Annotated in this window: 77 protein-coding genes, 1 tRNA gene and 5 pseudogenes (1 of these 83 only partly in view); 30 read left to right on the top strand and 53 right to left on the bottom strand. The window is 72.6% G+C overall.

Features of this window, described 5'->3' with window-relative positions; translation table 11 throughout:
- The 4 genes from ACFZB9_RS30765 to ACFZB9_RS30750 all read right to left on the bottom strand — a co-directional run.
- Window positions 1-455, bottom strand: partial view of a cytochrome P450 gene (locus ACFZB9_RS30765; protein WP_391452596.1) — the 5' end (the start) only. It extends 925 nt beyond the left edge of the window; only the first 455 of its 1380 coding nucleotides appear in the window; it begins with the start codon at window positions 453-455; its stop codon lies off the left edge, out of view.
- Between the two features lie 88 nt (window positions 456-543).
- Entirely contained in the window at window positions 544-2124 is a 1581-nt protein-coding gene (locus ACFZB9_RS30760; RefSeq protein WP_391452595.1) for an AMP-binding protein, read from the bottom strand.
- A 1-nt stretch (window position 2125) separates the two neighbouring features.
- A complete protein-coding gene (locus tag ACFZB9_RS30755) occupies window positions 2126-3283 on the bottom strand; it encodes a pyridoxal-phosphate dependent enzyme (protein ID WP_391452593.1) in 1158 nt (385 codons plus the stop codon).
- Window positions 3284-3306: 23 nt separating this feature from the next.
- Window positions 3307-4263 carry an isopenicillin N synthase family dioxygenase gene (locus ACFZB9_RS30750; protein ID WP_391452591.1) on the bottom strand — a complete coding sequence of 319 codons (957 nt, stop codon included), beginning with the start codon at window positions 4261-4263 and terminating at the stop codon, window positions 3307-3309.
- Between the two features lie 256 nt (window positions 4264-4519).
- Between ACFZB9_RS30750 and ACFZB9_RS30745 the strand changes: the two genes are divergently transcribed.
- Window positions 4520-5692: an acyl-CoA dehydrogenase family protein gene (locus ACFZB9_RS30745; RefSeq protein ID WP_391452589.1), complete on the top strand. Its 1173-nt coding sequence runs from the start codon at window positions 4520-4522 to the stop codon at window positions 5690-5692.
- Here ACFZB9_RS30745 and ACFZB9_RS30740 read toward each other — a convergent pair.
- On the bottom strand, window positions 5681-6037 hold the full coding sequence (locus ACFZB9_RS30740; protein ID WP_391452587.1) for a hypothetical protein: 357 nt from the start codon (window positions 6035-6037) through the stop codon (window positions 5681-5683). The genes ACFZB9_RS30745 and ACFZB9_RS30740 overlap by 12 nt on opposite strands.
- Window positions 6038-6377: 340 nt before the next feature.
- Complete coding sequence (locus ACFZB9_RS30735; protein ID WP_391452585.1) at window positions 6378-6884, bottom strand: hypothetical protein; 507 nt, start codon at window positions 6882-6884, stop codon at window positions 6378-6380.
- Window positions 6885-7078: 194 nt separating this feature from the next.
- Here ACFZB9_RS30735 and ACFZB9_RS30730 point away from each other — a divergent pair, with 194 nt between their 5' ends.
- Window positions 7079-8140 carry a 5-methyltetrahydropteroyltriglutamate--homocysteine methyltransferase gene (locus ACFZB9_RS30730; protein WP_391452583.1) on the top strand — a complete coding sequence of 354 codons (1062 nt, stop codon included), beginning with the start codon at window positions 7079-7081 and terminating at the stop codon, window positions 8138-8140.
- A 555-nt stretch (window positions 8141-8695) separates the two neighbouring features.
- Here ACFZB9_RS30730 and ACFZB9_RS30725 read toward each other — a convergent pair.
- From ACFZB9_RS30725 to ACFZB9_RS30690, 8 genes and pseudogenes are all read right to left on the bottom strand, one after another.
- A pseudogene (locus tag ACFZB9_RS30725) lies at window positions 8696-8875 on the bottom strand (hypothetical protein); the annotation flags it as partial.
- A gap of 451 nt (window positions 8876-9326) precedes the next feature.
- Window positions 9327-9527: a hypothetical protein gene (locus ACFZB9_RS30720; protein WP_391452581.1), complete on the bottom strand. Its 201-nt coding sequence runs from the start codon at window positions 9525-9527 to the stop codon at window positions 9327-9329.
- On the bottom strand, window positions 9527-10288 hold the full coding sequence (locus ACFZB9_RS30715; RefSeq protein WP_391452578.1) for an SRPBCC domain-containing protein: 762 nt from the start codon (window positions 10286-10288) through the stop codon (window positions 9527-9529). Before ACFZB9_RS30715 ends, ACFZB9_RS30720 begins: the two co-directional genes overlap by 1 nt.
- Before the next feature lie 32 nt (window positions 10289-10320).
- Entirely contained in the window at window positions 10321-11568 is a 1248-nt protein-coding gene (locus tag ACFZB9_RS30710; protein ID WP_391452576.1) for a cytochrome P450, read from the bottom strand.
- A 10-nt stretch (window positions 11569-11578) separates the two neighbouring features.
- Window positions 11579-11794 carry an MbtH family protein gene (locus ACFZB9_RS30705; RefSeq protein WP_391452574.1) on the bottom strand — a complete coding sequence of 72 codons (216 nt, stop codon included), beginning with the start codon at window positions 11792-11794 and terminating at the stop codon, window positions 11579-11581.
- A gap of 3 nt (window positions 11795-11797) precedes the next feature.
- On the bottom strand, window positions 11798-35845 hold the full coding sequence (locus ACFZB9_RS30700) for a non-ribosomal peptide synthase/polyketide synthase (RefSeq protein WP_391452572.1): 24048 nt from the start codon (window positions 35843-35845) through the stop codon (window positions 11798-11800).
- Window positions 35846-35956: 111 nt separating this feature from the next.
- A complete protein-coding gene (locus ACFZB9_RS30695; protein ID WP_391452571.1) occupies window positions 35957-38272 on the bottom strand; it encodes an ATP-binding cassette domain-containing protein in 2316 nt (771 codons plus the stop codon).
- A gap of 193 nt (window positions 38273-38465) precedes the next feature.
- Window positions 38466-38804, bottom strand: a complete 339-nt coding sequence (locus ACFZB9_RS30690) for a DUF5132 domain-containing protein (RefSeq protein ID WP_391452569.1) — start codon at window positions 38802-38804, stop codon at window positions 38466-38468.
- 469 nt (window positions 38805-39273) lie between these two features.
- Between ACFZB9_RS30690 and ACFZB9_RS30685 the strand changes: the two genes are divergently transcribed.
- Entirely contained in the window at window positions 39274-39603 is a 330-nt protein-coding gene (locus tag ACFZB9_RS30685; RefSeq protein ID WP_391452567.1) for a hypothetical protein, read from the top strand.
- Between the two features lie 28 nt (window positions 39604-39631).
- Here the strand turns inward: ACFZB9_RS30685 and ACFZB9_RS30680 are convergent, their stop codons facing one another.
- Entirely contained in the window at window positions 39632-39802 is a 171-nt protein-coding gene (locus ACFZB9_RS30680; protein WP_391452565.1) for a hypothetical protein, read from the bottom strand.
- A gap of 40 nt (window positions 39803-39842) precedes the next feature.
- On the opposite strand from ACFZB9_RS30680, the gene ACFZB9_RS30675 reads away from it, so the two are divergent.
- Window positions 39843-40259 (top strand): ATP-binding cassette domain-containing protein, encoded by a 417-nt coding sequence (locus ACFZB9_RS30675; RefSeq protein WP_391452563.1) that lies wholly within the window; start codon window positions 39843-39845, stop codon window positions 40257-40259.
- Window positions 40260-40264: 5 nt separating this feature from the next.
- On the opposite strand, the gene ACFZB9_RS30670 is transcribed toward ACFZB9_RS30675, so the two are convergent.
- Complete coding sequence (locus ACFZB9_RS30670) at window positions 40265-41350, bottom strand: alpha/beta fold hydrolase (RefSeq protein ID WP_391452561.1); 1086 nt, start codon at window positions 41348-41350, stop codon at window positions 40265-40267.
- Between the two features lie 301 nt (window positions 41351-41651).
- Here ACFZB9_RS30670 and ACFZB9_RS30665 point away from each other — a divergent pair, with 301 nt between their 5' ends.
- Window positions 41652-42686 (top strand): 3-oxoacyl-ACP synthase III family protein, encoded by a 1035-nt coding sequence (locus ACFZB9_RS30665; RefSeq protein WP_391452559.1) that lies wholly within the window; start codon window positions 41652-41654, stop codon window positions 42684-42686.
- A 154-nt stretch (window positions 42687-42840) separates the two neighbouring features.
- Complete coding sequence (locus ACFZB9_RS30660; protein WP_391452557.1) at window positions 42841-44181, top strand: glutamine synthetase; 1341 nt, start codon at window positions 42841-42843, stop codon at window positions 44179-44181.
- A gap of 115 nt (window positions 44182-44296) precedes the next feature.
- Here the strand turns inward: ACFZB9_RS30660 and ACFZB9_RS30655 are convergent, their stop codons facing one another.
- Together ACFZB9_RS30655 and ACFZB9_RS30650 are read right to left on the bottom strand one after the other, a co-directional pair.
- The gene (locus tag ACFZB9_RS30655; RefSeq protein ID WP_391452556.1) at window positions 44297-44911 is read right to left on the bottom strand and encodes a GNAT family N-acetyltransferase; all 615 of its coding nucleotides are present in this window, start codon (window positions 44909-44911) and stop codon (window positions 44297-44299) included.
- Entirely contained in the window at window positions 44908-46125 is a 1218-nt protein-coding gene (locus ACFZB9_RS30650; protein WP_391452667.1) for a type III PLP-dependent enzyme, read from the bottom strand. Before ACFZB9_RS30650 ends, ACFZB9_RS30655 begins: the two co-directional genes overlap by 4 nt.
- 692 nt (window positions 46126-46817) lie before the next feature.
- On the opposite strand from ACFZB9_RS30650, the gene ACFZB9_RS30645 reads away from it, so the two are divergent.
- From ACFZB9_RS30645 to ACFZB9_RS30630, 4 genes are read left to right on the top strand one after another with little or no spacing between them, the layout of a single operon-like run.
- Entirely contained in the window at window positions 46818-47108 is a 291-nt protein-coding gene (locus tag ACFZB9_RS30645; protein ID WP_391452554.1) for a transposase, read from the top strand.
- The gene (locus ACFZB9_RS30640) at window positions 47105-47434 is read left to right on the top strand and encodes an IS3 family transposase (RefSeq protein WP_391452552.1); all 330 of its coding nucleotides are present in this window, start codon (window positions 47105-47107) and stop codon (window positions 47432-47434) included. Before ACFZB9_RS30645 ends, ACFZB9_RS30640 begins: the two co-directional genes overlap by 4 nt.
- Complete coding sequence (locus tag ACFZB9_RS30635; RefSeq protein WP_391452550.1) at window positions 47371-47742, top strand: DDE-type integrase/transposase/recombinase; 372 nt, start codon at window positions 47371-47373, stop codon at window positions 47740-47742. The genes ACFZB9_RS30640 and ACFZB9_RS30635 overlap by 64 nt, the downstream gene beginning before the upstream one ends.
- An 11-nt stretch (window positions 47743-47753) precedes the next feature.
- Window positions 47754-47996 (top strand): IS3 family transposase, encoded by a 243-nt coding sequence (locus ACFZB9_RS30630; protein ID WP_391452548.1) that lies wholly within the window; start codon window positions 47754-47756, stop codon window positions 47994-47996.
- Window positions 47997-48174: 178 nt separating this feature from the next.
- Here ACFZB9_RS30630 and ACFZB9_RS30625 read toward each other — a convergent pair.
- Together ACFZB9_RS30625 and ACFZB9_RS30620 are read right to left on the bottom strand one after the other, a co-directional pair.
- A pseudogene (locus tag ACFZB9_RS30625) lies at window positions 48175-48282 on the bottom strand (transposase); the annotation flags it as partial.
- Window positions 48283-48552: 270 nt separating this feature from the next.
- Window positions 48553-48768: pseudogene (locus tag ACFZB9_RS30620) on the bottom strand (cytochrome P450); the annotation flags it as partial.
- Between the two features lie 56 nt (window positions 48769-48824).
- Here ACFZB9_RS30620 and ACFZB9_RS30615 point away from each other — a divergent pair.
- A complete protein-coding gene (locus ACFZB9_RS30615) occupies window positions 48825-49694 on the top strand; it encodes a tyrosine-type recombinase/integrase (protein ID WP_391452546.1) in 870 nt (289 codons plus the stop codon).
- Between the two features lie 1038 nt (window positions 49695-50732).
- On the opposite strand, the gene ACFZB9_RS30610 is transcribed toward ACFZB9_RS30615, so the two are convergent.
- Window positions 50733-52808: a hypothetical protein gene (locus tag ACFZB9_RS30610; protein WP_391452544.1), complete on the bottom strand. Its 2076-nt coding sequence runs from the start codon at window positions 52806-52808 to the stop codon at window positions 50733-50735.
- Window positions 52809-53233: 425 nt separating this feature from the next.
- On the opposite strand from ACFZB9_RS30610, the gene ACFZB9_RS30605 reads away from it, so the two are divergent.
- The 10 genes and pseudogenes from ACFZB9_RS30605 (at window position 53234) to ACFZB9_RS30560 (ending at window position 67222) form a co-directional block, all read left to right on the top strand.
- Window positions 53234-53590 (top strand): hypothetical protein, encoded by a 357-nt coding sequence (locus ACFZB9_RS30605; RefSeq protein ID WP_391452542.1) that lies wholly within the window; start codon window positions 53234-53236, stop codon window positions 53588-53590.
- Between the two features lie 43 nt (window positions 53591-53633).
- Window positions 53634-54173 (top strand): annotated as a pseudogene (locus ACFZB9_RS30600) (winged helix-turn-helix domain-containing protein).
- Window positions 54098-54697: a transposase gene (locus tag ACFZB9_RS30595; RefSeq protein WP_391452540.1), complete on the top strand. Its 600-nt coding sequence runs from the start codon at window positions 54098-54100 to the stop codon at window positions 54695-54697. Before ACFZB9_RS30600 ends, ACFZB9_RS30595 begins: the two are co-directional and overlap by 76 nt.
- Window positions 54698-54772: 75 nt before the next feature.
- A complete protein-coding gene (locus tag ACFZB9_RS30590; RefSeq protein WP_391452538.1) occupies window positions 54773-54958 on the top strand; it encodes a hypothetical protein in 186 nt (61 codons plus the stop codon).
- Window positions 54959-55704: 746 nt separating this feature from the next.
- The gene (locus ACFZB9_RS30585; RefSeq protein ID WP_391452537.1) at window positions 55705-57156 is read left to right on the top strand and encodes a glycoside hydrolase domain-containing protein; all 1452 of its coding nucleotides are present in this window, start codon (window positions 55705-55707) and stop codon (window positions 57154-57156) included.
- Window positions 57156-59285: a hypothetical protein gene (locus ACFZB9_RS30580; protein WP_391452535.1), complete on the top strand. Its 2130-nt coding sequence runs from the start codon at window positions 57156-57158 to the stop codon at window positions 59283-59285. The genes ACFZB9_RS30585 and ACFZB9_RS30580 overlap by 1 nt, the downstream gene beginning before the upstream one ends.
- Before the next feature lie 474 nt (window positions 59286-59759).
- Complete coding sequence (locus tag ACFZB9_RS30575) at window positions 59760-64670, top strand: RHS repeat-associated core domain-containing protein (RefSeq protein WP_391452533.1); 4911 nt, start codon at window positions 59760-59762, stop codon at window positions 64668-64670.
- Window positions 64671-64685: 15 nt separating this feature from the next.
- On the top strand, window positions 64686-65036 hold the full coding sequence (locus ACFZB9_RS30570) for a hypothetical protein (protein ID WP_391452531.1): 351 nt from the start codon (window positions 64686-64688) through the stop codon (window positions 65034-65036).
- Between the two features lie 781 nt (window positions 65037-65817).
- Window positions 65818-66909 carry an integrase core domain-containing protein gene (locus ACFZB9_RS30565; RefSeq protein WP_391452530.1) on the top strand — a complete coding sequence of 364 codons (1092 nt, stop codon included), beginning with the start codon at window positions 65818-65820 and terminating at the stop codon, window positions 66907-66909.
- Complete coding sequence (locus ACFZB9_RS30560) at window positions 66899-67222, top strand: hypothetical protein (protein WP_391452528.1); 324 nt, start codon at window positions 66899-66901, stop codon at window positions 67220-67222. Before ACFZB9_RS30565 ends, ACFZB9_RS30560 begins: the two co-directional genes overlap by 11 nt.
- A 352-nt stretch (window positions 67223-67574) precedes the next feature.
- On the opposite strand, the gene ACFZB9_RS30555 is transcribed toward ACFZB9_RS30560, so the two are convergent.
- The 8 genes from ACFZB9_RS30555 to ACFZB9_RS30520 form a co-directional block, all read right to left on the bottom strand.
- Window positions 67575-67648, bottom strand: a tRNA-Pro gene (locus ACFZB9_RS30555).
- Window positions 67649-67796: 148 nt separating this feature from the next.
- Window positions 67797-69149 (bottom strand): MFS transporter, encoded by a 1353-nt coding sequence (locus ACFZB9_RS30550; RefSeq protein ID WP_391452526.1) that lies wholly within the window; start codon window positions 69147-69149, stop codon window positions 67797-67799.
- A 105-nt stretch (window positions 69150-69254) separates the two neighbouring features.
- Complete coding sequence (locus ACFZB9_RS30545) at window positions 69255-70040, bottom strand: DUF1684 domain-containing protein (protein ID WP_391452524.1); 786 nt, start codon at window positions 70038-70040, stop codon at window positions 69255-69257.
- Between the two features lie 116 nt (window positions 70041-70156).
- On the bottom strand, window positions 70157-71020 hold the full coding sequence (locus ACFZB9_RS30540; RefSeq protein ID WP_391452522.1) for an acyl-CoA thioesterase: 864 nt from the start codon (window positions 71018-71020) through the stop codon (window positions 70157-70159).
- Window positions 71021-71214: 194 nt separating this feature from the next.
- The gene (locus tag ACFZB9_RS30535) at window positions 71215-72090 is read right to left on the bottom strand and encodes an alpha-ketoglutarate-dependent dioxygenase AlkB family protein (protein WP_391452521.1); all 876 of its coding nucleotides are present in this window, start codon (window positions 72088-72090) and stop codon (window positions 71215-71217) included.
- A gap of 4 nt (window positions 72091-72094) precedes the next feature.
- The gene (locus ACFZB9_RS30530; RefSeq protein ID WP_391452519.1) at window positions 72095-73120 is read right to left on the bottom strand and encodes a ribokinase; all 1026 of its coding nucleotides are present in this window, start codon (window positions 73118-73120) and stop codon (window positions 72095-72097) included.
- Between the two features lie 149 nt (window positions 73121-73269).
- On the bottom strand, window positions 73270-73701 hold the full coding sequence (locus ACFZB9_RS30525) for a transglycosylase family protein (RefSeq protein ID WP_391452517.1): 432 nt from the start codon (window positions 73699-73701) through the stop codon (window positions 73270-73272).
- Between the two features lie 447 nt (window positions 73702-74148).
- The gene (locus tag ACFZB9_RS30520; RefSeq protein ID WP_391452515.1) at window positions 74149-74928 is read right to left on the bottom strand and encodes a transglycosylase family protein; all 780 of its coding nucleotides are present in this window, start codon (window positions 74926-74928) and stop codon (window positions 74149-74151) included.
- A 583-nt stretch (window positions 74929-75511) separates the two neighbouring features.
- On the opposite strand from ACFZB9_RS30520, the gene ACFZB9_RS30515 reads away from it, so the two are divergent.
- Window positions 75512-76546: a hypothetical protein gene (locus ACFZB9_RS30515; protein WP_391452513.1), complete on the top strand. Its 1035-nt coding sequence runs from the start codon at window positions 75512-75514 to the stop codon at window positions 76544-76546.
- Between the two features lie 256 nt (window positions 76547-76802).
- Window positions 76803-77498 (top strand): hypothetical protein, encoded by a 696-nt coding sequence (locus tag ACFZB9_RS30510; protein WP_391452511.1) that lies wholly within the window; start codon window positions 76803-76805, stop codon window positions 77496-77498.
- A 127-nt stretch (window positions 77499-77625) separates the two neighbouring features.
- Here ACFZB9_RS30510 and der read toward each other — a convergent pair whose 3' ends face one another.
- The 3 genes from der to ACFZB9_RS30495 all read right to left on the bottom strand — a co-directional run bounded on the left by der (window position 77626) and on the right by ACFZB9_RS30495 (window position 81213).
- The gene (gene der, locus ACFZB9_RS30505) at window positions 77626-79080 is read right to left on the bottom strand and encodes a ribosome biogenesis GTPase Der (RefSeq protein ID WP_391452510.1); all 1455 of its coding nucleotides are present in this window, start codon (window positions 79078-79080) and stop codon (window positions 77626-77628) included.
- A gap of 157 nt (window positions 79081-79237) precedes the next feature.
- Window positions 79238-79954, bottom strand: a complete 717-nt coding sequence (gene cmk, locus ACFZB9_RS30500) for a (d)CMP kinase (protein WP_391452508.1) — start codon at window positions 79952-79954, stop codon at window positions 79238-79240.
- A 173-nt stretch (window positions 79955-80127) separates the two neighbouring features.
- Window positions 80128-81213 (bottom strand): prephenate dehydrogenase, encoded by a 1086-nt coding sequence (locus tag ACFZB9_RS30495; protein WP_391452507.1) that lies wholly within the window; start codon window positions 81211-81213, stop codon window positions 80128-80130.
- Between the two features lie 188 nt (window positions 81214-81401).
- On the opposite strand from ACFZB9_RS30495, the gene ACFZB9_RS30490 reads away from it, so the two are divergent.
- From ACFZB9_RS30490 to ACFZB9_RS30480, 3 genes are read left to right on the top strand one after another with little or no spacing between them, the layout of a single operon-like run.
- Window positions 81402-83699: a DUF4139 domain-containing protein gene (locus ACFZB9_RS30490; RefSeq protein ID WP_391452505.1), complete on the top strand. Its 2298-nt coding sequence runs from the start codon at window positions 81402-81404 to the stop codon at window positions 83697-83699.
- Window positions 83700-83703: 4 nt separating this feature from the next.
- Complete coding sequence (locus ACFZB9_RS30485; protein ID WP_391452503.1) at window positions 83704-85305, top strand: mucoidy inhibitor MuiA family protein; 1602 nt, start codon at window positions 83704-83706, stop codon at window positions 85303-85305.
- A gap of 20 nt (window positions 85306-85325) precedes the next feature.
- Window positions 85326-85688 (top strand): DUF952 domain-containing protein, encoded by a 363-nt coding sequence (locus ACFZB9_RS30480; RefSeq protein WP_391452501.1) that lies wholly within the window; start codon window positions 85326-85328, stop codon window positions 85686-85688.
- A 46-nt stretch (window positions 85689-85734) separates the two neighbouring features.
- Here ACFZB9_RS30480 and ACFZB9_RS30475 read toward each other — a convergent pair whose 3' ends face one another.
- The 10 genes from ACFZB9_RS30475 to ACFZB9_RS30430 form a co-directional block, all read right to left on the bottom strand.
- A complete protein-coding gene (locus tag ACFZB9_RS30475) occupies window positions 85735-86715 on the bottom strand; it encodes a helix-turn-helix domain-containing protein (protein WP_391452499.1) in 981 nt (326 codons plus the stop codon).
- A gap of 195 nt (window positions 86716-86910) precedes the next feature.
- Window positions 86911-88329, bottom strand: coding sequence for a pseudouridine synthase (locus ACFZB9_RS30470; RefSeq protein WP_391452497.1), 1419 nt, complete (start codon window positions 88327-88329; stop codon window positions 86911-86913).
- A gap of 52 nt (window positions 88330-88381) precedes the next feature.
- Window positions 88382-88990: an SMC-Scp complex subunit ScpB gene (scpB, locus tag ACFZB9_RS30465; protein ID WP_391452666.1), complete on the bottom strand. Its 609-nt coding sequence runs from the start codon at window positions 88988-88990 to the stop codon at window positions 88382-88384.
- Window positions 88991-89303: 313 nt separating this feature from the next.
- Window positions 89304-90239 carry a segregation and condensation protein A gene (locus ACFZB9_RS30460; RefSeq protein ID WP_391452495.1) on the bottom strand — a complete coding sequence of 312 codons (936 nt, stop codon included), beginning with the start codon at window positions 90237-90239 and terminating at the stop codon, window positions 89304-89306.
- A 29-nt stretch (window positions 90240-90268) separates the two neighbouring features.
- Window positions 90269-90784, bottom strand: coding sequence for a hypothetical protein (locus ACFZB9_RS30455; RefSeq protein WP_391452665.1), 516 nt, complete (start codon window positions 90782-90784; stop codon window positions 90269-90271).
- Window positions 90785-90825: 41 nt separating this feature from the next.
- A complete protein-coding gene (locus ACFZB9_RS30450; RefSeq protein ID WP_391452664.1) occupies window positions 90826-91881 on the bottom strand; it encodes a ParA family protein in 1056 nt (351 codons plus the stop codon).
- A 432-nt stretch (window positions 91882-92313) separates the two neighbouring features.
- The gene (gene ald, locus ACFZB9_RS30445) at window positions 92314-93432 is read right to left on the bottom strand and encodes an alanine dehydrogenase (RefSeq protein WP_391452493.1); all 1119 of its coding nucleotides are present in this window, start codon (window positions 93430-93432) and stop codon (window positions 92314-92316) included.
- A 329-nt stretch (window positions 93433-93761) separates the two neighbouring features.
- Complete coding sequence (locus tag ACFZB9_RS30440) at window positions 93762-95579, bottom strand: AAA family ATPase (protein ID WP_391452491.1); 1818 nt, start codon at window positions 95577-95579, stop codon at window positions 93762-93764.
- A gap of 195 nt (window positions 95580-95774) precedes the next feature.
- A complete protein-coding gene (locus ACFZB9_RS30435; RefSeq protein WP_391452489.1) occupies window positions 95775-96440 on the bottom strand; it encodes an NUDIX domain-containing protein in 666 nt (221 codons plus the stop codon).
- A 129-nt stretch (window positions 96441-96569) separates the two neighbouring features.
- On the bottom strand, window positions 96570-98204 hold the full coding sequence (locus tag ACFZB9_RS30430; RefSeq protein WP_391452487.1) for a CTP synthase: 1635 nt from the start codon (window positions 98202-98204) through the stop codon (window positions 96570-96572).
- 706 nt (window positions 98205-98910) lie between these two features.
- On the opposite strand from ACFZB9_RS30430, the gene ACFZB9_RS30425 reads away from it, so the two are divergent.
- A complete protein-coding gene (locus ACFZB9_RS30425) occupies window positions 98911-100899 on the top strand; it encodes a glycoside hydrolase family 15 protein (RefSeq protein ID WP_391452485.1) in 1989 nt (662 codons plus the stop codon).
- Window positions 100900-101025: 126 nt separating this feature from the next.
- On the opposite strand, the gene ACFZB9_RS30420 is transcribed toward ACFZB9_RS30425, so the two are convergent.
- From ACFZB9_RS30420 to ACFZB9_RS30410, 3 genes are all read right to left on the bottom strand, one after another.
- Window positions 101026-102192 carry a glycosyltransferase family 4 protein gene (locus ACFZB9_RS30420; RefSeq protein WP_391452484.1) on the bottom strand — a complete coding sequence of 389 codons (1167 nt, stop codon included), beginning with the start codon at window positions 102190-102192 and terminating at the stop codon, window positions 101026-101028.
- 105 nt (window positions 102193-102297) lie between these two features.
- On the bottom strand, window positions 102298-104031 hold the full coding sequence (gene recN / locus ACFZB9_RS30415; RefSeq protein ID WP_391452662.1) for a DNA repair protein RecN: 1734 nt from the start codon (window positions 104029-104031) through the stop codon (window positions 102298-102300).
- A 75-nt stretch (window positions 104032-104106) separates the two neighbouring features.
- A complete protein-coding gene (locus tag ACFZB9_RS30410) occupies window positions 104107-104748 on the bottom strand; it encodes a YitT family protein (protein ID WP_391452482.1) in 642 nt (213 codons plus the stop codon).
- A gap of 118 nt (window positions 104749-104866) precedes the next feature.
- On the opposite strand from ACFZB9_RS30410, the gene ACFZB9_RS30405 reads away from it, so the two are divergent.
- The gene (locus ACFZB9_RS30405; protein WP_391452481.1) at window positions 104867-106384 is read left to right on the top strand and encodes a PLP-dependent aminotransferase family protein; all 1518 of its coding nucleotides are present in this window, start codon (window positions 104867-104869) and stop codon (window positions 106382-106384) included.
- A 14-nt stretch (window positions 106385-106398) separates the two neighbouring features.
- On the opposite strand, the gene ACFZB9_RS30400 is transcribed toward ACFZB9_RS30405, so the two are convergent.
- The 4 genes from ACFZB9_RS30400 to ACFZB9_RS30385 all read right to left on the bottom strand — a co-directional run bounded on the left by ACFZB9_RS30400 (window position 106399) and on the right by ACFZB9_RS30385 (window position 109331).
- Entirely contained in the window at window positions 106399-107298 is a 900-nt protein-coding gene (locus ACFZB9_RS30400) for an NAD kinase (RefSeq protein WP_391452479.1), read from the bottom strand.
- A gap of 92 nt (window positions 107299-107390) precedes the next feature.
- Window positions 107391-108197, bottom strand: coding sequence for a TlyA family RNA methyltransferase (locus ACFZB9_RS30395; RefSeq protein ID WP_391452660.1), 807 nt, complete (start codon window positions 108195-108197; stop codon window positions 107391-107393).
- A gap of 20 nt (window positions 108198-108217) precedes the next feature.
- Window positions 108218-108505: a hypothetical protein gene (locus ACFZB9_RS30390; RefSeq protein ID WP_391452477.1), complete on the bottom strand. Its 288-nt coding sequence runs from the start codon at window positions 108503-108505 to the stop codon at window positions 108218-108220.
- Window positions 108498-109331: a hypothetical protein gene (locus ACFZB9_RS30385; RefSeq protein ID WP_391452476.1), complete on the bottom strand. Its 834-nt coding sequence runs from the start codon at window positions 109329-109331 to the stop codon at window positions 108498-108500. Before ACFZB9_RS30385 ends, ACFZB9_RS30390 begins: the two co-directional genes overlap by 8 nt.
- A gap of 152 nt (window positions 109332-109483) precedes the next feature.
- Here ACFZB9_RS30385 and ACFZB9_RS30380 point away from each other — a divergent pair, with 152 nt between their 5' ends.
- Entirely contained in the window at window positions 109484-109831 is a 348-nt protein-coding gene (locus ACFZB9_RS30380) for a sterol-binding protein (protein ID WP_391452475.1), read from the top strand.
- A gap of 51 nt (window positions 109832-109882) precedes the next feature.
- On the opposite strand, the gene ACFZB9_RS30375 is transcribed toward ACFZB9_RS30380, so the two are convergent.
- Together ACFZB9_RS30375 and ACFZB9_RS30370 are read right to left on the bottom strand one after the other, a co-directional pair.
- Entirely contained in the window at window positions 109883-110926 is a 1044-nt protein-coding gene (locus ACFZB9_RS30375) for an HAD-IIA family hydrolase (protein ID WP_391452473.1), read from the bottom strand.
- A complete protein-coding gene (locus ACFZB9_RS30370; RefSeq protein ID WP_391452471.1) occupies window positions 110923-111507 on the bottom strand; it encodes a tetratricopeptide repeat protein in 585 nt (194 codons plus the stop codon). The genes ACFZB9_RS30375 and ACFZB9_RS30370 overlap by 4 nt, the downstream gene beginning before the upstream one ends.
- 396 nt (window positions 111508-111903) lie before the next feature.
- On the opposite strand from ACFZB9_RS30370, the gene ACFZB9_RS30365 reads away from it, so the two are divergent.
- On the top strand, window positions 111904-113283 hold the full coding sequence (locus ACFZB9_RS30365) for a DUF1015 family protein (protein WP_391452469.1): 1380 nt from the start codon (window positions 111904-111906) through the stop codon (window positions 113281-113283).
- A gap of 131 nt (window positions 113284-113414) precedes the next feature.
- Here ACFZB9_RS30365 and ACFZB9_RS30360 read toward each other — a convergent pair whose 3' ends face one another.
- Together ACFZB9_RS30360 and ACFZB9_RS30355 are read right to left on the bottom strand one after the other, a co-directional pair.
- Window positions 113415-114347 (bottom strand): hypothetical protein, encoded by a 933-nt coding sequence (locus ACFZB9_RS30360; protein WP_391452659.1) that lies wholly within the window; start codon window positions 114345-114347, stop codon window positions 113415-113417.
- A gap of 36 nt (window positions 114348-114383) precedes the next feature.
- A pseudogene (locus ACFZB9_RS30355) lies at window positions 114384-115343 on the bottom strand (hypothetical protein); the annotation flags it as partial.

The following is a 115343-nucleotide window of genomic DNA, read 5'->3' as shown; positions in this document are numbered from 1 at the left end:
AGGTCCATGAGCCGCAGCACGCGGCTGGTGGTTCCGGGGGGCCAGGCGTCGTCCAGGACCTGGCGTGTACACCTGCGGGCCATCGCGACGATCTCCTCGCGCGGGACGGCGAGGGCGCGGAAGGTAGCCCTGGCCAGCTCCGCGTAGCGGGGGTGGTCGGGGTCGATGTTCTCCTGGTGCTCGTTGGCCGGCCGGTGGAAGTGGCGGATGGCCCGCCGTGCGTGGGTGTCGCCGCGGTGGCTCGCGGACTCGTGGGCGAAGAGCTCCTCCAGGACGGGTCCGTGGATGTCCTGGTCGGGCAGGCGGATCATCGGTGTGCCGGCCGGGCCGTCGTCCTTGGTGAGCAGGCGGAACCGGTAGGCGGCGGCAAGACGTGGGTGGGCGGCGAAGGCGAGCACCGCCGCGGTGGCAGCGGCTGCCGGGATCGCGATCAGCAGGATCAGGAGGGCGCTCATGCGGGCTCCGTCGACGAGGCTCGAATCGCCTGCGGTTGCGTGACTTCGCTCCGCCGGCCAGCTGCCGCGCTGCCGCGCGACTGGCCGGTCACGTGGCACCGCCGCACACTGCTCGGGCATCGGCGCTGATCTCGCGGCGAACCTCGTCCTTGCGGACCTTGCCGAGCGCGGTTCGCGGCAGCGCGGTCACGAGGGCCAGACGAGCCGGCAGGTACCACTCGGTCATGTTCCTGGCCCGTAGGAAGGCGCGGAGGTCTTCGAGCGAGGGCGGCGTACCACGGGGGACCACGACCGCACAGGCGACTTCGTGGCCGTCGTCGTCCGGCACGCCGACGACGGTGGCTTCGGCCACCCGGGGGTGGCCCAGGAGTTCGCCCTCCACCTCGGCCACCGGGATCACGTAGCCCCAGCCGATGCGATCGGCTGCGCGGGAGAGGAAGCGCAGGTTCCCCCGCTCGTCGGCCTGGACGAGGTCGTCCGTGTCGTACCAGCCCCCATCGTGCACGGGACTCCACAGGACGCGCCGGGTGCGCAGGTCGAACATCCCGCGGCACAGGCCGGGGCCGCGCACGTGCAGCCGGCCGACCCCGGGGGCATCGCTCTCGGTCAGCCGGATCCGCATGCCCGGCAACGGTTTTCCCAGGCTCCGCTCCTGCGCACCCGGCGGGTCGTCCGGCCGGGTCGCCATGACCGGGCCCGCCTCGGTCATGCCGTAGAACCTGACCAGTCGCGGGCACAGGAACGCACGCACCTGTGCGGCGACGGGGGCGGGCAGTGGCGCGGCGAGGCTGATGACCTGGCGCAGCCCGCTCAGCTCGCGGGGGTGACGCTGCTGCTCGCGGACGAGTTCACCGAGGCTGCGCGGGGCCGCGATCAGGCAGTTCACGTCGTGTCGTGCCAGCAGGTCCAGCCACGTCCCGGGGTTGTGGGTGTCGGTGAACATCGAGGGCTGTCCGGTGGCGAGCGGAGAGAGCAGCCCGAACAGCAGCCCGATCGCATGGGTCAGGGTGGAGACGGCGGCCGTCACGCCGTTCTCCGGGAGGTGTGCCCGTGCCGCCCGGAGGGCGGCGTACCTGGTGTTGTGGGTGTGCAGCACGGCCTTGGCCCGGCCGGTCGTCCCCGAGGTGCACAGCACCTGGCACACCTCGTCGGCTCGCACGGCCGGGCGTTCGGCGACGGGCAGCGGTACGGCGGACACCGCGTCGCGCATCAGGTCGCCGAGGGTGATGACCTGCGCGGTCCCGTGCCCACCGGATTCACCGTCGTCCGCGGTGACGAGCAGGCCGGTCCCCATGCTTGACGTCATCACCTCCCGCTCGCGCGCGCCGGTGCCCGGCGGCAGTGAGAGCGCCGCCGCGCCCACCCGGCCGCACGCCAGCCACAAGGCTCCCGACTCCCACCAGTTCGGCAGCTGCCAGGCCACCACCTGGCCGGGACGTACCCCCCGGTCCCGCAGTACCGCGGCGAACTGTTCGACACACCGGGCGAGTTCGCCGAAGGTGACGGTCACCGACTCGCCCAGGAGGGTGCGCGCGTTGAGGTACGCGGGTCGGTCGGCCGCGGTGCGGGCCAGTGCGTGGAGGTCGTCCAGGAAGGTGCCGTGGCGCCACCACCCCTGCTCGTAGTAGGAGGCGGACTCGGCCGGCAGCGCCGGCAACGACCTGCTCAACTCACCCATGGTTCCCCGAAAGTGACAGCGGTGACGAAAGCGGTGACGAGAGCTTGGCGGCCGCGCGGGCGACGACCTCGCAGGCCTCGTCCTGCTGGGCGCGCCAGTGGGGCTGGTAGGTACCGGCGGGGGTGGGGGCGGCGCCACCGGTGTACACGACCAGGGCGCGTTCGCCGGGGCGGATCAGGCCCTGTTCGATGGCGTCGAGCGTGCCGGCCAGCGAGTAGAGGCCGGCCCGCTCGCGGGGTGTGCCGTCGGGGTCGAGGGCGACGGTGACGCCGGCGTCCCGGAGCAGGGCGATGGCACGCGGTTCCAGCTGGAGGTAGCGGCTGTTGGTGAGGGCGCGCACGGTGCCGCGGCTGTAGGCGCACAGATTCCGCATGCGCCGCACGAGGTCCTCGGTGAGGGTCTGGCGGAACAGTGTGGGTTCGAGCACCGGGACCTCACCGGGCTCGCCCGACTGCTCGCCGAGGGCCCGGACGAACGGGGCGACCGCCTGCTGCTGGACGCCGAGGAAGCGGGGCACCTGGACGGGCTGCGTGCGCTGGAGCTCGCGCAGCCCGGCGTAGAAGCCGAGCGGCCCGTACCCGCTGGACAGCGCCTGGACGTGCCAGTCCCACTGCCGGCCCAGCTCGTGTCCGGCGTCGCGCAGGACGTGGGCGCGCAGCTTGTTCGCCTCGTCCTGGTCGGTCGGGGCAGGGGCAACCGGGACGCCCAGGGTCTGGGCGCAGGCCGCCAGGACGGCCTTGATCCGGTGCTCGGGTGCGTCGACCTCGACGAACTGCACGGTGCCGGAGTCGGCGAGCCGGGGCACGATGCGGCGGCGGGAGGCCGGCGGGTGCAGGATCACCGCGCGCAGGCCGACGTGGGCGGCGTAGGCGGCCAGGGCGTTGGCGGTGTTCCCCGAACTCTGGGCGAGGACGAGCGGCTGCTCCTGCCCCAGGTAGCGGGAGACGGCCAGGCAGACCAGCCAGGACTTGAAGGTACCGGTGGTGTTGCCCGTCGACAGGTCCAGCACGTCGGCGAGAACGCCGCCCTGCGGCGGTAACTGGACGATGCGCGCGCTCTCCTGGAGGCTCGCCCGGCGGATCCGCTCGGGGTCGGCCGACAGGTGCGCGGCGTACCGCCGCACGACGTCGTCCTGCGCGTAGATCTCCATGGCCGCTCCCCTCCCCGCAACCGCTAACGGGCAGCGGCGAAATGGCTGCGCAGGTACTCGCTCCAGCGGACCGGCGGGTAGTCGGTGCGGCCGACGGGCGGCGGGAACGCCTCGATCAGGGCGTCCTGGTCGGCCCCGCTGGCGTAGAGCAGTGAGAGCAGGTCCTCCTCGGGGGCCGCGGCGGGCGGCGGGGCGACCCGGTGCAGGCACGCCGGCCAGCGGTCCCCGGTCCACCGGGCGAGAAGTTGGCCGACGTTGACGGCCAGGGTCCCGGGGACGAACGGAGCGTCGACCCAGCCGCCCTCGGCGCTGTGGAGCTGCAGGCCGCCCAGCCCGTGCTCGCGGTCCAGGACGGTCAGCGCGCCGAGGTCGGTGTGCGGGGCGTGCCGGTACCCACCCGCCGCGGTCGTTCCCAGCCGGCGCAGCGACGGGTACCACTTGAGCCCGCCGACATGGGTGGGGTCGCGCCGCAGCGCGGTGAAGTGGTCGGCGGGCGCGCCGAGCGCGTGGGCGCACAGCGTCAGCAGTTCGTCGCTGAGCGCGCGCATCGACCGCAGGTACTCCTCCGCCAGCTCCGCGAGCCGGGGCACCTGCGAGGGCCAGCGCTGCGCGCGGCGCTCGTCGAGGACCGCCGAGCCCGTGGCACCGCCGTCCCGGAAGCTGAACGTCTCCCTCAGGTCGGCCGGGCCCCCTTGGGCGTTCGGGTAGTCGGTGCTCCAACCGCTGCCGCCCCTCTCGGCGCGGTAGTCGGCCTTGACCGGCTCGGGCAGTGCGAAGAACTCCCTGGCGAGCGCCCGGAGTTCCCTGAGCAGCTCGGCCGGGACCTGGTGCCCGGTGACCAGGCAGAAGCCGTATGAACCGAAGATGGCGTCCAGCCGACGGGCCACCTGGTCGCGATCGTGCGGCTCACCGGTGCGCCAGCGCTCCAGGTCGATCAGCAGGTCGGCACCTTCGGCGGCCATTCGGGTGGCGGGGGTCATGGTCGTCCTCGTGCTCGCAGTGGTCCGGCGCCGCTGACGTTCCCGAGTCGCACCCGGGTCGTCGCGGTCCATCTAACCGGCGGCCCCACCTCGCTCCGGCATCCGACAGCCGAAACTCACCTGCACGAGTGATCGTTAGCCCGGCGGACACCTCCTCGGCCGGCTCCGCCGCCACCATGGGGGGCGGAATTCGGGGTCGCTGTCCGGGCGGACCCCCGGCCGTGTCGGCACCGCGCCGCGCGGCCCCGGAGCGGAAGTGAGCACGCGACGCATGGACGACACGGGCCTGGACCGGATCGCGCAGTTCGCCCGGCACGAGATCGGCCCCTACCTGGCCGCCCACCCGGAGGACCGCTACCCCCTGCCCCTGGTGCGACGACTGGCCCAGTTGGGCGCCTTCGGGGCGGCCGTGCCGACACAGTACGGCGGAGGCGACTGGAACCGGCGCGACCTCGCCCTCATCGGATACGAACTGGGCCGCGGCTGGCAGCCGTTGGCCGCTCTGGTCGGCACCCACCTCAAACTGTGCCGGCAGGTGACGCAGCACGGCACCCCGCGGCAGCGCGAACGGTGGCTCGACCCGATGGCCCGCGGCGAGAGCGTCTTCGCCCGCGCCTACCACGAACAGGGCATCGGCCACCCGTCCCAGCTGCGCACCCGCGCCACCCGGCGCGGCCGGGCCGGCGTGCTCAACGGACGCAAGAGCTGGGTGACCAACGCGCGCAACGCCGACCGGGTGCTGGCGATCGCCCGCGGCGACAACGCCGCCGTGGGCGTCCTCGTGGACCCCGCCCGCCCCGGGGTGACCGTCGGACCGGAGCTGCCCAGAGCCGGCATGCTCGGCGTCTCGCTCGCCGAAATCACCTTCGACGACTACGAGTTCGACCCCGAGGAGGACGTTCTCGGCGGCTGGGACCACGACCTGACCGCCTCGCTGCTCGCCCACGACGTGACCAGCTACACGGCCCGGGCCGTGGGCTCGGCCGACGCCGTCCTCGAACACACCGTGCGCTTCGTGCGCGACGGCCTGGCCCACCGGCCGGCCGACGTCCAGGGCGCCATCCGCCTGCGGACGGGCGAGTTGGCGGCCAAGGTCGCGGTGATGCGGACGGTCTGGCGCGCCCTGCTCGATCCGCAACCGCCCCAGGACGCAACGTCCCTTGGAGTGCCGATGCCGCCGATGGCCTCCGCGGTGGCCAAAGTGTTCTGCACCGGAACCCTCCTGGACGTGCTGCGGGAGGCGGCTGCGCTGTGCGGCGGGGCCGGGTACGCCGCAGCCGACCACGCCCTGGGACGGCACTACCGCGACGCGCTGGCACTGCCGATCGTCGGAGCGCCCAACGACGTCCTGCTGTCCCGGATCGGCGAACACGAGCTGGACGCGGACCGGTCGTCAGGACCGGTGGCGGATCCGCACTCAGGCCGCTGACCCGACACGATCCCAGGGAGCCGACCTACCCCCGCCGTCCGGGCCGGGCGGCGGCATCGAACTCCACGCACTCGATGAACGCGCCGCCCGGACGGCGGACGGCCAGGTTGCGATCTGCGGGGCCTGGTTCGGGCCGTCGATCACCTCGCCGCCGCGGCGCCCGGCCAGCGCCACGACCTCGTCCAGCGAGGTCACCACGGTGGCGGCCTGGGTGGCGCGGCACAGGGCCGGTGCCTCGGCGGTGCCGGCGATCAGCCGGCAGTCGCCGATCCGGGCCAGTTCAAGGTCGCCGTGCGCGAGGCGGATTGCGTGAGCGGCGCTGCCGCACCAGCAGCAAGGACTCAATACGCGTCCGATACCACCCACGGCCGGTTCCGGTGTGGGTCGCCGGAACCAGGCGGGCTCCGTTCCGGCCCAGATAGCGGCCGGGGAGGTGGCCGGGAACGTAGCTAGCGCTTCGCGCTCCAGTTTGCGCTGGCCATCTTGAACCGCTCCTGGTGCGGCATGTCGGGGTGCGCTTCCTTGAGTCGGGCCAGTTCCTCCTGCATGAACCTGTTGAAGGGGCCCAGCCTCTTGCGTCCGCCGCCTGCGCTGACCCTCGCCGCTGTCGACCTCTGCTGTTGTGTCACTTCTGCCTCCGCTGTCGTTGTCGGTGATCCATCTGCTGACCGCGCGGTTGTGGCGGCTACAGCACCAGGTCCATGCGCAATGCCCGGGCGCAGGCCACCGCGGCCTCGGTAGCGGCGCCTTGGGTGTTCTTGCGCTCCTCGTCCCAGTAGCCGGCCAGCACGATGCCCGGCACGCCGGCCAGCACGATGCCGTCGCCCTCGCCGTGCAGGTGCACCACCGGCAGCGGGCCGTCGTCGCCGCCGCCGGCCTCGCCGCGTTCGACGACGCGGTACTCGGTGCCACCGAAGTCCACCACCTGGCCGGTCCCCTCACCGTCGACCAACTCGAACAGCGCGTCGGCGTCGGAGGCGAAGAAGTCGGTGGCGTCCTCATAGGTGTCCGCGTCGCGGATGCCCAGTGCACCGGCCAGCACAGCCTGCTCGTCGTCGCCGAACAGGTACAGCGCGGCGGCGTTCGGTGCGGCGGTGGTGCCGTCGTTGGTCCCCTCGGGGTCCAGCAGCCGATCGAGCAGGTAGCTCTCCCACACGGTGTCGGTGTCCCCGTCGAAATCGATCTCGCTCAACCCGGTTCCCCTCATTGGTCCCTCCCCGCCCCGCTGCGCGCCGATCGACCTGGCTCCGGCCGAAAACGCGGCCAGGCTCGATTCCCGCTCTCCCGCGTCAACCGAGCAGTGCTCGGTGCCCCGAAAGTGGTTCATGAGGACATCTCGCACGTGTCGGCGATACCTTGCACTTCCGATCCTTCTAGCCTGCCGCCGTGATCCCTACTGAACCCATCGGCAGCATCCCCCGTCCCCCCGTACTGCAGGTCGCGACCTCGGACCTCCGGGCCGGGCACATCAGCGACACCGAGTTGGCCGCGAACCGGAGCCAGGCCGTCCGCGAGACCGTGGCGAGGCTGGAGGCCACCGGGTCGCCGGTGCTCACCGACGGCGAGCAGGCCAAGCCCAGCTTCCTCACCTATCCGCTCCAAGGGCTGTCCGACCTGAGCCCCGACGGCGCCGTCATCCCGTTCGCCGACGGCCACACCCGGCAGCTGCCGCGCCTGACCTCCGGACCCTTCCGCTACAAGACGTACGCGCAGGAGTACTTGCGGGCCGCGAAGCAGCACACGAAGCTCCCCGTGAAGCAGGCCGTCGTCGCCCCCTCGGCCCTGAGCCTGCTCTACCCGCCTGACGGGATCGCCGGCTACCCGCGCGAACAGTTCCTCGACGACCTGGCGAGCGAGGCGGAGACGGACATCCGCGGTTGCCTGGACGCGGGCGCGCACGTCGTCCAACTGGACTTCGAGGAAGGCCGCCTGTCACTCAAGCTCGACCCGAGTGGTCAGCTGCTGCGCGACTTCGTCGAGCTGAACAACAAGGTGCTGTCCCGCTTCACCGGGGCCGAGCGCTCCCGGATCGGCGTCTACAGCGGCCCCGGAGCCGACCAGGACTCCCCCCACAGCCTCGACGTCGACTACACCGACCTGCTGCCGCACCTGTTCCAGCTCACCGTCGGCAACTTCTACCTCCAGCTGGCCAGCGAGGCCGACCCGGACCGGGTCCTGGGCATCATCGCCGACCAACTGCGGCCCGGCATCCGCGTCTTCGTCGGCGTGACCGACCCGATCGACCCACGCGTGGAGACGGCCGAGGAGGTCCGCGACCGCGTCCTGCGCGCCGCCCGCCACATCCCGGTCGACCAGCTCGGCACCTGCGACGACGCCGGCTTCGCACCGTTCGCCGACGACGCCTCCACCTCGCGGGACACCGCGTTCGCCAAGATCCGCGCCCGCGTGGAGGGCACCGCGCTCGCCGCCGAGCAGCTGGGAGCCTGACCACGGCGGCACGCTAGACCCACCAGGTGAAGGGCACCCGCCCGATCGGCCCCGAGCGGTGATTGGGCAGACCGCGGCCGGGCCCGCCGCGCACCACCTCCGCGCGGCGGGCCCGACGCCTCGCCGGTCCTCGGCGGGACTTCGGTACCAGCCTGCTGCCCGACGACGCCCACGATCCGGTGAACGGGGACGACCCCACCGATCAGGGAGCTTGCTGAACTCCGCGAGCCACCCGAACCAGGTGGCGGAGACATCCGTTTGCCCCTCGCGAGCGCCCGGAATCAGCGCAAGGAGTCCCCGTGGGAATTCTGACAGCGGTCAAGCACGCAGACAGGTGACAGCAGATGTGCCGAACGGAAGTCCTGGTCCGGCCCCGCACCGCCCTCCCAGCCTGCCCGTCTCGTGGACGGGCGCGAGGGCAGCGGGGTCGACGGAGCTGGCCACGCCTGCGCGGGGCCCCTCCGGCGAGCAAGCCGATCTCTGCGATGGCGTCGAGGTCCCGCTGCCCGGTCCTGTGTGCCCCGGGTGTGGCAGCGGCGTGGCGAGTTGCGTGTCCTACTTCGTGCGGTCGATGACGTTGCCGTTGGAACAGTTGTTGACATGGTCGCCGACGTAGTCGCCCAGGACCGGGACGACGGCCACCTCCTGCAAGCAGACGGCGGCGGCGGTGAAGTCCCAGTTGTTGACGGCGTTGATGGCACCGCCGATGGCGGAGTCGTTGGCGGCTTGGGCGGGGTGGTCAGGGCGCCCGGCTCGCTGTTGTCGAGCTTCGCGATAGCCGCGGTGCGTGCTTCAGGCCACGATCACCGCGTCCTCCGCGCCTGTGGACATCGCGTTCACCGGCGACGGCGAGCGAGTGGCCGGAACGGTGGCCACAGTCGACCTCGGCGAGGGGCCATCGTCTGGTCCTGGTCGACGGCGCCCCGGAAGGGACGTCACTACCCGCCGGGGCTTGGGCCCTGCCGGGCGGCCGGGTGCTGCGAATGACCCGGCGCACCCCTGCGCCGGCGTCCGACCCAAGGCGCTTGGACGGCCTGGGCCGTCCCCTGCCTGCGCAGCACCGGCGTCACCGCCCATCCGACGCGGGCGCGGGCTGTGCGACAGGCAGGAGGTCTCGCCGGCGTCATCCGGTTCGACATCGGGGCCCGGGCGCGCGGTGGCGCCCGGGCCGACGCGCACGGAGCAGCTACCAGCGGCGACGCGGCGGCGTCGGGTTGAGCTTGGCGGCAAGTGCGGAGAGGAAGACCGGGAGCTTGTCGACCATGTTCTTGGGGACCGGGGTGCTCTGGACAGTGCCCCTCCTCACGTCCTCGACGACGAGGGCGTAGGTGCCGTTCTCCTCGACGAGCTCGGCGGCGAAGAGCAGCGTCCGGGTGGAGGTTTCCATCAACGCTCCTTGGCGTGGGTGTCGTTGAGCCAGGCGGTCCATGCCTTGGTGGTCTGCTGCTCGTCGGTGTCCGCGCCGAACAGGTGGTGGCCGAGCCAGGTCGGCACGTTCCAGGTGCTGCCGTTGAAGAACCGGTACAGGGCGTGCGGGCCGCGCAGGCCGAGGAAGTCGGTGCTGATCCAGTCGACGACCACCTCCTCTTCGGTGTCGTGCTCCGGGCCGGGGGCGCGGAGGGTGAACCGGTCGCCGACGGCCGCGTCGTCGGCCAGGCCGAGGCGGCGGCGCAGGGCGGCGAAGTCGGCCGGGTCGGCGGTGGGTCCGGGCTGCTGGGCCCTGACGTAGGTGGCGGGGCGGCCGGCGAAGTGCCGGAGGTACTCGGCGAGGCCGTGCTGGTAGAAGTCGACGTGCTTCTCGGCCGCGTCCGTCTTGGCGTCCCAGGCCCACGCCTCGTCGACGACGCCGGTGTGCACCCAGTGGATCCCCATCCGCAGGTGGCTGGTCCCGTCGTCGGCCGGCTCGACGCGGTAGCTGAGCGTGTTGGAGAACCCGCCGTCCTGGGTCGCCCGGACGGCGAAGTGCCGCGGCGGTTCCCAGGCCACGACGGTGGCGTCGCCCCGGGTGGCCTTCCCGCCGATGCGCGGCTCGACCTCCATCGGGTAGAGCCAGCCCAGGTTGCCGGCGCCGGTGGCCACCGCGTGCCAGACCTGCTGGGGCGTGGCGGGCAGGTCCTGCTCCCGGCGGACCTCGAACTCTCGGGCCATGGTCGGTACTGCTCCTTTGTCGTGGTTCACGGTCAGTAGGCGATCGGGAGGGTCCACAGCCGCCGCTGCAGCGGATTGGGCCGCCAGTCCGGCTCCGCCCCGTCGGCGAGCCGCAGGTCGGGCAGCCGGCGCACCAGGGTGCCGATGGCGACCTCCGCCTGGAGCTTGGCCAGCGGGCCGCCGAGGCAGAAGTGCGGGCCGTGGCCGAAGCTCAGGTGGCGGTTGCCGGGGCGGGACAGGTCGAGCCGGTCAGGGTCCTCGAAGCGCTCGGGGTCGCGGTTGGTCGCCCCGAGGAACAGGTACACCAGCTCGTCCTCCCGCAGCGTCCGTCCGCCGATCTCCAGGTCCTGCGCGACGACCCGGACGATCGCCTGGCTGACCGTGTCGTAGCGGGCCAGCTCCTCGACGGCGTCGCGGATCAGCTCCGGGTCGGCGCGCAGCCGGGCCAGCTGGTCCGGGTGGCGCAGCAGGGCGAGCACGCCGTTGCCGATCAGGTGGGTGGTGGTCTCGTCGCCGGCGGTGATCAGGACGAAGCAGGTGGACAGCAGTTCGGAGTCGGTGAGCCGGTCGTCCTGGGCCTGGGTGGCGACCAGGGCGCTGATCAGGTCGTCGCCGGGTTCGCTCCGGCGCTGCCGGATGAGCCCGGACAGGTACTCCTCGTACTCCTCGATCGCCGCCTCGGACTCGTCGATGTCCTCGGCGAGCCGGCCGAAGCGGTGGAACCAGCCGGTGACCCGTGGCCGGTCCTCGTCCGGGATGCCGAAGAGCTCGCAGACCACGGACATCGGCAGCGGGGAGGCGATCGCCTCGATCAGATCGGCGGTCGGTCCGGCCGCGACGGCCTGGTCGACCAGCCGGTCGACGATCCGCTGGACGCCCCCGCGCAGGGCCTCGACGCGGCGGGCGGTGAAGGCCCGGTTGGCCAGCTTGCGCAGGCGGGCATGGTCCGGCGGGTCGGTGTTGGTCATCACCCGGCCGAGCCGGTCGGTGAGCCGGCTGAGGGCCTTGAGGTCGCCGCCGAGCGCGGTGTAGGCGCGGGTCATCCGGTCCCGGTCGTTGGACAGCCGCAGGTCGCCGAGCGCCGCCTCGACGTCGGCGTACCGGGTGAGGTACCAGATGCCCTGGGTGCTGCGGTGGACCGGGTCCTCGCGCCGCATCCGGGCGTAGAGCGGGTACGGGTCGCGGCGGGCCTCGGGGGTGAGCAGGGCCTCGGCGAGGTCGCCGGGCCGGGCGGGGCCCGCGGTGTCGCGGGCCCCGCTCAGTGTTTCGGACGTGGTCATGTCGGCCGCGCTACCGCTGGGCGTCCATGGCGTCGGCAAGGCTCCTGGGCCGCATGTCGGTCCATGCCTGCTCGACGTGCTCCAGGCAGGCGGCGTGGGTGTCGGGGCCGTGGGTGACGGTCCAGCCGTCCGGGACGTCGGCGAACTGCGGCCAGAGCGAGTGCTGGTTCTCGTCGTTGACGAGGACGAGGAAGGTGCCGTCCTGGTCGTCGAAGGGGTTGGTCATGGGTCAGTCCTCCTGAGGGGAGAGGGTGGTGGCACCGGAGTCGGCGGTGCCGAGGGCTTCGGTGATCCTGGCGGCCAGGACCGGCCCGATCTGGGCCAGCGAGCCCGCCTGGGTCATCTGGTCGTGGCGGGTGGTGATCTGGTGCGATTCGATCCGGCCCGCGATGTACGGGCGCCAGACGTCCGGGCCGGCGTCGTCGTCGCCCCGGTCGATCGTGGAGTTGAACAGCAGCAGGTCCCCGTCGTACCGGCCGGGGACGAAGTCGACCGCCAGCTTCGCGTTGTTGATCATGATCTGGACGATCACCTCGACCTGCCGCTCGTTCAGGCCGGCCAGCGCGCTGCCGCGCCGGTTCAGCACCTCGGCGACCTCGGCGTAGGTGATCTCCCGGTCGCCCAGCTCGGCCGGGTCGACGTCGAGCACGCCGACCAGCACGTCCCGGACGGTGGGTACGGGCTCCTCCTCGAAGCGCACGTCCTTCACCGGGTAGGCGTCGAGGATCGCCAGCAGCGCGGTCCGCTCGCCGCGCGCCTGCAGTTCGCAGGCCAGCGCGTGGGCGATCAGCCCGCCCGCCGACCAGCCGAGCAGCAGGTACGGGCCCTGGGGCTGGACCTTCTGGACGTGGTCGGCGTAGTCGGCCGCCATCTCCTCGTAGGAGGCCGGCAGCGGTTCGGGCCGGCCGAGGCCGCGCGCCTGGAGCGCGTAGACCGGGTGCTGCGGGCCGAGGTGGTTCAGCAGTCCGCTGTAGGACCAGCTGATGCCGCCACCGGGGTGGACGCAGAACAGCGGGGTGTCCGTCCCGGTCGAGCGCAGCGGCAGCAGGACGTCCAGCGCGTCGGCCGGGTCGTTCATGGCCAGGCGCTCGGTGAGCCCGGCCACGGTCGGCGCCTCGAACAGCATCCGCAGCCCCAGCTCCAGGCCGAGGGTCTCGCGGACCCGGGAGGCCAGCCGGGCGGCCAGCAGCGAGTGCCCGCCCAGGTCGAAGAAGCCGTCGTCGATGCCGACCTGCTCCCGGCCGAGGACCTCGGCGAACAGCCCGCAGAGCAGCTGCTCCTGCGGCGTCCGGGGGCCGCGTCCGGCGTCCGACGCCCCGTAGTCGGGGGCGGGCAGGGCGGCCCGGTCGAGCTTGCCGTTGGCGGTCAGCGGCAGCGCGTCCACGGTGACGAACGCCGCCGGCACCATGTAGTCGGGCAGGTCGCGGCGCAGCCGTCCGTTCAGCTCGGCCGGCTCGGGCGCGCCCTCGGGGGCGGGCACCAGGTAGGCGACCAGCCGCTTGTCGCCCGGCCGGTCCTCGCGGGCGACCACGGCGGCCTGGGCGACGCCGGGGCAGGCCGCCAGGACGGCCTCGATCTCGCCGGGCTCGATCCGCAGGCCGCGCAGCTTGACCTGGTGGTCGACGCGTCCGGCGAAGTCCAGTGCCCCTCCGGGAAGCCACCGGGCGAGGTCGCCGGTGCGGTACATCCGGCTCCCGGCGGCCCCGTACGGGTCGGCGGTGAAGCGCTCCGCCGTCAGGCCGGGGCGGCCGAAGTAGCCCCGGGCCACGCCCGTGCCCGCGAGGTACAGCTCGCCGACCATGCCGGTGGGCACCGGTTGCAGCCGGTCGTCGAGCACGTAGGTGCGCATGTTCGCCATCGGGCCGCCGATCGGCACGGTCGCGGCGTTCTCGGGGAGGTCGCTCACGGGGTGGCGGGTGGCCAGGGTGGTGGCCTCGGTGGGCCCGTAGCCGTTGACCACCTCGATGCCGGGGCAGGCGGCGAGCACCCGGGCGGCGGCGGCCGGGGAGACCACGTCGCCGCCGGTCCACACCTCGCGCACCCCGGCGAGCAGGCCCGGGCGCTCCTCGGCGACCAGCCGGAACAGTCCGGCGGTCAGCCAGAGCCCGGTCACGCCGTGGGTGGCGATCGTGTGCTGCAGCAGGTCGAGGTCGAGCTGCTCGGGCGGCGCGACGACGATCCGGCCGCCGCCCAGCAGCGGCACCCAGAGCTCGTAGGTCGAGAGGTCGAAGGCCGTCGGGGAGTGCATCAGCACCCGCTCGTGCCCACCGCCGTGCCATTCGGGGCTCAGCGCGAGGCCGGCCACGTCGCGGTGGGTGACGGCCACGCCCTTCGGCCGCCCGGTCGAGCCGGAGGTGTACATGACGTACGCCAACTGTCCGGGCTCGCAGGGGACTTCGGGGCCGGGCCGGCCTGCGGCCAGGGACTGCTCCAGTGCGGCGAGCACCTCCGGGGTGAGCACCAGGGCCGCCCCGCTCTCCCGCAGGATCAGCTCGATCCGGGAGGAGGGGAAGCGCGGGTCCAGCGGCACGTACGCGCCGCCCGCCCTGACGATCGCCAGGATCGCCACCACCAGCTCCGCCGAGCGGGGCAGCATGACCGCGACCGGTGTCTCCGGCCGTACGCCCTGCTCGATCAGCGCCCCGGCCAGGCGCCCGGCCCGCAGGTCGAGCTCCGCGTAGGTCAGCTCGGTGCCGCCCGAGACGACCGCGACCGCGTCCGGGGTGGCCCGCACCTGACGGGCGAACAGCTCCGGGACCGAGGCCGCCGGCAGCGGCGCGGCCGTGTCGTTGAACCCGTGCAGCAGCTGGTGGCGTTCCGCGCCGGACATCAGGTCGATCCGGCTGATCGGCCGGTCCGGGTCGGCGGCGGCCGTGCACAGCAGGCGGGCCCAGCGCTCGAACAGCAGCTCCACGGTGGCCGCGTCGAAGAGGTCGGTGGCGTACTCCACCGCGCCGACCAGACCGTCGGCGCCACCGTCCGGGCGGAACTGCTCGGCCAGGCTGAACGTCAGGTCGACCCGGGAGGTCCCGGTCGGCGCCTCCAGGTGGCCGGTCTCCAGCCCCGGCAGCGCGAACTCGCCGAGCGGCGCGTTCTGCAGGGCCAGCATGACCTGGAACAGCGGGTGGTGGGCCAGCGAGCGCACCGGGTTGGCCACCTCGACCAGGTACTCGAACGGCACGTCCTGGTGGTCGTACGCGCTGAGCGCCTTGTGCCGCACCCGGCCGAGCAGTTCGGCGAAGCCGGGGTCGCCGCCGGTGTCGGTGCGCAGCACCAGCGTGTTGACGAAGAACCCGACGAGGTCGTCGAGCGCCTCGTCCGTGCGGCCGGCGATCGGGCTGCCGATCGGGATGTCCGGGCCCGCTCCCAGCCGGGTGAGCAGGGCGGCGAGGCCGGCCTGCAGCACCATGAACATGCTGGCGCCGCGCGCGGCGGCCAGGTCCCGCAGGGCCTGGTGCAGTGCGGGGTCCATCCGGACCACGACCCGCTCGCCCCGTTGGGAGGCGACCGGCGGCCGGGGCCGGTCGACGGGCAGCTGCACCTGCTGCGGAATGCCCGTCAGTTCGTCCTTCCAGTAGGTGAGTTGGCGGGAGAACAGACTGTCCGGGTCCGCGGTGTCGCCGAGCAGGTCGCGCTGCCAGCCGGTGTAGTCGGCGTACTGCACCGGCAGGGGTGCCCACTGCGGCTCCTCGCCCCGGCAGCGCGCGGCGTAGGCCGTGGCGAGGTCGCCGGAGAGCGGCCCCATCGACCAGCCGTCGGCGGCGATGTGGTGCACCACGACCAGCAGCACGTGCCGGTCGGGCGCGAGCGCGTACAGCTCGGCCCGCACCGGTGGCTCCGTGGCCAGGTCGAAGCCGCGCCGGGCCGCGTCCGCCAGCCGCCCGGCGAGCCGGCTCTCGTCGAGCTCGACCACCGGCAGCGCCGGATGTGCCTGCGCGGCGCTCAGCACGACCTGGTGGGGGACGCCGTCGGCCTCGCGGAAGACCGTCCGCAGGCTCTCGTGCCGGGCGATCACGTCGGCGAGCGCGGCGTGCAGGGCAGGCCGGTCGAGGTCGCCGGTCAGGCTGAGCGCGAGCGGCATGTTGTAGGTGGCGCTCGGCCCGTCCATCCGGTGCAGGAACCACAGGCGGCGCTGGGCGAAGGACAGTTCGACGCGCTCCGGGCGGGGCCGGGCGGTGAGCGCGGGCCGCGCCGTGCCGGAGCCGTCGAGGCGGGCCGCCAGGGCGGCCACGGTCGGGGTCTCGAACAGGGCGCGGACCTCCAGCTCCGCGCCGAGGACCGCCCGGACCCGGGAGGCCAGCCGGGTCGCCAGCAGGGAGTGCCCGCCGAGGTCGAAGAAGCTGTCCTCGACCCCGACCCGGGCCAGGCCGAGCACCTCGGCGAACAGCTCGGCGAGGAGCTGCTCCTGCGGGGTGCGCGGCGCCCGCCCGCCCGCGGCCGGACCGAGGTCGGGGGCGGGCAGGGCGCGACGGTCGAGCTTGCCGTTGGCCGTCAGCGGAAGGGTGTCCAGTGCCACGAACGCCGACGGGACCAGGTAGTCGGGCAGCCGCCCGCGCAGCCAGTCGCGGAGCTCGCCGAGGAGCGCGCCGGTGCTGCGGCCGCCGGTCGGGCGGTTGGTCAGCGCCGACAGGGCCCGGCCGGCGGTTCCGGCGGGCCGGTACGGCTCGATCGGGGAGCCGCCGGGCGTCCGTGGGCCGGCCAGGAGGACGTCCACGGCGTCGGCCGCGGTGGCCGACCAGGTGACGGCCACCGTGCGGCCGAACTCCTGCCCGAGGGCGTGGAAGTCCTCCGGGTCCGGGAGGGCGCCGCCCTCCGGTGCGTGCAGGTGCTCCAGCAGCTCGGTGAGCGCCCCGTCTCCGTCCTGCACGGCCCGGGCCAGGCCGGTCTCCCGGGCGACGCGGCGGTTCGGCACCCGGCTGAGCCGCAGCACTCCGGCCGTCGGCCCGGCGAGCAGCTCGCGCAGCCCGGCGAGGTCGGCGACCTCGCGTCCCCAGGTCAGCTCGACGGTCCGGTCCGGGGCCGCCGGGACGACCGGCGGCTTGTGCAGCGTCACGTCGTAGCGGTAGCGGGTCAGTTCGTTGTGGTGGCGGCCGCGCTTGACCTCCACGGCCACCGCGCCGATGTCCGGGCCGTGCTCGCGCAGGACGGTGAAGAAGTCCGGGTCGACCAGGAGCTCCTTCTCCACCCGGACGGCCTGCTCCACCGCACGGCGCACGGCCGCGAGGTCGGTGCCGTCACCGGTCCGGTGCAGCTGGACGGCGGTGGCCAGCGGGCGCAGCAGCCGCAGATTGCGGACGTCGCCGACGAACAGGGCGCCGCCGGGGGCGAGCAGCCGCATCAGCTTCCCGATCACGTCCGCGAGGTACTCGGCGGACGGGAAGTACTGCACCACCGAGTTGATCACGATGGTGTCGAACTCCCCGGCCGGCAGCCCGTCGGTGTCGTGCGCCGGCCGGGTCTGCAGCACCACGCGCCCGGCCAGCCGCTCCTCCCCCGCCACCTGGGCGCCCAGGGCGCCGATCGCGGTGGCGGAGAAGTCGGTCGCCCAGTAGCTCTCGCAGTGCGGTGCGACCTGCGAGAGCAGCAGACCGGTACCGACGCCGACCTCCAGCACCCGGCGCGGGCGCAGGGCCAGGATGCGGGCCACGGTGGCGTCCCGCCACTCCCGCATCTGCTCGACGGGGATCGGTGCGGCGTCGTAACTGCTGTTCCAGCCGACGAAGTTCTGACCGAAGGCCGCCTCCTCGGGGGTGATGGGCAGGGCGTCGTAGATGTCCTGCCACTCGCCCACGTGGTCCGCTTCCAGCGCGCCGTCCCGGTCCGTGTCCTGGCGCGGGACGACGTAGCCGACGAGCCGGTCGTCCCGGGCCGCGACGGCGGCTCGGGCGACGGCGGGGTGTCCGGCCAGCGCGGCCTCGACCTCGCCGGGTTCGACTCGGAAACCACGGACCTTGACCTGGTCGTCGGCACGGCCGACGTACTCCAGCTGCCCGTCGGCCCGTCGGCGGACCAGGTCGCCGGTGCGGTACATCCGCTCACCGGCGCCGAACGGGCAGGCGACGAACCGCCCGGCCGTCAGGCCCGGCCGGTCCAGGTAGCCGCGCGCCAGGCCCGCGCCCGCGACGTAGAGCTCCCCGGCCACGCCCGGCGGCACCGGTCGAAGCCGGTCGTCCAGGACGTACACCCGGGCGTTGGCGATCGGCCGGCCGATCGGCGGCACGCCGGAACCCGGCGACAGCGGGTCGCTCATGGTCGCGCACACCGTGGTCTCGGTCGGGCCGTACGCGTTGATCATCCGGCGCCCGGGCGCCCAGCGCGCCACCAGCTCCGGCGGGCACGCCTCACCCGCCACCACCAGCGTCGACACCGTCACCGCGCCGTCCGGCACGGCGGCGAGGACGGACGGGGGCACCGTCGCATGGGTGACCCGCAGGGCCGGGTCGGTCAGTGCGGCCAGCGGCTCGGCCGCCGGGGGGAGCACCAGGGTGGCGCCGCACAGCAGGGCGGTGCAGATCTCCGACACCGAGGCATCGAAGCTGGGCGAGGCGAACTGGAGCACCCGGCTGCCGGGTTCGATCGCGAAGCGCTCGATCTGGGCGGCGACCAGGCTGGCCACGCCGCCGTGGGCGACCACGACGCCCTTGGGGCGGCCGGTCGAGCCCGAGGTGTAGATCACGTACGCCGGGTGCCGGACGTCGATCGCGACCTGCGGGTCGGTCTCCGGCCAGTCGCCCTCGTTCACCGTCGCCGGATCGTCGACCACCACACACGGCTTCGCGTCCTGAAGCATGTACGCGATCCGCGCCGACGGGTACGCCGGATCCACCGGCAGGTACGCCGCCCCGGCCTTCAACGCACCCAGAACCGCCACCACGGACTCCACCGAACGCGGCAGCGCCACCGCGACGACCTGCTCCGGCACCACCCCCCGGGCGATCAGCGCATGCGCGAACCGGTTCGCCCGCACGTCGAGTTGACGGTACGTCAACTCGACGTCCCCGCACACCAGCGCGACCGCGTCCGGCGCCGCCACCACCCGCGCCGCGAAGGCGCGCGGCACCGGGACGGCGTCCACATCCTGTGCGGTCGCGTTGCCCTGTTCCAGCAGCCGGTGCCGCTCGTCGGCGTCCAGCAGGTCGATCCCGCCGATCGGCTGCTCCGGGTCGGCGGTGACGGCCTCCAGCAGGAGCGTCCAGCGCCGGACCAGGGCGGCGATCGTCGAGCGGTCGAACAGGTCGGTGGCGTACTCGACCGCGCCGGCGATGCCGGCCGGCTTCCCGTCCGGGCCGAACTGCTCGACCATGCTGACGCCGAGGTCGAACTTGGCGGTCCCGGTCGCGACCGTGTAGGCGGCGACGTCCAGACCGGGCAGCGAGAACCGGCCCATCGGGGCGTTCTGCACCGCCAGGATGGTCTGGAACAGCGGGTGGTGGGAGAGCGAGCGGGACGGGTTCAGCGCCTCCACCAGGTGCTCGAACGGCACGTCCTGGTGCGCGTACGCCGACAGCGCCGTCTCCCGCACCCGGCCCAGCAGCTCGGCGAAGGACGGGTCCCCGCTGGTGTCGGTGCGCAGCACCAGCGTGTTGACGAAGAAGCCGACCAGGTCGTCCAGCGCCTCGTCGGTGCGCCCGGCGATCGGGCTGCCGATCGGGATGTCCGTGCCGGCGCCCAGCCGGGTGTACAGCGCGGCCAGCGCGGCCTGCAGCACCATGAACAGGCTCGCTCCCGAGCGCCGCGCCAACTCCACCAGCGCGGCGTGCAGTTCGGCATCGAGCTCCAGGCCGAGGTGGTCCCCCTGCCAGCCGGCGACGGCCGGGCGCGATCGGTCGGCGGGCAGGGGGACCAGCTCCGGCAGGTCGGAGAGCTGCCGCTTCCAGTAGTCGAGCTGCTCGGCGAACCGGCTGTGCGGGTCGGCGGCGTCGCCGAGCAACTCGTGCTGCCACAGCGTGTAGTCGGCGTACTGCACCGGCAGGGCCGGCCGGTCCGCCGGCCGGCCCTCGCAGCGGGCCGCGTACGCCTCGGCCAGATCGCGGGCCAGTGGCCCGGTGGACCAGCCGTCGGCGGCGATGTGGTGCACGACCAGCAGCAGCACGTGCTCGTCCGGCGCGACTGCGAACAGTTCGGCCCGCAGCGGCGGCTGCGTCGCCAGGTCGAAGGGCTGCCGGGCGGACCCGGCGAGCCGCTGCGGCAGTTCGTCCTGCGTCACCTCGGTCGGTCGGGCCCGAAGACGGACCGCGGCCGGGTCCAGCACGCGCTGGCAGGGTGCGCCGCCGACCTCGGGGAACACCGTCCGCAGGCTCTCGTGCCGGGCCACCACGTCGGCGAGCGCGGCGTCCAGCGCGGCCCGGTCGAGCGTTCCGGTCAGCTGCAGCGCCATCGGGATGTGGTAGGTCGCGGCGGTGGCGTCCATCCGGTGGAGGAACCAGAGCCGACGCTGGGCGAAGGACAGCGGCACCGCCGTGGGCCTCTCCCGCGCGGTCAGTGCCGGACGGGTGCGGCCGGAGGCGGCCAGTGCCCCGGCCAGCCCCGCCACGGTGGGCGTCTGGAAGAGGGTGCGCAGCCCGAGCTCCACGCCGAGCACCGAACGCACCCGGGCGGCCAGCCGGGTGGCGAGCAGCGAGTGGCCGCCCAGCGCGAAGAAGTCGTCGTCGACGGAGACCCCCGGCACGTCGAGCACCTCGGCGAACAGCTCGGCGAGGATCTGCTCCTGCGGGGTGCGCGGCGCCCGGCCGCCATCGACCGGGGCGGCCTCCGGCGCGGGCAGCGCGGCCCGGTCCAGCTTCCCGTTCGGGGTCAGCGGCAGCGCGTCCACCAGCACGAACGCGGACGGCACCAGGTAGTCCGGCAGCCGCTCGCGCAGGTGCGCCGCCAACTCCGCAGGACGGACGGCCCGACCGGGACGGACCGCCGCGTAGCCGACGAGCCGGTCGTCCCGGGCCGCGACGGCGGCTCGGGCGACGGCGGGGTGCTCGGCCAGCGCGGCCTCGACCTCGCCGGGTTCGACCCGGAAACCACGGACCTTCACCTGGTCGTCGGCACGGCCGACGTACTCCAACTCGCCGTCGCCCCGTCGGCGGACCAGGTCGCCGGTGCGGTACATCCGCTCACCGGCGCCGAACGGACAGGCGACGAACCGCCCGGCCGTCAGGCCCGGCCGGCCCAGGTAGCCGCGCGCCAGACCCGCACCCGCGACGTAGAGCTCCCCCACCACGCCCGGCGGCACCGGCCGCAGCCGGTCGTCCAGGACGTACACCCGGAAGCCCGCGACCGGCCGGCCGATCGGCGGCACGCCGGAACCCGGCGACAGCGGGTCGCTCATGGTCGCGCACACCGTGGTCTCGGTCGGGCCGTACGCGTTGATCATCCGGCGCCCGGGCGCCCAGCGCGCCACCAGCTCCGGCGGGCACGCCTCACCCGCCACCACCACGGTGGCGGCCGTGAGATCGGCGCTCTCCATCGCGGCCAGGGCCGAGGGCGGCAGCGTCACGTGGGTGACGTGCAGCCGACGGTCCGTCAGGGCCTCCAGCGGGGCCTCGACGGGGGCCAGGACCAGGGCGGCGCCGGTGAGCAGCGCGCTGCACAGGTCCCAGAAGGACGCGTCGAAGCTGGGCGAGGCGAACTGGAGCACCCGGCTGCCCGGCGCCACGCCGAGCCGCTCGACCTGCGCCGCCACCAGGCCCGACACGCCGCCGTGGGCGACCACGACGCCCTTGGGGCGGCCGGTCGAGCCCGAGGTGTAGATCACGTACGCCGGGTGCCGGACGTCGATCGCGACCTGCGGGTCGGTCTCCGGCCAGTCGCCCTCGTTCACCGTCGCCGGATCGTCGACCACCACACACGGCTTCGCGTCCTGAAGCATGTACGCGATCCGCGCCGACGGGTACGCCGGATCCACCGGCAGGTACGCCGCCCCGGCCTTCAACGCACCCAGAACCGCCACCACGGACTCCACCGAACGCGGCAGCGCCACCGCGACGACCTGCTCCGGCACCACCCCCCGGGCGATCAGCGCATGCGCGAACCGGTTCGCCCGCACGTCGAGTTGACGATACGTCAACTCGACGTCCCCGCACACCAGCGCGACCGCGTCCGGCGCCGCCACCACCCGCGCCGCGAACAGCTCCGGCAGGCTCGCCCCGGCCGTGCCGGCCTCGGCGGCGGGCAGCAGCTCGCGGCGCTCCTCGGCGGACAACAGGTCGATGCCGCCGATCGGCCGGTCGGGCGCGGCGGCGACCGCGGCCAGCAGCCGCAGCCACCGGGTGGCCAGCGCCTCGATGGTCGGGCGGTCGAACAGGTCGGTGCTGTACTCGACCGCCCCGCCGAGCCCGGCCGGCGCACCGTCGGGCCCGTGCTCCTCCGCGAACCCGAAGGTCAGGTCGAGGCGGGCGGTCCCGGTGAGCACGGCCGTCCCGGAGACCTTCAGCCCCGGCAGGTCGAAGTCCCCACCGGGCGCGTTCTGCACGACCAGACCGGTCTGGTACAGCGGGTGGTGGGAGAGCGAGCGGGACGGGTTCAGTGCCTCCACCAGGTGCTCGAACGGCACGTCCTGGTGCGCGTACGCGGACAGCGCCGTCTCCCGCACCCGGCCGAGAAGTTCGGCGAAGGTCGGGTCGCCGCTGGTGTCGGTGCGCAGCACCAGCGTGTTGATGAAGAAGCCGACCAGGTCGTCGAGGGCTTCGTCGGTGCGCCCGGCGATCGGGCTGCCGATGGGGATGTCCGTGCCGGCGCCCAGACGGGTGTACAGCGCGGCCAGCGCGGCCTGCAGCACCATGAACAGGGTCGTCCCCGAGCGCCGCGCCAACTCCACCAGCGCGGCGTGCAGTTCGGCGTCGATCCGGAGCTCCAGCAGGTCGCCGCCGTACGACATGGTGGCCGGTCGCGGCCGGTCGGCGGGCAGCTGCAGCTGCTCGGGCAGCCCGGCCAGCGCCTGCCTCCAGTAGGCGACCTGGCGGGCGAACACGCTGTCGGTGTCGTGCTCGTCGCCGAGGATCTCGTGCTGCCACAGGGTGTAGTCGCCGTACTGCACCGGCAGCGGCGGCCACTGCGGTGCCCCACCGCCCCGCCGGGCCGTGTAGGCGGCGGCCAGATCGCGGGCCAGCGGGCCCATGGACCAGCCGTCCCCGACGATGTGGTGCATCACCAGCAGCAGCACGTGCTCGTCCGGCGCGAGCGCGAACAGCTCCGCCCGCAGCGGCACGTCCGAGGTCAGGTCGAAGCCCCGTACCGCCGCCTCGCGCAGCAGGGTGGGCACCTCCGCCTCGGCGGCGGCCCTTACGGTCAACGGGACGGCTGCCTCGGCCGGCTCCAGCACCCGCTGGTGCGGGATTCCGGCGGTGTGCGGAAAGACCGTGCGCAGGGTCTCGTGCCGGGCCACCACGTCCGCGAGCGCGGCGTCCAGCGCGGCCCGGTCGAGGTCGCCGGACAGGCGCAGGGCCAGCGGCATGTGGTAGGTGGCGCTGGGCATCCCGAGCTGCTGGAGGAACCAGAGCCGGCGCTGGGCGAAGGACAGCGGCATCGGTTCGCGGCGGGGTCGGGGCACCAGGGCCTGCCGGGCGGCACCGGCGTCGTGCAGTCCGGCCGCCAGCCCGGCGGGGGTCGGGGTGCGGAACAGCGCGCGCAGCTCCAGCTCGACCCCGAGGGTCGCCCGGACCCGGGAGACCAGCCGGGTGGCGAGCAGCGAGTGGCCGCCCAGCGCGAAGAAGTCGTCGTCGACGGAGACCCCCGGCACGTCGAGCACCTCGGCGAACAGCTCGGCGAGGATCTGCTCCTGCGGGGTGCGCGGCGCCCGGCCGCCATCGACCGGGGCGGCCTCCGGCACGGGCAGCGCCGCCCGGTCCAGCTTCCCGTTCGGGGTCAGCGGCAGCGCGTCCAGCAACACGAACGCGGACGGCACCAGGTAGTCCGGCACCCGCTCGCGCAGGTACCCGGCGAGTGCCGCCACGGTCGTCCCACCCCCGTCCGAGGGGACGACATACGCGACGATCCTGGTCTCCCCCGGCCGGTCCTCGCGGGCGAGCACCGCGACCCGGGCGACACCCGGGTGCGCGGTCAGCTCGGCCTCGATCTCGCCCGGTTCGATCCGGAAGCCGCGGATCTTGACCTGGTGGTCGACCCGGCCGGCGAACTCCAACTCGCCTCCCCCAGCCTCCGGCCGGGGGGACCCCCCTGCCCGCCAGCGCACCAGGTCGCCGGTGCGGTACATCCGCTCACCGGAGCCGAACGGACAGGCGACGAACCGCCCGGCCGTCAGGCCCGGCCGGCCCAGGTAGCCGCGCGCCAGACCCGCACCGGCCAGGTAGAGCTCGCCCAGCACGCCGGGGGCGACCGGTCGTAGGGCCTGATCCAGCACGTACACACGGCAGTTGGCGATCGGACGGCCGATCGGCACCGGCAGCGGGCAGTCGGCGGGGTCAGCCGGGAGGGCGTAGGCGGTGATCACGTGGGTCTCGGCGGGCCCGTAGTGGTTGTGCAGCACCCGGCCCCCTCCGCGGGCCTGGAATCGGCGCACGGCGGCGCCCAGCCGCATCGCCTCGCCGGCCTGGGCGACCAACCGCAGGTGCGGCAGCTCCAGCCCAGCCTCCTCGGCGGCCTCAGCCAACGCCTCGACCACCAGGTTGGGGGCGAACAGCTCCTCGACCCGGTGCCGGTCCAGCCAGTGCGCGAACAGCTCGGCGCTGCGGCGCTGCTCCTCGGTCGGCACCACCAGGGTCTTGCCGTACAGCGTCGCGGACAGCACCTCCTGCACCGAGACGTCGAAGCTGATCGCGGTGAACTGCGCGGTGCGGGTGCCGGGTTCTCCGCCGACGGCCCGGTGGTGCCACTCCAGCAGGTTCAGCAGCCCGGCGGCGGGCATCATCACGGCCTTGGGCCTGCCGGTGGAGCCGGAGGTGTAGATGACGTACGCCGGGTGCCGGGCGTCCACGGGGACGGCCGGGTCGTGCTCCGGCAGGTCCCCGGCCGGGGTGACGGCCGCGAGGTCGTCGAGCACCACGGCCGGGCGCGCGTCCTCCAGCATGTACGTGATACGGGCGGCCGGGTAGTCCGGGTCGACCGGTAGGTAGGCCGCGCCCGTCTTGAGCACCGCGAGAATGGCGACTACCAACTCGCCGGAGCGGGGCAACCGCAGCGCGACGACCTGCTCGGGGCCCACCCCGCGCGCGATCAGCGCGTGGGCCAGGCGGTTGGCCCGGCGGTTCAGCTCCCGGTAGGTCAGGGTGGTGTCCTCGAAGACGACCGCCGGGGCCTGCGGGGTCTCCCTCGCCCATGCCTCGAACAGCGCAGGCAGGGTGGCCCCGGGCACGGGGCGGACGGTGTCGTTGCGGACGGTCAGCAGCTCGTGCCGCTCCTCGGCGGCGAGGACGTCGATCCGGCTCAACGGCCGCTCCGGCTCGGCGACCACGGCCGCCAGCAGCCGCAGCCAGCGGGCGACGAGCACCTCCACCGTGGCGGGGTCGAACAGGTCGGCGCTGTACTCGACCCGCCCGACGATGCCCTCGGCCACCCCGCCGGTGCCGCTGCGCTCCAGCAGGTGGAAGCCGAGGTCGAACATCGTGGTCGGGGTCCGCACCAGGACGATCTCGGCGGCCAGGCCGTCCAGCGCGAACTCGGTGCCAGGCACGTTCTGCAACGCGAGCAGGACCTGGAAGAGTGGCTGCCGGGCCAGGGACCGGGACGGGTTGAGCGCCTCGACGACGTGGTCGAACGGCAGATCCTGGTGCGCGTACGCGCCGAGCGCGGCCTCCCTGACCCGGCCCAGCAGCTCGGCGAACGTCGGGTCGCCCGAGGTGTCGGTGCGCAGCACCAAGGTGTTGACGAAGAATCCGACCAGGTCGTCCAGCGCCTCGTCGGTGCGGCCGGCGATCAGGCTGCCGACCGGGATGTCGGTGCCCGCGCCGAGCTTGTCCAGCAGCGAGGCCAGGGCGGCCTGCATCACCATGTACACGCTGGCGCCGTGCTCCCGGCCCAGCCTGACCAGCCCGGCGTGCAGGTCGGCGTCCAGCTCGATCGCCAGGTGGCCACCGGAGTGGGAGGGGATCACGGGACGGTGCCGGTCAGCGGGAAGCCTGATCTGCTCCGGCAGGTCCGCCAGCGTCCGCTTCCAGTAATCCGTCTGACGGGCGAACAGGCTGTCCGGGTCGGCTGTGTCGCCGAGCAGCCGTTGCTGCCACAGGGTGTAGTCGGCGTACTGCACGGGCAGCGGCGCCCACTGCGGCGCCTCGCCCCGGCGGCGGGCCGCGTACGCGGTGGCCAGGTCGGCGGCCAGCGGGCCCAGCGACCAGCCGTCGCCCGCGATGTGGTGCATGACCAGCAGCAGCACGTGCTCGTCCGGCGAGATCTCGAACACCTCTGCGCGCAGAGGCGGTTCGGCCGCGAGGTCGAATCCGCGCGCGGCGGATCCCGCCAGCAGCTCCCCCAGGGACGACTCGGCGGTCGGGGTGACTGCCGGCCTGGGCCGTGCTTCCCCGAGGGCCAGCACCTGCTGGTGGGGCACGCCGTCCACGGCCGGGAAGACCGTGCGCAGTGTCTCGTGCCGGCCGGCGAGGTCGCCCAGCGCCGCCTCCAGAGCTGCCGGGTCCAGCGGTCCGGTGAGCCGCCACGCGAGCGGCATGTTGTAGACCGAGTCGGCGCCTTCCAGTTGGCGCAGGAACCACAGCCGCCGCTGGGCGGACGACAGGGGCACCAGCGCGGGCCGCTCCGCCCGCACCAGGGCGAGCCGGGCCCGGTCCGCGCCGCCCAGCCCGGCGGCCAGCCCGGCCACGGTCGGGGTGCGGAACAGGGAGCGCAGCTCCAGCTCGACCCCGAGGGCCGCCCTGGCCCGGGCGACCAGCCGGGTGGCGAGCAGGGAGTGGCCGCCGAGCTCGAAGAAGTCGTCGTCGACGCCGACCTGCGGCAGGCCCAGCACCTCGCCGAACAACCCGGCGAGCACCTGCTCCTGCGGGGTGTGCGGTGCCCGGCCGACGTGCGGCGCGGTGGACTCGGGCTCGGGCAGGGCGCGCCGGTCCAGCTTGCCGTTCGGGGTCAGCGGCAGGACGTCGAGGCAGACGAACGCGGCGGGCACCATGTAGTCCGGCAGCCGCTCGCGCAGGTGCACCCGCAGCTCCTCGGGCCGCAGCTCCGACCCAGTGGCGGGCTGCAGGTAGGCGACCAGGCGGGGGTCTCGTGCCCGGTCCTTCCGTACCACCACGGCGGCCCGGGCGACCTGGGGGTGTTCGGTGAGGACGGCCTCGATCTCGCCGAGCTCCACCCGGAAGCCGCGGATCTTGACCTGGTCATCGGTGCGGCCGAGGAACTCCAGGTTCCCCTCCGGGTTCCACCGCACCAGGTCGCCGGTCCGGTACATCCTCGATCCGCTCGGACCGGACGGGTCCGCCACGAACCGCCCGGCGGTCAGGCCGGGTCGGTTCAGGTAGCCGCGCGCCAGACCCGCACCCGCGATGTACAACTCACCCGGCACACCCGCCGGCACCGGCTGCAACGCGCCGTCGAGCACGTACAGCCGGACTCCGCCGAGCGGCCGGCCGATCACCTGCCGAGGGCTCGACCCGAGCGGCGCGAAGACCGAGTCCACCGTGCACTCGGACGGCCCGTAGTAGTTCAGGGAGGACACTCCCTCGACCACCCGCAGCCGCTCCCACAGCTGCTCGGGGACGGTCTCCCCGCCCAGCCCGATCATCGAGGGGCGCCACTGCGGGTGGTCCAGCAGGCCGTGTTCGACGAGGACCTGCACGTAGGAAGGAGTGCCGCCGACGGTGTCCAGCCCGGCCCGCACCGCGTACGCGAGGTAGGCGTCCGGGTCGGTCCAGGTCGCCTCGTCCAGGACGTGCAGCTCATGGCCCGCGAACAGGGCGAACAGCTGGTCGCAGGAGGCGTCGAAGGACACCGACGTGGTCAGTCCGACCCGCATCCGCTCCCCCGTCCGGAAGACCAGCGGGACCTGGTTGGCGAACAGGTTGAGCAGGCCGCCGTGCGTCACCATGACGCCCTTGGGCCTACCGGTGGAACCGGAGGTGTAGATGACGTAGACCGGATGGTCGGGACCGACGGGCACCATCGGGTCCGTCTGCGGACAGGCCGCCAGCAGGACGGCTGTTTCCGGGGCGTCGAGCACCAGCCGGTTGAGGGGACCACCGTCGGGCAGCCGCTCCGCGGACGCGGTATCGGTCACCACCAGAGCCGCAGACGCGTCCTCCAGGAGGTAGGCGATCCGGGCCACCGGGTACTGCGGGTCCACCGGAACATACGCCGCACCCGTCTTCAGTACCGCCAGGATCGCCACCACCAGTTCCGCCGACCTCGGCAGCGCCACCGCCACCAACCGCTCCGGCCCCGCACCCCGCGCGACCAGCGCCTGCGCCAACCGGTTCGCCCGCACGTCCAGCTCCGCGTACGACAACGACACGTCGCCGCACACCAGGGCGACAAGGTCCGGGGTCGCCCGGACGTGCTCGCGGAACAGCTCCGGCAGGCTCGCGGTGAAGTCCTGAGCGGCCGGACCGGTACCCAGCGTCGCCAGCCCGGCCCGCTCCTCGGCGGTGAGCAGGTCGAGCCTGCTGAGCCGCCGCCGCGGGTCGGCGACGGCGGCACGGAGCAGCCGCTCCCACCGCCTGATCATCGTCTCGACGGTGGCCGGGTCGTACAGGTCGCTGGTGTACTCGACGGACCCGTCGATCCCCTCCGGGGTGCCGTCCTGCGCGTGCTGCTCGGACATGGTGAGGATCAGGTCGAGCTTGGCGGTGGTCGAGGTCTGCGGCAGGTCCTCGATGTGCAGGCCGGGCGGCGCGAAGTCGGCCCGGGGCACGTTCTGCAGCACCAGCATGACCTGGAACAACGGGTGGTGCGCCAGCGACCGGGACGGGTTCAGGACCGAGACGAGGTACTCGAACGGGAGGTCCTGGTGGGCGTACCCGGCCAGCGAGGTGTCCCGGACCCGGCCCAGCAGCTCGGCGAACGTCGGGTCGCCCGAGGTGTCGGTGCGGAACACCAGGGTGTTGACGAAGTAGCCGACCAGCTCGTCCTGCGCCTGGTCGGTGCGACCGGCGACCGGGCTGCCGACCGGGATGTCGTCGCCCGCGCCGAGCTTGCTCAGCAGCGCCGCCAGAGCCGCCTGGAGCACCATGAACAGACTGGTCCCGTGCTCCCGGGCAAGCTCGCGCAGGCCCTGGTGGAGCTCGGCGTCCAGCCCGGCGCGCACGGAGCCGCCCCGGTGCGAGGCGACCGCCGGGCGGGGCCGGTCGGTGGGCAGCTGGATCCGCTCCGGCAGGCCGGCCAGCTGCCGGGTCCAGTAGTCCGCCTGGCCGGCGAACAGGCTGTCCCGGTCGGCCGCGTCGCCGAGCAGTTCGTGCTGCCACAGGGTGTAGTCGGCGTACTGCACGGGCAGCGGCGCCCACTGCGGCGCCTCGCCCCTGCTGCGGGCCGCGTAGGCGGCGGTCAGCCCCTGCACGAGCGGGCCCAGCGACCAGCCGTCGCCCGCGATGTGATGGAGCACCAGCTGGAGGACGTGCTCCTTGGGCCCCGTCTCGAACAGTTCGGCCCGCAGCGGCAGGTCGGCCGCCAGGTCGAACGGGCGGGCCTTCGCCTCCGCCAGCGCGGCCGGCAGCCCGGCCCCGGTGGTCCGGCGCACGAGCAGGTGCGGGCGGGCCGCCACCGCGTCCAGCACCCGCTGGTACGGCACGCCGTCCACCGCCGGGAAGACGGTGCGCAGGCTCTCGTGCCGCTCGACCACGTCCGCCAGGGCGGCCTCCAGGGCCCGCCGGTCCAGTGTGCCGAGCAGCCGCCAGGCCGGCGAGATGTGGTAGCTCGCCTCGGCGCCCTCCAGCTGGTGCAGGAACCACAGCCGTTGCTGCGCGAAGGACAGCGGGACCGTCCCGGGGCGCTCGCGCCGCACCAGGGCAGCTTGGGCCGGCCCGGCGGCCACCAGGGCGGCGGCCAGGCCCTCGGGGGTCGGCGCCTCGAACAGGGTGCGCAGCGGCATCTCCACGCCGAGCGTCGCGCGGATCCGGGCGGCCAGGCGGGTGGCGAGCAGCGAGTGCCCGCCCAGGTCGAAGAACCCGTCCTCGACGCCGGCCGACGCCACGCCCAGGACCTCGGCGAACAGCTCGCAGAGGATCTGCTCCTGCGGGGTGCGCGGCGCGCGGGAGGCGGTGGCCGGGGCGAGGTCGGGAGCGGGCAGGGCCCGGTGGTCCAGCTTGCCGTTGACGGTCAGCGGCAGCGTGTCCAGCGCGACGAACGCCGCCGGCACCATGTACTCCGGCAGCCGCTCGCGCAGGTGCGCCCGCAACTCGGCCGGGCTCGGCGCACCGGCCCCGGCCGGCACCAGGTAGGCGGCCAACCGGGTGTCGTCGGCCCGGTCCTGCCGAGCCAGCACGGCGACCTGGGCGATGCCGGGGTGGGCGGCCAGCGCCGCCTCGATCTCGCCGAGCTCGATCCGGAAGCCGCGGACCTTCACCTGCTGGTCGGCCCGGCCGACGTAGCGCAGGCTGCCTCCCCCAGCGCCCCCAGCCTGGCGGCTGGGAGGTGCCCCCACCGGCCGGGGGTGCCCCCCTGCCGCCCGGCGCACCAGGTCGCCGGTGCGGTACATGCGGGAGCCGGCCGGTCCGAACGGGTCGGCGAGGAACCGGCCTGCGGTCAGGCCGGGCCGGTTCAGGTAGCCGCGTGCCAGGCCCGGGCCCGCGACGTACAGTTCGCCCGCGACGCCGGGGGCGACCGGGCGCAGGCCGTCGTCGAGGACGTACGTCCGCAGGTCCGGGATGGCCGTGCCGATCTGGCCGGCCGGGGTGCCGGACCGGTCGAGCGCCGCGTACGTGACGTGCACCGTGGTCTCGGTGATGCCGTACATGTTGACCAGGAGCGGCGCGTCCTGCGGGTGCCGCTCGTACCAGCCCTCCAGCCGGGCGTGCTCCAGTGCCTCGCCGCCGAACACCACGGTGCGCAGGGCGAGCCGACAGCTGGTCTCCGGGGCGTCCGCGTCCGCCCGCATCAGCTGGTAGAAGGCGGACGGCGTCTGGTTGAGCACGGTCACCCGCTCCCGGGCGAGCAGCTCCAGGAAGCTGCCGGGCGAGCGGCTGGTCTCGTGGTCGACGACCACCAGACGGCCGCCGTGCAGCAGCGGGCCCCACAGCTCCCACACCGAGAAGTCGAAGGCGTAGGAGTGGAAGAGGGTCCAGATGTCCTCGGCGGAGAAGCCGAACAGCTCCCGCGTGGTGTCGAACAGCCGCACCACGTTGCGGTGCGGGACGACCACGCCCTTGGGGTTGCCGGTGGAGCCGGAGGTGTGGATGACGTAGGCGGCGTGGTCGGGGTCGACGGCGACCGCCGGGTCGGTGTCCGGTCGCCCGTCCAGGTCGGCGGTGTCCAGCAGCAGCCGGTCCACCTGCTCCGCCCCCGGGAGGTCGCCGGTCCGACTCGTCGTCAGGAGCAGCGCGGGCCGGGTGTCCTGGAGCAGGTAGGCGATCCGGGCCGCCGGGTACCCGGGGTCCAGCGGGACGTACGCGGCGCCGGCCTTGAGTACCGCGAGCACCGCGACGACCAGCTCGACCGAGCGCGGCAGGGCGAGCGCCACCAGCTGCTCGGGCCCCACCCCCCGATCGATCAGGGCGTGCGCGAGGCGGTTGGCGCGGGAGTTCAACTCGCCGTACGTCAGGTGGACTTCGCCGTCCGTGAGGGCGGTCGCGGCGGGGTCGGCCCGCACCTGCCGCTCGAACAGCGCGGGCAGTCCGCTCTGCGACCGCTCCCGGCCCGGGTCGCTGCCGGCCGGCAGCAGGGCCCGGAGCTCGTCGGCCGACAGCACGTCCACCCGGCCGATCCGCCGGCCGGGGTCGGCGGCGACGGCGCGCAGCAGCCGCAGCCACCGCTCGAGGATGCCGCTGACGGTGGCCGCGTCGAACAGGTCGGTGCTGTACTCCACCACGCCCGACAGCCCGTCCGCGCCGGGCTGTTCGGCCAGGACGAAGGTCAGGTCGCACTTGGCCGTCCCGGTCGGGACCAGGTCGGCGGCCACCTGCAGCCCCGGCAGGTCGAAGCCGCCGAACGGCGTGTTCTGCAGGGTGAGCATGGTCTGGAACAGCGGGTGGTGGGCGAGCGTCCGGGTCGGGTTCAGCGCCTCCACCAGGTGCTCGAAGGGCACGTCCTGGTGGGCGTACGCGGCCAGCGCGTCGGAGCGCACCCGGCCCAGCAGCTCGGTGAACGACGGGTCACCGGACAGGTCGGTGCGCAGCACCTGGGTGTTGACGAAGAATCCGACCAGGTCCTCCAGCGCCTCGTCGGTGCGTCCCGCGATCGGCGTGCCGATCGGGACGTCGGTGCCGGCGCCGAGCTTGCCCAGCAGAGCGGCCAGGCCGGCCTGGAGCACCATGAAGAGGCTGGCGCCGCCGTCACGGGCGAGGGCGCGCAGGCCCCGGTGCAGTTCGGCGTCGATCCGCACCGGCAGCTGGGCACCCCGGTAGGACATCGCCGCCGGCCGGGGCCGGTCGAAGGGCAGCTCGACCTGCTCGGGCAGGTCGGCCAACTTCTGCCGCCAGTAAGCGAGTTGACCACTGATCAGGCTATCCGGGTCGGCCGGGTCGCCCAGCAGCTCCCGCTGCCAGCGGGTGTAGTCCGCGTACTGGACCGGCAGCGGCGACCACTCCGGCTTCGCCCCCTCGCTGTGGGCCGCGTAGGCGGTGGTCAGGTCCCGCGAGAGCGGCCCCGTCGACCAGCCGTCACCGGCGATGTGGTGCACCACCAGCAGTAGTACGTGCTGCTCGGCACCGAGTTCGAACAGCTCGGCGCGCAGCGGCGGCTCCTCGGCGAGCTCGAAGCCGTGTCGCGCCGCCTCCGCCAGCCGCTGCGGCAGGTCGCGTTCGCCGGTCGCGGTCACCCACAGTCGCGGCCGGGCCGCTTCGAGGTCGAGCACCCGCTGGCACGGCTCGCCGTCGACCACCGGGAAGACGGTGCGCAGGCTCTCGTGCCGCTCGACCACGTCCGCCAGGGCGGCCTGCAGGGCGCGCTGGTCCAGGCTGCCGGAGAGCCGCAGCGCCAGCGGGATGTTGTAGGTGGCGCTCGGCCCCTCCATCCGGTGCAGGAACCACAGGCGGCGTTGCGCGAAGGACAGCGGGACCGTCCCGGGCCGCTCACCCGCCGTGAGCGCGGGGCGCGCCCGGCCCGCGCCGTCCACGGCCGCCGCCAGTTCCGCGACCGTGGGGGCATCGAACAGGTCGCGCAGCCGGAGCTCCACGCCCAGCACCGAGCGGGCCCGGGCGACCAGCCGGGTGGCGAGCAGGGAGTGGCCGCCGAGGTCGAAGAAGCTGTCGTCCAGTCCGACCTCGGCGGCCCCCAGCACCTCGGCGAACAGCCCGGCGAGCAGGTGCTCGACGACGGTCCGCGGGGCGCGGCCCGGTGCGGCGGACCGCTGGTCGGGCTCAGGCAGGGCCCGCCGGTCGAGCTTGCCGTTCGGGGTCAGCGGCAGCGCGTCCAGCACCATCGGCGCCGCCGGCACCATGTGCGCGGGCAGCCGCTCGCGCAGGTACTCGCGCAGGACGGTGCCGGTCGCCGTGGCGCCGGACACGAGGACGGCGTGGGCGAGCAGCCGGGGCTCCTCCTCATCGCGCACCGTGACGGCGGCCCGGGCGACCTGCGGGTGTCCGGCGAGGACGGCCTCGATCTCGCCGAGCTCCACCCGGAAGCCGCGGATCTTGACCTGGTCATCGGTGCGGCCGAGGAACTCCAGGTCCCCCTCCGGGTTCCACCGCGCCAGGTCACCGGTGCGGTACATCCGCGCACCACCCGGACCGAACGGGTCCGCCACGAACCGCCCGGCCGTCAGACCCGGCCGGTTCAGGTAGCCGCGCGCCAGACCCGCACCCGCGATGTACAACTCACCCGACGCGCCCGCCGGTACCCGCTGCAACGCCGCGTCGAGCACGTACAGCCGGGTGTTGGTGACGGGTCGGCCGATGACCGGGCTCGGGCTCGAACCCACGGACGCCGTCACCGGGTTGACGGTGCACTCGGACGGCCCGTAGAGGTTGAGGCAGGACACCCCCTCGGCGGCCCGCAGCCGCTCCCACAGCCGCTCCGGGACGGCCTCGCCACCTGCGGCGACCACCGACGGACGCCACCCCTCGTCGCCCAGCAGCCCGTGCTCCACCAGGTCGTGCAGATAGGAGGGAGTGGCTTCGACGTAGTCCAGTCCGCAGCGCCGCGCGAAGTCGACGAAGGCGTCCGGGTCGGTCCAGGTCGCGTGGTCCAGAACGTGCAGCTCGTGGCCCGCGAACAGGGCGAGCAACTGGTTCCACGACGCGTCGAACGACACCGACGTGGTCAGGGCCACCCGCATCCGCCGCCCGCCCTCGGTGACCGGCGGGAGATGCAGTCGCCCGAGGTCGGTGAGCAGGTTGAGCAGGCTGCCGTGGGTCGCCACGACGCCCTTGGGCCGACCGGTGGAGCCGGAGGTGTAGATGACGTACGCGGGATGGCTCGGGTCAACGGCCACCGTCGGGTCCGTCCGCGGACAGCCCGCCAGCAGGGCGGCCGTCCCCGGATCGTCGAGCACCAACCGGTCCACGGACCCGGGCAGCCGCTCCACCGACGCCGCGTCGGTCACCACCAGAGCCGCAGCCGCGTCCTCCAGCAGATACCCGATCCGGGCCCCCGGATACCCCGGATCCACCGGCACGTACGCCGCACCCGTCTTCAACACCGCCAGAACCGCCACCACCAACTCCACCGAGCGGGGCAGCATGACCGCCACCAACCGCTCCGGCCCCGCACCCCGCTCAACCAACGCATGCGCCAACCGATTCGCCCGCGCATCCAACTCCGCGTACGACAACGACACATCACCACACACCACCGCCACCAGGTCCGGCGCCTCCCGCACCCGCTCCCGGAACAACTCCGCCAGACCCACCGCGAAACCCGGAGCCACCGGACCAGCACCCAACACCGCCAACTCCGCCCGCTCCCGGACGGTGAGCAGACCCAGCCGGCCCACCGGCTCGTCCGGGTCGCAGTCCGCGACGGTGTCGAGCAGCGTGAGCAATCGCTGCTGGTGCGCCGCGAGATCGTCGTCGCCGTACGCCTCCGGCGCACCGTGCAGCCTGAGCAGCGGGGGGTTGCCGTCCCGGTAGTCGAACACCCAGACGGCCATGTCGGTGGTCGATCCCGACACGAAGTGGTGCACCTCGGCCGGGTGGCCGGCGAAGCTCGGCCTGGCGTTGAAGGCCATGATGTTGACGATCAGCGGGAACGCCGTCCCGATGCTGCCGGGCGCGCCGAGGTCGCGCAGCAGGTCCTCGCTGCGGTAGCGCTCGTGCGCGACGGCCGATTCGACCTCCCGCGCCGCCTGGGCGACGAGTTCGCCCCACGGCATGTCCGGTCGGACGATCAGCCGCAGGGGCACCACGTTGGACATCGTGCCGGGCACGGCCGTCAGGTCACGGTCGGCGCCCCGGCGGGCGGTGACGGGGAGGGCCAGCACGACGTCCCGGGCGCCGCTCAGCCGGTGGGCGTAGAGCGCCGTCGCCGCGACCACCAGCCGGGACCACCGGACGCCGGCCCGGTCGGCGGCCGCGCGCAGTGCCCCGGGGCTCCGCAGCTCCCGCTCCCCGGCCAGGCGCAGGGCCCGGTGCGGGTCGGTCGCGGTGGTGTCGGTGAGCCGGGTCGGGGCGGGCAGGTCGGCGAAGCGGCCGGTCCAGTACGAGCGGTCCGCGGTGAAGTCGGCGGACGAGCGGTAGGCGGCGTCGCTGTCCACCAGGTCCCGCAGCGAGCCGAACGGGCAGGGCGGGACGGCGGTGTCCCCGGCCAGCGCCGAGTACACCTCGCCGACCCGCTGCCGGACCATGGAGCTGCTGATCGCGTCCAGCACCACGTGGTGGTAGTTCAGGTACCAGAGGTACTCCGTCGGCGACAGCCGGATCAGCGCGTGGCCGAACAGCGGGTCGCGGGCGAGGTCCAGCGGGCGGGCCAGGTCCCGTTCCATCCAGGCCGTGGCCGTGGCCCGGGGGTCCGGCTCCGCGCCGAGGTCGAGGTGCGCGGGCGCCCAGTCCCAGCTCTCCCGGAGGACCTGGCGCGGGCCTTCGCCGTCGTCGGTGAAGGTCACGTGCAGGGCGTCGACCTCGTCGACCACCCGGCGCAGCGCGGCTTCGAACAGCTCCGGGTCGACCGGCCCGTGGATCTCCAGGCACTCGCCGACGCGGTAGCCCGGGATCGGGGTCCGGGAGCTCTGCTCGGCGAGCCAGATCTCCCGCTGGGCCGCGGTCAGCGGAAGGAGGTCGCCGGCACGGCGGGACGGACGGGACATGGGGATACCTCCAGGAGTGTGGGCGGGCAGGCGCGCAGGACGTGCCGGGCCGCGCCGCGCCGACCGCGGTGGCGTCACGCGGTCGGCGGGCGGGGGCCGTTCTCTGCGGGGTCAGGCGGCGAGTTCGCCGGCCTGCAGCTGCCAGAGGGATGCGTAGAGCCGGTGCTGGGCGAGGAGTTCGTCGTGGGTGCCCTGCTCGGCGACGACGCCGCCCTTGTCCATGACGTAGATCCGGTCGGCGTGACGGACCGTGGAGAGGCGGTGGGCGATGACGAGCATCGTCCGGTCGGCCGCGAAGCTGCGCAGCGTGCGCTGGATGGCTGCCTCGGTCTCGTTGTCCACAGCGGAGGTGGCCTCGTCGAGGATGACGACCGGCGAGTCCTTGAGGATCGCGCGGGCCAGCGCGATCCGCTGCCGCTGGCCGCCGGAGAGCGCGGCGCCACGTTCGCCGATCAGGGTGTCGTAACCGTCCGGGAGCGTCGAGACGAAGGCGTGCGCCTCGGCCATGGTGGCGGCCCGGACCATCTCCTCGTCCGAGGCGTCGAAGCTGCCGTAGCGGATGTTGTCGGCGATGCTGCCGTCGAAGAGGAACGGGTCCTGGGCGACGAATCCGATGGCGTCGCGCAGGTCATGCCGCCGCAGGTCCCGGATGTCCTGGCCGTCGAGCAGCACCCGGCCGGAGTCCGCGTCCTGGAAGCGCATCAGCAGTCTGGCGATCGTCGTCTTGCCGGAGCCGGTGGCACCCACCAGGGCGGTCACCCGGCCGGCCGGGACGGTCAGCGAGAGGTCCCCCAGTGCCGCCGGCCGGCCGGGGTAGGCGAAGGTAATCCCGTCGAGGACGATCTCGCCCCGCACCTCGGCGGGGTCGAGCGCCCGGTCGCCGCCCTCGGCCTCGACGGGCAGGGCGTGCAGCCGCTGGATCCGGTCGTAGGAGGCGAGGGTGCGCTGGTACTGGTCGGCGATGCCGCCGAGCCGGCTCATCCGCATCAGCAGCATCTGGGGCAGCCCGATCAGCGGGCTGAACACCTCGAAGCGCAGGGTGCCGTTGAGCACCGAGCGACCACCGATCAGCAGGGTGCCGGCCATCGACGCCGTGGTGCAGGCCCGGATGGTCTCGGCGTGGCGGATCGTGCCCTGGTCGGTCTGCCGGCTGCTCTCCTGGACCTCCTCGCTCAGCCCGTCGATGCGCTCGGCCTCGTAGTCCTCGGTGCAGAAGCTCTTGACGGTCGCTCCCGCCTCCAGCGAGTTGATCACCTGGCTGCCCAGCCTGGCCCGGCGCTCGCCGGTGGCAGCGTAGTCGGCGGCCGCCTCGTCCTGGTAGCGCAGCGACAGCCAGGCGATGACCGGGATCGGCAGGAACGCGATCCAGGCGATCTGCGGGGCCAGCAGGAGGAAGGCCGGCACCAGGAGGACCAGGCTGGTGCCGAGTTGCAGCACGTCGTTGGCCGGGCCGGCGAAGAAGGTGCCCAGCTGGCCGACGTCGTTGGTGAGCGCGCCGGCCACCCGGCTGGTCCGCTCGCCCTCCAGGTGCCCCAGCTCGAAGTGCTGGACGTGCCGGTAGGTGCGGCTGCGCCAGTCGTGCTCGATCTCCTGGCCGAGCTGGCGCCACTGGAGGTTCGAGGCGTACGAGAGGCCCGCCACGGCAGCGCAGGCGACGGCCACCAGCCCGGCCAGGCCCCAGAGTTGGGCGGAGGCCGTGGTCAGGCCGAGGCTGACCAGCGGAGCCGCCTCGCCCTTGATGAGGACCAGGCCGGTCCAGCCGAGGAAGGTGCCGAGCGCCATCTCCGCGGCCTGGCAGGCGACGGACAGCGCGGCGGCCCGGTAGAGGCGGCGCCGGTGCGGTCCGACGATCTCCAGCAGGGGGTGGCGCTCGGCCCCCGGCCCAGCCGCCTCCCGCGAGGCGCCGGCCGTTCTGCGCCATGCCTTCCGGAGGACGACCGCGGTCGCCACGGCCACCCCGCCCACCGCCACCAGCTGCCGGGTCAGCGCCGACCCCCTGACCAGCGCGACCCCGGCCGCGACCCCACCGCCGACGGCGAGCGCGGGGCCCGCGATCCGGCTGCGGTCCGCCCGTGGAGCCGGTGCGGCTGGTGCGGCTGGTGCGGCCGCAGAGCCGGCCGGCACCGGACGCCCGGCACCGGTCGGGTCCTCCGCAATCAGGGCGACGGTTCTGCGGATGATCCGGCCGATGTCAGCGGCACGCACCCGCACGTCGTGGCGGACGAGCACCCCGCCGGTGACCGGGTTGGCCTGGGCTCCGGTGATGCCGGGAACGCGGCACAGCGCGGCGGCGAGGACCTGGGCCGTCCGGGGACGTCCGAGCACCAGCTTGACGTCCCAGCGCTGGCGGCCCGGGATGACCGAGCGCGGGCTCGCACCCGATTCCGTGGATCGGAATCCGGCTGCGGGAGCGAGTAGCGATGGCATGTGTACGATCACCTGTTTGCGGAAGTCGCGGGAAGCCGTCGCTGGAACGACGGTCATACGGCGACGAAGTGGAAAATTTCGAAGCGGCCACCCCCCGGCGGCGGGGCACCCTGCGAACGGCCGCCGCCAGGTCCGCCCCGCCGAAATCGATCGGCATGCGCGCCCGGTGGCGGCCGCAGGTCCTCACGGACCGTCAGTGCGCCTTTGCGGCGGCCGTACGGATCTTCGGGGTCCTCGCGTCCCCCTCGACGCGGTCGGCGACCTCGTCATTGGCGCCGTTCCCGGCGACGTGCTGGCTGTGGCCGGAGTGCGCTCCGGCGTCCTCGGTGGTGATCTGGGCGGCCATCACGTCGGCGGTCACCTCGGCGGCGAGGTCGTGGATGTTCTCCCCGGCCTCGTGGGCCGCCTTCTTCACCTCCATCACGATGCCGACGGACGTCTTGATGACTCCGCTGACCAGCGGCCTGAGCAGGCGCTTGGCCAGCGGCGCGACGATGAGGCCCACCAGGAAGGGCGGTACTAGGGGCGGCATGATGCTCCATCCTCTCCACGCATACGTACGACAGGGAACCCGGGCACGGCGAAACCGGAGGATCACAGAGCCAGGTAGGCGGAAGCATTCCATTTCGGAGTGCGAGATTCACCCACCGAACCGGATTCCCGAACAGCGGAACGCGCCGCCCCCGCCTCATAGCCACCGTAGTCGAACCACACGCGCCAGAGCCAAGCGGCTTCCGTCCGGTTCACTCATGTGAGTGTTTATGGATTCCTCCCATGACCTGAACTGCAGCGCACCCGAATATCGCTCGATATTATTACCCGATTGCCAGCAATAAAGGCAGTGGTGATTCCTTCCCCCTGAACGGGTGAATCGGGATGACCCGTGCCAGCCGCCCCGGACGGCTCCCGCCCAGCCTCCGCGCGGCCCCGGCCGCTCGAACGCGCTTGCCGCGCAAGTCTGTTGGGCCACCGAGCACAAGCCGCGATGACACCATGGCGCCATGCCCCGACCCACCCCTCCGGTCGTCCTGGCGGCCGCGGTCACCACCTCGGCCGTCGCACTGAGCGGATGCGGCGGCGCCGCCTCCTCGACGACCACCCCCCTGGTGGAGCACGGCACCGTCCGGATCGCCGAGTCCAGCGAGATCCCGAGCTTCGATCCGTACTCCGCCTTCGGTGCCTCCCAAGCCCGCTACGCCTACGACTCGCTGGTGAACCTCGCTCCCGACGGCACCCTGGTCACCGGCCTGGCCTCCTCATGGCAGGCCACCGCCACCACGGCCGCCTTCACCCACCGCCCGGGCGTCACCTGCTCCGACGGCACCCCCTGACCGCTTCGGCGGTGACCCGTGCGCTCACCTACGCGGAGGCCCCGGCCAACCAGCCGGCCGGGAGGTCCGCACCCGCACCGTCCGCGACCGGCGCCGGCTCGGCCGCCTCGTCCAGGTCGTGTTCCAGGACCCGGACACCGCGCTGGACCCTCGGATGACGGCCCGTCAGGCGCTCGTCGAGGCCGCCACCGTCTTCCACCGTCTTCCACCGGCTCGACCGGCCCGCCCGGGCCGCGCGCGTGGCCGAGTTGCTCGGCCTCGTCGGCCTGGACCCCTCGCTCGCCGACCGCCTGCCGAGGCAGCTGTCCGGCGGCCAGCGCCAGCGGGTCGCCCTCGCCCGCGCCCTGGCCGTCGAACCCGGCCTGCTGATCGCCGACGAGGCCACCTCGGCACTCGACGTCTCGGTGCAGGCCGCCGTCCTGAACACGATCCGCGCCCTCCAGCGGCGGCTCGGGCTGTCCGTGCTGTTCATCGGCCACAACCTGCCGGCCGTCTGCCACGTCTCCGACACGGTGGCGGTCATGCGGCACGGCCGGATCGTCGAGACCGCCCCCACCACCGTCCTGCTGCGCGCCCCGCAGCACCCGTACACCCGGGCCCTGATCGCCGCCGTGCCGACCCTGCGGGTGCCCCCGCCCGGACAACGGCTGCCGTGACCGCCTCACCGGCCGCCGGCCGCCCTCAGCTCCCGCACCAGACCCTCGACCACGCCGACCACGAACTCCGGTGCCTCGCACGGGAATTCGTGGCCTGTCCCGTCCGGCGCGTGCACCAGCCGGGAGGCCGTCGACGCCGCCAGATACCGGACTCTGCTCCGGAGGTAGAACCGGCTGATCCGCTCGGCCTCGGCCGCGTCCCGGGCCAGGGCCAGCACCGCCTCGCCCCCGATGAGGTCACGGGGCACCACAAGCAGCAGCGGCAGGCTCCCGAGATCCCCGTCGTACACCACGGTCTCCCAGCCGACCCTCGCGAGTCCGGACGGCGACAGCTCGGCGAAGGCCGACGCGGCGGCGCAGCCCCGCCCAGCCCGGTCCACCGGGGCGGGACCGGCTCCGAACAGCTGCCGCACCGCCATCCACAGGAAGCCCCGGCGCATCGCCGCGAGCTGTCCGCCGGGCGGTCCGAAGGCGATGACCTCCAGGGGTGTCGGGTCGAGCAGCACGAGCCCGGCGACCAGGTCCGGCCGCCGCCGCGCGGCGTTCGCCACCAGCAGTCCGCCGAAGGAGTGGCCGACGAACACGTAGGGGCCCCGCTCCCCCGCCCCCTCCAGCGCCGCCAGCAGTTCCTCCGCCTCACCCGCCGTCGTCCGGGGGAAGGGCCCGACGTCGCTCCAGCCCGTCCCGAAACGGTCGACCAGCACCGACCGGGTACGGCCGGCCAGTACCGCGTGCAGCTCCCGGAACTCCGCGCCGGGGGCGTGCCCGCCAGGCATCCAGACCACCGTCGGGCCGCCCCCGGCCTCCCCCTCGCCCAGGACGTGCATCCGGTGACCGCCGACCTCCACCAGCCGCCCCGGCGGCTGATCCGCCCGCTCCCCCCGGGCCAGCAGCACCAGGTGCCGCACGGCACCCGCCGCCAGCAACGCGCCGCCGGCCACCACCAGGCCACCGAGCACCCGCGCCCAAGCCCCGCCCACCCCGATCAGCCCGGCGCCCGCCCCCAGCACCAGCACGGCCACCGGCACCCCGAGCCAGTCCCGGCTCAGCAGTGCGAGCAAGGAGTCCGCGACCCGTCCATCCCGCTGCATGGGCCCTCCGCAAAGGTGTTCGAGAATCGGCCACCGCCAGTATCCGCCCCTGCCGTCCGTCCCGCTCCGACCGCATCGAATCAAATCGAAATGGCGGCCGGAACCGTCAATCTGCCAATGAATCGATCGCACTTGCGGATTGAAAGGCGACCCCGGCCCCGTTTTCCCGTGAGACGATGCGACGGTATTGGAACTCGACGGGCCCGAAAATTCCCAGCCATTCACGCGGCCGATATCGCGAGGGCCGGAGCACCGGAATTCTTCGAGGAACACCGACCACACCCGAGCGGAGCACCACGCAATGACCGCCACCCTGGACCAGACCCTGTTCCACCAGACCGGCGTCGGCCTGCCCGTGCCGTTCTCCGTCACCGGGACGGGGATGCACCTGCCTCCGGAGGTCGTCACCAACCAGGAGCTCACCCGCACCCTGGACACCAGCGACGAGTGGATCACCAGCCGCACCGGCATCCGCGAACGCCGCCGGCTGGCCCCGCACCTGGCGACCTCCGACATGTGCGTCGCCGCCGCCCGCCCGGCCCTGGACGCCGCCGGCGTCGATCCCGCCCGACTGGACGCGGTCATCGTCGCCAGCTACACCGGGGACCAGCCGCTGGTGTCGACCGCGCTGATCGTCAAGGACGCCCTCGGCGCCCACCGCGCCCTGCCCCTGGACGTCACCCAGGCCGCCTGCGCCTCGGGCGTCCAGGCCGTGCTGATCGCCGCCCACCTCCTGCAGAACCCCTCCATCACCACCGCCCTGGTCCTCGCCGCCGACTGCGCCTCCAGGGTCGCCGGCCCCGCCGACCGCACCACCGGGGTCTTCTTCGGGGACGCCGCGGTGGCCGTCGTCCTCGCCCGTTCGGACACCCCGGGAGCGGGCCTGCTCTCCTACGACCTGGGCTCCCGGCTGTCCTACGCCGTCGAGATCCCCGCCGGGGGCTCCCGGCGTCCCGCCAGCACCGCCACCGTCGCCGCCGGGGACCACTACATGCGGATGGACGGCCGCGCCGTCTGGCACGCCGCGACCACCCGCCTGCCCGAGAGCATCACCAGCGCCGCCCAGCGGGCCGGCGTACCGATCGACCGGATCCGGCACTTCTTCCTGCACCAGGCCAACCTGAACATCCTCACCGAGGCCATGACGGCCCTGGACATCCCCCGCGAACGCGTACCCGTCACCGTCGACCGGCTGGGCAACACCGGATCGGCCGGCCTGTTCACCGCACTGCACTCCGCCGCCTCCACCGGCTCCCTGCTCCCGGGGGACACCTACGTCCTGTCCGGGATCGGCGCGGGTTTCCAGTGGGGGACCCTCTGCCTCCGGCACGCCTGACCGGCGCCACCGGCGGCACGGCCCCCGAACCCACCGGGCCGGCCCCTCCCGCGTCCACGCCCTGCGCCGCCGCACGACTCCGACCGTTCACGGACGGGTGAATCCCCCCTTGATTCCCGGCGCACCCGCTGCCGCGAACGCCAGCATGGGCGCCATGACCACCACGCGCCCCCGGGCCGAGCGGGCCGAACAGGCCCGATCAGCCGCCACCGAACTCGCCTCCGACGGAATCAACGGGGTGGTGTTCGGCTGGGTCGACAATGCCGGGATCACCCGGGTGAAGTCCGTCCCGCTCGGTCAGCTCGTGCACGCCGCCGAGTACGGCGTCGGTGCCCTGCCCTGCTTCGACCTCTCCCTGGTGAACGACTCCTTCGCCACCACGCCTTCGGGCGCCGGCCCGGTGGGCGACCTGCGGCTCGTCCCCGACCTCGACCGGCTCGCCCCGCTCGCCGCCCAGCCCCGCTGGGCCTGGGCCCCGGCCGACCTCTACGCCCAGGACGGCACCCCGCACCCCGGCTGCCAGCGCGGCTTCGCCCGCCGCGCCACCGAGGCCGTCGAGCGGCACGGGTTCTCGGTGCGGGCGGGCATCGAGATCGAGTGGGTGGTGGCCGACGCCGCCGGGCACCCCGCGACGGTCGGGCCCGCGTACGGGATGGCCCGCTTCATCGAGCACTCCGACTACCTGGCGGAGCTGCTGGACGCTCTCACCCGGCAGGGGGTGGCCGTGCTGCAGCTCCACCCCGAGTACGCCGCCGGGCAGTTCGAGGTCTCGGTCGCCGCGGAGGGGCCGGTGGAGGCGGCCGACACCACGATGCTGGTGCGGCACACCATCCGGGCCGTCTCCGCCCGGCACGGCCTGCGGGTCTCGTACGCGCCGGTCTTCACCAAGGGCGCGATCGGCAACGGCGCCCACCTTCACCTCAGCCTCTGGCGACAGGGCCGGAACCTCGGGCACGGCGGCCCCGGAAGCCACGGGCTGCACCCCGAAGCCGAACAGTTCCTGGCCGGCATCCTCGCCGAACTCCCCGCCCTGCTCGCCCTCGGCGCCCCCGCCGTCGCCTCCTACCTGCGACTGGTCCCCTCCTACTTCGCCGGGGCCTACCGCTGCTGGGGCCTGGAGAACCGCGAGGCGGCGCTGCGCCTGATCGCCGGCTCCGCCGCCGGGCAGGCCAACGCCGAGTTCAAGTGCTTCGACGCCGCCGCCAACCCGTACCTGACGATCGGCGGCGTGCTCGCCGCCGGACTCGCCGGACTCGCCGCCGGCCTGCCCCTCCCCCCCGAGACCCCGAGCGACCCCGCCGCCCTCGTCGGCGCCGAACGCCTCCCGGCCAGCCTGCCGGAGGCGACCGACGCGTACGAGAAGTCCGCGCTGCTGCGGCAGGCGCTCGGCCCCGAGCTGTACGAGTCCGTGCTGGCCGTCCGACGGGCGGAGGCGGAGCTGTTCGCGGCACACGGGGACGAGGACGTCATCGAGGCCGTCCGCTGGCGGTACTGACCGGGCGTCAGCTCCACCTCTCCGGTCCTCGAACGCTCCGCGGGTGAGCGGAGCCACCCTCGACCACGAGCCGGTCAGCCGGTCCGCGACATCCGCGGACCGGCCGACCGCGTGTTCAGTCCCGCGTGGACCCGACCGGCAGCCCCGCGTACCCGGTCGCCCGTGGCACGCCCTCCGCCTCCGTGTCCTGCGCCGGGCTCCCGGGAGCCGGATCGGTGCCGGCGGGTTCCAGCGACTTCACCATGTAGACCGCCTCGGTGCCGTAACTCGCGGGCAACCCGATCTCGGGCCGGCCCCGGAAGCCCAGCAGCTTCCACATCTCCTGCGAGCCCTGCACGGCGACCAGGGAGAGCGTCCGGTAGCAGGCCGTCCGCCCGACCTCCTCCAGGTGCCGCAGCATCCGGCGGGCCAGCCCCCGACCGCGTTCCTGCTCCGCGATCACCAGGTCGTGGCAGTGCAGGTTGCCCCCCGGGTCGTTCTCCGGCACCGCACCGTTCTCGGCCGCACTCAGGTCCGGGCAGCGGAAGAGCGGGTACGGCAGTGCGAGCATGTAGCCACCGAGACTGCCCGCGTGCTCCAGCACGAAGCAGGTCGAAGGCGAGGCGCGGTGCCGGGAGCGCAGCGCCTCCTCTCCCTCGGACAGACCGCTCGCAGCGTAGGCGCGCTCCTCCAGCGCGGCCACCTCGTCCCAGTCCTCCTCCCGGAGCCGGCGGATCCTGGGGCCGGTCATGCCTCTCCTCCGTCCGGGACCGAACCGCCGACGCAGGTGTACGGCAGCGGCCGGAAGCCGTTGAATCCCCGGGTGGCGTAGGCGGCAGCGTACGCTCCGCAGGAGTGGACCCAGACCGGGTCGCCCGAGGCGATCGCACGCGGAACCCGCACTAAGCCGTCGCCCTCGGCGTACGCGTCGTCGCTGTCGCAGGTCGGACCGGCCACCACCGCGTCGACGAACTGTCCGTCGGGGTGGGTCGGGAACTCCAGCCGGTACTGCAACTGGTCCATCTCGTACAGGCCGTTGAACTTCCCGCAGCTGAGGTAGAGCCAGTCCTCGCGGGTGCCGTCGAGCCGGTGGCGGGAGGTGAGCCGGGCCGCGTGGGCACGGATCGCGCCGTGGTCGGCCACCAGGTGACGGCCGGGCTCCAGCAGGAAATCCAGCGGGGCACCGTGGACGGCGCGCAGCCGTTCCATGCCGTCGCGGATCACCGCGAACATCTTGTCCAGCGGCGGATCCAGCGGCCGGCCGCGCCGGTCGAGGACCCCGAGCGCGGGCAGTCCCCCACCGAGGTTGATCCGGTCCAGGACGATGCCCCGCCGGTCGAGCGCCTCCAGCAGGGCTGCCAGCGCCTCGATCGCCTCGCCCCAGGCTTCGGTCGTCATCTGCTGGGAACCGACGTGCACCGACAGGCCGGAGGGCACCAGCCCGGCGCCCCGGGCGGAGCCGAGCACCCGCAGCGCATCCTCGGGCGAGCAGCCGAACTTGCGGCTCAGGCCCCACAGCGCACCCTTGCCGGTGGTCGCGACCCGGCAGAACACCCGTGCGCCCGGGGCGTGTTCGGCGATCGCGGCGACGTCCTCCGGACTGTCGGTAGCGAAGTCGCGCACGCCCAGCCGGTATGCCTCGGCGATGTTGCGGTCGGACTTGACGGTGTTGCCGTAGTGGATCAGTTCGGGAGCCGCCCCGGTGCGCAGCGCCTGGGCGATCTCCTGCGGGCTGGCTGCGTCGAAGCCGGACCCGAGCCGGGCGAGGTGGTCGAGCACCTCGTCCACCGGGCAGGCCTTCATCGCGAACCGGACAGCGACACCGGGCAGTTCGGCGCACAGGGCGGTGTACTGACGGCCGATGCCGTCCAGGTCGTAGACGATGGTGTCCTCGGTCGCGGCGGCGAGCGCAGCACGCAGGGCGGAGTGGTCCTGCCGGCCCGGGGGGCCGCACTGGCCGGGGATGAACGCGGCGGAAGGGTGCACGGTGGCCGACGCGGTCAGGGTGCGGTGGCCGGTTCTGCCGCAGTCGGCCGTCCGGCGCGGTTCGGCGATCTGACGCGTGTCGGGGGCCTGAGGCCTCACGTGTGAACTCCCAATTCCGGCTGGATGATCGGCGCCAAGAACTTGCAGGCGCCAAGAGACAAGGGGTCCGGAGGTCGGCCAGGACGCCTGACTCGGATTTCTCCCTCTCCGCACTCTATGTACTTTCGGGGTCCGTTCCTGCGCCTGCTGTGCACCCTGTCCGGCCTGCCGCTCGCTGACGCAGTGCACCGCAGCGTGGGCTGTATCGCGCCGGAACCGGGCAGCGGGGAACGTCCGGTCCAGCCGACGCACCAGACGTGCAGCGCACGAACGCTTCTGTCGGCTGCGACGAGACGGCAGGCCCTGGGAAGTTCCCGGTCCCGTTCCTGTCCAGTCTCTATCGGACGTTGCAACGGCGTCCTGAGTCACCGCTCGACACGCAGAACCACCCGAACGGCACCGGATGCGAGCCCCTACGGCCTTGACGACCAGTCCGGTCGGACGCTGCCGCAGATAGCCGGTATCCGCGCCTGCCGATTCCTCCACAGTGAAGTTCCACCCTGCGGCTGGACACCTGGACAGTGGGACATGTGAGCCCGGAGGAAGCAGTTTCAGGTGGAACCACGAGCAACATGAGTAAGCGGTACACGGCGGAGTTCAAGCGGGACGCGATCGCGTTGGTGCGGTCGTCGCCGCACCGGAACGTCACCGAGATCGCCCGTGAGCTGGGGGTCAGCCCGGAGGGACTGCGGGGCTGGGTCAAACAGGACCGCACCGACCGGGGCGAGAGCGGTCCCGGAGAGCTGACCAGCCCCGAGCGCGAGGAACTCGCCCGGCTGCGTCGCCAGAACCTCGAGCAGCAGAAGACGATCGAGATCCTGCGCAAGGCGGCCGCCTATTTCGCGACCGAGACGACACGGTGATCCGCTTCCGTTTCGTCTTCCGTTTCGTCCAGGACTACCACGGCGCCTGGGGCGTCAAGCGGATCTGCCTGGCCCTGGGCATCGCCCGTTCCTCCTTCTACGCCTGGCGCGCCGGCGAGCAGGCCCGCCGGGCCCGGGAACGGGCCGAGGACCTGCTCGCCGCCGAGATCACGGTGATCCACCTCGCGCCCAAGGGCGCGTACGGCGTCCCGCGCGTTCATGCGGAACTGCGACGCCAGGCCGGGCGGTCAATCGGAAGAAGGTGGAGCGGATCACGCGCGAGCGCGGCATCGCGGGCGTCACCCGGCGCCGGCGCCGCGGGCTGACCCGCCAGGGCCGCAAGCCGGTCTTCACCCCGGACCTGATCGGGCGCGACTTCACCGCACCGCGGCCCGGGGTTCGGCTGGTCGGCGACATGACCTTCCTGCCGACCGAGGAGGGCCGGCTTTACCTGGCTACCGCGTTCGACCTGGCCACTCGCGAGGTGGTCGGCTACGCGATGGCCGACCACCACCGCGCCGAACTGCCGGTGGCCGCGCTGCGGATGGCTACCGGCCGTGGTGGCCTGGAGCGCGGCTGCATCTTTCATTCGGATCCGGTGAATACACGTCGAGTGAATTCCACAGCGATATAAACAAGTTGGACATGAGACAGTCGATGGGGGGAGTCGGCTCCTGTTACGATAACGCCGCCGCCGAGAGCTTCTTCGCCGTACTGAAGGAGGAGATCGGCGTTCGGGTCTGGCCTGACCGTGCCAGCGCCCGCGCGGAGGTCTTCGCGTTCATCGAGACCTTCTATAACCGCAGGCGCCTACGCAGGCACCCTGAGTGGGGATACCTCAAGCCACTCGAGATCCGCCAGCGGCACCTGCACACTCTGGCGGCGTAGACAGAGAGTGTCCAGCCGCAGGATGGAACTTCACCACACTGCTCCTCACCACCACCGTCGCCGTCTTCCTGCTCTGACCCAACGCGCGGCGGCCTACCGGCCGGTGGCCAGCCCCAGGGGGCAGGCCGCCGAGCCGGGCTTGGGGCCGACGATTTCGATCTTGGTCGTGTCAGGCATGGAGCTTCGCCCAGGTGCCGTCCGCTTCCCAGCGGGCAAATCGCTCGTAGATGGTCTTCCACGGCCCGTACCGTTCCGGGAGATCACGCGACGGTGCCCCGGTCCGCAGCCCCACCGCACACCGCTGGCCATTGCGGGAGAAGGACACGCCTGCATCGGCCTGTTGGCCGACCCCACCCCTGCCGGCCTCGCCCCTGAGCGGTGCGCTGGCGGTGCCGTGTGGCCCGGCCACTCGTGCCGGGCGGCGGGCCCGTTCGGATTCAGCGCCAGGGCTGGTGCCTGATGTCGATGACGTGCATGCCGGCGGCAGGACGGTGGCGTAGCGCAGGGTCTCCTCGATGACGCCGTCCACGAGTTCGGGTCGGCGGCGCACTGTGTCCCACAGGCGGGGCGGGCGCAGGAGGAGGAGGGTGGCGAGGCCGATGACGTTGGCGGTGGTCTCGTGTCCGGCGATGAGGATGAGTTGGGCGAGGGCGGCGATCTCGTCGTCGGTCAGGGTGGGGTCGGTGGCCTGGGTCTGGAGGAGGCCGGAGAGCAGGTCGTCGGCCGGCTCGGCCCGTCGGAGGTCGATCAGGTGGAGCAGGTAGGACTTCATCTCGGCTTTGCTGGCCAGGAGTTGGTCGCGGCCGCGGCCGGGTCACCGTCCACCGCATGCTGTGCACACTCTCCAGCGCCATCGGCGACGCGGTCCGGGCCGGCCGCCTGCGCCGCAACGTCGCCCGCCCCCTGGTCATCCGCCGCCCCCGCCGCGCCGACCACATCGAGTGGACCGCCGACCACGCCGCCATGTTCCTGCGCTACGCCCACGGCGCCGACCCCCTGATCGCCGACCTCGCCGAGCTCCTCATCGGCTCCGGCATCCGCAAGGGCGAAGCCCTCGCCCTCCACGAGGACGACGCCTACCTCGACAAACGCTTCATGTACATCCGCTGGACGCTATCGGCCATCGACAACACCGAACTCGTCTTCGCCGAGCCCAAGACTCGCTCCAGCCGCAACTGGGTCGCCCTCTCCGACCGCGCCACCGCGGCGATCGCCCACCGCCTCGCCCCCGAGACCTTCCGCGGCCCCAACACCACTCCCGGACACGGCCTGGTCTTCCACCGCCACGGCCGCCCGCTCCACCCCTCCTACGTCCTGCGCCGATTCCACCGCCTCTGCAGCGAAGCAGGCGTCCCCGTCATCGGCGTCCACGACCTGCGCCACCTCGCCTGCGCCCTGGCCATGGACGAACACGTGCCGCTGCCCATCGTCTCCAAGACGCTGCGGCACTCCACCTTCTCCACCACCGTGGACGTCTACCACTACCTGACCATCCAGGCCGTCCGCGAAGCCGTCGACGCCATCAACCACGCCCTCGACCAAGCCGACCACAACGCCCTGCACGGCCACCACGCCCGCCGAATCCCCCGCAGCCCGCGCACACGGCCGCTGACCACCCGCCAGACACGGAAAACGACACGGCGTCGCCAACAGGCAACCAGGCCGGCCCGGCGGGACCACACTGCGACCACCAGCTGATGGAACAACAGAAAGGCCGTCCCCACCATTCGGCGGAAACGGCCTCCGACCTGCGGAAAACGCCGGTCGGGACGACAGGATTTGAACCTGCGACCCCTTGACCCCCAGTCAGGAAGGGCTCCCCTATTCCTGCCTGAAATGCGCTCGCGCACACGTCGTGCGTGCGCAGATGACCACGTTTCGTGCACCTCGCGCGGCAGCGCGCATGACGCGTGGTCCCCAGCTGGTCCCCAGGTCAGGGGCTTGACGAAGGGTCCGAGTGGCGTTCATGTCTCCAGGGTAGCGCCACTCTGACCATGGATCCAGCGATTCCTGAAGACCTCTCGGAAATTCATGGACAAAGGTCCCTTAACCGCCGAGTGAAGTCAATCCGATCCAGGCCGAAAGGCAGTCAGGAAATGGCCACCTCAGATCCCGACTTCCCCCATCCCATGCGGGCTCGCGGAATGCTCGGCGCTCGCCTTAGCGCATTCCGAGGACCGGCCCGAGGCTCGGCGCCACCGCACCGCCCGTGCTCCGGGTTGTACGAGCCCAACAACCCATGGCTACCAGCAGACCGCCTTCTCCCAGTCCGCGGCCACTCTTCACACGATCATGGAGGTCGACGTCCACCGCCATCACGTCGACCGTCGGCCGGAGAGTCTTCGCCCGAACCTTGAGACACTCGAGATCGTCGGCGCGGTCAGCAGCCGAGACGGCTGGAGCGAGCGGCTCGACACCGCCAGACCACTGATCGCGCCGTCCCCGTGCGCGATCAAACGCAGCCAGGAGCACGCTGGCACCTCGCTCAGCCTCTTCCGCCCCGACCACATCGACTCCTTCCGACTCGCAGACGCTCGCCCCTGGACTCCCGTCCAGCACGGCATCGTCAGCCAGGCCGACCTTCTGCACCCCGACCACCGACCGCCGGAATGGGTGCCCTACAAGTTCCGCTACGGCTTCCGCTGCGACGACGACACCTGCCGCAGCCTCGACATGGGCCTCAGGACTGGGCAGCCTGCCAGTCCTCGCGTCCATCCATCGCGTGGAGCTGACTGCTCATCGTGGAGCGTCGCGAATCACCCGGGCCTGTTCACCGACACGGTGGGCTTCATTGAGGGCTATGACCGCGTGTCGTGCCCGCGTGTGGGCTTCCTCGGAACCCTCTGGCGCGTCACCTCCTGGAGCAAGCCCAGCCAGGAAGTCGATCATGATGTCGATCTGGCTGATGACGGAGCGCGTCAGAAGCGACCGTCGGTCTTCGGCGATCACCTCGACCACGCGGGCCCGGGCTGTTCGGAGCGTGCGAAGCGCGGCCTCCTGGTGGGCGGGCGCGAGCTTGGCGCAGCGCATGTACAGGTCGACGAGGGGCACCGTGACATAAGTCGCTTCGTCACGGGGGCTGAGCGTTCCAGAGCTTTCCAAGAGCCAGCGCGCCGTTACAGCTCCCAGTGCCGTTTCGGTGTCCGGCGCTTGGTCCGGATCGTGGAGGACGGCGAACTCGTCGTGTGTGAAGGTCACCGGGTGCAGGCCGGTCAGGTCCAGGGTGACGGTCGCCGGTCTCGGTGTAATGCCGAAAGCGGCTGGGACCACGCTGAGCACCTTCGTCTCCGACCGGTCGCTGGCTCCAGTGACGGGCGGAGCCGCCCTGATCGTCAGGTGGCCCTCGGCGGTTGCCACGGTGACGTTGCTCATCCCGGCCAGGCCGGCGATCAGGGCGAGGATCTGGTCGCGTTGACGTGCCGAGGCGGTGGCCGTGGCGACCGCGGTGGCCATGTTGGGATCGCTGTGCCCTGTCATCCATGGCAGAAGCGCGAGTTGGAGCGCCAGGAGCAGCTCATACAGGGCGAGGAGTTCCTCGCCGAACTCCGCATCCGCCAGGGAGACGGTCTTGCTTGACACGAGGCGGCCATCGCGTATCTCCCGGCGGGTGGCGGTGATGCCGTGGTCGTCGACGGCTATGGAGGCGTGGGCGCTGGCGTTTCGGTAGAGCATGTCCACGGTGTTGCCACACGGTGGCCCCAGGCGGGCGAACTCGCTGACGACGTCGCCGGATTTGATGCCTTCGACCACGGCTTGCTCGTAGACGCCGTCGGGGTCTTGGCGTCTTGCCCGGGCGGCGATGAGGATCACTGAGCCGAGATCGCACAGCGCGCCTTCGACGAGTTCGCGGTAGATCTCGGTCAGTGTCCGCATCAGGTGGCGGCGGGGCAGGCGGTAGCGCCATTCGCGCCCCAGCCGCTCGGCCTCATCCGTGATCCGCTCCATGCCTGAGTACGTGCGGGCCACGAGGAGAGCGTGATCGGCGATCCATGGACCTGAGGTGTCCGCCTGGTCGAGGGCGGCCCTGAGCTGAAGGGCCCGGGCAATAAGGAGTTCATGGTCGACGGCGCCCGCGCTCGTGGCCAGAACCGGCAGTAGGCCGAGGATGTGCTCGTCGGCTGCCTCGCTCACGCCGGGGATCCCGGCGAAGGCCATGCGCACCGTGTTCGATGCCGTCGCAATCATCGTCGCGTTGCGGCCCACACCCGCCCAGGCTGCGGCCGCGACATCGAGCGATCCGTCCGCCTGGATCGGGCCGCCGGCGGGCGAGTTCTTGATGGTCTCGATCTGCGTGGCGATCCGTCGGCCGTGCTGTGCTGCAGCGTCGAACCAGCTCTCGCTTTCTTCTTGCAGGTGTCGTGCGGCGTCCAGGTCGACCGCGGTGATGGTGGTGGCCATGGCCACTTGGCCGCGGAGCAGGGCCATGCCGGCCCGGGCCAGCTCACGGTGCACAGCCCGCCATGCCATTGGCGGAATGGTGTCGCGCAACGACTCGATCCACTCCAGACCGGCGTCGAGCTCCTTGACCAGTTCACTGAAAGCCGCGACGGTGCCAGGTTCCCGTGGGTCCCAGGTGCAACTCTCGAGCAGCTGCTTCACCGTGGGGAGCAGTTCGCCCAGCTTCACCATCGCTGGCAGGAGCACCCTCTCGAGGTGCTCGCGGTCGTCGAGTGGTACTCCACGCGTCGCGAACGTGGACAGGCTGTCTGCCGCCGCGGTGACGCGCTGGTTGAGGCGTTGGAGAGCCAGCTTGAACGCCCTGCGTCGGGCACCGACCGCAGCCCGGACCTCACGCACCTCGTCATCCGGCAAGGGGTGTCCGCATTCGGGACACAAGCCCGTTCGCGTCACCGCCCGGTGCGAACCACAGGGTCCGCAGTTCACTGCCAGGGGGAGTCTCATCCGGTACGAGTCGGCTGTCGTCACGCAGCCAAGGATCGCAGGCCCGAGCGCACTGGGTGCATTTGTCAGACCACCAGGGACCTCTCGGCGCTCGTGCCCCATAACGCCGAGCGCCGGTTCGAACCGGTTCATCTGCCTCTTCAAGATCGTGCTCATGGATCGCGAGCACCAGCCGCCGCGCTTCTCCTCCCACCACGCAGACTCTGCCTACAAGCGGACCAGCCGGTGTCCGAACGTTCGGCATTGGATCACTGTTTGTCGACTTTCCTGTATGGCGCAGGGTCAGTTAGGGCAAGGTGGTAGCGGCATGAAACGCGTGAATGGGGGGAGGGCCAGTGGCAGGAGGGTCGGCGCGTCGGCAGCCGGACTACGCGGTGCAGGCTCGGCGGGCCGAAGCCGAACAGCGCAGGCTCCAGCAGCAGGCGGATCGCGAGCGCAAGGCCGCGGAGGCCCGTGCCAAGCAGGCTGAGCGGGAGCAGCGTGCTGCCTACGCAGTGGCACGGGCCCAGGAGGCAGTGGACCTCACGAGCGTGGCGGAAGATGATGCCGAGAAGCTGCGGACGCTCCTGGTCCGGTCAGTCCAGCACGCGTCGCCGCTGTCGTTCGGCGCGCTCCGCCAGCAGTTCACGCCTGCTGCCTTCGTAGCCGCTGAACTTGAATGCGTGACGTCGCTCGGACGGGTGAAGCCGTAGCCTTCGCCTGCCGGCGGAGGGACGGTCCCGGTAGTCGTGTGCTGTGAGGTATGCACAGGGCGGCGGTTTGACCGACGCGGAGAGGGCCGCGCGGGAGCGGATCCGGCAGCAGGCCGTGGAACGCTTCGAGGGCGGCGAGAAGAACAGGGACATCGCGGCCGTACTGCGGGTGAGCATACGTTCGGTGGAGCGCTGGCGCCGACAGTGGCGCGAAGGCGGTGCGGCAGGTGTGGCTTCGAAGGGATCGCCCGGTCGTCCGAAGCTGTCCGACACCCAGATCGTGCGAATGGCAAGGGAGTTGGAGCGCGGGCCGCTGGCCCACGGCTGGGAGGACCAGCGGTGGACCCTGGCACGGGTGAAGACGTTGATCGGCCGGCTGTTCCACGTCTCCTACACCGTGGAGGGCACCTGGGTCCTACTCAGGCGGCACGGCTGATCCTGGCAGCAGCCGACCCGCCGGGCGATCGAACGCGACGATGCGGCAGTTGAGTTGTGGAAGAAGGACACGTGGCCGCGGGTAAAAGCGCCGCGGCGGCCCGCGGTGCCCGGCTGGTCTTCGAGGACGAAGCCGGGCAGTCGATGAGGCCGCCGCGCGCCAGGACCTGGGGCAGGCTCGGGTGCACCCCTGTCGTGCGGGTGCGGGGCAGGGGAGCCGGCCGGGTCTCCATGGCGGGGCTGAGCTACTACAAGCCCGGCAGCCGCTCCCGGATGTTCTACAGCTTCCACGTCTACCACGGTCGCAAGGGCGAGAAGAAGGGCCTGACCTGGCAGGACTACCGGGACCTGCTGATCCGAGCACACATCCAGCTCGGCGGCCCGATCGTGCTCGTCTGGGACAACCAGCGCGCTCACCTGATGCCGCCGATGCAGGAGTTCATCCAGGCCAGCAAGGACTGGCTGACCGTCTTCCAACTCCCCTCCTACGCACCGGACCTCAACCCACAGGAGGGCATCTGGTCGCTGGTCAAGCGCACCATCGGCAACCTCGCCGCCGCCGACCTCGACCAGCTCGCCCGGGCCGTCAGACGCAGCTTGAAGAAGATCCAGTACCGGCCTCACCTCATCGACGCCTGCCTCGCCACCACTGGCCTGATCATGGACGGCTGATCATCCTCAGACCCGACATCACGAATTCAAGTTCAGTAGCGAGCGAGCACGCAGGCTGCGGGCAAGTGAATCGGCTTGTCGGCGGCGATCTCCTATGCCCCTGAAACCCGCATCCTGTCCGCTGGCTGCACGACGCAGGCGACGCTACCGGCGTACCGGCTGCAGCCCGTTGACGAAGTCGTCACGGTGCTGTCCAACGCCCTCGAACACGCGGATGAAGCGGTCACCCCCACCATGTGGAACATGCCGTTGGCGGTATAGGGCACAGCGCTCGCCGCAGAGCGTCGGTCGCCGACGCCGAGTTCGTGGTTGACGCCGTCGGCCACAGCGCGCAGCCGGGAGACTTGTCGATATCGCCGCGTCCGGCACCTGGAGGATTGTGGATTCAACGGCGCTGTCCAGGCGCCTATCAGAGATCACATAACGAAGTGGCAACGAAGCGCTCGCTGGGTGGGGGTTTTGTCGGCTCATGCCGAGAAGGGTGTGACATTTCGGGCACCGTGTCACTCGGAAGACTGTTGACGACACCCTCTGTGATTGTGAAGAGTGGGATGCGAACAGAGACCGTGTCGATTACGCCTCGAGAGCGGTGGATGTGCTTTTGGTCTCGCTCTGCTGTGCGCACTGTCAGCGAGTTCGCAAAGGTCGCGTGTGCGGTCGCCCAAGCGCCCGCGCTACTCTCCAGCGAGCTCGGCTGTGGTGGCGTGGAGACCTTCCAGTGTCAGCGGCGCATGGTTCGCTCTCGGATGACGGAACACCAGCATCACCTGGTACGACCTGATTTTGGCAGGTCAGCTGGCACTGCAGCATGCCGAAGCCTGATTTGCGACAGCTCGCAGCATGGGGAAGCTTCTGGCCAGTGGCTTCTGTCTGATCGCAGTCTCATCACCGGCAAAGGCACTTGCGCAGCGCATAAGTTGGCCACGATCGGCTGCCTGGATCCGGCTTGACTGCAAAACCGCGTGCGGCTGCCCTGTGCTCGCGCATGCGCTAAGGAGTGAAACATCATGTCAAGACTCCTGATCACAAGCATCACCGTGCTGCTTCTCGCCGGAGCGGCGCTATCCAACGACACGTCCGAGGCTGCTGCCGACCACCCCAAAGAGGTTCGTCCCTCTCCTGCTGCGGCCACGGTGCCGAGCACCGACGCCGGTGGCAAGGCATTCGACACCTGCAGCGCGCCCTCGGCGGCGGATATGACGGCCTGGTCCGGCGGTGCCTCGCCGTACCAGGCCATCGGCATCTCGATCGGCGGCGCCTCCCAGGCCTGCGCCCAGCCGAACCTCAGCGCCGCCTGGGTCTCAGGCCGGGCGGCCGAGGGCTGGTCGTTCCTGCCGCTGTACTCCGGCGAGCAGGCCCAGATCGGTCCGGCGGTGATCTCCGCAGACCTGCCGACGGCAACCGGCCAAGGCGGCGCCGACGCGGCGGACGCGATCAGCAAGGCGACAGCGCTGGGTTTCACGCCGGGGGCCGTGCTCTACGACGACATGGAGCCCTACAACTCAGCGACCTCTGCGCCCCGGGTGCTGGCCTACCTGTCCGGCTGGACCACCGCGCTGCACAACGCCGGCTACCGCTCCGGTGTCTACGCGGCCGCCACCAGCGGCGTCGCCGACCTCGCCGCGCAGTACAACGTGAGCAACTACCCGCACCCGGACGCGATCTGGTCGGCCGGCGCGACCTCGGCTCAGGACACCTCGGATACGGGCATGGGCCTGGCCGGGCCAGCCTTCTGGCCGGCCGACCGGCGCGCCCACCAGTACTCGACCAATGTCACCGAGACCTGGGGCGGCGTCCAGCAGACCATCAACTCCGAAGCGGTGAGCCTTGGCTCGACCGCCAGCGGGGCGGCCATGGCGCCGGGCCAGCGGCTGGAGGCCGGGCAGAGCATCGCCAGTTCCACCATGACGCTGACCATGCAGAGCGACGGCAATCTGGTCGCATACGCCAAGGTCGGCGGCACCGGGCCGGGCCCGGCGATGTGGAGCAGCAAGACCTCCGGCAACCCAGGCGCCTACCTGGTGCTGCAGTGGGACGGCAACCTGGTGCTCGACAGCGCCGGTGGCACGCAGCTGTGGTCCAGCACCACCGGCGGCAACCCGAAGGACTCGCTCACCGTCCAACCGGATGGCAACATCGTGCTCTATCGGGCGAACAACAGCGCTGCCTGGGCCTCCGGCACCTGGCAGGCACCGCCCACCCTGACGGCCGGTCAGTCGCTCAGCCCCGGTTACTGGACACAGGGGCAGCTCACCACGCTGCTGATGCAGGCGGACGGCAACCTCGTCATGTACCGCAAGCGCGACGGCGCGGCTCTGTGGTCCTCCAACACCGCCGGCAATGCCGGTGCGTACGTGACCACGCAGGCTGATGGGAACTTGGTGGTCTACAAGCAGGGCGGCAGCTCCAGCGCGGGCGGTTCGCTCTGGGCCTCCAACACCTGGCAGCAAGCCCACTGATGAGCAACACCTCCATGTCGGACAAGGCACGAGGCGCGCAGGGCGAGTCGACTCAACTCAGATTGGGGAACCTGATGAAAGGCTGGCATGCGTTACGTGCAGCCATGACAGTGGGCGCTATCAGCTTCGCGTCACTCGCGCCCGCCGGGGCGGCGACAGCGCACACGGCCCAGATCGGACCGGCCACCGCTGCCCCGGTCTCCGGTCCGGGCCCGAGTGGGACTTCTCCCACGCACAACGGGATACCGGAAATTAGCCTCTCCCTTGTGCATACCGGCGCCGCCGCCGGGAGTATTGGCTATGAACTCCACGTCACCGAGTCAAATCACACAGGCGCCGCCTACCAGCACGTCACACCCGTGATAGGGATCCTCGGCAGCGGGATGAACGCCCAGAACCTCCTCATCGAGACCTGGACGGCGGACGGAAACCTCACCTCGCAACCGGTGCGTACTGCCACCGACTCGACCGTGTGGCTCAACTCCTCGGCCCTGGACGGACCTCTTGCCGACGGCCAGTCGGTCACCTCCGATCTCTACGTGCTGATGCCCACTACGGTTGCCGAGGCGGCCAGCACGTTCCGGGTGGCGAGTCAGGCGACAGCGGACGGTACCAACGCGCCCGGCAGTACCCTGACCGTGCTGGCGTCTGGCGCTCCTGCGACGGCCTCCGGCTTGATTCCCTCCGCTGCCTCGAAGAACTTCGGTACCTTGCCCATCGGCGGCAGCCAGAACCTCACACTCCAGCTCACCAACAGCGGCACAACCGCGACCACGATCACCGCGACCACCACTCCAGCCTCACCTTTCACCGTGACGATGCCCCCTGTGGGGACGGTCGTCCCCGCAGGGGCGACTGTGCAGGTCCCCGTCTCCTTCAACCCGACCCTGGCCGGCCTACAGACCGGCACAGTGGTGGTGGCCACAACCGGAGGAACAGCTACGGTGCCGCTGACAGGAACCTGTGCGGCCCTCACCTCGGACAGGCAGGTACTGCCTGCACCGACCGATCCCTCCTGGGTACGCAGTGGCGCTGCCACGTTGAGCGGCAGTGACCTGCTACTCACCAAGGCCGGCGGTGGCAGCGGCGCCGGAACTTCCTTCTACCCTGACCTGGTGCCCTCCTCCGGGCTGCACGCCACCTTCACCACCGAACTCGACGGCGGCAGCGGGGGCGACGGACTTACCCTTGCACTGCTCGACCCCGCGAACAACACAGCCAGCAGTCTCGGCAGCCCCGGAAGTGGCCTCGGCTTCGCCGGCCTTCAAGGCGCCTCAATCGCCTTGGTCACCGACGCGAACAGCCAAGTGAACTCCGCCAACTTCGTCGGGATCGCCTCCTCTGTCGCGGGTGTCTCCGGAGGTCTCAACTTCAACGCGAGCAATACCGCCATACCGTCGCTGCGCGCTGCCACCCACAACGTGACCGTGGACTACACGATCCACGGCCACCTGGTAGTTCATCTGGACGGCATTCAAGTCATCGACTCAGCAGCACAGTTGCCGCCCAACGTCCTGATCGGGTTTACCGCCTCCAACAGCAGCACCGACGACAACCACATCGTGCGCAACGTCGCGATCACCGCCGGCCAGTCGCTCGTACCCACCAGCCTCGGAGTCTGGAGCACTACCGACCCGTCCTCCGCCGCACCAATGGACTGCGTCCTGTGGCAGTTCACCGGCCCAAACACCGACACCATCAGTGGCCAGATCCACTACCAGAAGGTCTCCACGACGGCAGGCAGCCAACCAGACCCGACCACCGACTGGGCCATCGGCTACACCGGACCCGGCAACTACTCCGGCACCGCGGGCGAGTACTCCTGGTGTGTGGACGCGGCGGCGCTTCCGGCCATCGGCATCGGATACCAGTGGACACCCGTCTCGCTTACGGCGGACAACGGCCACGGCAACACCCTCAACATTGCCGGCCCGGACCTTGTGGTGATGACCATCAACGACCCGGACGGACACACCGACAGGCCAGTCATCACGCTGAACGCGCCTGCGGCGTCGGCGTCGGCGTCGGCGTCGGCGTCGGCGTCGGCGACAAGGCCTAGCGGTGCGGTCATCACGCCGGCCAAGATCTGGCACCTGGTCAACGCACGGCCTGCCCAACTCGCAGAGTAGAGCAGCTGGTTGCTGACCGGTAGCGACCGCAAGACCTAGAACTCCTTTCACACTGTGGGGGATTTGATGTGGTGCATCCGTAGGACAGTCACCGTATTAGCCGTCGTAGTATCCGTACTCCTGAGCCTCTTCGACTCGGCCCCAACCTGGGCTTCTTCACATTCTCATACCGCACCAACCCTCGCCGCCATACGGAAAGTCTCTGCCCCTCCCCATCCCGACACGGCGGCACAGCGCCAAGCAGAGATCAATGCGACGGCGTCAAGTACCTTCCTCACCAGGCCAGGCGGTGGCGCAGCTTTGCCGCCGCCGACAGGTCCAGCTGCTGGTCGGTCGGACACCCAGCACGCTCCCGTGGCGCAGGCGGGTGTGTGGCCGCCAGCCTCCTGGCGTGTCAGCGAGGATCTTGCCTGGGCGATTCACTACCGGACGACCTTATGGTCAGTCGCCTGGAGCGATTCAGGCGTGTACGCGATGCACTACAACGTGTTCCGTGCATCCGACAATCAGCAAGTCGCTGGTACCTTCTGCCTGAACGGCACCACCCCGTTCGGCTCGAACGAAATGACCATCCTCAACAATCCGGACGGTACCGGTGGTCTCCAGGCCGGTGTGAGCTACTACGCGAAGATCGCCGTCTCACACACCAATCCCGGCTCGGCGTCCAACAACAACGGGGACTGGTCCTGCGACACCAACTGGAGCAGCGAGGTCCAGACCCCGGCGTTCGCGGCCTACAGCAACGGCCAGATCGTGCCGGCTGCCGAGACGTCAGGCTGTGGTTGCGCAGACTCCTCGGGACGGGATGTCTTCCAGGGGCACCGGGGAGACCCGGTCAACACACTGACCCTCGCGGAGGACGAACAGGCGACCGACATCAGCCTGTCGGCGCCCGGCGTCCCGTTCGTCCTGGACCGGACCTACGCCTCGGACAAGCCCCCGATCCAGAACGGAATCCTCGGCGCCCAGTGGACGTTCCCGTACTCCGCGCACGTCCAGGACTCGTCGAGCTCCGTCCAGGTCACCCTGGAGGACGGATCGGTCGCCACTTACAGTCGGAGTTCTTCAGGAAGCCTCACTCCACTGGACGGAGTCCGCTCCGCCCTCGCCGGGAACTCCACGTCCGGCTACACGATGACCACTCCCGACAAACAGGTCCTGACGTTCGGCACGGGCGGCCAGCTCCAGCGTTGGACGGACCTGAACGGTACTGGACTGGCCTTCAGCTACCAAGGCAGCGCGACCATGCCGTCGAGCATCACTGACGCGGCCGGCCACACAGTGACACTGACGTTCGCCCCCTCCTCCAACCTGCTGACCAAAGTGACCCTTTCCGACGGGCGGTCCGTCAGCTACGGGTACACCTCAGGCCTTCTGACCTCGCTCACCGGGCTCGACGGCGGCACCACCGTCTACGGCTACACCGCGGGCGGTCTGCTCAGCAGCATCACGGATCCGGCGGGTCATCAGGTCATGAGCACGACCTACGCCAACGGCCTGGTCGCGTCACAGACCGACGCGAATGGCCGAACGCTGAAATTCACGGGCGCCGCCGACAGCAGCAAGTACTCGAGCTACAGCAGCTACACCGACGGCAACGGCGGCATCTGGACGGACTTCTACTCGGGCAGCCAGCTGTACCGCTCGATCGACCCGCTCGGCAAAGTGACCTCCTACGCCTACGACGCCAACCTCCATCTGTCGCAGGTTGTGGACCCCCAGGGCAACTTGACCCTGATGTCCTACGATCCCGCAGGTCATCTGATCAACCGCGCGCTGCCCGACGGCTCGTCGGAGAGCTGGACGTACGACAATTCCGGCAACGAGACCTCACACACGACGCCCGGCGGCGCAAAGACCACCTGGACCTACGACTCCGCCAACCACCCGATCAGCCAGACCGACCCAGCCGGCGGAACCACCACCTACGCCTACACAGCCAAGGGCCAACTGGCTTCACAGACCACACCAGCGGCCCGCACCACCAACTACGCCTACGACAACGCCGGGAACCTCATCTCGATCACCGACGCCGCAGGCGACAGGACCACCTACACCTACGACAACGCCGGCCGACGCAGCAGCGTCACCGACCCGCGCGGCAACGCCCAAGGTGCCAACCCCGCGAGCTACACCACCACCTACACCTACGACAACGCTGACCGTCTGCTCTCCAGCACCGATGCGACCGGCGCGCAGACCACCTTCGGCTACGACGCCGCGGGAAATCGCACCTCGGTCACCGACCCCCTCGGCAACCGCACCACGAGCACCTACGACAATGCCCGGCACCTGCTGACCAGCACCGACCCTGCCGGTCACCAGACCATCTACACCTACGACGCCAACGGCAACCAGCTCACCCGGACCGACCCTACCGGCGCGAAGGCCAGCTCCACCTACGACGCCGACAACCACCTCCTCACCACCACCAGCGCGCGCGGCAACGCAACAGGCGCCAATGCCGCCGCCTACACGACCTCCTACACCTACGACGGGGACGGCAACACCACCAGCACCACGGACCCGACCGGTGCCGTCACCAGGACCACCTACGACCTGCTGAACCGGCCCGCCACCACCGTCGACGCCCTCGGCAACGCCACCACCACGACCTACGGCTCCGACGGCAACCCACTCTCCACCACCGATCCAACCGGCGCCCGAACCACTCATACCTATGACCCCAACGGCCGGCTGACCTCCACCACCGACCCGCTGAGCCACACGACCTCCTACACCTACGACGGGGACGGCAACCGCACCTCCGCCACCACAGCCACCGGGGACACGACCCGGTGGACCTACGGGGCAAACGGCCAGCTCAGCAGCATCATCGATCCGCGCGGCACGGTCACCGGAGCCAACGCCTCCGACTACACCACGACCTTCGGATACGACCAGGCCGGCAACCGGACCACCACGACCGACGCGCTCGGCCACAGCACCACCGTCGACTACGACGCCTTGAACCGCATCACCTCCACCACCAACGCGCTCGGGAACTCCACCACACGCGGCTACGACCCCGATGGCAACCTCACCAAGGTCACCGACCCCAACAACGCGACCACGACCTACACCTTCGACAGCGCGGGCAACCCCACCTCACGCGCGGACGGCAACGGCCACCTCACCGGCTACACCTACGACGCCGACAACCGACTGATCACCACAACCGACCCGCTGGCCCGAAAGACCACCTACGCCTACGACGCCGACGGCAACCAGACCTCCCGCACCGACGCCCGCGGCACCACGGCGACCAACACCTACGACGCACGCGACCAAGCCACCGGTACCACCTATTCCGACGGCACCCCAGCCGTGTCGGTCACCAACGACGCGGTCGGCCGGACCACCGCGATCAGCGACGGAACGGGTAGCCACACCCTCACCTACGACAACGCCGGCCGCCTACTCACCGAATCGGTGCCCGGGACAGCCACAGGCTTCACCTACACCTACGACGCCGCAGGCCATGTGACCAGCCGCCAGTACCCGGACGGCCGCTCCACCACAGCCACCTACGACGCCGACGGCCGTCCCATCACCGCGACCACCGCGGGCGCCACCACCACCTACGCCTACGACGCCGCAGACCACCTGACCAGCACCACCCTGCCGGCCACCAACGGCTACACGGAACAACGCACGTATGACCACGCCGGACAGCTCACCACCATCGCCAGCAGCAACAGCACCAACACGCTGTCGTCCTTCACACTGTCCTATGACGCCGCCGGACAGCCCCTCACCCTGACCCCTGTCCGCGTCGGTCTCACCAACGGTCCCAGCAGCTATACCTACGACCCGGCAGGACGCCTCACCAACCAGTGCACCGCACCATCCGGTTCCACCGGTTGCCCCACCGGATCGGCCTCCACCGCCTGGACCTACGACCAGGCCGGTAACCGCCTCACCCAGTCCCGAGGCGGCCGGACTACCACGTACACCTACGACGCCGACGACGAACTCACCAACGCCGCAACCGGACTGATCCGCCAGACCTACACCTACGACGCCGACGGCAACTACACCGGTGACGGCTCAACAGCCAACACCATCGCCTACGACGCCAACAACCACCCCATCAGCGCGGTCCAGGCAGGTGTCAGCTACACCTTCAGCAACGACGCCCAAGGTGACCGCGTCACCACCACCGCCGGTGGAAAGCTCGCCCGCACTGCCTATTGGGACATCAACAACACACTGCCCCAGCTCGCCACCGAGACCGACGCCAGCGGCGCCCTCATCAGCGACTACACCTACGACCCGCTGGGCAACCCGCAGAGCCAGCTCACCAATAGCGGCACCCTCTACGACCACCATGACTGGCTCGGCTCCGTCACCGACCTCACCGACAGCACCGGTACCCCGCAACTCCGCACAAGCTACGACGCGTTCGGACAGGCCAATACCACCAACACCACGACCAGCGCCCCCAACAACCCGTTCGGCTACACCGGCCAGTACAACGACCCCTACCTCATCGGCCAGCAAGACGTCCACGCACGCAACTACGCCCCCGCCCTCGGCCGCTTCACCACCCGCGACCCGATCCAGCTGCGCCCCGACAGTCCCTACAGCAGCGACTACGCCTACGCGGACAACGCACCGACCTACATCACCGACCCCAGCGGCCAGTGCAGTTTCAAGGCGAAGATCTACGATGCCTTCCACGCCATACTCGCGGGCCTCGGCCAGGGGCACTGCAAGGCAGAAGACGATGCAGCCGCGCAGAAAACCCCACTGGCCGCAGCGGCCGGAGCACACATCGAGCAGTTCACCGAGGGACTGATCAACGCCCCAGGTCAATTCACCGAGGGCTTTCTGGACACCCAGACCTTCGGATTGGCGCCGTCCCTCGTCCCAGGAGCGCAGACCTGCCCTAAGGCCCTCGCCTATCAGGCAGGAAGCCTGGCCGCCATGCTCACTCCCTGGGGTGAGGATGACGCGGCCGCGCTCACTGTGGACCAGATTCGGGCCAGGTATAAGGAACGGGGGGCTACGCCGAAAACGAGTCTCCCACGCGTGCCCCTGCAGCCGATCCACCTGGCCCTCGGACGCGATAATATCGACGGATACATGGCTCTTGATATGTTCGCACTGGAGAATGGCGCAGTGACGTTCAAGAGCTCGCTCTTCAACGACGTGGTTCCCCGCGGAGTGGCGACCGAGGACGGCCTGAGCAAGATGATCGATCGTGTCGTGGATAGTGGCGGGCAGATCAGCTTCAACCTGGCCGGAATGTCAGACCTCGTAGATGTCCTCGCAGGAAAGAACTTCGGAAGCGGCTGGACCTCGCATGAGCTGAGGTATGTCTGCGGAAAACCCGAGGCACGAGCGATCACCACATTCGTCAACGGCACGGCTCCGTGCTAGACCTGGAGGAACCCGATGAACCTGGAGATCTCACCGGCACACGAGGAATCCGACAGCTGCATGGTCCTGGTGAGCCTTCCGCACGGTGACGGTCAGATCCTGGCTAAGCTCATCGCTCGCGAGGAGCGGCCGGGTGGATTCGAATGGCTGCAGGTCTCAATGACGATCTGGTACAGGCACGTGCTTTCCGACGAGCCCTACACCGAATCGATCGAACCGGGCTCCGTCCCGACCTGGGTCCCCATCGACTCGGTGGTATTCCTGGACGGGTGCGACTACTCCAAGGTCAAGCGACTGAGTGCTGGAGAGGGACGCCCGCCAGGCGCGCCGCGGTACCCGATGCCGGGAGAGGAGTCGACGGCCTAACGATCAGCCTGTACAGGTGGCGGCGGGGTGGCGGCATCACCAGTCACCCCGCCGCTAGGCTGGTCAACGGCAGCTCGGCTGGTTCGTCGACCTGGTCGGTTACACCATGAGCAAGGAATCGTCGCCTGCGGACGAGGCACTCGGACTTTTGCTACGACAGGGTGTACCGGCGATGGGGGGTGCTGGACCATGATCGGGAAGTATCTGCTGGTGAACGACGAAGGCCATGGGACGTAGACGTACTGGGCCGACCTCGCCCCGGTGAACGGCAAGCGGCGGCCCCGCCGCCGAGCGACGGCTACGCCGAAGCCTGCCTGGCACTGCGGGTGCCGGTACATCATTCGTCCAGGTCGTGCGCTTGATCATCGGTTACGATTCATCTTGTCGGGCTCGGAAATTCATCGCCACTGATCAAGGGAGACCCGCAGGTCAGCAGGCGCTTTTTGAGCGGGTGGTCGCACGGTGATCGCCCCGCGAGCGCAAACTGGAGGAGAGATCCCGCGCGCTCGACCCTCCGAGGCGATCACTCTTGACGTAGGCGTCGACGAGGGTCGCGAACAGGGCGACCAGGCGGGCTTCCTCGTCGTAGGGCTGGATCCCGCGGAGGTGATCATTGACGTTCAAGCCCCGCAACACGTGCTCCAGCGCTGTAGGTGCCAAGAACCACGTCCGTGCTGGTCAGTTGACGTATGGGCGCTGTCGCGAGGCCGGCCGGGCGAGTGACAGCGGAGCTCTCGCTCGGTGATTGCCAGCTGGCTCCGGCTGGTTCCAGGATGGTCCGGTGTTGCTGCGACTGCCCTACCTGGCCTTGACAAGTGTGTTCACCTTGATATGGCTCCTGCCGATGAGCGACCGCGACAAGGACGCCGAGATCCTGGCGCTACGCCACCAACTGGCTGTGCTACAGCGGCAGACCGACAAACCGAAGCTCACCTGGCCCGACCGCGCGCTACTCGCCGCACTCCTGCACCACCTCCCCCGAGTGCAACTTCGTCGACTCCAGCTGATCATCTCCCCCGACACGCTCCTGCGCTGGCACCGCGACCTGCTGCACCGCCGCCACGCCAAGGCCTCCCGCCCCAAACGCCCGGGTCGTCCGCGCACCGTGCGCTCCGTCCGCGCCCTGGTGCTCCGGCTCGCCAGCGACAACCGCAACTGGGGCTACCGGCGCATCCACGGCGAACTCGCGACCCTCGGCATCAAGGTCGCCGCCTCCACCGTGTGGAACATCCTCAAGGAACACGGCATCGACCCCGCACCCGAACGCGACCACACCACCTGGGCGACCTTCCTGCGCTCCCAAGCCCACGCCATCCTCGCCGCCGACTTCTTCGAGACCAAGACCTTGACCGGAGCGACCGTGACCGTCCTCGCGGTGATCGAGCACGCCACCCGACGCGTGCGGATCCTCGGCGCGACCGCCCACCCCACCGCGGCCTGGATGACCCAGCTCGCCCGGAACATGGTCATGGACCTTCAGGACACGGGCACCAGGGTGAAGTTCCTGATCCGAGACCGGGCCGTCCGCTACCCGGCCACCTTCGACGCCGTTCTGCAGGCCGAGGGAATCGAGATCGTCCAGACCGGCGTCAGGATGCCGCGCATGAACGCGATCATGGAGCGCTGGGTGCGATCCTGCCGAACCGAGCTCCTCGACCGCACCCTCATCTGGAACCAGGCCCACCTACTCCACGCACTACGCGAGTACGAGCAGTTCTACAACACGCACAGGCCCCACCGCAGCCTCGCCGGCGCCGCGCCCCTCCGCCAACTGGCCGAACCCATCACCGAACCCGACCGGCTCACCCACCTCGACCTCCGCCGACACGACCGCCTCGGCGGCATCCTGCACGAATACCAACATGCAGCGTGACCAGCACGGATATGGTTCTTGGCACCTACACCACGTGACCATCCACGACCTGCGCCACCTCGCCGCCACCCTCGCCCTGGAGGGCAACGTCCCCATGGCGATCATCTCCAAGACCCTGCGGCACTCCACACTCTCGACCACCGCGAACATCTACAGCCACCTGACCTGGGACGTCGCCATGGCCACGGTACACACCATCGAAACCAGGCTCTGCCTCGTCGAGGCCCGCGCCGGCCGTACCGCCGACGCCCTCGCCCTCGCCCTCGCCCACAACACCAACAGGCCGAACCCGCTCTTCAGCCACGCGGCCTGACAGCCGCACATCCCCCGACCCGCCGAGCCGCGGCAAGAGCCAACACCGGCAGCCCAGAGCTGGCGATCACTCAGGCTCACTGCCCACCCCAGCAACTGCGGTGGGTCCCCCAGGCATGCCCACGTTCGGCCAGCCGGACCCACGGCGAGCCTGGATACCAGCCTGATCGGTCGCCGACTACACTCAGTCACCTCGATCAAACGAGCAAAAGCCGCAAAAGGGTTGCACAAAGAGAGCCCAGCTCCCCCGACGCGGCGCGCAGGAACCGCTTGCGACCACACTGCGACCACCACAGCAAAAAGGCCGTTCCCGCTGTTCAGCGGAAACGGCCTCCGACCTGCGTAAACGCCGGTCGGGACGACAGGATTTGAACCTGCGACCCCTTGACCCCCAGTCAAGTGCGCTACCAAGCTGCGCCACGTCCCGTGGTCTCGCTGCCAGGATCAGATCCTGGCTTCTCGACCTTGTCCCCGGTGTCCCGGCGACGTGGAAAACAATACAGCACGGCGGGGGGTGCTCGCTGCCAGGTTCCGGTGCAGGTCACGAAGTGGGTGGTGGTGCCGGGGGCTCGGGGTCAGGGGGTGGGGTGGCGGGCGTCGTAGCGGAGGAAGGCGGGGCGGCGGGCCGCGAGGAGGAGGATGACGGCGACGCAGGCGAGGCCACCGGAGATCACCGAGACGGTGGGGGTCGTGAGGGTGGCGACGGTGCCGGACTCGAAGTCGCCGAGGCGGGGGCCGCCGACCACCACGACCATGAAGACGCCCTGGAGGCGGCCGCGCATCTCGTCGGGGGCCGCGACCTGCATCATCGTGTTGCGGAAGATCATGCTGACGGTGTCCGCGCAGCCGGCCACGGCGAGCAGGGCCAGGCCCAGCCAGAGGTGGCCGGCGGTGAGGCCGAAGGCGGCGATGGACAGGCCCCAGGCGGTGACGGCGGCGAGTACCGCGGCGCCGTGCCGCTGGACCCGGGAGATCCAGCCGGAGAAGAGGGCGCCGGTCAGCGCGCCGACGGCGGGGGCGGCGACCAGCAGACCGACGGTGCCCGCGTGGCCGCCGTAGTAGGCGGTGGCGAGGGCGGGGAAGAGCGAGCGCGGCAGGCCGAAGATCATCGCGGCCAGGTCGGCCAGGAAGCTGGTCCGCAGGTTGGGCTGCGCGCGCAGGAAGCGCAGGCCGTCCAGCACCGAGGCGCGCCCGGCGCGGCCGCCCGCGCGCTCGGGGCGCATCGCCGGCAGGCGCCACATCGCGTACAGGGTGGCGGTGAACGCCACGGTGTCGACCAGGTATGCGGCCTGGCCTCCGTATGTTCCGATCAGCAGACCGCCGAGCATCGGACCCACCGTCATGCCCAGGTTCATGCTGATCGTGTTGAGGGCGTTGGCGGCGGGCAGCTGCTCGGCGGGGAGCAGGCGCGGGATCATCGAGGAACGGGCGGGCGAGGAGATCGCGTAGAAGCCGCCCTGCAGCGCCACGGCCAGGTACAGCAGCGCGACCTGCCGCAGGCCGAGCAGGGCCTGGGTGGCCAGCAGCGCGGAGACCACGGCGAGGCCGGCGGCGCCGATCAGGCCCAGCTTGCGGCGGTCCACGGTGTCGGCGATCGCTCCGCCGTACAGGCCGAAGGTGAGCAGCGGGAGGAGCGAGCAGAGGCCGACCGCGCCGGTGGCGAGGGTGGAGCCGGTGAGCGCGTACACCTGGACCGACACCGCGACGGCGGTCATCTGCTGGCCGATCGAGGAGACGGCCTGACCGAACCAGATCCGCCGGTAGTCGGCGCTCGCGCGCAGCGGGGTGAGGTCGGCGACCGCGCCCCGCAGCACTCGCCCTATTCGCCCGGAATTCTGCGAGCGGCCAGGTGAACGGTCATCCGAGCCGTCGGCGGCGGCCGCGGGATCCGGGTCGGGCGGGGAAGAGGTGGGATGATTGGTCGACACAGCGACCTATCGTCACCCCCGGCCACCCGCCACCCGTCACCGGGTCCCGGAATCCGGAATCCCGGGACTCCGGTGACGGGTGGCGGGTGACGGGTGACGGGATGTTCAGCCGCGCAGTACCGCCTTCTCCCCCGCCCGCACCGCCACCGCCAGCCGGTTGCCCGGGGGCGGGAACGGGCAGATGAAGTGGTCCGCGAAGGCGCAGGGCGGCAGGTAGGCGCGGTTCAGGTCCAGCACGGTGTGGCCCTCGGCGTCGGGCCCGGGCAGGGTGATGAAGCGGAAGCGGTAGCTCTCCCGTCCGCTGCCGGCGTCGGCGAACACGCCGCTCAGCCGGTCGCCGGAGTGGCCCACGGTCAGCGAGTACGACTCGCCGGCCAGCCGGAAGGCGATCTCCCCGGTGACGTCCAGCGGCCGCTCCCGGCCGTCGGCGTTCGGGACGGTCACCGTCCGCGCGCCGGTCTCGTACGGGGTGAAGACGGCCGGCACGCTCCACTCCGGCGCGTACGGGAAGGTCGAGATGCCCGCGAAGTGCGCCCGGCCCTCGGCGTCGGGGTCGAAGACCCGCAGGGCGAGCTCCCCCTCCCGCTCGATCGGGACCAGCAGCACCTCCCCGTACCGGACCACGGCGGCCTCGGCATGGGTGTCGGGGCGCAGCAGGAGCTCGCCCGCCACCACCTCGTTGCCGGCGCCCGTCCGCAGGCCGTCCGCGGCCGACGCCGACACCCGCACGCCGTCCGGGTCCGCGGACCACCGGCCGGGGACGCCGGGTATCGCGGCCGGGTCGGCGCTCAACCAGTGCGTGCCGATGAGCGCCAGCACGCCGTGCGGCGCACCCACGGACGCCATCCGGGCCTCGGTCCAGCGCTGCCATTCCTCGGCGTCGGTCGTCATGGAAAGCTCTCCTGATACCTGTCCGTCGTACCTGTCCGTCGTACCTGTCCGTCGTACCTGTCCGTCGTACCTGTCCGTCGTATCCACCGGATGAATGACGGTGCGTCAGTCTGCCGTCAGCTCTCCCGCAGCGGCCGGAACAGCCCCTCCTGCACCACCGACACCACCAACCGGCCATTGCGGTCGAAGATCTGACCACGCGCCAGGCCCCGCGCGCCCTGCGCGATCGGGGACTCCTGCTGGTAGAGCAGCCACTCGTCGGCGCGGAACGGCTGGTGGAACCACATCGCGTGGTCGAGCGAGGCCATGTCGAAGTTCCGTCGGCCCCACAGCGGTTCGACCGGAGCACGGACCGAGTCCAGCAGGGTCATGTCGCTGGCGTAGGTCAGCGCGCAGACGTGGATCAGCGGGTCGTCGGGGAGGGCGCCGTTGGTCCGCAGCCAGACGCCGCTGCGCGGTTCGACACCGACCAGTTCCTCCTGCGTCCAGCGCAGCCGCTCGACGTAGCGGATGTCGAACGGCTGACGGCGGCTGATGAACGGCGGGAGCTCGCCGAGCCGCTGGCCGACCTCCTCCAGCGCGCTGGGCAGTTCCTCGGGGGCGGGGACGACGGGCATCGCCTCCTGGTGCTCGATACCGCCGGGCTCGGGGACGTGGAAGTCGGCGGTGAGCGCGAAGATGCTGCGGCCCTGCTGGATGCCGAGGACCCGTCGGGTGGTGAACGAACGACCGTCCCGGATCCGGTCGACCTGGTAGACGATCGGCACCCCGGGGACCCCGGGGCGCAGGAAGTAGGCGTGCAGCGAGTGGACGGGACGGGCGTCCGCCACCGTCCGGCCGGCGGCCACCAGCGCCTGGCCGGCCACCTGCCCGCCGAAGGTCCGCTGCAGCGATTCCTCGGGGCTGCGGCCACGGAAGATGTTGAGCTCGATCTGCTCCAGATCCAGCAGGTCGACGAGTTGATCGACAGGCGTTCCCATGGTGTGCGTCCTCTCCCAACGGGCACGCCGGTGGTGCCGGCGGCATACCGCTGCTGTCCAGTTGGAAGTCTGCGCACCGCCAGGGAATTCCCGCAGGTCGGCGCGCCTGCCACCGGCCGGCGGCGATCCCACGGACAGCCACCGACCGGTGACGGACCGCTGACCGAAAAAGGCCGCCCCGACAGCCCGAACGCCTACGCGGCCGGCGGCGGCCCCGTCAACCCGGACTGCCGCACCGTGATGTTGAGCCGCCCGGTGAGCGCGGGGCCGGGCTCGCCGAGCCGCAGCTCGGGATCGGCTGTGCCGGGCAGCGTGCGCAGGACACCGTGGTAGGCGTACCGGGCCGGGCCGCCGAAGACCAGCAGGTCACCGCTGCGCAGCTCGACGTCGGTCCACGGACCGGTCCGAGCCTGGCTGCCGCCGAGCCGGAAGACGCAGGAGTCTCCGAGGGACAGCGAGACGACGGGGGCGTCGATGCGCTCCTCGCGGTCCTGGTGCAGGCCCATCCGGGCACCGGCGGCGTAGTGGTTCACCAACGCCACATCGGGCGCGTACCCGACGGCACCGGCGATTTCCGGCCCGTCCCCACCGACATCCCCACCCCCACCGCCGTCCCTAACGCCGCCGTCCCCGCCCCCGACGCCGCCGTCCCCGACGCCGTCCCCCGCCTCCCCGTACGCCGCCTCCCCGTACGCCGCCACGACGGCCCGCCGGGCGAGGGTGTCGAGCAGCGCCGGGAACGGCTTGACCGGGGACCCGTCGCCATCGTGCACCCGGCGCGTGTACGCGTACGGGAACCAGTGCTGCGGGCAGTCCGCCACCACCTTGCGCGCGACCTTGCAGGTCGGACAGCGGCTGACCACGCCCCAGTGCCAGCCGAGGCAGAGCTGGCGGACCGACATCTCCGCGCCGCCGGGCAGCCGCACGGTCCGCAGACCGGCGGGCGGTCGGGCCCACTCGCGGCACGCGCCGACCAGCTCGCGCTGCTCGGTGGCGTCCAGCCAGTCGGGGAGCAGGACGGCTCCGGGCGCCAGCACCGTCCTCGACCGCCCGAACAGCTCACCCGTCACCGCGTCACCCGCCGACCGAATCCCGGCGCACCGCCCGCCCGACGCCGGCCGCCTGCTCCGCACCCGCCACCCGCCCGTCACTCGCCGCCGGCCCGACGCCGGCCACCCGTTCCACACCCGCTACCCGCTCCACACCAGCCGCCAGCCGCGCCCGGGTCGGCATCGCGGTGCGGGCGCCGGTCCGCTCGACGCTCAGCGCGGCCGCCCGGACCGCGAAACGCGCGGCGTCGGCCAGGCTCCGGTCCTCCGCCAGCTCGACGGCCAGCGCGCCGCAGAAGGTGTCACCGGCTCCGGTGGTGTCGACGGCGTGCACGGTCGGCGCGGCGATCAGCTCGGTCGACTCGCCGTCCCGGACCAGCGCGCCGTCCCCGCCGAGCGTGACCACCACCCGCTCGCACGGCAGGCCCCCGGCCAGCCGGGCCACCTCGCCGGGGGCCGTCAGCGCGCTGTCGGGGACGCCGCAGAGCCTGGCCAGCTCGGTGCGATTGGGCACCAGGACGTCGACCAGCGGCCAGAGTTCGTCGGGCAGCCCGGCGGGGGCCGGCGCGGGGTTGAGGATGAAGGTGGCGCCGGCGAGCCGGGCGGCGGCCAGCACGGCCGGGAGCGGGATCTCCAACTGCGCGACCACCACCGAGGCGCCGGCGAGCAGTTCGCGCGCAGCCTCGACGGCGGCGGTATCGAGCCGGGCGTTGGCTCCGGGCGAGACCACCACAACGTTCTCCGCCTGCCGGTCGACCAGCACGACGGCGTGACCGGGCGGGCCCTCCACGGCCGCGAGCCGGATGACGTCCACGCCCTCGGCGAGGAGTTCGGCGCGCAGCTGCGCGCTGTCGGCGTCCGTACCGACGGCGCCGACGAAGGCCACCGAGCAACCCAGCCGGGCGGCGGCCACGGCCTGGTTGGCTCCCTTGCCACCACCGAGTCGGATGATCGGACCGCCCTGGACGGTCTCCCCGGGAACGGGCAGGGACTCGACCTCGATCACCTGGTCAAGGTTGACGCTGCCCACCACCACGACATCCACGGCCACCGGATCCCACCTCCATGCCACCAGCCGTCGGCCACCACACGGCCGCCACACCGGCCACCACACCGGCGTCGTCATCCGCCACCGGCCTCAGCACCAGCTTCCCACCCCGCGCCCACAGAGCCGACGACCACCAACACCCTCAGTCACTCTCAGCGATCATCGGCGGGCCTCGGTCCCGTGTTGACCGAAGGGGGTCCCGTGCCCGCCGAAGAGGGTCCCATGCCCCCCGAAGGCGGTCCCGTGCCCGCCGGCGGTCGGTCGTGCAGCAGCCCCAGGTCGCGCGCGCAGGCGGACCAGGCCTCCCAGCCCTGCTCGTTCAGGATCTCCTGGGCCACCGTGATCTGCTGTCGCCGAGTCGCCAGGTCCGGACGGGTGGCGTAGCGCAGGCCACCGGCCTCCCGCCAGGTCGGCGGCCAGATCTGCAGACCGCCGTAGTAGCCGTTACCGGTGTCGGCGGTCCAGTCACCGTCGCTCTCGCAGTCGGCGACCTGGTCCCAGGTGGCGTCGGTGACCGGGGCCGGCCTGCCCTCGGCGGCGGCCCTGGCGGGGGTCGCGAGGACGAACGCGGCGCTGCAGAGCATCGCGAGCATGCGAGGCCTGACATGGCTTCGAACACTGACGGCTATTCGACGGCTGACGGGTATTCGACGGCTGACGGGTATTCGGGCCTTGACCGCCGTTCGCCGGCTGCCCGACCGACCGGATCGCATCCTCCGACTGTCCCCGAGGCACCTGCCCACCCGCGAGCGGGACCGCCCCCGGCTACGCCATCAGAGCCCCCGACAGCCTGCCGCCCCATCAGCCAACGCCCCACCACCCTGCCGCCCCAACGCCCCACCACTCCAACGCGTTCGACCGCCGCCCCACCCGGGACGACGGTCGATCCACGTACTGCTCGCTCTGCTCGCGCAGAAGCTCAGGAGCTCAGGAGCTCAGGAGCTCAGGAGCTCAGGAGCTCAGGAGCTCAGAAGCTCAGGAGCTCAGAAGCTCAGAAGCTCAGGGCCTCAGGGCCTCAGGGCCTCACGAGCTCAGAAGGAGAGCACCTGGCCAGGCATGATCAGGTTGGCGTCAGCGCCGATGACCTGAGCGTTCTTCTGGTACAGCGACTTCCAGTCGGTGCCGTGCGCGGCAGCGATCTCGCTCAGCGTGTCACCGGACTTGACGGTGTAGCCGCCCGCGGAGTTCGAGCCCTGGTCCGCCGGCTTGGCAGGCTTGGCAGGCTTGGTCGGCTTGGCGGCCGGCTTCGAGTCCTGGGCCGGGGCCGACTGGGCGGGAGCCGGCGCAGCCGGAGCCTGCTTGGCCGGGGCCTGCGGCGCCGGGGTCTGCTTGGCGGGAGCCTTCGGCGCGGGGGTCTGCGGCGCGGCGGCGGCCTTCGGGGCCGGGGCCGGAGCCGAGGTGTCGACGGCGGCGGGGGCGCCACCGGCGGTCAGGCCGGCCTTGACCGAGCAGACGGGCCAGGCGCCGGGGCCCTGGCTGGCCAGGACCTTCTCGGCCACGGCGATCTGCTGGGCCTTGGTGGCCAGGTTGGCCTGCCCGGCGTACTGGGTGCCGCCGTAGGCGGCCCAGGTGCTGGAGGTGAACTGCAGGCCCCCGTAGAAGCCGTTACCACTGTTGATGCTCCAGTTGCCGGTGCTCTCGCACTGGGCGACGGCGTCCCAGGTCGAGGTCGAGGCGGCGGAGGCCGTGGTGGCCGTGACGAGGCCGGCCACCGGAAGGACGGCAACCGCGCCGCCCAGAACGGCCAGCCGCACGCGGTTGCGCTTGGTGGCAGCGGTGGTGGCAGCGGCGTTCTCGTTACGGAAAGTCATGGAATCCCTCTCGGCAGCCCCGGGCGGGCAGGCGGAACCAGGCCCGGTGAGGGGCCGATCTCGCTTGCGGCGTCCTGTGGGCGGCCGAGTACGTGTCCGACGTACCGCGCCGCCCCGGCCACTCCGCCATCACCGCCGACAGAGACACGTCGGTGGCGCGGTGGCACCAGGTGCGGTGCCTCGGGGAGTGAGCCCGGGTGGTGCTCGTTGCACCGGGGATGAAGTTAGGGCGCGAGGCTGCCCCGAATCAACAAATTCATGAGCCGCTCAGGGTTCAGCCAGGTCAGCGCAATGTTACCCGCGGTAACGATCAAACACTTCCAAGGTCCAATGTCCGTTTTGTAACCTTTTCTACGACTCAAACCTCTTGTCCGCGTGGCGCCGGTCACATTTTGTGGAGCGTGAGCCTGATCACATCGTCGACAGTTTGTGACCGGTCGAGCACTATCCGAAGTCGCCGAGATGGAAAAAAGCGACACTCGACCCCCCAACCCGTGACTCCGACCACAACGCGCCGTTGGTAATGGCGGCCGGGCCTACCCGGGCCGCCCAGCCAACGAATCAAGGAGTCCTGTTGCCGCGCATGCTCGATGTCAGCGACGAGGTCCGAGCCGAGATCGGCGACGACGAGGCCGACCAACTACTCGGCGGGGCACACACCCCCGACACCTACGACTGCACCTCCTGCCGGACCCCCGGCCACTCCCTGAGCGAGCCGACCAGCACCGTGCTCTTCGTCGGCGACGAGACGGCGGTGCTGGCGTTCGCCCACGCACGGTGCATCCCCTCGCAGGTCGTGCCGGTCTCCGAGGAGCAACTGCTCGGGGCGGTGCGCAGCATCAGTCAGGCGCAGGGCAGCGGGCAGCCGACGCAGGCGGGCTACCCGGCGGACCCGTACGCCCACCCCGGCACCCCGGGAGCCGCCTCCGTCGGGCTGGGCGGCGGCCTCGCCCCGGCCGCAGCCATCGACCCGCTCGGGGGCACCGCCGGCGCCACCGCCGTGGACGCCCTGGGCCTGCCGCTCACCCCGTCCCACGCCGCGCCCCAGGCCCCCGCAGCCGTCCCGGCTCCCACCACCCCCGCTCCCACCGCCCCCGCTCCCGCCGCGTCAGCCGCCCCGGCCGGCGACCAAGGGGTCCCGGCGCCCGGCGAACCGGCCGTCCTCGGCGTCACCTGCGGGCTGGTGCTCTGCGGCGACACCGGGCACGCCGCGCTGGTCGTGGAGCCGACCGGGCCGGTCGGCCGGCCGGGCACGGTGACCGGCGCGGACGAGTTCCTCCCGCTGCTCCGCGACCACGGCTTCCTGCCGATCAACGACGTCGACAAGCCGCCGGCCCGGCTGGCGGGTTGGTCGGTGCTGGTGGCGATGGGACGGCTGCACGCGATCCTGCAGCCGTCCGCGGTCGGCAACAGCGCCTGGTGGCAGGCGCACCAGCCGCTGGTGGTCACCGACGCCTGGCGCGCCGCGGCGGCCCGGCAGTCCGAGGTGATCATGTACGCGGCGCCCGCCGGGACGATCGGCCGCCAGCCCCGGGAGGACCTGCTGCGCAACGCTCTGGACCGTGCGGCGGCCCAGGGCCTGCTGGTGGCCGCCAGCCTCCCGCTGGCCGGCACCTGAGCGGACCCGACGCCTGGGGCCTGTCCGGCAAGATTCGCCGGGCAGGCCCCGGGGCCTGTCGTCACCGGCGCGCGACGGACCGCAAGCGCCCATCACGCCCCGGTACCCCGGGCACCCGCCGCTACGGCCGCATCCCCGGCAGCCTTCGCTCGTTGGGCCCTACGTGTACAGCTACGACGTGACCTCAGCCTTCCGCCAGACCACCGCTACCCGAGGGATCCCGGCGATGAGGCCGTCGTACGACGGGGAGCATCCCGTGGCCCCCACCCCGACGCCGATCTACGACGAGCTGTACTCCGAGTACCGCCGCCTCTTCCGTGCCCTGCCGGGCGACCGCAGCGGCGAGGAGGACCTCCGGTTCACCGGCTTCGCGGTCCGTGAGCGCCCCTTCCCCGGCTCGCACGCCAGCGCGCACCTCAGCTCGCACCCCGGACCGCACCCCGGCTCACACCATGCCCCGCACGCCGCCCAGTTGGACGGCTACCGCGACCCGTACGGCAGTCGCACCCCGTTCGCCACGGATCACCACCTCGCCGCGCTCCCGCACCACCAGTCCTTCCCCACCTATGGGGGACAACTGCCGGGCGCCCCGCAGTTCGTACCGCAGCAGCAGGCCGTCCACCATCAGACCGGTCAGCCCCACGTCGGCCAGCACCAGACCGGTCAGCCCCACGCCGGCCAGCACCAGACCGGTCACCAGCAGTATCAAGGCACCGGCTACCAGCCCCACCCCTCACAGCAGCAGCCACAACACCAGCACCAACACCCCCAGCCCAACCAGCAACAGCAGCAGCATCACCAGCCCCCGCAGGGCCAGCCCAGCACCGGCCAGGGCTGGGTCGCCGCCGGCTACCTCTCCCCGGTCACCGCCCCGGCCCCGGCTGCCCCGGCTCCGGCAGCCCCCGGCCGCCACCGCGGCGCCCTGCTCTCGCTCCCTCCGGGCCGCAGCTGACCCACCTCTCGCCCCCGGCAGAAAACAGAACGGTCCGATGGCTGCTCCCAGCCATCGGACCGTTCTGCTGCACTCGTCCCGCTGCACCTCTATAAAGAGGAGCAGCGGGACGAGCGACTACGCACCACTACTTGCGCTTGCGCTTCTCCCGGACCCGCACCGAGATCGAGATCGGCGTCCCGACGAAGCCGAACTCCTCACGCAGCCGGCGCTCCACGAACCGCCGGTAGCCGGCCTCCAGGAAGCCCGAGGCGAAGAGCACGAACCGCGGCGGCCGGGTGCCGGCCTGGGTCCCGAACAGGATCCGCGGCTGCTTGCCGCCCCGGATCGGGTGCGGGTGGGCGGCGACCAGCTCGCCGAGGAAGGCGTTCAGCTTCGCGGTCGAGATCCGGGTCTCCCAGCCGGCCAGCGCCGTCTCGATCGCCGGGACCAGCTTCTCCATGTGCCGGCCGGTCAGCGCCGAGACGTTGACCCGGGGCGCCCACTGCACCTGGACGAGATCCTGCTCGATCTCGCGCTCCAGGTAGTAGCGGCGCTCCTCGTCCATCTGGTCCCACTTGTTGTAGGCGACCACGACGGCACGCCCGGCCTCGACAGCCATCGAGATGATCCGGGTGTCCTGCTCCGCGAGCGGCTCGCTGGAGTCGATCAGGATGACCGCGACCTCGGCCTTGTCCAGCGCGGCGGAGGTGCGCAGCGAGGCGTAGAAGTCGGCGCCGGAGGTCAGGTGGACCCGGCGGCGGATACCGGCGGTGTCGATGAACTTCCAGGTCTTGCCGCCCAGCTGGATCAGCTCGTCGACCGGGTCGCGGGTGGTGCCGGCCAGCTCGTTGACGACGACCCGCTCCTCACCGGCCACCTTGTTCAGCAGGCTGGACTTGCCGACGTTCGGGCGGCCGATCAGCGCGACCCGGCGCGGGCCGCCGACGGTCACGCCGAAGGTCTGCGGCGGAGCCTCGGGCAGCGCCTCCATCACGGCGTCCAGCAGATCGCCGGAGCCGCGGCCGTGCAGCGCGGAGACGGGGTAGGGCTCGCCCAGGCCGAGCGACCACAGGTAGGAGGCCTCGGCCTCGCTCGACGGGCCGTCGACCTTGTTGGCGCAGAGCACGGTCGGCTTGCCGGCCCGGCGGACCACCTTGATCAGGGCCTCGTCGGTGTCGGTGGCGCCGACGTTGGCGTCCACCACGAAGAGCACGGCGTCGGCGGTCTCGATGCCCAGCTCGGCCTGCGCGGCCACCATGGCGTCGATGCCGAGGACGTCGATCTCCCAGCCGCCGGTGTCGACGACCTTGAAGCGGCGGCCGTTCCAGGTCGCCTCGTAGCTCACCCGGTCGCGGGTGACGCCGGGCTTGTCCTCGACGACCGCCTCGCGGCGGCCGATGATCCGGTTGACCAGGGTCGACTTGCCGACATTGGGGCGGCCGACGACGGCCAGCACCGGCAGCGGGACGTGCTCGTGCTCGGCCAGGTCGAGGTCATCGGCGTCGAAGCCCTCCTCGGCGGCCAGGCTCATGAACTCGGCGTACTCGGCCGGATCCAGCTCACCGTGGTCGGCACCGTCGGCGACGTGCTCGTTGCTCATCTTCGTCTGTTCCATTTCCCGGTCCGCCCGTCATCCGGACGGACCGTGCGTACCTGCCCGGACGCGAACGTCGGGCAGCGCGTAAAAAACTCGTTGATCCCCCGGCACCGGGACGCCGAGGCGCCGAGGTACCGAAGGCGGGTGCCGAGGGGCGGTGCTAGGCGGCCGAGCGCTGGCCGGCCCGCTGCTCCACCAACTCGGCGATGGTGTCGATGACCTGCGGCAGCGTCAGGTCGCTGGTGTCCACCAGGACGGCGTCCGCGGCCTGGGTCAGCGGTGCGGTGGCCCGCGAGGAGTCGGCGGCGTCGCGGCGGACCAGGTCGGCCGCCATCTCGGCGATGGTCGCCTCGTCCACGCCCTTGGCCCGCAGCTCGGCCGCGCGGCGCTCGGCCCGGGCGGCCCCGGAGGCAGTCAGGAAGATCTTGGCCGTGGCGTCGGGGAAGACCACCGTGCCCATGTCCCGGCCCTCGGCGACGATGCCCCGCTCGGCGTGCCCGGCGCAGCCGCGCTGCAGCTCGACCAGCCGGGTCCGCACCTGCGGGACGGCGGCGACCGCGCTGACCTTGGCGGTCACCTCGGGACCGCGGATCGGGCCGGAGACGTCCTGGCCGTCGACCGTGATGGTCGGGCCGTCGGCGTCCGTGCCGGAGACGATCACCGGCTTGCCGCAAGCGATGGCCACCGCCTCCGGGTCGTCCACGTCCACCTCGTTGGCCAGCATCCACCAGGTCATCGCCCGGTACATGGCACCGGTGTCGAGGAAGCTGAGGCCGAGCCGGGTCGCCACCGCACGGGAGACGGTCGACTTGCCGGAACCGGAGGGTCCGTCGATGGCGACGACGACCGGGGCGTGCGCTCGGTCGGCAGTGTCCACAGGGAACCTCTCTTCTCGACACCCGGGGAGATACCTCAAGGTTAGACGACCGCGGACACCCCTCTGGCTGCCGCCGTCGCGCCGCCCTCCCGACCGGCCCCGCAGCCCCCGGTTCCGAGCCGGCTCGACCCCGCCACCGCCGGCTGCCCCAGGACCTCTCGGTCCCGCACCCCTCAGTCCCGCACGTCCCAGCCGCGCTCCCCCAGCGCCTCCTCCAGCCGCCGCACCGCCGAGGGCTCCACCTGGAGCTGGACCAGGCCGACCCGCTGGCCCGCCGAGTGGTCGATCGCCACGTCCTCGATGTTGACCCCGGCCCGGGCGGCCTCCCGGAAGAGCCGGCTGAGCTCGCCGGGCTGGTCCCCGATCGCCACCACCACGGTCTCGTAGCGGGTGGGCGGGGCGCCGTGCTTGCCGGGGATCCGGGCCTGGCCGTGGTTGCCGCGCCGCATCACCGCCTCGATGTCCGCGCTGCCCGCGCGGCGGACCGCCTCGTCACCGGTCTCCAGCGCGCGCAGCGCGGCGACGGTGGTGCCCAGGTCGGCGGCCAGCTCCTCCAGGATGTCGGCGACCACGCCCGCGTTGGCGGACAGGATGTCCAGCCACATCCGCGGGTTGGAGGCGGCGATCCTGGTGACGTCCCGCACACCCTGCCCGGCCAGTCGCACGGCCGTCTCGTCGGCGTGCTCCAGGCGGGCGGCGACCAGCGAGGAGAGCAGCTGCGGGGTGTGCGAGACCAGCGCGACGGCGCGGTCGTGCGCGGCGGCGTCCATCACCACCGGCATGGCGCCGCAGAGCGCGACCAGCTCCAGCGCGGCGTTGAGCGTCCCGGTCTCGGTGTCGGCGGTGGGGGTGAGCACCCAGGGCCGGCCCTCGAACAGGTCCGCGCGCGCGGCCAGCGGCCCGGACTGCTCGCGGCCGGCCATCGGGTGGCCGCCGATGTAGTGCACGGTGTCGCAGCCCAGCGCGGCGACCTCGGCGCGCGGTCCGGACTTCACGCTCGCCACGTCGGTGTAGCAGTGGGCCAGGCCACGCCGCTGGCAGTCGGCCAGCACCCTGCCGACCAGCGCGGGCGGGACGGCGATGATCGCCAGGTCCACCGGCTCGCTGGGCTCCTCGACGGTGCCCGCGCCCAGCGAGGCGGCGGTGCGGGCCGCGTCGGGGTCGGCGTCGGACAGATGGACCGCGATGCCCCGCCCGGTCAGCGCGAGTGCGGCGGAGGTGCCGATCAGACCGGTGCCGACGACGGCGACAGTACGCATGGCGCTGCTGTTCTCCTGCGTTCCTGGAGGGGACGATAGGGCGATCCCCACATCCTCCCGTACCCGTCGCGGCTCTGCTCCCCCGCCCCTGCCCGGACGCGCGCCGCATACCCGCGACAGCTGTCCCCCACTGCGGGCAGACTGGGCCACCGAAGCGGCGTCGCAGCGGTGCAAAAGGGGAGAACGGCATGACCGACGAGCGAACAGACACCACCTCACCACCGGCCTGGCCCACCGTCCTGGACACCGTGGTGGTCCATGCCGCGGGCGCCGTCTGCCGACGCCTGGCGCACGGCACCCTCCCACCGGACACCGCCTCGGGCAACGCCGCCTCGGGCGACACCGCCCCGAGCAACGCCGCCTCGGGCAACACCACCTCGGGCGACACCACCTCGGGCGACACCACCTTGAGCGGCACCGACGGCACCGCGCCCGCCCCGCGCCGGCTGCGCCTGACCGGCCTGCCCTCCTCCCTGCTCCCGGACTCGCTGCGCGCCGCCCTGCCCGAGGGCCCGGCCGGCTGGCGGATCACCGAGGTCCGCCAGGAGGCCGAGGCCCGGCTGACCGAGCCCGAGCAACTGCCCGAGCTGCGAACCAGGCTGACGGAGGCCGAGCAGACCGAGGCCGCCCTGTGGTCGCGCGGCCAGCGGCTGGCCGCCCGGATCGCCCGGACCGCGGAGCTGCGCGCCGCGCCCCCGCGCCGGCGCCCGGCCGACCCGCCGTACCCGGCCGATCCCTCGTACCCGGCCGACCCGCAGCACCCCACCACCCCGTGCCAGGCCGCCGAGCCACTGCGCCGCGCCCCCGCCGAGGCGCTGCTCGCCCTCGCCGACTTCGTCGACGAGCGGCTGACCGTGCTCCATGCCGAGGCCGAGTCGCTCGACGAGCAGGTGCGGCAGGCCACCCGCGAGCGCGAACTGCTCGCCGCCCGCCTGGCCCGCGCCTCCACCGCCGAACCCGCCACCCCGGTCGGGACCAGCACGGTGGTGCTGCTCACCCTCACCCCGGACGAGGACGCCCGGCCGCTGCCCGCCGCGCCGATCACCGTCGCGCTGGAGTACCGGGTCCCGGACGCCCGCTGGGTGCCGACCTACCAGCTGAACCAGCAGCAGGACGGCGCGTCCGGCACCGTGCTGCTGCGCGCCGCCGTGGCCCAGCGCACCGGCGAGGACTGGAGCGACGTCCGGATCGCCTTCTCCACCGCCGACCTGCACCGCCCGGCCGGACTGCCCGACCTGCGCTCGATCCGGATCGGGCGGCGCCGGCCCGCCCCCGCGCCCACCGGCTGGCGGGAGCCGCCGAGCGGTCTGGGCGGCCTCTTCGCGGACTACGACAGCGTGCCTCGCCCGCCCGCGCCCGCCCCGCGCCCGCAGCCCGTCCCCCTGGCCGCCGCGCCGGCCGGGCTGCCCCAGGCCGAGCAGCTCAGGCGGCGCGCCGCCGGCCCCAGGTCCTACGGCGCCGCGCCGGCCGCTCCCCCGCCCCCGCCCGCACCGTCCGCCCTTGGCGGTCCCGTCCCGTCCGGTCCCCTCTCCTCCGGTCCTGCCCCCTCCGGTCCCGCTCCCGGCGGTGCGGCGCCCCACCTCATGCACGCCAAGGTGGCCTCGTTCGACGGCCCGCCGCCGAGCCCGTCCGGTGCCCCGGTGCCCGACGCCGCCGTGCCCCCGCAGCCCCCGCACCCGGCCCCCGACCTGCTCGACTACGCCGGCCTCACGCTGGCCGGTCCCACCGCCCCGATCGGCCGCCGCGGGAGCCTGCGCCCCGGCGCCCGGCACCGCGCTGCCGCGGACCACTCGCTCGCGCCCGCGCTGCCCCCGCACACCGTCCCGCCGCGGATCTCGGCCGGCTCCTTCGATCAGCGCTACGACGCCGAGGCCCGCACCGACGTGCCCTCCGACGGCGGGTGGCACACCGTCGGCCTCGGCGTGCTCCCGGTGACGCTGCGCCCCGAGTACGTCTGCGTGCCGGCCGTCGACCCGACCGTCTACGCCACCGTGCTGCTCGCCAACACCGGCGACCGCGCGCTGCTGGCCGGCCCGCTGGAGGTCACCGTCGACGACGCTTTCCTGCTGACCACCGCACTGCCCACGCTCGCCCCGGGCGCCACCCGCCGGATCGGCCTGGGCGTGGCGGAGAGCGTGCGGGTCACCCGGCGGACCGAGTCGCAGGAGTCCACGGCGGGCCTGCGCGGCTCCACCACGGTGCTGACCGAGCAGATCCACCTGGAGCTGGCCAACCGGCTGGCCCACCCGGTGACCGTCGAGGTCCGCGAGCGGATCCCGGTGACCGGTGAGAAGGAGATCAGGATCGAGGAGCGCCCCGGCACCCCGCCGTGGTCCGCACCGGCCACGCCCTCCCAAATCCATCCGCCTGGCACCCGGCTCTGGCAGGTCGGCCTGCCGCCCGGCGGCCGGGTCGCGCTCAGCGCCGGCTACGAGATCCGCATTCCGGCCGGCAAGGCCCTGGCCGGCGGCAACCGAAGGAGCTGACCCGATGCCCACGCCCGATGTCCGGAGCACCCCGCTCCCCGTCACCGCCGTCACCTGCCTGGAGGACCGCGCCCACGTCGAGCGCACCGCCACCCTCACCCTCGCCGCGGGCCGGCAGCGGCTGCGCCTGGGCCCGGTCAGCCCGCTGGCCGTCGACCACAGCCTGCGCACCGAGCTGGCCGCCGACGACGGCACCGCCCGGGTGCTGGACGCCCGGCTGACCCGCAGCTGGACCCCGCGCGAGGTCGGCCCGCCCGGCGCCGAGGACTCCGCGCTGCGCCACCGCCTGCACGAGCTGGAGTCGGCGCTGCGCACCGGCGCCCAGCGCCGGGACCGGCTGACCGCCCGCCTGGCGCTGCTCGACCAGCTGGGCGCCGACCTGCTGCGCGAGATCGCCGAGGCCACCGGCCTGGGCGAGGCCGAACCGGCGCGCTGGTCGCGGGAGCTGGACCGGGTGGCCGGTGAGGAGGACACCCACGGCGAGCGGCTGCGCGCGCTGAACGCGGAGCTGGCCGAGCTGGCGGAGCAGGAGCAGGCCGCGCGGCAGGCCCTGGCCGACGCCGAGTCGCAGCCCCGGGAGCTGACCGCCTACCTGGAGCTCACCGTGCTGGCCGAGCGCCCCGCCACCGCCACCCTGACGGTGCGCCATCTGACGCCCTGTGCGCTGTGGCGGCCCGCCTACCGGGCCGTCCTGGCCGGCAAGGAGCTGCGGCTGGAGTCGGATGCGGTGCTCTGGCAGGCCACCGGCGAGGACTGGTCCGGGGTACGGCTGACCCTCTCCACCGCCCGCTCCGCGCTGGCCGCCGAGCCGCCGCTGCTGGTCGAGGACCGGCTGACGCTGCGGGAGCTGAGCACTGCGGAGCGGCGCACCGTGGAGGTCGAGCTGCGCGAGGAGGAGATCAGCACGCTCGGCCCGGACGGCACGGCGCCGGGCCCCGCCGCGGACGACCTGCCCGGGGTGGACGACGGCGGCGAGGTGCGGGTGCTGACCGCCCCGGCCCCGGCGAACCTGCCCGGCGACGGCCGCGCGCACCGGATCCCGCTGGGGGGCTTCAGCACGCCGGCCACCACCGAGCTGACCGCGGCGCCCGAGCTGACCGCGCTGACCAGCGAGGTGGTGCGGTTCGGCAACCGGGCCGGGCACCCTCTGCTGGCCGGTCCGGTCGAGCTGGTCCGCGACAGCGGCTACATCGGCCGCGGCGAGCTACGGTTCACCGCCGTCGGGGCGGTGGCCGAGCTGGCCTTCCCGGGCGCGGACGACTACCGGCTGTTCCGCGAGGTCGAGGAGAGCCGCAGCAGCGCGGGCCTGCCGGGCCTGGGCCAGCGCAGCGTGCTGACCCGCACGGTGCGGGTGCACGTCTCCCGGCTCTCCGCACCCGGCGAGCAGGGCGAGCGGTCCCTCACGCTGCGCGAGCGGATCCCGGTCTCCGAGGTCTCGGCGGTCGAGGTGCGGCTGCGCGCGCAGGACTGCGACCCGGCCCCGGCGCAGGTGGACGCCGAGGGAGTGGTCCGCTGGGAGCTGCCACTGCCGCCCGGTGGCCGACGGACCGTCACCCTGGTGTACGAGGTGCTGGCTTCGGCCAAGGTCGCGGGGCTGACGGCGTAGCCGTCAGGTACAAAAGACCTATGATCCTGCACCTCGCACCGCTGGACGACTGGCTCCGCGATCCCGGCCGGCCGTACAGCGCCGGCTCACTGCTGACGGACGGCTTCATCCACTGCTCGCCGGACGAGCCGACCACCCTGGCCGTGGCCAACCTGTTCTTCGCCACGGCTCCGGATCCCCTGATGGCACTGCTGATCGACCCGGAGGAGGTGGAGCCGATGCTCCGGTGGGAGGCGCCGACCGGCACCCGTCCGCCGGGGGTGGCGCCCGACGTGCTCTTCCCGCACATCTACGGGCGGCTCAACCGCAGCGCCGTCAAGGGCCTGGCCAAGCTGGAGCGCGGCGTGGACGGGCGCTGGGCCCGCTTCGAAGCCTGGAGCTGACCGGCGCAGCCGGCCCCGGCCCCCGACCGGGGCCCCGACCGGCCGGCTACAGCCAGCCGCGCTCGCGGGCCGCCATGCCGGCCTGGAACCGGGTGGTCGCGCCCAGCTCGCGCATCAGCCCCTGCAACCGGCGCTGGGTGGTGCGCGCGCTCCAGCCCAGCGAGCGGGCGATCGACTCGTCGGTCAGGCCCGCCGCGAGCAGGCCGAGCAGCTTGCGCTGGTCCGACTCCGGCTCGCCCGGCCCCGGCTCGGTGCCGAGCGCGGCCTGCAGCGGCACCGCCCGGTCCCACTCCGCCTCGAAGAGCCCGTCCAGCGCCTGGAGCAGCGCGGAGGGGTGGATCACATAGGCCGCGTCGAGCACGCTGTCCCCGATGCTGATCGGGATGATCGCCATCCGGACGTCGGAGACGATCATCTTCATCGGCAGGGTGCTGCGCACCCGGGCCTCCTCCCCGTCCTGGACACCGATCAGGATCTCGTTCTCCAGCCGGCCGGGCCAGGCCACCGCCTCGCGGTCGTAGACGGTGCGGTAACGCACCCCCGCCTTGAGCCGGGTGCGCTGGCGGGTCAGGTTGGCCACCGGGTCCTGCACATAGGGCGGGCAGTCGAAGCCGCGCACCTGCTGCAGGCTGGTGTCCTGCAGGTGCGCCAGGCGCTGGGCGATCGCCTCGCCGCCGGTGAGCACCTCGACCGAACGGGCCGGGTCGGTGAACCGCGACGCCTCGCGGAAGGCGTCCATCAGCCGGTGCATCTCGGCCCGCGCGCTGCGCAGTTCGGCCTCGCGGTGGCCGATCAGGGTGCCGATGGCGACATCGGGTGCCACGGCCAGGTAGCGGTCCCGCTCGACCGGCGCCCGGGTGGCCATGCCGTGCTGGGCCAGCCTGCTGAGCGCCTTGCCGCTCTGCTGGGCGGTCAGGCCGCAGCGGGCGGCGAGTTCGGCGGCGGTGGACTGCGGGGCGGCCACCAGTGCGGCGTAGACCAGGCCGTCGGCCTCGGAGAGCCCGAGCGCGCTGAAAGCGTCAAGCATGACGTCCCCTCCCCACACATGGCGGCTTCACGCCAATAGTCGAGTGATGTTTTCGTGGCCATCTTCGGCCACGGACGATCCCCGTGACAACCCTGTCCCGACCGACCTGCGCAAATTCGACCCGGAATCCGGCGGGCACGGCAGGGGCCGCGCACCCGGCGGATGCGCGGCCCCTGGACGGCTGGCGGGGTCCGGTCAGAGACCGACCTCGCGCATCAGCTGACCGACCTCGGGGTTGGTCAGCCGGCGCAGCCAGCCCGACTTCTGGTCGCCGAGCGCGATCGGGCCGAAGTGGGTGCGGACCAGCTTCTCCACCGGGAAGCCCGCCTCGGCGAGCATCCGGCGCACGATGTGCTTGCGGCCCTCGTGCAGGGTGACCTCGACGAGGTAGTTCTTGCCGACGTTGGAGACGACCTTGAAGCTGTCGGCGCGGGCGAAGCCGTCCTCCAGCTCGATGCCCTGGGCCAGCTGCTTGCCCAGGTCACGCGGGATCGGGCCCTGGATCGCGGCCAGGTAGGTCTTGGTCACGCCGTAGCGCGGGTGGGTCAGCCGGTGGGCCAGCTCGCCGTGGTTGGTGAGCAGGATGATGCCCTCGGTCTCGGTGTCCAGCCGGCCCACGTGGAACAGCCGGGTCTCCCGGTTGGTCACGTAGTCGCCCAGGCACTGACGGCCGTCCGGGTCCTCCATGGTGGAGACGACGCCGGCCGGCTTGTTCAGCGCGAAGAACAGGTACGACTGGGTGGCGACGGTCAGGCCGTCCACCTTGATCTCGTCGTTCTCGGGGTCGACCCGCTTGCCCTGCTCGGTGACCGGCGCGCCGTTGACCTCGACCCGGCCCTGCTCGATCAGCTCCTCGCAGGCCCGGCGGCTGCCGACGCCGGCCCGGGCCAGCACCTTCTGCAGGCGCTCGCCCTCCTCGCTGGCCGCCTTGGCGCCGGGACCGTCGTGGCGGCGCAGCACCGCGTCCTCGATCTTGGCCTGCAGCTCGCGCGAGCGCTGCGGCGGCTGGCGGCGCGGGTCGCCAGGGGCGCCCTGGCCGTCGCGGCGCGGGCGCGGCGCGGGGCTGGGACGCCGGCCGGCGAAGCTGCCGCGGGCCGGGGTGGCGTTGGGGCCGCCGCCGTACTCGGGACGGTCGTAGCGGCGCTCCTCGGGGCGCAGCGGACGGTCGGGGTACTGCCGACGGTCGTCGCGGCGATCGTCCCGACCGCCACCGGTGTTCCCGCCGCCACTGCGCCCGCGGCCGGCGCCGCCGCCACCGCCGTACGAACCGCCACCGCGGCTGGAACCACCACTGCCGCCGCCGTACGAGCCACCGCCGCGGCTGGAACCGCCGCTGCCGCCACCGTACGAGCCACCACCGCGGCTGGAGCCGGAGCCGCCACTGCCGCCGCCGTACGAACCGCCACCGCGGCTGGAGCCGGAGCCGCCACCGCTGCCGCCGTACGAACCGCCACCGCGGCTGGAACCACCACCACTGCCGCCACCGTACGAACCGCCGCCACGGCTGGAGCCGGAGCCGCCACCGCTGCCGCCGTACGACCCGCCGCCACGCTGTCCGCCCCGGCTGCCGCCGCCGCTACTGTTCCTGCCGTTACCGCTGCCACTGCTACGCATCAAATGTCCGTACGTCGATTCCATCGGAAAGTGCGGGTCGTGCCGGCCGACCTCACTGCGCTTCCCGTGCGCTCGCAGCGGCCACCGCGTCCGCGATCACCGTGCCTTCGAGGGACTCCGCTTCCACGTCGTCGACCTCGGGCAGGAAGGGCGCGAGCTCCGGCAGCTCGTCCAAGCCGCGCAGCCCCATCCGTTCCAGGAAGTAGTTCGTCGTCCGATACAGGATCGCACCTGTTTCGGGCTCGGATCCGGTCTCTTCCACCAGTCCTCGCTGTACCAGGGTACGCATCACACCGTCACAGTTCACACCACGTACCGCGGAGACCCGGGATCTGGACACCGGTTGCCGGTAGGCGACCACCGCCAGAGTCTCCAGGGCGGCCTGGGTCAGCCGGGCCTGCTGACCGTCCAACACGTAGCGCTCGACCACCGGCGCGCAGGCCGCCGCGCTGTAGTACCGCCACCCGCCGGCCACCAGTCGCAGCTCGAAGCCCCGCCCCTGCGCAAGGTACTCCGCCGCCAGCTCGCGCAGCATGTCGGCCACCTCGGGGCGTGGACGCCGCACCACCTGCGCCAGGCGCGTCTCGGTGACCGGCTCGTCGGCGAGCATCAGCACCGCCTCCAGCGCGGGCCGCAGCCCGACCTCCGGCTCGGCCGGCACCGCCTCGGCGGTGTCAAAGACCTCGGGGGCGCCAAAGACCTCGGGGACGCCAGAGGCCTCGGGGGCGGCCTGCGGCGGCACCGGGAGCGGCTCGGCGGCCGGCTCCGCCCACTCCTCCCCGCCTACGCCCGCCGGCCCGGCGGCCGGCGGGCCGTCGTCCACCGGCCGGTCGGCCGGCTCGCCGTCGCCCGCCGCGCCGTCGTCCAGCAGGCCGGGGTAGGCCGACTCCTGCCACTCGCCCTCGCGTGCCTGGCCCGGCAGCCCGAGCGCGCGGCGCGCGGGCCGGCCGCCCGGACCGGCCGCACCGTGCTCCTCAGCGGTCCCGCTCATCCCCGGCTCCCTCTCCTCGCCCCGGCGCCTCGTCGGCGCCGCCGTCGAACTCGTCCGTCACCTCGATCACCGTCCGCTGCGGGTCGGCCACCCAACGGACCGTCAGCTCCCCCAGCGGTTCGGGCTGCTCGAAGGCCAGCGCCCGCTCGCGGTAGAGCTCCAGCAGGGCCAGGAACCGGGCCACCACCACCAGGGTGTCCCCGGCGGCGTCGGCCACCAGGGCCGCGAAGCCGGCCGAGCCGTGCTGGGTGAGGTACGCCGTCACCAGCGCGGCCTGCTCACGGACGCTGACCGCGGGGGCGTGGATGTGGTCCACGTAGACAGCCGGCTCGGGCCTGGGCGCCATCGCCTTCACGGCCAGCTGCGCGAACCGCTCCAGGCCGACGTGGATCACCACCTCCGGCAGCAGCTCGGCGTGCTGCGGCTCCAGGCCCACCGCGCGCGGACGCAGCCGCTGCTCCTCGGCCCAGCGCCGTTCGAAGACGTCGGCCACCCGCTTGTACGCGCGGTACTGCAGCAGGCGGGCGAAGAGCAGGTCACGGGCTTCGAGGAGCGCGAGGTCCGCCTCGTCCTCGACCTCGGCGACGGGCAGCAGCCGGGCCGCCTTGAGGTCGAGCAGGGTCGCCGCGACCACCAGGAACTCGGTGGTCGCGTCCAGGTCCCAGTCCGGGCCCATCGCCCGCAGGTAGGCCATGAACTCGTCGGTGACCTGCGCGAGGGCGACCTCGGTGACGTCCATCTTGTGCTTGGCGATCAGGCCGAGCAGCAGGTCGAAGGGGCCCTCGAAGTTGGCCAGCCGCACCTGGAACGCACCGCGCGCCGGGTCGGCGGCACCACCGACGCCGGCACCGACGTCAGGGACGGTGGCGGCGGGGGCTTCGACCGGGGCTGCTGCGGGATCCGTGCGGGTGCTGGACATCGCGGCCCATCCTCACACGCCGGTCGCGCTCAGCGGCCGCGCAACCGCCGGACCAGGATGCTGGCCTCACCCCGTTGCTCCAGATCGGCCAGGACGACCGCGATGGCCTCCCGCACGACCCGGCCGCGGTCCACCGCGAGGCCGTGCTCGCCGCGCAGCACCAGGCGCGCGTGCTCCAGGTCCATCAGTTCCTCGGCGGAGACGTACACGGTGATCTTCTCGTCGTGCCGCTCGCGCCCGCTGGGGCGCCGGGGCGCGCGCCCGCGCGGGCGGCGCCTGGCCGCGCCGTCACCGGTCTGCTGCTCCTCGGAGCCGGCCGGCCCTGGCACGCCGCCCTGCGGGGCCCTGACCGGGGCGCCGGCGGGGGCACCGGTGATACCGGGCACCCGCTCGATACGGGGGCGCTGGACGGTCGCGCCGGCGGCGCCCGTCCCGGGGTCCGCCGAGGGAGCGTCAGCCGAAGCGGCGTCGGGCTGCTGCGCACCGCTGCCGCCGTCCGCCGGGTCGGCGGCCGGGCGACTGGCCAGGGAGGGCGAGAGCGCCATCCCCCCGGTGGTGCGGAACAGCTCGTCGGCCCCCGGGAGGCTCACTCGACGGGGCGGCACCGGTCGAGCACCTCCCTGGCAAGCTGCCGGTAGGCGGCGGCGCCTACCGAGTTGGTCGCATACGTGGTGATCGGTTCGCCGGCCACCGTGGTCTCGGGGAACCGGACGGTGCGCCCGATCACGGTGTGGAACACGTGGTCGCCGAAGGCCTCGACCACGCGGGCCAGCACCTCGCGGCTGTGCACGGTGCGCGAGTCGTACATGGTGGCCAGGATGCCGTCCAGGCGCAGCTCCGGGTTGAGCCGCTCGCAGACCTTCTCGATCGTCTCGGTCAGCAGCGCGACCCCGCGCAGCGCGAAGAACTCGCACTCCAGCGGCACGATGACGCTGTGCGCCGCGGTGAGCGCGTTGACCGTCAGCAGGCCCAGTGAGGGCTGGCAGTCGATGATCACGAAGTCGTAGTCGGGCAGCAGCGGCTTGAGCGCGCGCGCCAGCGCCGACTCCCGGGCTACCTCGCTGACCAGCTGCACCTCGGCGGCCGACAGGTCGATGTTGGAGGGCAGCAGGTCCATGCCCGGCACGGCGGTCTTCAGCAGCACCTCGTCGGCCGTCAGGCCCCGCTCCATGAGCAGGTTGTAGACCGTGACGTCCAGCTCCATCGGGTTGACCCCCAGGCCCACCGAGAGCGCGCCCTGCGGGTCGAAGTCGACCAGCAGCACCCGGCGGCCGTACTCGGCCAGCGCGGCGCCCAGGTTGATGGTGGAGGTGGTCTTGCCGACGCCGCCCTTCTGGTTGCACATCGCGATGATCTGCGCGGGGCCGTGCTCGGCCAGCGGCGCGGGGATCGGGAAGTACGGCAGCGGGCGGCCGGTGGGGCCGATCCGCTCACGGCGCTGGCGGGCCGCGTCGGGGGCCAGCGTGGCGGCGTACTCCGGGTCCGGCTCGTACTCGGCGTCCGGGTCGTCGTAGGAACCGTAGGCGAACTCGTTGTAGCCCAGCCCCTGCGCGGAGCCCAGGTCGGCCTCGTAGACATCGGGGCCGGCGCTGTGCGCAGCGGCCTGCCGGGCCTCGAAGGTCCGCACGGCGACCGTGCCGATCTCGCTGGCCCCGACGGTGGAATATGCGGCCCCGGTGTCGTCGGTCGGCTGTCCGGAGACGCGCTCCGCCAGTCCTGGCTGACCACCCCCGGGAGCAAATGTCGACTCATTCACAAGTCGTCTTACCTCCTTGGGCATCCAGGGCATTATGTCGATTCGTCAGCCTGACACCATGCCGACGGTTTGCGACTCTAGGCCGTTTCGGGCGTTCGCAGCAACACAATCCACGGTAGTGGGCCCGATGTGTCGGCTGCCCGACCGGGTTCTGTCAAGGGGCGGGTGAGGCGACCCTCGGCGCGTTGACGCATGCCGAAGCCCCCGGTCGGCTGCTGCCGACCAGGGGCCTTCGGGGGTCTGACGGGCGACCGCGCGGCGGTCGCCACAGCGCTCGGCGTTGGGCCTGGCGGGGCGTCAGGCCGGCCTGGCGATGCGTCAGGCGAGCACGCTGTCCAGGGAGATGGAGGGCAGGCCGAACGCCTCGGCGACGGCACCGTAGGTGATCTGTCCTTCGTGCACGTTCAGGCCCTTGGCCAGCGCGGCGTCACGGCGCAGCGCCTCCTTCCAGCCCCGGTTGGCCAGCTCCACGATGTAGGGCAGGGTGGCGTTGGTCAGCGCGTAGGTGGAGGTGTTCGGGACGGCGCCCGGCATGTTGGCCACGCAGTAGAAGACCGAGTTGTGGACCTCGAAGGTCGGCTCGGCGTGCGTGGTGGCACGGGAGTCCTCGAAGCAGCCGCCCTGGTCGATCGCGATGTCGACGAGGACCGAGCCCGGCTTCATCCGGGAGACCAGCTCGTTGGTGACCAGCTTGGGGGCCTTGGCGCCGGGGATCAGCACCGCGCCGATGACCAGGTCGGCCTCGATGACGGCCTTCTCCAGCTCGAAGGAGTTGGAGGCGATCGCCTTGATCTTGTTGCCGAAGATCCGGTCGGCCTCGCGCAGCTTGTTGATGTCGCGGTCCAGCAGGGTCACGTCGTAACCCATGCCGATCGCGATGGTGGCCGCGTGCCAGCCGGAGACGCCGCCGCCGATGACGACGCACTTGGCCGGGTGGGTGCCGGGCACGCCACCGGGCAGCACGCCGCGGCCGCCGGTCGGACGCATCAGGTGGTACGAGCCGACCTGCGGGGCCAGCCGGCCCGCGACCTCGGACATCGGGGCGAGCAGCGGCAGCGCGCCGTTGGCCAGCTGCACGGTCTCGTAGGCGATCGCGGTGGTGCCGGAGGCGACCAGCGCGTCGGTACCGGCCCGGTCGGCCGCCAGGTGCAGGTAGGTGAAGAGCGTCTGGCCCTTGCGCAGGCGGTGGTACTCCTGAGCGATCGGCTCCTTGACCTTCAGCAGCAGGTCGGCGGTGGCCCACACCTCGTCGGCGGTGCCGAGGATGGTGGCACCGGCGGCCACGTACTCCTCGTTGGGGATCGAGGAGCCGACGCCGGCGCCGTCCTCGATGAAGACCTCGTGGCCGTTGCGGACCAGCTCATGCACGCCGGCCGGCGTGATGGCCACGCGGTACTCGTGGTTCTTGACCTCGCGGGGGATGCCGACCTTGGTCACGGTTAAACACGTCCCTCTTGCCATGGGAGTCCCAACCGGGGGAAGACCGGCGGGTGCCCGCGCGGGCAGGCCTCCGGCATGGCCGGGACACGCTGCACTGCGCGACAATGTCGAGTGTAATGAAGCCCAGCAGATCCGCCAGCCTTCCAAAGTGACTAAATACGCTGGACACGTTGGCAGATTCGTAGGCATGCCATGGAGTTTTCCTGGCAAAACGGCTGAGAACCGACAAACCTTCCCATCTCGCCCGGGCCCGGCCGCAAGACCGGCGGCCGCCGATCGGCGGATCCGCCGGCCCAGGGAGTCCGGCCCAGGGACTGCCGGACCCTCTAAGGGGTCCGGTCCGCCCCGGAACGCCGCGCCAGCGCCGCCAACGCGGCCGTCACCACCGCCGAGCCGCGCTCGTCACCGAGCCGGCGCAGCAGCCCCAGCGCCGCCCGGTACTCGCGCGTGGCCTCCTCGAAACGGCGCTGGGCGGCGTGCGCCTCGCCGATCCGGGCCAGCAGCCGGGCCTGGGCGGCCGGCTCGTCCAGGCCGCGCCGCAGCGCCAGCGCCCGGCCGTAGCTGTCGGCCGCCCGCACCGCGTCGCCCAGCGCCCGGTGGCACTCGCCCACCCCCTCCAGCGCGCGGGCCGCGACGGACTCGTCCAGCGGCTCCCTGCTGTGCGCCAGCGCGGCCCGGTAGTGCTCACCGGCCGCGGCCCACTGCCCGGCCGCGGCCCGCAGTTCGGCCAGGTTGAGCAGCGCGGCCGCCGCCCGGCGCCCCGCCCCCTGCCGCTCGGCCCAGGTCAGCACCAGTTGGTGCAGCCGCACCGCGTCGGCCGGCGTGAGCGGACCGGCCAGTGGCAGCGCCCGCAGCAGCGCGCTGGTCAGCCGGGCCGCCGAGCCGTCCAGATCGCCCTGCCCGATCGCCAGCTCGGCCGTCCTCAGCAGCGACTCGCGCTCCCCGAGCAGCCAGTGCCGGGCGTGCGCGGCGGTCCGCAGCCGCAGCGGCCCGGGCAGCGGGTCGGGTGACAGCTGGCCGGGGTCGAGCAGCGCGCGGGCCGAGTCCACCAGGCGCACCAGCCGCTCCAGCAGCCGGGCGCGGGCCAGCTGCACCTCGCCGGGGCGGTCCAGCTCGCCCCGCAACGCGGCCAGTTGGGCGAAGAACCGGCCCGGCACCCGGTACCGCGCGGTGCCGTCGGCCGCCGCCTCCAACTGCTCCAGCAGCTCGCCCTCGGCCAGCGCGTGCAGCGCGGCGGCCGCCTCGGGGGCCGGGCAGCCGCCCAGCGCCGAGGCGGTGCGCAGGTCCACCACGCCGTCCGGGGCCAGCGTCAGCGTCCGCAGCAGCCGTCCCTGGGCCACCGGCAGCGCCCGGTACCGCAGCAGGAACGCGGCCGCCAGCACCTCGCCACCCACCGCTTCGCCCGCCTCGCGCAGCGCCGCGGCCGCCTCGGGGACGGCCGCCTTGGGGTGGGCCCGCAGCCAGTACGCCATCAGCCGCAAGGGGGCCGGGCGCCCGGCGCAGGCCTCGGCCAGCTCGGCCGCACCCACCGGGTCGCAGCTGATCCGGGTGCCGCCCACCAGCCTGGTGAGCAGCTCGACGGCGGCCGGCTCGTCCAGGCCGCGCAGGATCACCGGGTCCAGCCGGAAGCGCTCGGCCAGTGCGCTGAGCGGTCCGCTGGTCACCGCCAGCACCAGGCAGCGCGGCTCGGCGGGCAGCAGCGGGCGCAGTTGCTCGGCGCCGGCCACGTCGTCCAGCAGCAGCAGGGTGTCGCGCCCGGTCAGCGCCTCCCGCAGGCCGGCACAGGCCGGATCCTCGGCGGCGCCCGGCGCGGCGTCCGGCGGCGGGGAGGCGGTCATCGCGTGGTCGAGCGCCGCCAGCAGGCGACGGGCGACGGCGCCGGTCGGCACGGGAGTGCCGTCGGGCGCGCTCAGCGAGGCGGCCAGCACCCGGTGGCCGCCGGCCAGCGAACGGGCGAAGCGGCGGGCCAGCGCGGTGCGCCCGGAGCCGGGGCGCCCGCTGACCACCAGCACCCGGCAGCAGGCACCGGCCGGCCGCCCGGCCTCGGTGCGCAGCGCGGCCAGCTCGGCCGCCCGCCCGGCGAACGGCTCGGGGCCCGGCGGCAGGCCGGCCACCGGCCCGTCGGGGGCCGGACGTGCGTCCATCGTCGCCGTCTTTCTCGCCACCTGCGCCACTCCCGACCCGGTCGCCCAGCTACCCGTCAGCGAAGCGTAGTTCGCCGGGAGCGCCCGGCCGAGCGGACATCGGTATGACCAAGTGGCAAATCACCCAACCGCACTAGGGCCTGTCGTCAAACCCCCGACCGCCGGTGCCCCCTCCAGGGGGATCCTGCTGCGGGCTCAGCCCGCGGTGAACGGTCGGGCCGGCCAGGGCGCGTCCGCCGGGCGCAGTGCCGCCGGTCCGGCGCCGGTCAGCGCCGCGTGCAGCGCGAGGGTGCCGGTGATCAGGGTCGGGTTGTGCAGCTCGCCGGCCAGGATCAGCTCGACCAGCCGGTCCAGCGGCACCCGGGCGGTCTGGATCTCCAGCTCCTCGCCGTCCGCCTGGTACCTCTCCTGCGCGGCCTCGGCCAGGTCGGTGGCCAGGAAGAGCCGCAGCGCCTCGTCGGTGCCGCCGGGCGAGGAGTAGAAGTCGACCAGCACCCGCCAGGTGTCCGCCTTGCAGTGCGCCTCCTCGTACAGCTCGCGCTGGGCGGCGTGCAGCGGGTTCTCGCCCGGCACGTCGAGCAGCCCGGCCGGCAGCTCCCACAGGCGCTGGCGCACCGGGTGGCGGTACTGGCGCACCAGCAGCACCCGCTGCAGGTCGTCCAGGGCGAGCACCGCGACCGAGCCCGGGTGGGTCTGGTAGTCCCGGCGGGCATAGCTGCCGTCGGGCATCAGCACCTCGTCGCTGCGCACCCCGGTGACCCTGCCCTGGAACGGGAGCTGGGTGGCCCGCACCTCCCAGTGCTCCGCCACGTCCCTGATCTCGTGCTCCCTGATGCCGTGCTCCCTGATCCCGTCGGACATCGCGATCTCCCCACTTCTCGTCAGTACGACACAATCTAACGCCGAACGGCGGCCCCGCGTGATCCGCGAGGCCGCCGTTCCGAAGAACCGCCGTTCCGAAGAACCGCCGTTCCGAAGAGACCAGCCGTCCTACTCGGCGCCGGTCTTGATCTTGATCGCCGCGGCCACCAGGCCCGCGAAGAGCGGGTGCGGACGGGTCGGACGGGACTTCAGCTCCGGGTGCGCCTGGGTGGCGACCAGGTAGGGGTGCACCTCGCGCGGGTACTCGACGTACTCCACCAGGTCGCCCTTGGGCGACAGGCCCGAGAAGACCAGGCCGGTCTTCTCCAGGTCGGCGCGGTAGGCGTTGTTGACCTCGTAGCGGTGGCGGTGGCGCTCGTCCACGTACTGCTCGCCGCCGTAGACCTCGCGCACGATCGAGCCCTCGGCGAGCTTGGCCGGGTAGAGGCCCAGGCGCATGGTGCCGCCCAGGTCGCCCTTGCCGTCCACGATCGCCAGCTGCTCGGCCATGGTGGAGATGACCGGGTACTTGGCGGCCGGCTCGAACTCGGTGGAGTTGGCCTCGGTCAGGCCGGCCAGGTTGCGGGCGGCCTCGATGACCACGCACTGCAGACCCAGGCAGAGCCCGAGCAGCGGGATCCGGTTCTCCCGGGCGTAGGTGATCGCGGCGACCTTGCCGGTCACACCGCGGTCGCCGAAGCCGCCGGGGATGCAGACCGCGTCCACGTCACCCAGCTGCTCGGCCGCGCCCTCGGGCGTCTCGCAGTCGTCGGAGGTGACCCACTTGATCTCGACCCGGGCGTTGTTGGCGAAGCCGCCGGCCCGCAGCGCCTCGGTGACCGACAGGTAGGCGTCGGGCAGGTCGATGTACTTGCCGACCAGCGCCACCTTGACGATGTGCTGCGGCTCGTGGACCCGGCGCAGCAGGTCGTCCCAGGTGGTCCAGTCCACGTCGCGGAACGGCAGGTCCAGGCGGCGCACCACGTAGGCGTCCAGGCCCTCGCCGTGCAGCACCTTGGGGATGTCGTAGATCGACTTGGCGTCGATGGCCGCGACCACGGCCTCCTCGTCCACGTCGCACATCAGCGAGATCTTGCGCTTGATGGCCTGCGGCACCTCGCGGTCGGCACGCAGCACGATGGCGTCCGGCTGGATGCCGATGTTGCGCAGCGCGGCCACCGAGTGCTGGGTGGGCTTGGTCTTCAGCTCGCCGGAGGGGCCGATGTAGGGCAGCAGCGAGACGTGCACGAAGAAGACGTTGTCCCGGCCGACCTCGTGGCGCACCTGGCGCACGGCCTCCAGGAACGGCAGCGACTCGATGTCGCCGACGGTGCCGCCGACCTCGGTGATCACCACGTCGACGTCCTCGGTCGCCATCCGGCGGATCCGGGACTTGATCTCGTTGGTGATGTGCGGGATGACCTGGACGGTGTCGCCCAGGTACTCACCGCGACGCTCCTTGGCGATCACCGTGGAGTAGACCTGGCCGGTGGTCACGTTGGCCGAGCCGTGCAGGTTGGTGTCGAGGAAGCGCTCGTAGTGGCCGATGTCCAGGTCGGTCTCGGCACCGTCGTCGGTGACGAACACCTCACCGTGCTGGAAGGGGTTCATCGTGCCCGGGTCCACGTTCAGGTACGGGTCGAGCTTCTGCATCGTCACTCGCAGGCCGCGGGCCTTGAGCAGGGCACCGAGGCTGGAGGCCGTGAGGCCCTTGCCCAGCGATGAGGCAACACCCCCGGTGACGAAGAGGTGCTTGGTCGTCACGGCGCGGCCGTTAGCCGCCTTGCCGGAATGGGGCTGTGCCAAGAGGGGGCTCCCGTGGGTCGCTGTCGAGGATGACGCCGGTGGATGTGCGGTCCGCCGAGCCGACGAAAGGCCGATTCACGGGGTCGTCAGTCAACGGGTCCGGGGCGGTTTATCCACCAGTCCACGGGATACCAGGGTATCAGCGAGCCGGACAGCACGCGGTCCCACGCCCGCTCGATGGCCCGACCGGGTGGTGACGCAGCGCAGCCGGCCACCGAGCTGACCAGGGCGGGCTGACCCGCAATGGTCACTGCCCGATGCCCCGTCCGGCGGCCCCTCTCACCCATGCGGGCTACTTTCACCCCTTGCGCCTGAGCAGACGGCGGTACCTGATCGTTTCCGGGTGCTGACCCCAGCCCCGGCGTCGTATCCTGCACGGACGCATCGCCGACAGCAGAGCAAGCCGAGGACGAGGGGTCCGGACGACACCTCTCCGTCCCCGATGCGCGACCGGACTCCCCGCACCACCAGTTCATTGCCATGCCAGTCCAGAAACCCACCGTGCGCGGTTCACCGATACTGCCGCGCGGCCCTTCCTCGGCCACCGCCACCAGCGGTTCCGAGCGGCCCTTGGCCCTGGCATCCGCGTCACCCCCCGGCCCCGCAGGTACCGCTCTCGCCTCCGTCGGCGACCGCCGAGCACTACCGCGAACTGGAGATGCACGTGGCCGGCCGTATCGAGGACTACGCACTTATCGGAGACATGCAGACCGCCGCCCTGGTCAGCAGAGACGGGGCCGTGGACTGGCTCTGTCTGCCCCGATTCGACTCCCCTGCCGTCTTCGCCGGCCTGCTGGGCACCGATGAACACGGGTTCTGGCGGATCGGCCCCGCCGAGGCCGCCCCCCTCGCTCCCCAGGGCCAGGCCGGCGTGGTGCCGACCGCACCCGCACCCCGTGCTCCGTTCACCGATACGAGTGATCTCAAGGCGGTGCCGAGCAGTGCCTCGGCCCCCGCCGTGCCGGCCGACCGGCGCCGATACCGGGGCGATTCGCTGATCCTGGAGCAGGAGTGGGACACCCCGCGCGGCAGCGTACGGGTGATCGACTTCATGCCGCCGCGGCACCTGAGCGGGCAGGAGCCGGTGCCGCAGATGATCCGGATCGTGGAGGGCGTCTCGGGCCAGGTGCGGATGCGCTCGGCCGTTCGGATGCGGTTCAGCTACGGGAAGATCGTCCCCTGGGTGCACCGGGTCGAGCAGGGCGAGGCGCACCGCACCGTCGCCGTCGCCGGACCCGATTCGGTCTGGCTGGACGGTGAGGCCGAGACCTACGGGCGCAACCTCACCACCTATGCCGACTTCACCATCACGGCCGGTGAGCGGGTGGCCTTCGCGCTCACCTGGCAGGCCTCGCACCTGCCGCCTCCGGAGGTCCCCGACCCCGAGGGCTCGCTGGCGCTGACCGAGGAGTTCTGGCTGGGCTGGGTCGCCCAGTGCACCTACCAGGGCCCCTACCGCGACGCCGTGGTCCGCTCGCTGATCACCCTCAAGGCGCTCACCTACGCCCCCACCGGCGGCATCGTCGCCGCCCCCACCACCTCGCTGCCCGAGGACATCGGCGGCGAGCGCAACTGGGACTACCGCTACACCTGGCTGCGGGACGCCGCGATCACCCTCTCCTCGCTGCTGCGCACCGGCTACCGGGAGGAGGCCCGGGCCTGGCGCGAGTGGCTGCTGCGCGCGGTGGCCGGCGACCCGGAGAACCTGCAGATCATGTACAGCATCACCGGCCAGCGCGAGTTGAACGAGTCGGTGCTCGACTGGCTGCCCGGCTACGAGGGCTCCCAGCCGGTGCGGGTCGGCAACGGCGCCGCCGACCAGCTCCAACTGGACGTCTACGGCGAGGTGGTCGAGGCGCTCTACCTGGCGCAGATGACCGGACTGTCCCGCAGCGACCACGCCCACCTGCTCCAACTGCGCCTGATCAGCTACCTGGAGGAGCACTGGAAGGCCCCCGACGAGGGGATCTGGGAGGTGCGCGGGCCGCGCCGGCACTTCGTCCACTCCAAGGTGATGGCCTGGGTCGCGGTGGACCGCACCATCAAGCTGATCGAACAGACCCCGGCCGAGGGCCCGCTGGAGCGCTGGCGGGCGCTGCGCGACGAGATCCACGCGGACGTCTGCGAGAAGGGCTACGACCCCGAGCGCAACACCTTCACCCAGTACTACGGCGGCACCGAGCTGGACGCCTCCCTGCTGCTGATCCCCCAGGTGGGCTTCCTGCCGCCGGACGACAAGCGGGTGATCGGCACCATCGAGGCGATCCAGCGCGAACTGTCCACCGAGGACGGCTTCGTGCTGCGCTACCCGACCCACGACGAGTCCGGGACGAACGTCGACGGCCTGTCGGGCCACGAAGGCGCTTTCCTGGCCTGCTCGTTCTGGCTCGCCGACGACCTGGCGATGATCGGGCGGGTGGCCGAGGCGCGCGAGCTGTTCGAGAAGCTGCTCGGGCTGCGCAACGACCTCGGGCTGCTGGCCGAGGAGTGGGACCCGCGGCTCAAGCGGCAGGTCGGCAACTTCCCGCAGGCCTTCAGCCACGTGCCGCTGATCGACACCGCGCTGCGGCTGACCGCCTGCGGCGCCGCCTACCTGGCGCCGCAGCCGCTGGCCGCCGGGGCCGCACGGCAGAGCGCGCAGCAGCCGGTCTGACCCGCCGGACAGGCCCTGGCCGGGGCCGCCCCTGGAGTCCCGGGGCGGCCCCGGCTCAGCCCCGGCTCGGCCGCGTTTTCGGTCGCGTTCTCCGTCGCGTTCTCCGTCGCGTTCTCCGTCGCGTTCTCAGTCGCGTTGGACCAGCTCGTCGTAGGTGCTGAGCACCTGCGCGACGGTGGCGGCCTCGTCCGGCCAGGTCTCGGCCTGGGCCGGGCCCGCCTCGGCCAGCGCGGCCCGGCGCCCGGGGTCGGCCAGCAGCTCGCGCACCGCCGCGCCCAGCGCCGCCGGGTCGCCGCCGGGCACCAGCACCGCCGCGTCGCCGACCAGCTCGGGGATCCCGCCGACGGCGGTGGCCACCAGCGGCACGCCCGCCCGCAGCGCCTCCTGGGCGACCAGCGAGCGGGCCTCCCAGCGGCTGCTGATCACCACCAGATCGGCGGCGGCCAGCAGTTCGGGCACATCGGTGCGGTGGCCGAGCAGCCGCACCGGCAGCCGCCCGGCGGCCGCCCGGTCGGCCAGTTCCTGGGCCTGCGGACCGTCCCCGGCCAGCAGCACCAGCGGGCGCGGCTCGTCGCGCAGCTCCCGGGTGGCTTCCAGCAGCTGGCCGAACCCCTTGTGCGGGACGAGCCGGCCGACGGCCAGCACCAGCGGGCGGTCCAGCTCGCCGGGGCCCAGCAGCGCGGCCCGGGCCGCCGCCCGGTCCAGGTGGCCGACGGCCAGCGGCGGGGCGGCCACCGGGCCGAGCCGGGCATCGCTGGCGCCCAGCTCACGGGCCCGGGCCACCAGGTCGGAGGAGGCGCCGAGCACCAGGTCGGCGGCCCGGGCCACCCGGCGCTCCATCAGCCGCTGCAGCCGCCGCTCCAGACCGGTGGCCAGCAGGGCGTGGTGGAACGTCACCACCAGCGGCGTCTCGGGCCGCAGCCCGGGCAGCCGCCCGGCGGTGCGCAGCGCGAGGTCGGCCAGCAGCCCGGCCCGCAGGCCGTGCGCGTGCACCAGGTCGGCGCTGGTGAAGGCGCGGCGCAGCTCCCCGATCGCGGCGGCATCGCTGCGGGCGCCCGAGGTCGCGGTGATCTCCACCGGATGGAAGACCGCACCGGTGCGGGAGAAGCCGAAGAGCGCGTCGGACTCGGCCGGCGCGCACAGGGTGACTTTCACGCCGTGCGCGGTCAGGCCCTGGGCCAGTGAGCGCACATGGGCGCCGATCCCGCCGCTGCCGGCGGACAGCACCAGCACCACGTGCAGCTGGCCCGGGTCCGGGCCGTTCGCACTGTCCCGGGCGGAGGAATGGTCCACGTCGTTTCGCTCCGACATCAGTTCTGGGAACCCGCTCACATCTGATTCCGTCGCCACCATGCCAGGTCCCGAGGGCTCTTGGACAGTCGGCGCCACGGGAGAGCCTCAGCCCTCCTGCGGACCGCGGGCGGCGGCGAGCAGCTCCTCGGCGTGCGCGCGGCCGAGCTCGGAGTCCTCCAGTCCGGCCAGCATGCGGGAGAGTTCGCGCACCCGCTGCTCGTCACTGAGGGTCTTGACCCCGCTGCGGGTGACGGTGCCGTCGACCGTCTTCTCGACCACCAGGTGGCGGTCCGCGAAGGCCGCGACCTGTGGCAGATGGGTGACCACCACGACCTGCGCGCTGCGGGCCAGTTTCGCCAGCCGACGGCCGATCTCGACGGCCGCCTTGCCGCCGACGCCCGCGTCCACCTCGTCGAAGAGATAGGTGGGCACCGGGTCCGCGCCGGCGAAGACCACCTCGACGGCGAGCATCACCCGGGAGAGCTCACCGCCGGAGGCGCCCTTGGCGATCGGACGCGGCGGCGCGCCGGGGTGCGGGGCGAGCAGCACCTCCACCTCGTCCACGCCGTGCGAGCCGTAGGCGACGGTGCGCCCGTCCAGCTCCAGGCCCGCCGGGTCGTCGATCCGGCTCAGGTCGAAGGTGACCCGGGCGTGCGGCATCGCCAGCTCGGTCAGCTCGGCCGAGACCGCCTCGGCGAACCGGACCGCGGCCGCCAGCCGGGCTGCGGAGACCTCGGCGGCCAGCACCGCCAGCTCGGCGCGCAGCCCGGCCTCCTCGGCGGCCAGCTCCTCGATCCGCTCGTCGTCGCCGTCCAGCTCGGCCAGCCGCAGCGCGCCCTGCTCGGCCCAGGCCACCACCTCGGCGGTGCCGCCCTCGGCACTGCCGTACTTGCGCAGCAGCTGGGCCAGCACCGCCCGGCGCTCCTCCACGGCGGCCAGGCGCATCGGGTCGGCGTCCAGGCCGTCGGCGTAGAGCGCGAGGTCGCCGGCGACGTCGGCGAACAGGTAGCCGAGTTCGGTCAGCCGGTCGGCCAGCGCCGCCAGGCGCTCGTCATGGGCCCGCACGCCGTCCAACGCCCGGCGCGCCTGGCCGAGCAGGGTGCCGGCGTCCAGCGTGTCGGGGTCGGCCGGGTCGCCGGCCAGCGCCGCGTGCGCGAGCACGGCGGCCGAGGAGAGCGCGTCGGCGTGCCCCAGCCGCTCGGCCTCGGCGGCGAGCTCCAGCTCCTCGCCGGCCACCGGCTCGGCGGCGGCGATCTCCTCCAGGCCGAAGCGCAGCAGGTCGGCCTCCTGGGCCCGCTCGCGGGCCTGGGTGGTCAGCTCCTCCAGCAGCGTGCTGACCTCGCGCAGCCGCCGGTAGCCGGCCCGGTAGCGGGCCAGCGGCTCGGCCAGCGCGGCACCGGCGTAGCGGTCCAGCGCACCGCGCTGGCGGGCCGGGCGCAGCAGGCGCTGCTGGTCGCTCTGGCCGTGCACGGCGATCAGGTCCTCGCCCAGCTCGGTGAGCAGCCCCACCGGGACCGAGCGGCCGCCGAGGTGCGCGCGCGAACGGCCCTCGGCCGACACGGTCCGGCTGATCAGCAGCGCGCCGTCGTCCAGCTCGGCGCCGGCCTCCAGCGCGCGGGCGGCGACCGGCGAGTCGGCGGCCAGCGTCAGGCGTCCCTCCACCACGGCCCGGTCGGCGCCGTTGCGCACCAGCGCGGGGTCGGCGCGGCCGCCCAGCAGCAGACCGAGGCTGGTGACGACCATGGTCTTGCCCGCCCCGGTCTCACCGGTCACGACCGTGAAGCCGGGAGCCAGCTCCACCACCGCGTCGTCGATGACCCCAAGATCCCGTATCCGCATCTCGTCCAACACGGAGACGACCTTACGAGACCGCGACCCCGGCGCGCGACGAGCGGCGGTCTCCGGCGGCGAAGTTCATTCCTTCCGGGGCCGCGGCCGCGCACCTGTGCACCACCGCAGGAAGAACTGCGCCAGCGGGCCGATCGACACCGCGTACGCGACCGTGCCCACCCCCGCGTTGCCGCCCAGCAGCACTCCGACCAGCAGGACCGTCAGCTCCAGGCCGGTGCGCAGCAGGCGCAGCGAGCGTCCGGTGCGCCGGTGCAATCCGGTCATCAGCCCGTCGCGCGGGCCCGGGCCCAGCTCGGCGCCGATGTAGAGGCCGGTGGCCAGCCCGTTCAGCAGGATCCCGGCGGCCAGCAGCGCGATCCGGGGCGCCAGGGCGTGCTGGGCGGGCAGCAGCGCCAGCGTGCGGTCCATCGCCACGCCCAGCACCAGCACGTTGGCGACGGTGCCGATGCCCGGGCGCTGGCGCAGCGGGATCCACAGCAGCAGCACGGCCGCGCCGGTCAGGATCACCACGGTGCCGATGCTCAGCCCCACCAGGCGGGCCACGCCCTGGTGGAACACGTCCCACGGGTCGAGGCCGAGCCCCGCGCGGTACATCAGGCCCATGCTGACGCCGTACAGGACCAGGCCGGCGAAGAGTTGCGGCAGGCGGCGGCGCAGGGCCTGTCCGGGAGCTGCGGTGTCGCGGGGCAGGGCGAGGATCGCCATGAGGGGCTCCTTGTCGTGGTGCCGTGCATCGACCCGCACACCGGCCGGGCCGCTCTGCCATCATGGGAAGTCCACTGGCCCACCGGACAGGGCCAATTCGACTCAGGTGGACTGATCTGTGGCCGACTGGCAGAGCACCATCACCCCGCCCGCGCTCGCCCGGCTGCTGCGCGCCACCGGCGGCGCGGCGCCGACCGGTTCGGGTTCGGCGGACGCCCCGGGCCGGCGCCCCGCCTACCGGCTGCTGGCCGACCAGGTCCGGCGGCTGATCGGCGAGGGCCGGCTGCCGGTGGGCACCCGGATGCCCGCCGAACGCGAACTGGCCGGCGCCCTGGCCCTGAGCCGCACCACCATCGCCACCGCCTACGAGACGCTGCGCGCCGAGGGCTATCTGCGCAGCCGGCGCGGCGCGGGCAGCTGGACGACCCTGCCGGCCGACAGCACCCCACCCACCGACGCGCTCTTCCCGCTGCCGCCCGACTCCCACGGGCAGCTGATCGACCTGGGCGCCGCCTCGCCCACGGCCCCGCAGCCGCTGCTCGCCGAGGCCGCCGCCGGGGCCGTCGAGCTGCTGCCCGCCTACGCGCTCGGCCACGGCAACTACCCCACCGGCGTCCCGGTGCTGCGTGAGGTGGTGGCCCGGCGGTTCACCGAACGCGGGCTGCCCACCACCCCCGACCAGATCCTGATCACCACCGGCGCGATGAGCGCGCTCGACCTGGTGCGGCGCTCCCTGCTGCGGCGCGGCGACCGGGTGGCCGTCGAGTCGCCCAGCTACGCGCACGTGCTGCGGGCGCTGCGGCAGGCCGAGGCCCGCCTGGTACCGGTCCCGCAGCACCGGCCCGAGGGGCCCGGACAGCTGCCCTGCTGGGACCTGGCCGACTGGCGCCAGGTGCTGCGCGGGGCGGGCCCGAGGCTGGTCTACCTGATCCCCGACTTCCACAACCCGACCGGTGCGCTGATCGGCGAGGAGCAGCGCCGCGAGCTGCTGGCCGCCGCGCGGACGGCGGGGAGCGTGGTGCTGGTGGACGAGACCATGGCCGAGCTGGGCTGGGGCACCGGGCAGCTGCCCCGGCCGATGGCCGCGCTGGACCGGGCCGCCGAGGTGGTCACCGTGGGCTCGGCAAGCAAGCTGGTCTGGGGCGGCCTGCGGGTCGGCTGGATCAGGGCCGCACCCGCGCTGGTCCGCCGGCTGGCCGCCGACCGGATGCACACCGACAGCGGCACCCCCGTGCTGGACCAGCTGATCTGCGCGGCCCTGCTCGGCGAGCGCTTCACCGAGGTCCGCGAACACCGGCTGGCACAACTGCGCGAGGACACCGCGGCGCTGCTGCCCGCGCTGCGCGAGTGGCTGCCGCAGTGGCGGTTCGCCGAGCCGGTCGGCGGCATGACGCTCTGGATCGACATCGCGGGCCTGTCCGGCGCCGCGCTCTCCCGGGCCGGCGAGCAGGCCGGGCTGCGGATCGCGGCGGGCTCCCAGTTCGGCGCGGACGGCGCCTTCGAGGGCTACATCCGCCTCCCGCTGACCGTGCCCGCCCAGAGCGCCGCCCGGGCCGCCGAGCGGCTGGCGGCGGCGGCCCGGGCGGCCGAACGGGACCGGCACGGCGCCCCACCCGTGGCGACGCCGGCCGGCTGACCCGCAGCAGGCCGTCAGCAGCCCGAGCGGCCCCGCCAACCGGTCACCGGGAGCGCGAACTTGGCCACCAGGCGGTCGGTGAACGGCGCCTGGTGCAGCCGGGCCAGCCGCACCGGCACCTGACCGCGGCGCACCTCCACCCGAGCGCCGGCGGGCAGCTCGAAGGAGCGCCGCCCGTCGCACCAGAGCACCCCGTGCGGCGTCTTCGGCTGCACCTCCACGGCCAGCACCGAGTCCGGCGAGGTGACCAGCGGACGGGCGAACAGCGCGTGCGCGCTGATCGGCACCATCAGCAGCGCCTCCACCTCCGGCCAGACCACCGGGCCGCCACCGGAGAACGCGTAGGCGGTGGAGCCGGTGGGCGTGGAGAGCACCACCCCGTCACAGCCGAAGTTGGAGACCGGGCGGCCGTCCACCTCGGTGACCACCTCCAGCATCCGCTCCCGGGAGACCTTCTCCACCGACGCCTCGTTCAGCGCCCAGTCCTCGTGCACCACATCGCCGTTGGTGCGGACCAGCACGTCGAGGGTCATCCGCTCCTCGACCTCGTAGGCGCCGTCCACCACCCGGTCGACCACCACGGCCAGATCGTCGCGCTCGGCCTCGGCCAGGAAACCGACCCGGCCCAGATTGATGCCGAGCATCGGCAGACCGGTGTCCCGCGCCAGCTCGGCGCCGCGCAGCAGCGTGCCGTCGCCGCCCGCCACCAGGATCAGCTCACAGCCGTCCGCCGCACCGTGGCCGGACTGCACGGTCTCCACCCCATCGGGCAGATCGAGGTCGACCGCCTCGGCAGCGAGCAGTCTGATCCTGATCCCGGCCTTCAGCAGCCCCTCCACCAACTGCTCGACGCTGCGCAGCGCGGCCTCACGACCGGTGTGCGCGATCAGGAAGACCGTACGTCCCTCGCTCAATGCCCTCTCCCAACGTCCACCGGGTCATCTTTGGCCCTGGACCGGTCCCCCCGCTGTCGCGGCGCCGGCCTCGACGCACCTGTCCGGGCAGCCTAGCGGGGCCCCTCGGCGACGGCCCGGTCCGCCTCGGCCGGGTCGAGCTGCGCGGCGTCACGTCGCAGCCACAGGAAGTACTCGACGTTACCGGACGGGCCCGGCAGCGGGCTGGCCGTCACGGCACGCACACCCAGTCCCGACTCCCAGGCCTGGCCCGCCACCTGACGGACCATCTCGGCCCGCAGCTGCGGACTGCGGACCACTCCGCCGCTGCCCAGCCGCTCCTTGCCGATCTCGAACTGCGGCTTGACCATCAGGACCAGGTCGGCGTCGGGCGCCGCACAGGCCGCCAGCGCCGGCAGCACCAGGCCCAGCGAGATGAACGAGAGGTCGCCGACCACCAGGTCCACCGGCTCGCCGCCGATCAGCTCCAGGGTCAGCTCGCGCACATTGGTGCGGTCCATCACGGTCACCCGGTCGTCGCTCTGCAGCGACCAGGCGAGCTGGCCGTAGCCGACGTCCACCGCGAGCACCCCGGCCGCCCCCGCGCGCAGCAGCACGTCGGTGAAGCCGCCGGTGGAGGCGCCCGCGTCCAGCGCCCGGCGGCCCTCGACCACCAGACCCTGCGGGACGAAGGCCGCGAACGCCCCGGCCAGCTTGTGGCCGCCGCGCGAGACGTAGTCGGGGTCGTTCTCGTCCTTCGCCACCACGACGGCCGCCGAGGTCTCCACCTGGGTGGCGGGCTTGCTCGCCGTCGCGCCGCCCACGCTCACCCGGCCGGCGGCGATCAGCTCACTGGCGTGCTCGCGCGAGCGGGCCAGATTGCGGCGGACGAGCTCTGCGTCGAGTCGGCGTCGTGCCACTGCCACGGGTGGTTCAGCTCCTAGCTGCTGTTGCTGTCGCCGTCGCTGTCGTCCAGCGCGGTGAGGATGGTACTGAGGCTCTGCTGGACATTTTCGTACACAGCGGCGTGCTCCGTGGTGGGGGCCCCGTCGAGAGCGGCCAGGGGCTCCAGCGCGGCGTCCACCGCGGGGTGGCCGGTGGGCTCGACCTCCACGCCGAGCGGGGCGGGCTCGGGGGCCCAGAGGCCGGGGAGCGGGGGGAGGTCGTCGGAGTCGGGCCGGGGGTCGCCAGCGGGGGCCGGGGGCTCGGGGGCGGAGGGCTCAGACATCGCGCTCGCCTGCCGGCTTCTTGGGGGTGGTCTTCTTCGCGGTGGTCTTGGTGGCCGCGGTCTTGGTGGCCTTCTTCGCGGTGCCGGTCTTCTTGGCCACGGCCTTCTTCACCACCGGGGCCTTCGCCGCAGCCGTCTTCTTCGCCGCGGCCTTCTCCGGCGCGGCCTTCTCCGGCGCAGCCGTCTTCTTCACCGCCGCGCTCTTCTTCACCGCCGCCGTCTTCGCCGGCCGCTTCCGCGGCGTCGGCGCCTCGGCTGCCGGCTCCGGCGGGGTGTACCAGCCGGCGGCCCCGGTCTCCAGCTCCCAGTCCGGCTCGGAATCCAGCCCCGGCTCCGCTTCCTGGTCCGCCTCCGGCTGCCAGTCCGCCGCGAACAGCGACTCGGCCCGCCCCGGCTTCGCCGCCCCGGAAGTCGACCCGGCCGACTCCTGGTGCGCACGCTCGGCCTGCTCGGCACCCGCCTCGGCGCTGCCCCGGCCGTCGCCCTCCAGATCGTGCAGCTTGCCCTCCAGGTAGGCCAGCACCACGCCGATCTTCACCACCTGGTCGCCCAGCTTGCCGACCCGTTCGACCGCTTTCTCCGCCTCCGCGCGCGCCAGGCCGACGGCCAGGTCCAGCCCGCCGCGGCCGACCGTGACGACCTCCTGCGCGAGGGTCTCCAGCTTCTGCACGGCCGGCGGCAGCTGGGTGGTGACGGCCCGCTCGGCCCCCTCCACGTCCACCCCGGCCCGCTCCAGCAGCTCGACCGCCGTGCCCACCACCCGCTTGCCGGCCGCCTCCGCGAGCCCGGCGGCCAACTCCACGTACCCCCGAAGCATCTGCCGCATCTCCCGGTGCCTCCTCAAGCCATCCTGGTCCCCGGAAGTGACGCTACCGTGTCCACCCGGCCGGGCGCCGCAGCAACCGGGCGTCAGGAGCAACGCCCGCAGCGGGTACCGTGGCCCGAATACCCCTCGTCCGGAGCCCGGAGAACGTGATCATGGCCGACACCGACGAATGCCGCGCGGCACTGGAGCAGCTCAGCCGGAACATGGCGCAGGCCGAAGGCAACGTCCGCAAGGCCGCCGCGCTGGACCGCTCGCTCAGCTGCTGGCTCACCGACCTCGACCTGACCTTCACCGGCGTGCTGCGCGAGGGCCGGATCCAGGACCTCGTCCACGCGCCCGGCGCACCGACCGGGAAGGCCGCGATCCGGCTGGTCATGACCAGCGACGACCTGGTGGCCCTGGTCGGCGGCCGGCTGAACTTCGCCGGTGCCTGGGCCGCAGGGCGGGTCAGGCTGGAGGCCGGTTTCCGCGACCTGCTGCGCCTGCGCGCCCTGCTCTGACCCGCCCCCGGTAGCCGGCTCTCCCAGCGGGTCCGCCAGGAGCGGGCCCTCTCAGAACCCGAGTTCCGCCAGCGCCTTGCGCCCGTCCAGCGGCTCCCCGCCGCGGTCCAGCTCCGCCCACGCCGCCGCGCACAGCGCCCGCAGCCCGTCGTACCGGTCCGCCTGGTCCCCCTGGCCCGCGCCGGCACCGCCCAGGCGCAGCTCGCCGTCCACCACCCGGGCGGACCGGCCGCGGCACTCGAAACCGCCGTCCGCCGTCGCCGTCACCGCCGGGTGCGGCTCCAGCAGCCCGCGCAGGTCGGCGGCCAGGTAGGTGGGCCGGTGCTGCGGCGGCGCGGCGATCAGCTGGGCCGGGGTGCCGACGCCGGTGAAGACCAGCAGGCTGTCCACCCCGCCGTTGTAGGCACCCTCGATGTCGGTGTCCAGCCGGTCGCCGACCACCAGCGGACGCTTCGCGCCCGTGCGCAGCACCGTCTCGCGGTGCATCGGCGGCAGCGGCTTGCCCGCCACCTCCGGCTCGGCCCCGGTCGCGGCCCGCACGGCGGCCACCAGCGTCCCGTTGCCCGGCGCGACCCCGCGCGCGGTGGGAATCGACATGTCGGTGTTGGACGCCACCCAGGGCAGCCCCGCCGCCACCGCGTAGGCGGCCTCGGCCAGCTGCTCCCAGCCCACCGAGGGGTCGAAGCCCTGCACCACGGCCGCCGGACCGTCGGCCAGTGACTCGACCGCCACCAGCCCGCGCTCAGCGAGCGCCTCCACCAGCCCCGGACCGCCGATGACCAGCACCTTCGAGCCCGCCGGCACCTTCTCGGCGACGAGCCGGGCGGCCGCCTGGGCGGAGTTGATCACGTCGCCCGCGTCCGCCGGTACGCCCAGCTCGGTGAGGTGCTCGGCCACCACCCGGGGCGGGCGGGAGGCGTTGTTGGTGACGTAGGCCAGCCGCATGCCGGCCGCCCGGGCCGCGTCCAGCGAGTCCACCGCGTGCTCGATCGCCGCCGGGCCGGCGTAGACCACGCCGTCCAGGTCGAGCAGCGCGGTGTCGTAGGCCGCCATCAGCGGCTGGTCACTGTGGCCGGGGACCTGCGGATTCGTCATGCCTGATCTTCCCCATCATCGGAATCGGTGGACTGGCGGGTGCTCCCGTACCCCGCGGAACCGGCCACGCCATCGGGACCGCTCGGCTGCGGTGGCAGGTAGCCCGGGGCGCCGGGCAGCAGCGGGCCGAAGGCGCCCGCCCGGGCCGCCAGGGTGGCCCTGCTCTGGCGCAGCGCCGCCTGGTAGTGCGCGACCTGCGGCTGCATCGCCACCGCCAGCGCCAGGTGCTCGACCGAGGTCTCGAAGTCGCCGAGTCTGGCGGCCGCGATCCCCCAGCCGAACTGAGCGTAGTCGTCCGACGGATCGGCCTGCGCCACCACCTGGAAGCTCTCCATCGCCGCCCGGTAGGAGCCCACGTCGAACTGGGCCCTGGCCAGCGCCTCCCGGATGCTCCGGGAGGCGGGCTCGGCGGCCGCCGCCCGTGCCAGCAGCTGCTCGGCCGCCGCCGGATGGCCCTCCGCCAGCAACTGCTCGCCGCGCCGGAACCAGTCGTACACGTCACCCAGCGGCGCACCCTGCGCGCTGTCGGCCACCGGCGGCTCGCCCGTTCCGCCCGCGGCCTGCTCCTGCCCACCACTCATGCTCGGCCTCACTTCTCTCGCCCTGCCACTCTCGCCCTGCCGCCGGACGTCGCCGCCGCTCGCCACCGACCCCCGCTCGCACAAACGATCGTGGGCGCCCGCACGATCTCGGAAACAACGCCGTTCTCGGATACCCTTCCCAGGTTTGATCTCCGGTCACCTCACGGTGACGGCGTCCCTGCGGATCCGAGAGGAGGCTTTCCGCTCCCGGCCATCACTGGGCCATCCGGTGGCCCGGCGGCGGAAACTAAGCTGTCAAGTCCGCAGGCGCCGACCACGGCGTGCACCACCCCTTGTACGACCCGTAGTCCGGCGTCCTACGCCTCCGGTCCAACGGTCCGACCGAGACCCAACCCTCACCGGCCCACCAGGCCGGAGCCCGACGGGAGAGATCTGATGAGTGCACCCAGTGCGGGAAGCGGCGCGACACCTCCGCCCGGTGGCCCCGGCAATCCCGGACACGTCGCGACGGCGGGGCTGTCCCTGTCCCCGTTCCGCGGATTGCGGTACGTCCCCGAGCGGGTCGGCACCCTGGCCGCCGTCACCTCCCCGCCCTACGACGTGGTGGACCCGCACCGCCGGCTCAGCCTGGAGACCGCCGACCCGCACAACGTGGTCCGCCTGATCCTCCCGCGCCCCGAACCCGAGGACACCGGCGAGCGTCCCGACCGGGACACCCGCTACCGGCACGCCGCCCGGCTGCTGAAGCGCTGGCTCGGTGAAGGCGTGCTGGCGCCCGATCCGAAGCCGGCCCTCTACGTCTACGAGCAGCGCACCGCCGCCGACAGCCCCAGCGGGGAGCTGCTGCAACGCGGCCTGATCGGCGCCCTGGCCGTCAGCGGCCGCGAGAGCGGGGTGGTACTGCCGCACGAGGACGTGATGCCCCGGCCGGTCGCCGACCGGGTCGGCCTGATGCGCACCACCCGGGCCAACCTGGAGCCGCTGCTGCTCACCTACCGGGGCAAGGGTGGCGCCTCGGCCGTGATCGAGCGGACCGTCGAACGGGAGCCGCTGCTCACCACCACCACCTCGGACGGCACCCGACACCGCCTGTGGGCGGTCACCGACCGCGCCCAGCTGGCCGAGGTCACCCGTGATCTGGCCACCTGCCGTGCCCTGATCGCCGACGGGCACCACCGCTGGGAGATGTACCTGCGGCTCCAGCGCGAGCACCGCCACCTGCCGTTCAGTCCCTGGGACCGCGGCATGGTGCTGCTGGTGGACACCGCCCGTTACCCGCTGCGGGTGCGGGCGATCCACCGGGTGCTCTTCCGGCTGCCGCTCGAACGCGCGCTCGCGGCGCTGAACGCGACCGAGGACGGCTGGCAGCTGGAGAAGCTGCCCGGGGACCTGAACGACGCACTGGAGGCCCTCGCCGCGGCCAAGGCGGCGGGCGGCAACGCCTTCGTGCTCACCGCCGGCGACTCGGTCTACCACCTGCTCACCGGCCCCGACGAGGCGCTGCTCAACGCCACCGTGCCCAAGGAGAAGCCCGAGGAGTGGCGGCACCTGGACGCCACCGTGCTGCACGCCACCCTGCTGGAGCACGTCTGGCAGGTGCCCGACGGCCCCGACGACATCGGCTACCTGCACGCGGCCGTGGCCGCCGAGCGGGAGGCGGCGAGAACCGGCGGCACCGCCGTGCTGCTGCACCCGGTGGACGAGGGCGTGGTGCGCCGGCTCGCCGAGCAGGGGGTCACGATGCCGCGCAAGTCCACCTCCTTCGGCCCGAAGCCGGCGACCGGGCTGGTGCTGCGGAGCCTGGAACTGGGCTGACGCCCGGCGGTGCGCATCGCGTGCGCGATGCCGACCGCGTGCGGACATGCAGAAGAGGGAGGAGGCTCCCCGCCCGGCCGGGCGGGGAGCCTCCTCCCTCTGTGCTGTTTCAGATCACCTGTTCAGCGATCTCAGCGGTTCTCCTCGCGGTCACGCATGGCGCGGGCGACCTCGGCCTCGTCGGCCTCTTCCATCTCCAGGTCGTCCTCGTCGTAGAACTCCTCGACGTCCTCGTCGTCCTCGAAGATGACCTCGTCCGTGCCCTCTTCGCGGTCGCGGTCACCACGACGGCTGCGCGGCTCGGGGCGCTCGGCGGCCTCAGGGGCCTCGCCCTCCTCGCCCTCCTCGCCCTCGGCGCCCTCGTCCTCGAGCTCCGGGTCGAGCGTGTCGACGAACTCCAGGCCGTCGATCTCGGCCAGCCGCTCGGAGGCGTTGGTGGTGCCCTCCGGGTCGGCCTCGGCGGCCTTGGCGAACCAGTCACGCGACTCGTCCGCGCGGTCGGCGGCGATCAGCGCCTCGGCGTAGGCGTAGCGCAGGCGCGCGGTCCACGGGTGCACCGCGCTGGAGGCCAGCTCCGGGCTCTGCAGGGTGACCACGGCGGCCTCGAACTGGCCCAGGTCGGCGCGGGCGCCGGCCGCGACCAGGCGCATCTCGACCTGGCCGGCCTTGTCCAGCTGCTTCACCTCGGGCTCGCCGGCCATCGCCAGCGCCCGCTCCGGACGGCCCAGACCGCGCTCGCAGTCGGCCATCACCGGCCAGAGGTCCGAGCGACCGGTCATCCGGCGCGCGGCGCGGAACTCGGTCAGCGCCTCGGAGTAGCGCTGCGTCATGTAGGCGGCGAAGCCCGCCGCCTCGCGCACCGAAGGCACACGGGAGGCCAGGCGGAGCGCCACGCGGGCGTACTTGTAGGCCTCCTCCGGCTCGCTGTCGAGCAGGCGGGCGACCATCACCAGGTTGCGCGCCACGTCGTCGGCCAGCGTCTTGGGCAGGCTCAGCAGCTCCTGGCGCACATCCGCGTCGATCTCCGTCCCGGTGACGTCCTCGGGGATGGCAAGACGCTGCACCGGCTCCTGGTGGCCGCGACGGTCGTCATAGCCGCCACGGTCGTCCCGGCGCCCCTCGAAGCGGCCACCGCGGTCGCCACGGTCACCGGAGGGGCGACCACCCTCGCGGCGGAAGCCACCGCGGTCGCCGCCACGGTCACGGTCGCCGTGGGACGGGCGGTCATCGCGACGGAAACCACCGCGGTCACCGGTCGAGGGACGGTCGTCGCGGCGGAAGCCACCGCGGTCACCGGTCGAGGGACGGTCATCGCGACGGAAGCCACCGCGGTCACCGGTCGACGGGCGGTCGTCACGGCGGAAGCCACCGCGGTCACCGGTCGACGGGCGGTCATCGCGACGGAAGCCGCCACGGTCACCGGTGGACGGGCGGTCATCGCGACGGAAGCCGCCACGGTCACCGGTGGACGGGCGGTCGTCACGGCGGAAGCCGCCACGGTCACCGGTGGACGGGCGGTCGTCACGGCGGAAGCCGCCACGGTCGCCACCGCGGTCACGGTCGCCGTACGACGGACGATCGTCACGACGGAAACCACCACGGTCACCGGTCGAGGGACGGTCATCGCGACGGAAGCCGCCACGGTCACCGGTCGAGGGACGGTCGTCACGGCGGAAGCCGCCACGGTCGCCACCGCGGTCACGGTCGCCGTACGACGGACGGTCGTCACGACGGAAACCACCGCGGTCACCGGTCGAGGGACGGTCATCGCGACGGAAGCCGCCACGGTCACCAGTGGACGGGCGGTCGTCACGGCGGTCACGGTCGCCGTACGACGGGCGATCGTCGCGACGGAAACCACCGCGGTCACCGGTCGACGGGCGGTCATCGCGACGGAAACCGCCACGGTCACCGGTCGACGGACGGTCATCGCGACGGAAACCACCGCGGTCACCGGTCGACGGGCGGTCATCGCGACGGAAGCCGCCACGGTCACCAGTGGACGGGCGGTCGTCACGGCGGTCACGGTCGCCGTACGACGGGCGATCGTCGCGACGGAA

It is taken from the genome of Kitasatospora sp. NPDC008050 (assembly GCF_042957465.1).
Lineage (GTDB): Bacteria > Actinomycetota > Actinomycetes > Streptomycetales > Streptomycetaceae > Kitasatospora.
Note: the sequence above shows the minus strand (reverse complement) of the source record. Positions and strands in the feature narration are given on the sequence as shown.

What these genes read in the sequence shown, in the direction of transcription:
- ACFZB9_RS30485 (WP_391452503.1), top strand. Translation starts at nt 83,704, where the DNA reads ATGCCCACGCCCGATGTCCGGAGCACCCCGCTCCCCGTCACCGCCGTC.
- ACFZB9_RS30410 (WP_391452482.1), bottom strand. Translation starts at nt 104,748, where the DNA reads ATGGCGATCCTCGCCCTGCCCCGCGACACCGCAGCTCCCGGACAGGCC.
- ACFZB9_RS30665 (WP_391452559.1), top strand. Translation starts at nt 41,652, where the DNA reads ATGACCGCCACCCTGGACCAGACCCTGTTCCACCAGACCGGCGTCGGC.
- ACFZB9_RS30455 (WP_391452665.1), bottom strand. Translation starts at nt 90,784, where the DNA reads ATGGCGCTCTCGCCCTCCCTGGCCAGTCGCCCGGCCGCCGACCCGGCG.
- ACFZB9_RS30435 (WP_391452489.1), bottom strand. Translation starts at nt 96,440, where the DNA reads ATGTCCGACGGGATCAGGGAGCACGGCATCAGGGAGCACGAGATCAGG.
- ACFZB9_RS30695 (WP_391452571.1), bottom strand. Translation starts at nt 38,272, where the DNA reads ATGCCATCGCTACTCGCTCCCGCAGCCGGATTCCGATCCACGGAATCG.
- ACFZB9_RS30750 (WP_391452591.1), bottom strand. Translation starts at nt 4,263, where the DNA reads ATGACCCCCGCCACCCGAATGGCCGCCGAAGGTGCCGACCTGCTGATC.
- ACFZB9_RS30685 (WP_391452567.1), top strand. Translation starts at nt 39,274, where the DNA reads ATGCCCCGACCCACCCCTCCGGTCGTCCTGGCGGCCGCGGTCACCACC.
- ACFZB9_RS30470 (WP_391452497.1), bottom strand. Translation starts at nt 88,329, where the DNA reads ATGCGTAGCAGTGGCAGCGGTAACGGCAGGAACAGTAGCGGCGGCGGC.
- ACFZB9_RS30440 (WP_391452491.1), bottom strand. Translation starts at nt 95,579, where the DNA reads ATGGACGCACGTCCGGCCCCCGACGGGCCGGTGGCCGGCCTGCCGCCG.
- ACFZB9_RS30365 (WP_391452469.1), top strand. Translation starts at nt 111,904, where the DNA reads ATGAGTGCACCCAGTGCGGGAAGCGGCGCGACACCTCCGCCCGGTGGC.
- ACFZB9_RS30575 (WP_391452533.1), top strand. Translation starts at nt 59,760, where the DNA reads ATGCACTACAACGTGTTCCGTGCATCCGACAATCAGCAAGTCGCTGGT.
- ACFZB9_RS30660 (WP_391452557.1), top strand. Translation starts at nt 42,841, where the DNA reads ATGACCACCACGCGCCCCCGGGCCGAGCGGGCCGAACAGGCCCGATCA.
- ACFZB9_RS30580 (WP_391452535.1), top strand. Translation starts at nt 57,156, where the DNA reads ATGAGCAACACCTCCATGTCGGACAAGGCACGAGGCGCGCAGGGCGAG.
- ACFZB9_RS30755 (WP_391452593.1), bottom strand. Translation starts at nt 3,283, where the DNA reads ATGGAGATCTACGCGCAGGACGACGTCGTGCGGCGGTACGCCGCGCAC.
- ACFZB9_RS30370 (WP_391452471.1), bottom strand. Translation starts at nt 111,507, where the DNA reads ATGAGTGGTGGGCAGGAGCAGGCCGCGGGCGGAACGGGCGAGCCGCCG.
- ACFZB9_RS30460 (WP_391452495.1), bottom strand. Translation starts at nt 90,239, where the DNA reads ATGTCCAGCACCCGCACGGATCCCGCAGCAGCCCCGGTCGAAGCCCCC.
- ACFZB9_RS30570 (WP_391452531.1), top strand. Translation starts at nt 64,686, where the DNA reads ATGAACCTGGAGATCTCACCGGCACACGAGGAATCCGACAGCTGCATG.
- ACFZB9_RS30480 (WP_391452501.1), top strand. Translation starts at nt 85,326, where the DNA reads ATGATCCTGCACCTCGCACCGCTGGACGACTGGCTCCGCGATCCCGGC.
- ACFZB9_RS30380 (WP_391452475.1), top strand. Translation starts at nt 109,484, where the DNA reads ATGGCCGACACCGACGAATGCCGCGCGGCACTGGAGCAGCTCAGCCGG.
- ACFZB9_RS30560 (WP_391452528.1), top strand. Translation starts at nt 66,899, where the DNA reads ATGCAGCGTGACCAGCACGGATATGGTTCTTGGCACCTACACCACGTG.
- recN (WP_391452662.1), bottom strand. Translation starts at nt 104,031, where the DNA reads ATGCGGATACGGGATCTTGGGGTCATCGACGACGCGGTGGTGGAGCTG.
- ACFZB9_RS30585 (WP_391452537.1), top strand. Translation starts at nt 55,705, where the DNA reads ATGTCAAGACTCCTGATCACAAGCATCACCGTGCTGCTTCTCGCCGGA.
- ACFZB9_RS30385 (WP_391452476.1), bottom strand. Translation starts at nt 109,331, where the DNA reads ATGCGGCAGATGCTTCGGGGGTACGTGGAGTTGGCCGCCGGGCTCGCG.
- ACFZB9_RS30545 (WP_391452524.1), bottom strand. Translation starts at nt 70,040, where the DNA reads ATGACGACCGACGCCGAGGAATGGCAGCGCTGGACCGAGGCCCGGATG.
- ACFZB9_RS30700 (WP_391452572.1), bottom strand. Translation starts at nt 35,845, where the DNA reads ATGTCCCGTCCGTCCCGCCGTGCCGGCGACCTCCTTCCGCTGACCGCG.
- ACFZB9_RS30495 (WP_391452507.1), bottom strand. Translation starts at nt 81,213, where the DNA reads ATGCGTACTGTCGCCGTCGTCGGCACCGGTCTGATCGGCACCTCCGCC.
- ACFZB9_RS30390 (WP_391452477.1), bottom strand. Translation starts at nt 108,505, where the DNA reads ATGTCTGAGCCCTCCGCCCCCGAGCCCCCGGCCCCCGCTGGCGACCCC.
- der (WP_391452510.1), bottom strand. Translation starts at nt 79,080, where the DNA reads ATGAGCAACGAGCACGTCGCCGACGGTGCCGACCACGGTGAGCTGGAT.
- ACFZB9_RS30515 (WP_391452513.1), top strand. Translation starts at nt 75,512, where the DNA reads ATGCTCGATGTCAGCGACGAGGTCCGAGCCGAGATCGGCGACGACGAG.
- ACFZB9_RS30715 (WP_391452578.1), bottom strand. Translation starts at nt 10,288, where the DNA reads ATGGCCCGAGAGTTCGAGGTCCGCCGGGAGCAGGACCTGCCCGCCACG.
- ACFZB9_RS30655 (WP_391452556.1), bottom strand. Translation starts at nt 44,911, where the DNA reads ATGACCGGCCCCAGGATCCGCCGGCTCCGGGAGGAGGACTGGGACGAG.
- ACFZB9_RS30375 (WP_391452473.1), bottom strand. Translation starts at nt 110,926, where the DNA reads ATGACGAATCCGCAGGTCCCCGGCCACAGTGACCAGCCGCTGATGGCG.
- ACFZB9_RS30710 (WP_391452576.1), bottom strand. Translation starts at nt 11,568, where the DNA reads ATGACCACGTCCGAAACACTGAGCGGGGCCCGCGACACCGCGGGCCCC.
- ACFZB9_RS30525 (WP_391452517.1), bottom strand. Translation starts at nt 73,701, where the DNA reads ATGCTCTGCAGCGCCGCGTTCGTCCTCGCGACCCCCGCCAGGGCCGCC.
- ACFZB9_RS30520 (WP_391452515.1), bottom strand. Translation starts at nt 74,928, where the DNA reads ATGACTTTCCGTAACGAGAACGCCGCTGCCACCACCGCTGCCACCAAG.
- ACFZB9_RS30720 (WP_391452581.1), bottom strand. Translation starts at nt 9,527, where the DNA reads ATGGAAACCTCCACCCGGACGCTGCTCTTCGCCGCCGAGCTCGTCGAG.
- ACFZB9_RS30690 (WP_391452569.1), bottom strand. Translation starts at nt 38,804, where the DNA reads ATGCCGCCCCTAGTACCGCCCTTCCTGGTGGGCCTCATCGTCGCGCCG.
- ACFZB9_RS30540 (WP_391452522.1), bottom strand. Translation starts at nt 71,020, where the DNA reads ATGGGAACGCCTGTCGATCAACTCGTCGACCTGCTGGATCTGGAGCAG.
- ACFZB9_RS30705 (WP_391452574.1), bottom strand. Translation starts at nt 11,794, where the DNA reads ATGACCAACCCCTTCGACGACCAGGACGGCACCTTCCTCGTCCTCGTC.
- ACFZB9_RS30630 (WP_391452548.1), top strand. Translation starts at nt 47,754, where the DNA reads ATGAGACAGTCGATGGGGGGAGTCGGCTCCTGTTACGATAACGCCGCC.
- ACFZB9_RS30490 (WP_391452505.1), top strand. Translation starts at nt 81,402, where the DNA reads ATGACCGACGAGCGAACAGACACCACCTCACCACCGGCCTGGCCCACC.
- ACFZB9_RS30645 (WP_391452554.1), top strand. Translation starts at nt 46,818, where the DNA reads ATGAGTAAGCGGTACACGGCGGAGTTCAAGCGGGACGCGATCGCGTTG.
- ACFZB9_RS30615 (WP_391452546.1), top strand. Translation starts at nt 48,825, where the DNA reads ATGCTGTGCACACTCTCCAGCGCCATCGGCGACGCGGTCCGGGCCGGC.
- ACFZB9_RS30475 (WP_391452499.1), bottom strand. Translation starts at nt 86,715, where the DNA reads ATGCTTGACGCTTTCAGCGCGCTCGGGCTCTCCGAGGCCGACGGCCTG.
- ACFZB9_RS30670 (WP_391452561.1), bottom strand. Translation starts at nt 41,350, where the DNA reads ATGCAGCGGGATGGACGGGTCGCGGACTCCTTGCTCGCACTGCTGAGC.